This is a genomic window from Trichormus sp. NMC-1 (genome assembly GCF_001858025.1).
Taxonomy (GTDB): Bacteria; Cyanobacteriota; Cyanobacteriia; order Cyanobacteriales; family Nostocaceae; genus Anabaena.
The window spans coordinates 82748-169692 of record NZ_LZQD01000011.1; the positions used below are offsets into that span (position 1 = coordinate 82748).

The window sequence follows — 86945 nt, forward strand, 5'->3', positions numbered from 1 at the left end:
GATGCCGTAGCAATGGTTTTACCGTCCGGGCTGAAACTCACACTACTGACAGTATTCTGATGCTTAAATTCCTTCAGCAGTTTCCCCTGCAAGTTCCACAACCGCGCTGTTTTGTCCCCAGATGCCGTAGCAATGGTTTTACCGTCCGGGCTGAAATTCACACTCCAGACAGTACCCTGATGACCCTGAAATTCCTGTAGCAGTTGCCCCTGCAAGTTCCACAACCGGGCTGTTTTGTCAAGTGATGCCGTAGCAATGGTTTTACCGTCCGGGCTGAAATTCACACTCCAGACAGTACCCTGATGACCCTGAAATTCCTGTAGCAGTTGCCCCTGCAAGTTCCACAACCGGGCTGTTTTGTCAAGTGATGCCGTAGCAATGGTTTTACCGTCCGGGCTGAAACTCACACTATAGACCCAACCCTGATGACCCTTAAATTCCTTCAGCAGTTTCCCCTGCAAGTTCCACAACCGCGCTGTTTTGTCCCCAGATGCCGTAGCAATGGTTTTACCGTCCGGGCTGAAACTCACACTTTTGACAAAATCCTGATGCCCCTTAAATTCCTTCAGCAGTTTCCCCTGCAAGTTCCACAACCGCGCTGTTTTGTCCCCAGATGCCGTAGCGATGGTTTTGCCATCGGGGCTGAAACTCACACTGAAGACAGTACCCTGATGCCCCTTAAATTCCTTCAGCAGTTGCCCCTGCAAATTCCACAACCGCGCTGTTTTGTCCCCAGATGCCGTAGCGATGGTTTTGCCGTCGGGACTGAAACTCACACTATAGACTGTACCCTGATGTCCTTCTAAGCGGTTGCTTTCTCTGCCCTCAAAAAGAACTTTATGGAAAGCATTTAAAGCCTCTACGTTAGTTGTGTGTTGGCTGTGTAGGATTTTTCCCGCCCTAATTGCTGTGACAAAAGCCTCTAAGTCTTTATGTTCATTCATTAGAGACTGGGAATATCTACCAAGCGATTCGGCTTGATTGAGTTCCGCTTGATTTTTCTGAGTCCATGCTGTCCAACCCAAACCACCAACAAAAAGAAGAAGAAATCCCAAAATTGTAATGACTTTCTTTTGTTCTTTTTCTCGTTTTTTAGACTCTCGAACAATTTTTTCTTGGGCTGTTATTAGTTCAGTTTGCATTTGTAACTGCCGCTGGCGGTATTCTTCATCTTCTTTTTTTATTCGCTCACTTTCCGCCACACTAGCTTTAATAAATTCCTGCTCATCAACTAAGTCTTCTGGGCGTTCCTTCAGTCTTTCTTCCGCTAATGCTAATGCTGCACCACGCAACAATGAACCTGAATCTTGATTCGTTGCTTCCCATTGTTCCTTTGCTGAACGGAGTCGCTCTTGCCAAGCTCTAAAAACGCGGTTTGTATTCATCCATTCTCGCAGTTCTCCCCAATTCCGAATCAAAGCTTCATGGACTACTTCCACAGTTTCTTGATTATTATTGCGACTTGTCACCACCAACCGAGCATCAGCCAATTGTTTTACCAAAGACCAACTTTGCTCTCCCAATTCCGCTTTCATGGCTATGCGTCTTGTATCCTCTGTTCCCTCACCCGGACGCACCAATTGAATAAAAATCCGTCGGACTTTTTCCTTCTCGTCATCTGTCAAGCTACCATATTTTTCATCAGCATGACGAGCTAATGCACCTTCTACCTGACCAATTTCTTCATAGACTTTGTGAGTTAATTGTTTACTCGTTCGCTTGTTCCATAATTCTGTCAAAGCAAACTCTAGCAAAGGTAAATTTCCCGGTTGGTTTTCCACATCATTGAGAATGCGTTCTACCAGTCCCGGTTCAAATCTCACCCCTAAATTTTCGGCAGGTTTTTCAATGACTTCTGTTAATTCTTTCCGGTTCATTGGTCCGAGTTTCACATCAGCTTTTTGCAAAACATCAGCAAAGGGACGATAAGAAAGAGCATTTCCCAAAAAATCTGCCCGCATTGTCGTCACCAACACGGTAGCCGATGAAGATAGGGAAGTGGTAATTTCTAAACTAACTAATAAACTATCGAGAAACTTACGGCGAATTTTCTCATCATTGCAGAGTGTATAGATTTCTTCAAATTGATCAGCAATCAATAGAACTCGATCATTAGGGTGATTTTGCCGAATTTTAGCAAAAACGTCCGAGAGAAGAACAGATTCATCTTGCAAGTAATCAGCTAACTTTCGCGTTTGGGCAATTTGGTCGGTTTGATCTAAGTTTGGTGTATAAAGAGGAACTAAAGCTAAGGCTAAAGCGTGAAAGGGATCTGAACCAGGACGGAAATGAGTAAACTGCCAATGACCCTCTTTTTGTAATTTAGGAACAAGTCCTGCTAATACCACCGAAGATTTACCACTTCCTGATGCACCTAGTACGGGAATAAAATTATTCTTTTTAGTTGCAGTATAAAGTTCTTCTATAAATATTTCCCGCCCAAAGAAAACATCCGCATCATCGGGTCCAAAATGAAATAAACCGCGATAAGGACAGAGGAGATTGTCATCAGCAACATCAAGAGATGTAGGTTTTACTTCTTCTCTATAGTAGAAATAATTGTAGATAATATTGTGATTACCAATCTGAGCGCCCTTAATTTCACCCTTAAACTCAATATTATTTTTGAGGGGATCTGCGGTATCTTCAATCATTTAAATACTCTCGCAATTCTTAGCTAAATGTATTTGTTTGTGTGTTTTGATTTCCAACTTGAACACCCTTAGCTCCTCGTAAATCATATTTACCAGTTGAAGCACCTTCAGGATCTTCTTCTTTCATAATTTGTTGTGCTTTTTCGATAATTTTGTCATCTTTATCAATTCCTACCTTGGCGAACTCTTCTTTAAGCAATGCTTTAAAAGCTTCTGAATCTAGCTTTTCTTCATGATCATCTACGAGATTTCTATCCTTTTCTTTACCGTGTTCAGCAAATTTATTTTTAATCAAATCTTTCAAACCTTTATAGGCATCTTTAACGGCTTGTCCTGCGGTATCCTTCGCAGCAGCAGTAGCACCAGCGACTAAAGCAGCAATAATTATCTCCATAGTTAATCCTTAAAAATGTGTAACAGGGAAAATACGTATCTTTGAAATTTAGATTATCACAAAATGTATAACTTAGGGATTTGCTATGTAATATTATCTTAATAATGGACTTAGAGCTAACGCTCATGTACGACAATTGTATTGCCGTACTACCATGCCAACATACTTATACTTTGGTGAAAACGAATTCTTCCTAACTCGCACCATCAAACAACTAAAAACCCACACTCTAGATCAACAATGGGCAAACTTTAACTATACAGAATACCCCCCAGAATCTAAAGAAACCATTCCTCAAGCATTATCCGATATCATGACACCACCAGTTGGGAGTGGAGGAAGATTAGTACACTTGCCCAACAGCACATTACTGGGAGTTTGTGCAAAAGAAATTTTGTTGCAGTTGGAGTCCATTCTCCCCAAAATTCCCTCAACAAACACACTCCTTATCACCAACACTCACAAACCTGACGCAAGAAATAAATCAGTCAAATTACTACTGGAGTACGCACAGGTACAGGAATTTCCTCTCATTCCCCAATGGCAAAGCCAAGCATTAATACAGCAAGCTCATACTTTAGCTGACGAAGTAGGTGTAACACTCACTACCGATGCCTACACAGTATTGATTGATTACACAGGCAATCATACACGACTGATATTCACCGAACTAGAAAAGCTCAAAACTTATGCTTTGGGTAAAACAGTCAATGAAGATATGGTGAAAAAATTAGTGTCAGAAAGTGCTGCTAATAGTTTACAACTAGCCAATGCTATTCGCTTGGGTAACATTGCTCAAGCATTAGAATTTGGCGATCGCTTAATTAACTGTAACGAACCAGCTTTAAAGATTACCGCTACCCTGACTACTACCTTTCGCACTTGGCTAACAGTCCAACAGATGATCATCACCGGGTGTCAAGACGACAATACAATGGCCCAACTTGCAGAGGTGAAAAATCCCAAACGCTTGTATTACATCCGCCAAGAGGTTGCTAATTGTTGTGTAAACAGGCTGAAAAATAGTTTGAAAATGCTGTTGGAACTAGATCTAATGCTCAAATCTGGTGTAGATGAAAAACTCGCCTTGCAAACTCAACTTATCAAACTTTGCTCGTAGTTACTACTTCTTGCAAATGCAATAAACACCTCGGAAATTTAACCTAAAATTCTCTGGTTGTTGAGGGAGATTAAATTTCTGGAGATGTCCAATCAACAATTTCAAAAACTCAAAAAATGAAGCAACTTGATCTACTTCATCTCACAACAGACCTTTCTGTTTCTGAACCTTCTCAAAGTATAGATGCCGAATCTACACAGCCAATTGCAGAAAACTGGCAGTTATCAAAAATCATCGGACAAAATTTAGCGGTATCTTTACTCAAGGGTGCGATCGCACACAACCGAATTGTCCCTGCGTATTTGTTTGCTGGAGCAGACGGAGTAGGAAAATCTTTAGCTGCGAAATGCTTTATCGCTGAAATTTTCAACATCCAAAACCTAGCTAACTGTCCTGATATTTTATGGGTTGAACCAACATACCTACACCAAAAACAGTTGTTAAGTGAAAGTGAAATAGCAGCTTCTGGGGTACTGCGAAAATCTCCATCCCAAATTAGAATTGAGCAGATTCGAGAAATCACCCAATTTCTTTCTACCTCTCCTCTAATTGCACCTTACAAAATTGTCGTGGTAGAAAATGCGGAAAGAATGCCACCCACTGCTGCTAATGCACTGCTGAAAACTTTGGAAGAGCCAATATCCGGCACTATTATCCTCATGTCATCCCAACCCCAAAAGTTACTTACTACAATTACCAGCCGTTGCCAACTGATTCCTTTCCAGCGACTAAACAACCCCCAAATGACCAAAGTTTTAGAAAATGTGGGACGTTCTGAAATTCTCAATCACCCCAATGTTATACAGTTTGCAGGTGGTTCTCCAGGGATGGCGATCGCTTACCATGATCAACTCCAATCTATCCCACAATCAATTTTGCAACAACTAATTCAACCTCCTAACAATCTGTTAACAGCGTTAAGTATTGCCAAAGATATTGAGGTGCAATTAGATTTTCATCAACAACTATGGCTGATAGATTACCTGCAATATTGCTGGAAGGAATTTCTCAGTGATCACAATTGGCTGTTAAAACTGGAAGATGCCAAAAACTCTCTGTTAAAAATGGCCTCTCCCCGTTTGGTATGGGAAGTCTTATTATTTCCTGACTAATACCAAAAACTACATTTTCAACGCAGTCTGTCTAAACATCATCAAAGATACCAAACAACATTTTTGGACAAAAAGATTGCGCTATGCGCTCTTGTGGTGAACTAAATCAAACAAAAAACCATGAGTGCCATTATCAACAATTACCGTCAATTGGATGTAGCATTTCTCCTGCTCAACGACTTGACAACAAAACTCCGCACGGCTGGGGCAAGAATCTCAGTTAGAAAAGTGGGAAATTTCCACAGAATCACTGTTTTGAAAGAACCCACTGTAGCCAGTATTGAGCAAATTCTTGGTGACACAAGCAGGGAAACAGAAACGCCTAACCTCAGCAGTAATAATGCGATTACTTCACCCTCTGAAAGCACTCCGTTACCAGATGATGCTTTTAGTGAAGCTGGTAGTAATACATTACTTACCGTAAACGAAGAAATTGAGGATAACTCAGTAGTTGAGGCGATCGCTCAAACATCATCTGAATCTATTACACCACCAGATGATACTCCTAGTGAAGATGGTGCTAATACAGTACCTACCGTAAACGAAGAGATTGAGGATAATTCAGTAGTGGATGCGTTCGCTCAAACATCACCTGAATTTATTACACCACCAGATGATACTCCTGGTGAAGATAGTGGTAATACAGTAACTACCGTAAACGAAGAGATTGAGGATAATTTAGTAGTTGAGGCGATCACACAAAAGACACTGCCAGAAGCGATCGCTCTACCCGAATCATCTGAATCTATTTCTTTACCAGATGATACTCCTAGTGAAGCTAGTAGCGATACTGTAACTGTGGTGAGTGAAGATATTGATCATAGCAGTGATAGTAATGATATTATTCCCTGCGACACAGCAGAAATTATCACCGATTCAGATTCTCCTACACCTGATCACTCTTCCTCAGAAGTAACAAATATTCCCGATTCTCCAGAATTAGCAAGTTTGGAAGATTTACAAACACTAACTCTAAAAAGACTAAAGGAGTTAGCCAAATTGCACAAAGTCCCTGGTTTCTCTCGCATGAAAGAAGAGAAATTAGTAACCAAACTGCATGGTTTAGCAACCAAAGAACAAATTTTGTAATACTCATCAACCTCAAATCTCTAGCAGATTTGGGGTTATTTTTTACGCAGTTTTTCCCAATACAACCAGTAATAAATGCGCTAGGCGCAATCAGGTTTGACGCTGGGCTTGTATCCCAAAAAGCCTCAAATCAGCCTGTAGCGAATCATTCGTTTAGTTGCATAACCGAGAATGCGCTATCGCGCTAATACCGTGAAAAATATTGATTACCCAAGGAAAATAATATGACTCAGCAATACGTCAATAAAGTTGATTTAGTTGGTCGCGTTGGTCAAACACCTGATGTTCGATACTTCGAGTCAGGTGCAATGAAAACATCCTTGACTCTTGCTGTCAAACCTCCCTACAGAAGTGAAAATCCCCTCTGGTTTGATTTAGAACTTTGGGGAAATATTGCTCAAGTTGCAGCAGACTGGGTTCAAAAAGGTTCAACCATTGGGATTACTGGTGAAATAGTCTTTGACAGATGGATAGATAAAAACACCAACGAATCCAGACAAAAACCCATCATTCGTGTCAGCAATCTAGAACTGATCAGTTCTGCTCAACGTAAAGACTCGAATGAAACCAGTGAAGACCAAGATTCCATAATTAACGCAAACTTCTAGAAAACTAACCACATCCCGCAGCATAACTTTTGTCTGTGGGATGTTGTGGTTGAAAAGCGCAAAGCGCAATTTTAATGAACAATTGACAATTTCATCACAAGGAATAGACCATGATTAACTCAACCCAAACCATTCGACTGCTCAGTATTGATGAAGCTTTTGACAGTCAAGGTGTAAAGATTGTCTATGGTGAATGTGTTTTCTCCTACTATTCAAAAGATGGCGTAGTGGAAGACACAATTCCCTACAGAACCAAAGGAGCAGCCGCAGTTTCCATTGCTGAATCAGGAATTAATGCTACTGGTATCGCTATGGGCTATTTAGATATTAACGTAGTGGATAGCGGTAAGGGATATAAAGAAAAGAAAACTGCCTTGGTTATCCGCACTTTCATCTGCACTACCACTGGTAATCGGAATCCTATACCAACTGCTACACCTGTTGTTCAAGCAACTCCACAGGAAAATACTCAACAGCTAGTTGGTGCTGGTGTAGCTACAGCATCTAACAACGGACATTCTCGGAATACTAATATTTCTCACATTCCCTTTTAATGATCTTACTTCTGGCTACTTTGCCAGAGGTATTTTTTTCCTGTAGGCAGATAATTATTTCTAGAAAAGTGGTTTAATATTTCGTCTAGGAACTCAATCTTAAATAAAATGCCACTTACTATATTAAGTCGAAGACTCCCAAAAATGATTGAGACGCTCTAAAATTACAAGTCCCGTACTACCAACAAGATTCTAGACAATTCACGATAAACTAGAGTGCGAAGAATGATTGGCTTCGCCAGTGCCGTAGGCAATCAGAATCTCTTGTTGATTGTAAAATTTACTAAAAAACCTTATTATGAGTCGCATTATTGCGCTATTTAACCAGTCCGGCGGTGTGGGGAAAAGCACTTTAACAATGAACTTGGGGTATCATTTAGCGCAGCGTCATCCTAACCGTGTGCTGTTGATTGACATGGACCCACAAGCCAGCTTGACCACATTTATGGGACTGGAACCAGAGAATCTCACAAAAACTGTGTACGAAGCTGCTGTTGGGGAAGAAGCATTAACCATCCATCCTGAACTAATTCATGGAATGTCGTTAGTCCCGTCAAATATTAATTTAAGTGCTGCTGAACTAGAATTGGTATCTGCCCTGATGCGAGAAATGCGCCTCAAAAATGCGATCGCTCCTATACTGGACAAATATGATTTTATTTTGATAGATTGTCCTCCCAGTTTGGGTATTTTGAGTGTGATCAGCTTAGTGGCAGCAACCCACGTTTTAGTTCCCATTCAATGTCAATTCAAATCTTTTCAAGGAACGGACTTGCTATTAAATACGGTAGCAAGACTCCGCAAAGCTGCAAATCGGTCTTTGGCGATCGCTGGCTTTATACCGACAATGTATGATGCTCGCACTGCTCAGGAAAGCAGAACTTTCAAGGCTATTTCAGAACAACTGTCACCACTGGCCACAGTCTACGACCCAATTTCCAAAGCTATTGCTTTTGCCGATGCTAGTGAGGCACGATTGCCTTTAGCATTATTCAATCGCAAACATCCTGCCGTTGATGTATTAGAAAAAATATCTTTAGGTTTAGAAAAATTGAAGTGAATACCAATAAAAAAGACCAACCTTATACCAGTCAATTAAAAGGCGTAGCTGCCTTACTTGGAGATAGTGTTTACCCAACTGAAGATACTACTACAACTCCGCATACAATTTCTATTGACTCTATCAAACTGCCTAATTCTCAGCCCCGGTGCTACTTTGATCCAGAAAAGCTAGAACAACTGGTAATATCAGTTAAAGAACACGGTATTTTAGAGCCTCTGTTAGTCCGTCCTTTAGAAGCAGGACAATATGAGTTAGTTGCAGGAGAGCGACGCTACCGAGCCGCCCTGAAAGTAGGACTAAAAGAAATACCCGTTGTTGTTAGAGAACTCAACGATAGAGAAGCCTTGCAGTTATCCCTTGTTGAAAACCTGATTCGAGAAGATTTGAACCCAATCGAAGAGACTGAAGGTATACTTCAGCTTTTAAGTTTGAGGTTAAATCAGGATACTGATAACGTGGTTTCACTTCTCTACCGAATGCAAAATGAGGCTAAAGGTAAAGTTACCCAAAACGTTTTGGGTAGTGATGATTCCGAAGCAATAGAAGCTGTATTTGATGCCTTGGGAATGATAAGTTGGGAATCTTTTGTCAGCAGTCGTCTACCGTTACTGAAACTGCCAGAAGATGTCCTAGATGCTTTGCGGAAAGGTGAAATTGAATATACCAAAGCTACTGCGATCGCTCGTGTGAAAGATTTAGGACAACGAACTGCACTCCTGGAGGAGACGATAGCAGACAGTCTATCACTAACTCAGATTAACGAAAGAATTAAAGCAAGTCGTCAGGTAAAACCAGAACCACCTTCACTCAAAAACCGTTATAAGGAAGCATCAAGTCAATTACAAAAAGCGAAGATTTGGGAAAATCCTAAAAAGCAAAAAGCTTTGGAAAAACTGCTGGCTCAGATAGAAGCTCTGTTGGTGGAGGAATAAACAAAAGAAGTAAGAAACCGCAGAAATACCATTTGTGAATAACATCAAAATACACGGCTTCTGCTCATTTGGGGTAGAAGCTAACCTATTACAAAACGAAAAAACAATACTTTTTAAACAATGTAATTTCAGAAACACTACTCTAAACTCCAGTAGTTCAGTTAAGGTTTTTATTTCAGCAAGATTTCAACATTAATCATTGAGAAAATAGTCGCCAAATACTTATATTTCCATAATCTCCGCTTACTAAAGTGTTTCCATCGGGACTTATGGACAAGGAAAAAACTGAACCAGGATGAGTATAGACATTAGACTCTAATTCTCTTGTTTGGAAGTTCCAGATTTTGATATAGCTGTCATCACCTATACTGAACAAAGTCTTACCATTTGGGCTAATGGCTACAGACCAAGTACAGTTCTGATGTCCACTAAGTGTAGATTTTAATTCTCCTGTTTGTAGATTCCAAATTTTGATAGTTCCGTCACAACTCCCACTCACCAGAGTCTTACCATCCAAGCTAATTGCTAAAGAAAAAATCGTATTAGAATGACCAGTCAGAGTGGCTTTTAACTTTCCTGTCTGCAAGTTCCAAATTTTAATAATATCAACACCTCCAGTAACCAAAGTCTTTCCATCAGGACTAATTAATAAAGAACGAACTATCCGTAAGTGAGCAGGGAGGGTGAATTTTAACTTTCCTGTTTGCAAGTTCCAGATTTTAATAGTATCATCAACACTCCCACTGACTAAGCTTTTACCATCCGGCGTGATAGCTACAGACAACACCTCATCATCATGACCAACAAGGGTAGATTTTAACTTTCCTGTTTGTAGATTCCAGATGTTAATAGTTTTGTCTTGACCTCCACTGACAAAAGTTTTGCTATCTGGGCTAATAGCAACGGAAAGAACCGAATGCTTTGTGAGAGTAAATTTCGGTTCTCCTGTTTGAAGATCCAGGATTTCGATGCCGCGCTTATTTCCGCTAACTAAAGTCTTACCATCTGGGGTTATGTCTAATCCGTAATACGAACCACGTCCCGAATTTAAGTTTTTAACTAAAGTTGCAGTCATAATCTTTTTGCGTGGAGGAGAGGGGTTCGGTAGATTACTTAAAGAAGCATCCTTTTTATTATGAATATCAATTATATTAAATGGTACATTATACAAATAATAAGAAACAATTACCATGAATATTAGTTTAGTTATTAGATTTTTTCTAAAATATTTAACCTTAGAATACAAAAATATTGATATTATCAGTAGTAAAAAAATAGAAAATATAAGAAGAGGAGTATTGTATTGAAGACTTAATTGTATAGCATTCAAAAAATTATGATCTGATTTAAAATACTCAGGAATTAAAAAAGATATGTTATTTTTTATCTCATCTGTCTCTCCCCTGATAAAAAGAATTCTTTGAGCGTATATCCATAAGGACGTGAACCATAAGATCAATGATAAAATAATACGAATGGTTATATTTATCTTTTGATTTATAACCTTCTCAATTGTAGGCAGTAGAATGACAAATACTAATACTTGAGATACAATACAAAAAACAATGCTCTTCAATAATAACATTTTTAATAATTCCTCCACTTACTTTTAAAAGTATTATTACAACGAAAACTATTTTGCCTTGGCTAAAACAAGAAAACCTTTAACATTTTTTATAGGACTTATTACTTTATACATTAAAACGGTATTTTGTCAATAATTTTCGGCGTTATCAATGCTGTCACCTGTGGGTAATGTCAGTAAATTGAAGTATGACGACGTTAAAATAAAGGGGGCTACCATAGAGAATTCAACTCCTGGTTAGCTTTCTTTGCTCATAAAGGTTTACGCCATGTTTTCCGAAAAAATCATAAAGGGAGCGGTAGAACCAATAAATTTTCCGAGTATCTTGTCTTTACCCTATTTGATTTTGAGGTATAATTCACAATAGTCTTTTTTCAGTGCAAAGTCATGAATTTTAAATATAAATACAATGCCTGTGTTTTATTACCTCTTACTATTAAAGATACAAAAATCAACCCAGTGTCCTACCGTCTAATGGTATTCCCCAGCAAACCAGAAATTAGTCAAGGAGAAATCAAAACTCTATATTTTATAGGCGAAACGGGGACTTCTATAAATTTTGATGCACTTTTAACTAATATTGCTAAACCTTTCTTAGATGGTGATACTTACATTTGTAATTATGTATTTGAAATACAAGATAGGGATGTTGCTTTAAGAATTGCACAACTTTACAAAAATAATAACCCTGGCAAATTTGAAGATGAAAATCCAACAGAATAAAAAGGGTTAATTGGTACGTTGAGAATTACCAAAAATATTGATTGATAGAATGCTTATCAAGTATGGCTTACAGCCTTAGCATAACTTTCTGTTCAATTGCTCATTTACTCCCTAACACGCAAAAAGATTTTGGGAACAAATTTGTGTAGCTATCAATTTTAAGCTAACGCTTATCTGGGAGTGAGCAAATAATATGATTCCCAAAACAATATGCTACAAGCAGTCATTCCCAACTCAAGCGAAACCTTCCTCCAAAACGCTGTTGTTGAAAGATACAACTTCTCCAAATTAAACAAAACACGCATCCGGTTCAAGATTCAATTAAAGAAAACAACTAAAAGCAATGCTCCGAAATGGGCAGATGTTCTCAAAACGTCTCAAAATGAACAAGAATCAGACCTAGTAAAAGTTACAACTTCAGAAGTTGGTTTAAAGGGCATCAAAGTTTTCAAAGCCTTAGATGAAGCCGCAAACAAATTAAGACAAGAAATTGCTTCAGTCCAAGAATGGATGAATTATGACAATGGTGATTGGATTTGTTCCATAGATTTAGCACCCATAGTCTGGAGTCAATTAATCGAAATTCGAGATAATATTGCCCCTACTTTACGCACCCAATTGAGAGAAGAGTATGACGAGGGTTACACAGATTATCAAGAACGGATTGATAAATTCCTCTCACTGAATGCTTGGCAGTTATCTGTAGAACAACAACAAGAAGTTAAGCAAAACTTAGTAAAAGCTTTTCCCTGTTTAGAGGAACTAGAAGACTATTTACAAGTAATAATTGGTCGTCCTGTGATTATTCCTGCTATTAGCGAGCAATTGTCAGAACAACAAGCTGAATGTTTGCAGCAAATAACTCGATTTATTGAGCAGTATGACACAAATTTAGAACAAACACTCAGAGAATCGGCGATCGCAGGTGGAGAACAACTAGCAGCGCAATTACTCGAAGATTTGAGCAATTGGGAACCAGGACGCAAACCAGTCAACTTTAAGAAAAAGATGGAACGTCATTTCAAGAAAGTCCAAATGCTTTTGGGTAATGCCAGTTTTGAAGCAGGTAGCAGTCTCGAACAAATGATGACTCATCTAGAAGACATTCTCGAAAACGCTTCTGTAGATGCCAAAAGGCTTGATTCACAGGGAAGTTCTCAATTAGAGGGAAAAATGGATGAAATTTACGCCAAGCTGCTGGATGAACAACGTCATCTTCAAAGATTAGCAAGTGATGAGGGTATGGGGTTAAGCAAAGCTACAGCCATGTCTCTCAAACTTCGGTAGAAAAACCTGTCTGTATCATCTTTGAACAAAAACAAGGTGTGAGGTGTAGATGAGAATAATACACCTCATACACTTGCTACGCAATTAAGAGAGGAAGTAATAGCAACTATTTACTTCCTTGTTTATCAGTCTTAATTTCCCAATTCACAGTAACTAAGATGTCACATTTCTCAACTGTCACCACAAAATTAACTAATCGTGAATGTTTAGTTGATGCTCTACAAGATTTGCAGCTTACCGTGCAAGTTTATGAGAAACCACAATTGCTCAAAGGTTATTACGACGACTCTGAAGGCAAAAGTGCAGAGATTGTTGTCCCTGGTCATACTTTAAATGCCCGCGCAGATATCGGGTTTTTGTGGGATCAAGAAGTAAAGGTGTATCAAATCATCCATGATGCCTATGAAACAGTACCCCGACTGGGAGAAAACTTCTTTTCTCATACCCTCATGCAAGCCTACGGTAAAAACATGGTTCGCGCTAAAGCAGCACAGTTACAGGAACAGCTAGGAGAATGCACCATCACAGAAGAAACCAAGGGTCAAGTACATACCTTACGTATTGCATTCTCAACACATCAACAAACTCAGCAAGTACGGAGATAATCTATGGAAAGGGCAATATTGATACATTTTGACACTGCTACAGGTGAAGTAAAAATAGAAGCCGAGGGATTTGAGGGATTGTCCTGTCTAGAAGCAACTCAACCTTTTGAGGAAGCTTTGGGGATAGTGGGCAATCGCATTTACAAGCCCGAATCTCACCAACAGCTTCGTAGCACTAACACCCATCAACACCGACTACATCAATAAATTCAAACCAGGGACGAGGGAGATATAGCAGGGGAGAAGTAACACAGATAGAAGTTTTTTAGTATCTCAATTTTATCATCTTTTGGTAAACTCCCTGCCTATCAATTGCTATATCTTCCACATCCTTTCCTGGCCTGTTTCTCCTTCATCTAAGGAAGTTCAGTAATAAATTTTCACTGGGGAATAAACAAAATTCCCCTATCTTTTCATGAGTGAACTACCTGAAGAATATCCCATGCTCCATATTTACACCTCAAAAGGAGCGCGACAACCAGTAATTATCAAAGGAAACACCGAGGGACTTTGCACTTTAGTTAATGCCCTAATTTCCGCTATTGCTCATCCACAGTCTTCTGGAGTTGCTGAAGTCTTTAACAGTGATGCCGAAACTTACGAAGTAGTTGTACATCTTGTTACCACTCATAACGAACTTTCTTCCGTACCTGAGTAAAATTCACAGCCATGAAACTATCAAACCTAATTACCACCATTGACTCTCAAATACCCATTGTGGCTTTAGAGGTTCTATCTCCTGAAGAAGCAACCATTATTCAATGGTTAACTACTGAAGTCATGGACAAACTGAATAGTCCTGTGTATTTCTGGAATTTAGGAGTATCCAGCTTAGAACAATGTCTGATTGCTGACGACGGTGGACTGGTATTCAAATCAGTCGAGACTTACAAAAAGCCTCCTCACATAGACCCTTTAATATATGTATTCGAGTACATCAACAATTTTGAGGGGAATGGGGTTTTCATACTGGGAGATATTCACCCTTTTGTGGGTAAAAATTCCCTGCAATTGAGTTGGGAAGTTCTTACCAGAGTCAAGAACTTGTACCATCGTCTCAAACCAACTGAAAAGCGCATTGTACTTCTGGGTCAAAATATTCAACTGCATGAATCTTTATTGAGGCTTATTCCTTGCTGTGAAGTTCCTTTACCTAGCATTGAGCAAATTCAAGACCACTTAGAATCATATTTGCTGTATTTGCAAGAATCTGCCAGTGAGCAAGAGGTACAATTCACAGTTTCTCTGACCACTGAAGATAAAGAAACCTTAGCAAGAGCAGCATTAGGATTAACTTTGGAAGAAATCAGCGACTTCTTGCGGTTGACTGTGAAAGAACGATTAACTTCTCAAGGCATTGTGATGGATGCTACAGTCATCTCCTTGGTTGTCGAATACAAAACCCGGCTACTTGCTCAAATGGGTATTGAATTGGGTAAACCCACAACAATACCTTTTGGCGGTTTGGATTTACTGCGGGATTGGCTGCAACGCCGTCGTCGGTTGTTTTCCCAAGAAGCGCGATCGCTCAATTTACCCCAACCTAAAGGCGTGCTATTAGCGGGACCACCAGGGACAGGTAAATCAATAGTAGCCAAAAACATTGCAACTATTCTCAATCTTCCATTGTTGCAACTAGACATTGCCTCAATGCTTGGTAGCCTAGTGGGAGAATCTGAAGGTAATGTCCGCCGCGCACTCAGTACGGCTGAAGCGATCGCTCCCTGTGTCCTGTGGATTGATGAGGTAGAAAAGGCACTTTCCGCTAATGGCGATACTTCTGGGGTTTCACAAAGAATTTTAGGGAATATCCTCACTTTCATGTCTGAATGTACAGCAGGGGTGTTTGTGGTAGCAACTTGTAATGACCCAACTGCTTTACCGATTGAATTCAAGCGCAAAGGGCGGTTTGATGAGAATTTCTTTGTTGATCTACCCACAGAAATAGAACGTTGTCAAATTCTCAGGATTCATCTAGGACGCTACGGTATAAAAGTTCCTGAAGAGTATCTGGAAGCGATCGCTGTTAGTACCAGCAAGTTTAGCGGTGCTGAATTGGAAACTCTAGCCTCAGAAGCCGCACTACTGGCTTTTGATGAAGGAAGACCGCAACAGGTGACACTAGCTGATTTAGAAAATTGCCAGCGAAATATTACGCCTTTAGCTGTTCAAGATGCTGCTGCTGTTGAGCGGATGCAGTCTTGGTCAAAGGTAGCACGACCAGCTTCCAGTCCTGTGCAGGTTTCCAAGAGAAGTCTTCGTACCTCTAAATTCCGTACCAATTAGATTGCCTCCGGCACAGAAGTAAGCGAACTGCTTGCAGCAGCGCTTCGCTATCGCTTTCAGTAGTCAAGTAAGCCATAAATCACTAAACCGCTAAATACTCATTGGAGTTTTTAGCGGTTTACCACAATGAAATATCGTTGTAATCATCATGGAAATATATTTAGTATTCGTAGATGCTGCCCAGAATAGCAATAAGTTCTGGAGTGCCAAAGTTGAGCAAGAAAATTTAACTGTTGGCTAGACTGTGCCAAATTGGGAGTTTTGTACGCTAAGGAATCAGAGCAATCGCCCAAAGCCTTGTCATTAAAGATTGTTAGCGTTCAACTCTCTTGAAATTTTTTAACGACCATCGGACTTAAATACAAAAAATTTCATTTGGATTACACTTTTTGATGTTTCTAGGTTCTTATTCATGCCACACCCCCACTAATTGCAATGGGTTGGCAGAATTAGAAGAAAAATGTTTACACTTTTGTACTTTGCAGTCTATAATCAAAAGATTAAGACTGCCATGAAATTACCCTCATGGTTTTGATCCGGCGATCCAGTATTTACTTAGAGACGTTTTCCAGACATTGACTAAGTAAAAAACTGGGTTTACTGATTTATTGAATTTTAAGCTCTCAAATTGTTTACAAGACAGTTTGAGAGTTTTGATTCGTACTGGTAATCAATTGCTGTAATCCTTTTCAGTGCTACAAAGCATGATTGAAAAATCGGCTACTGACTCTGATCATAACTATATCAAAGAAAACCAATTTCAGGAAAATTTATTTTTACTATTAAAATTTCTTAATCTGTATTGTACGTGTCTAAAAGCTTATGTACATGAGAGTTTTTACTATCCTTTGGTGAATGCGATCGCTTATTTGTTGGGATGATGGGCGATTCCTCATGGCAGCTTCGCTATATTTACTCCTAGATAATAGATTTTGTATAATTGTAGGTGTTATTAATAATGAATGAAATTACTATTGTATTAATTGAGAATCATAATTTAACCCGGATGGCACTCAAAACTGAATTGCAATCACACACTGGGTTTAAGGTGATTGGTGAAACGGGTAATGCAACTCAGGGACTAAAACTTTTGGAAACACTGAAACCAAATGTGGCTGTGATAGATATTAATTTACCAGATATAAACGGGATTGAACTGATCCGTAAATTTAAGCGTTATCAGGCAGAAACAGGACAATCACAGGTAAAAATATTGATTTTGACGATAAATAATAGTGAAGATGTAGTTTTAGCTGCGTTTGCGGCTGGTGCTGATTCTTATTGTATAAAGGAAATAAGTATTAATAAATTTACTGAAGCTGTACAAGCAACTGCTAATGGTAACTCTTGGATTGATCCAGCGATCGCTAATATAGTATTACAAAAAATGCGTCAAGGTATTTCCAATGATAATCAATCATTGGATAAGCCAAAAGTTGTAAAAATTGAGGTATTAGAAATAGAATATGAACAAGTTTTAGAAACCTACCCCCTAACTCAAAAAGAACTAGCAATTTTAGAATTAATAGTAAGTGGTTGCAGCAATGCTCAAATAGCCGAGAAATTATATATTACCGTAGGTACAGTCAAAACTCATGTTCACAATCTTAAAAATAAGTTATGCGCTGATGACCGTACCCAAGTTGCTGTGAGGGCTTTACGTTCGGGTTTAGTGATGTAGTCAAATGTAAGTATCTATGATTAACATCTCAATGTCATTTTATAAAAAGTGGCACTATTTATTGTAAAACATTTGGTTCTACCATTTCCCTTATGACAAAACATCCTTTTGATATATCTAAAACCATTGGTGTACATAGGTTTCATATAAATTAATAAGCGATCGCCCCAAAGGAATCCCCACATTTTAGATTTCCGCATCTTTGACACCTACACTTAACACCAATAGCTTAATTTCAAAGAGTGATCGCCCCAAAGGAATCCCCACAGTCTAGCCATATTGGTTCTCCTGAAAGAATACCAATAACATTTAATAATGGATATTCTATCGTTTCTCTATCTGTTAATTCTCTTTGTTCAAAACCTCTATAACATCTATTAAACTATAGCCTGTTTTAACAGATTTTAGCTTTGAGCCTGAAATTTATTTCAAGATTCATAATTCATCGCTTTTAATACTCGTTTTATTTGCTTGGGTGCGTCAATTTGTTCGGGACTCCAAAGATACATTGCTTTGTCAAAATATTGTTTACTGTTAGCTTTATCTCCTATTTTTTGATAGGTTAATGCTAGTTGAAAGTAGGCTTCTGCTAGGTCACATTTTGCACCAATTTTATCTAATATTGCGATTGATTCTTGATGATAAATAAGGGCTATTTCAAATTTTTGCTTTTGTCGATAAATTTCTGATAACGCATTTAAAGCATTGCCATTAATTAGTGTTGAATGAGTTTCATCACTAAAAGAAATAGCATTCAAATAAAATTTTTCTGCTTTTTCAATTTCTTGCAAATTTTTATAAGCCATTCCTAAAAAAATCAATTTTAATCCACGTACCCATATATCTAAAATATCGTTTAAATTATTATTCTCAACTTTTTTGATAAAATGCAATGCTTTATCCTTACAGTTAATACAGGAATACAAATAAGCCAAATAGAACCACACAACTATTTTACGCTTCATAAAATCATCACTTTTGTCATCAAAAAGAGAGTGAATATTTTCGCTTATCTCCAATGCGTTTTTAATTTCTAAGAGTTGAATTCTACAAAGAACAATATTTAACATACAGTCTATTTTTAGTTCTTTTAATTCAAAATTTTTTTGTATGGTTTCATTATATGAACAACAACTACTATTTGAAATCAGGTGTTCTAAATTTTGAGTTGATAACTTTTCAGATTTTTGATAAAAAGTAATAGATTCGTGTATATTTCCTTTTCTATAGCAGATATTTGCCAACATACTATATAGTTTACTTTCAGAATAAAATCGGTTAATTTTACCAATATTATTAATTGTGTTTGTAATTGCAAAATTAATCTCTGATATTAAACCCAATTTCATCAAAGAACTACCAAGAGTTGAACCAGATTCCCATTTATTAGGTTTTTCCCATTGGTTAGGTCTGCGATGTAATATGACACTGCAAGCTTTGTCAAAATCCTTAATCTCTACATAATGATAATAAGCCTCCAATGCTTTACTTCCATCCTTAACAGTTTCAATAGTTTTAACACTTTCAGTCCAAAATTCTGCCGCTTTGGTATTTGCTTGTTTCCAATCTTGTCTATTTCTCAATCTTTCTATTGCTTCTTTACGAATTACAGGATGTAACGAATATTCATCATTATTGAATTCAAATAAAGCACGGTCTTTCAAAATTTTAATAATTCTTTTATGCTGATTTTTTACTACATCCCAAAGTAAACAGAATAAACCTTTTTCTGGTATCGTCGAAACATATTCATCTTGATAACGATAACATCCCATTCGACACAGCAAATTATAAGCATCAGTATTAATATAAGCTAATCTTTCAAATTGTTCTCTAATTAAATTCGCTACCGCAGTTTCAACTTCTAAATTCTCCTCAGTTTTATTTTCCTGCCAATAAGCAACAATATCTCCATTAAAATCATTTAGAATCGGATTACATAACACTTTCATAGCTAAGGCATTGCCACCATAAACCTTATAAATTTCGGTTAATATGGGAATATCTGAGTTAATACCTTGATAATGCCAATACTCACTCCATGCTTCTACACTTAAACTAGGCAGACTATACAAGGTAATATATAAACTCTCACAAAGACGTTCACGACTGGTAATTAAGGTAAGCGATTTAACGCTAGAATCGGTTAAAACTCGCAATAATTCTACATAACTACGATTCTGTTCAATAAACTTACCAGAAGCATCTAAAGCAGGTTCGAGGTTATCTATTAAAATGCCTATTTCTCGATCTTGGAGTTCTTGCTTTAATCGTTGTAAAGATTCTATTAACTCCTTTCCGGGTTCTTCTCCTAATTTACGCAAATTAAATTCTAAAAGATTCTCTATTGATGCAATATCCTTTTTTTCTTTACCAATAGGAAACTCTAAGACTGTTTTAAACCTTCTTTCAAGATATTTCTGAGCTAAACGAGTTTTACCAGTCCCTCCTGGTGCGATGATTTGGATAATTTTTGCGCCTTTATTGATCCGGTTGTCAAGAGCGATAATTGCATCGTCTCTACCTACGAAATTAGGATCATACTCAGTAGTGCAAGCATCTTGCCGGCTAGATGTAGATGTATTCAAGGAGAAGATACTGTCACTAGCCTGATTTTGGCTTTCTGTAACCGTTGGTTTATGTAGTAAATCAGGCTTATATTGAGCAAATAAGGCCATTAAATTAGCCCGCTGTGAAGAATGATCATCTTCAAAATCATTTTTTAAGCCAAAGACTTGACAAATCTTTCTAATATGTTGCCTTACGGTAGTGTCAGCAATAACTAAGGATTTAGCGATCGCTTCATCACTCTCACCAGATAAAAAATGCTCTAACACCTCTCTACGTCTTGCTGTTAGCTGTTGTAATGCCGTTTCAAATCTCTGTTTAGTCATCCGTAAACAAACGTTTATCTAAGTTGTTTATTAATACTAACATCCGTGTACAAAGTTGTTTATGGCTTATGTATCAAACTTTAGACATAGAAAAAAGTCCTACCTTTCAATGGTGAGGACAATTTGTAAGAACAACCAAATTACACCATGAAACAACTTCAAAGAAAAATAGTTCCCCTTGTTATGGGAGCATCCACGACTATTCTTACTATTGCAGGAACATATGTATCTGTCTTAACACTGCAAAAACCTGCCCAAGCAGCTTCTCGCTGCGAGTGTGTCCAATATGTGAGAAATCGTTTTGGGTTGCCTTCACCTAGTGGAAATGCGAATCAGTGGAATGATGGTTATTTGCAACGTAACCGTTTCCGTCAAGTTGGTCCAACTCGCGGTTCAATTGTTGTTTTTGAAAAAACTTTCCCAGGTGCTGATTCAAGGAACGGTCATGTAGCTGTCCTAGAAGATTTTGATCCCAAGACTGGCAAAATTACTGTCCGAGGAGCTAATCAGGGTGGAAACTCCATAGAGAACAACTGTAGCAATGTTAATTCTATTAGATTCGGCACTTCTATTAATGGTCGTAGCGATGTGAGTTTTTGGCAACGGTAAAACTTTTGAATTAAGATTCTTCTTGAAAGAAGTTATATAGAATTTATGCGATCGCTCTAATTATTCTCCATGAGCGATCGCTTTTTTTGGAAAAAATTTATCAAATTAATTTTTTAGGAGATAGTTAATGACTAAATGGTTAATTTTTCTGATTTCTATAGTTATTTCAAATATCTATTCATCGAATACTTTAGCACAGGAAGTACCTAATATAGCTGAAAGTTCTGTTGTGTCAGATAACACCAATACTACATCAACTCCTAACACTGGAACTCCATCTAACTTAAACACAAATACTATTAACCAAGGTGTTTCCGCTTTTAGTTCTAGCTTTAGTGGTTATAGTTCCTATGGTAGTCAATGCGGTTTATCTATTTCAGGTGGTTATATCAATAATGGTGATCAAAATAGTTATCAAATTGTAACTACATTTAATACTAATCCCTGTACTAATCAAAGTGATTTAGAAAATATTAGACAAAACAATGAGAATAAAAGAGAAGTATTCAGAGCAAATGCTAACATCATTACTGCTTGTATTAATGCCAGAATAGAAGCGGTAAAAAATAGAGTCAATCCAGATACTATTTGTAAACTTGATAATTTTCAAATGCCAAGAACCCCTTAATTGTTTTAACTTAAAAAATTCAGCTTTTTCTATTATTTCTTAATACAAAAAAATAGTAAGTAGAAATTTAGTCAGGATTCAAGTCAGAGAATTAAGTAAGATTAGGTGTCAATTCTAAAGAGGTTTTACTATTACAGGGAAAGAAAGGAAAATAGAAAATTAACTTTTAATCTTTCCCTCAATAAGTAAATACTTTCAAGCTAATTAAGCAAGCAGCAATAGCTGTTTTAATTGACAAATAGTATTGGTTCTGTCTATACTAGAAAATATTAGGTTCGCGTATTCAAAAATTAAAGTCACTCCAGGAATAAAATCATACAGCCTGAATAAATTTATAGCATTATCAAATCTGGTTAATACCACTCAATGATGGGAAACCATCATTGAAAATGTAATTGTTCAAAATACAAACTGGTGTAACTATCATCTGGATAACTATGCTAATTATTTGCCCTAAATGCCAAAGTGATAACTCTCGTAAATTATCCCTAATTTATCAAGAAAATGTCACCCATAGCACTAGCACAGTCAGAGGTTCTATAGGTTCAAAGTCTGCTGCTGCTTATAAAAATCAAACTAATACTACATCACTTGGCAAGATAGCAGCACCACCAGAAAAACCAAAATCAAATATTATATTAATTTTTAAAACCATTTTTATTACCTGGATAGGTATTATAGTATTCACAATTTTTAAAGCATTAGTTTTGATTGAATTGTTAATATTTTTATTTTTCCCAATCTATCTATTCTGGGCATTAAGAAAAAACATTTTATACTCACGCAAATACCCTAAACTTTATAAAAAGTGGGATAATTCTTTTATGTGCCAGCGTTGTGGAACAATTTTCGAGGGTTAACAAAAGAACAAATAGTTAAGCTATTCAAAATCATTGATACAATGATGACTAATCATTACAATTAACTACCAGTTTTTAAAACTCTATTTCATTAACAAATTCAAAGTCTATCTGGCATTTCTAAAAAGCCCTTTGGCTTTGGTGAAGACAGGTTTACAACCTTGCTCCCGGAAACAGTAGAACTAGCATTATTAGTCGCAGTATTACTATTTTTAGCAATTAGATTCCCACTACCAAACAACACTTGATACAAAGCCCACACATCTGCTAATCGCACACCCATTCCTACTTTATCTAATGCTGGGGGAATCTCTATACCACCATTCCAGATCAATTTAACATTGCTGTAATGTGCCTCTAATTCTGGTTTAAGATATTCCGCAGTCCCACCACACAAAATCATCTCATTAATATCACGGGGTATTTCTTGTAATAACCAGCGCACTAATGCCCGAAAATATTCATCCCGACTAAGTTTGAGAGCAAAAGACATATCTTGAGCTTCTGCTAAAATCTCAGCTTCACTTTTACGTCGTGATAAGGTAGCTAAAACTTCCGACTTACATTCAGATCCTGCTGCTACCACCGCAGCTATCAGATGTGGATCATCTTTCGATAAACCACTACAACGTCTAACAAAATCATCCAACATCCATGACATCCCAAAGGTATTTGATACCCCCGGAGTTACTGCACCTTTATTAGATATCTGTACAGAAGCATTGCGATATCCCAACATTACTACCGCAAGATTACAATTCCTAATCTTTGTTCCCAAAATAGTGCGTCTATGTAGATAAATACCAACTCCTTCGGGGACAACATTCAAGTCTACCAACTTGATCCTGATTTCACCAGTAGGTGTATTAAAACATTTTAGTGCCTGTTTTAATTTAGATTCAAGACGCTCCCTATCTTGATATTCTGAAGGTGGTAATAAAACAGCAAGTGAAACTGTGAATTTGTTCATCAGTTTCAATTTTTGACTAACCACCCACAAAACACCACAAATTTTTTGTACTGCATTTTCTTCTTTCAACTGCTTGAGTAAGGAGTTACCACCATATTTTTTTCTCGCTAGGAAACCAATAGCATAATATTCCTCACCAATACCCACCCAGCAGGTATTCTCTGGATCTGTTTCACCTGATTTAGTTTTTTCATAGTTTTCTACTGACGCAACTGATACATCTGCTATTTCTGGTTCCATACACAGCAACGTAGGAAAGTCATTTTTATTAAATATACTTGCAATTGCTTTGGTTTGAGAACCACCTAAATCTATAGCCAGTGTCAAATCTGGGATTACACTATTTGTAGTTTTAGTCATGTTATTACTCCTTTTTCTATCAATGAACCGAAATATATTCTTTGTGATTTAATTTCGTTAATTATGATCCTAAAATTAGGTTTTACTTATTTATGGTGTTTATCCAAATAATGAACGGATATCCTGTCTAATAGCCGTTTGTTCATCTGTTAATTCCATCTGTACCTCTACATCTTCGTCCCAAAAGTCATCATATTGCCCAGTTTCTGGAGATTGAGTAACTGTGATGTTATTAGTAATTGTTGGTGCAACTCTACTTTTAGGAATAATAGGTTGTACTTCATCATTAGACATATCTAAAGCTATTCCTTCGCTTTCCATACTTTGCAAGATTGTTTTAGGTGATGGCAAATCAAACTTTAGCTCTATTTGGATGTAATTCCACTGTCGTGAAAGCTCGAAAAATGAATAAACTATTAATTTTTTTAATTGTTTTTGATCATGTCCACCTGACTTCACATATGCAACTGGTAGGAAACACATTTTGGCTGCCTCCCATAATAAATCTTTTATATCTTTATCAGGGTAGTTTAGTAAATATTTTAGTAACATTCCATCTAATGAATGTTCCCTATATCTAAATCTGATTCTAGTTTCCAATAATTTTTCTTCGCTCATATAACACTAAACCATCATTCTTATAATTTATATTTTCTCAGTCTCATGCAGTGAACCTTCTACATATATGTTTTTTTCTCATACAAAACTACTACAACTGTAATTTGTCAAACTAATAACTTAAACCTCATCCAAGTTTAAAACTGGAGTTTTTTGAAAGGTAACAGTATATGATTTAGGAATAAAACCCGATTTAAAAAACTATGCGTTTCAAAGTAGATGCGGTTTACTATGATTGTTAAACTCAACTAATCTTTGCTTAGATAATATAGTAACCAGGGGAAATATTTATTTCCTTTCGTTATATCCAACATATTGCAATATTAGTCAGTTAGTTGGAAACTAACAAAAAGTATAAATGGCTTATACTTTTTGATATATTTTTAATCAGCTTTTCTATACCTTGTGCTTATATTGTTAATATGCTTATATTATTAATACAAAACTAAAATCAAAACAAAATTTAAATTGCGACAAGAGTAATTGCATACTACAAAAGTAGCAACAATGTAGTTCATTAAATGAGTAATTATGCTTAATATTTTTTGTGGGTCAGAAATGGTCACGCAATGGGAATAGATTGGGGATAACATGGGCAATTTATACAAAAACAAACTGTCGAAGAAGCTATTGAATTCAAAAAACTCACCTGATTTGGGTTCAAAATGGGGACGCGGTGGGGACGATCAATTTGGTTCAACTTTTTGCGTATAGCACTGCTGTATAATCGTGAAAGTCTTACTGTATAAGTATTTCAGGTGATTCAATCAAAAGTATTTAATACTACAAAGCTAGGCAATAAAGTTGATTCCCTGTGAGACGCAAGCCATGTTTTGTTTATACGCTCTATACGCCTACCACACCTAAAAAATAGCCTCACAACAACTTTTTTCTGAATATAAAGTTTTTTGGAGATAGTCATGAAGTCCAACAAAACTAAGGGAACTGATGGAGTAGCTAAAAAAATTGTGTTACCTATTCGTTTTGCTGCTGATGAGTACGAGCAACTTAAACAAAAAGCAAATGAAGCCAGAGTAAGTATCACAGAATTTATTCGCCGTGCTGCACTTCGACGGCGTGTTGTGGAATTACCCCCTCCCCTTGAGTTAAATTGGAAATTGTACGCAGAACTAAATGCTATTGGGGTGAATCTTCACCAAATAGCTACAGCAGCAACTAAAGCGTCGAAAACAGGACAAGGCGTAAATATTGATCCTGAGCAGCTACAAAACTTAGTAGAATCCCTGCGTGCATCCATCAAGGAAACACAAATGCAACTGCTGGAGTGCGGGGTGACAGCTGCTGAATCAGAAGAAATTATTTGATTGGTCAAAGACGTACCGGAGATGATTGTGCTTCGCGCACTTTCAGCGAACTGCTTGCAGCAGCGCTAGTTCCCTCCGGGACGCTCCGCGAACGCTATCCCTCTAAAATTCACCAAATTTTCCCAAATCTCCAATAGTATTCAGCCCCACCCTAAATAACCCATCGTAGACATCGCTGAAAGGAGTTCCCTTGATTGGTAAGCAGTTTAAAAATCAAAGCTTTCGCTCCACCCTAGAATATGTGCTGGGGAAGGAGAAAGCCACCATGATTGACAGCAATATGGGTGGAACTACACCCATACAACTAACTAAAGAATTTGGTGCAGCCAGAAGATTTCGCCCCAATCTCCAACGTGCTTGCGCTCATGTCATTCTTTCTATTCCTCACCGCGATGTATCCCATGACAAAGGGGAATATCATGAACATTTAGAGGATGAACAATACACAGAAATTGCCCAGCATTGGCTCAAGTCCATGAAATTCTTGGGAGATGAATTAAATCAAAGCCAGTACGTTGTTGCCCGTCACCATGACACCAACCACGAACACATTCATATCATTGCTTCTCGTATTCGTATGAATGGCTCAGTCGTACCAGATTCCTGGGATTATCGCCGCAGTGAGGTAATATTACGACAATTGGAAAAAGAATACGGTTTGGAAGAGGTGTCTTGTAGCAGTGACAGGGTGGCTAAAACAGTGGAGAAAATTGGAATTGAAACAACTATTAGCGATCGCCATTCTCAAACCCAAAAACAAAAACACCACTCTTCCAATCAACCACCTATTACCCAACTGTTGGCTGACATCATTGATGCAGCTACGAAAGACCAGCCAACTGTTACCCAATTGATACAGAGACTTCAGCAACAAGGTGTTGTGCTTCATCCCCAATTTAATGCTGGGGGGTTGTTTAAAGAAGCGATCGCTTTCGAGTTGAATGGTGTCAAAGTCGGTGGGTATAAATTAGGGTCAGCATACAGCTTTCCAGGACTTCAGAAAAAACGAGGCGTATCTTATAACCCTGAGCGAGATTTAACAGCAATATATTCCTGTCGGGGTAAAAAACAGGTTGAAATGCCAGAACCTACTGTTGAAACGATCATGGCAGCATTAGCATTGTCCCCAGAGACCGAAATAGCATTAGTGAATACTGATAAAAGTACGCATGGACAGGAAACTGGTTTGGAAAGTAGTGCAATACCGGAGACTATCGCTTCACTCACAACAGACAACGTACAAACCAAAGCTCATCAAGATACTACTGCACCATTAGTTAATACAAATAGCAACGAGGGTAATCAAGAGATTGCGCGGAGCGCACTACCAAAGGCGATCGCACAAAATGCAATACCAAAAGAGATCGCTTCAGAAAAGTCTTCAAAAAATGCTCTTGACAGTGAACCTAGAAGTGCATTTTCTGTAGACGGAAATAACCAAACTTCCAGTCGAGTAGGTGATGCAATACCAGCCCTGAGCGCACACCAGGAGGGTACTAAACCAAAAAACTACGCTAACAGCATCAACCCCATTATCCGCCTGTTCTGGCAGCAAGCAGGGCAACCTGAAACATATTCAGGAAAATACTACGACCTTGAGCTAGAAAGAGATATTCTCAAACTGCGACGCAAAAGTGGAGAAGAAATTGCAGAACTTCCCCTCCGTGATGGTGCTGAAAGCAAAGATAAAGGTTTGACATCCGAAGATTTAATAATACTGGAGAGACTCGAAAAGTTGCTATTGAATCACAACCAGCAGCAAGAACCAGAAAATCAAGGAGAATTGGAGTAAATTTACGGTTTTATCAGCAATGCTTCAGATTTATATCAAATGATATAAAACACAAAATAAAACCTACCTCCAATTCTACTTTTTTTCAGTAGCACCATCACTGAAGTAACTTTTAGAATCTAATTTTAGGGAACTATTAGTAGTTATCTGTGATGTCTAAGTTACTAATTTCGCTTTGTTTCAATATCGTGTGTCTTGATCAAAGGGCAAAGTATCAACATCCTCAAAATTACGCAAATCTATTTCCATCTGCTCCCTGCGTTGTAAATAGGTTTTATTATCAGTAATTCTTGCTTGCATCTGCTGTTCACCAAAATTGATGCCCTGTTCAGCATATCGAGCAGACAATTTATTGTAATTGTCAACTTCAATTTTTTTACGACGTTCCATTTCTTCCAGCGATTGAACGCTAATACCAATACTATGAGCATATTTTACATACTCCGGCTTCAGTGACCCATCACCATTAAATTGCTGCTTCTCTTCTTCTGTGAAAAAGTCATAAGCAGTGTAATTTACCCAAGATTCAGGTTCTGTTTCATCCAAGTATTTAAGATGCTCATATTTTACTTTTAAGGTAGTTGCATAGTCTTCAATTGATTCATTATTCATTCCTATAGATAGCATTTGTTTTCTAGCTTCGTCTTTGAGAACTCCGTCTAAATTCAACTCTCCTCGGTGCATATTTAACCAACGAGTCAATCTTGACATAATCAAACCTCAAGAAATAAAAATTTGGTTTGGGATAAAAATTACCTAAAATTATGACATTAGAATTCAAGCACTTTGACACTAGACTAAATCAATGGATTCATACAGATGGCAATACCAAAAATGCCAACTCAATTTTAACTGAAAATCTAGATAATACACTCTTAGGATTTTTCTTACCAGAAAAGAATTTCTCTTTCGGTCAGATGGATGAAAATACCACGGCAGCAAATTTAAAAAATCATCCAAATGGTGATGTTCTGCTGTTGTCATCCAAAACTAGACTACTCTACGGTTCAGTAGAATGTTTAGAAGTCATTGAAAAACTTTGCCCAGATCGCAAAGACCGTGGTGCTTACGGTTCCATTTTCTTAGGTTCGTGTAAAAATGCCATCCATGAAAAGTTAAATATTCTAGTAGTAGATGATACTAATGGAGAAAATGGAGGCATATTACCAAATGATGTAGCATATAAATTTGTAGGTGACTGCTATGGTCAGATTACCACTAAACTATATGACCAAATAACTAACAGAAATGAACAAAAAGATAAAAGTTATCGTGTAGTACAGCATCGCTTTGGTTGGAGAGAACATGATGGAGAGGACACCAAATACCGATTTGGCAAAGGCACACTTCGTCCTTATAACTTAGACGAAATAAAATATGCAAATTCAAATAACAAACCTAAAATCGACCTCATTATCCCCATATCTAGCTTCAAGGGAACAGATAAAGATAACCCTTCTACACCCATAAAACCCCAAATCAAACCAGGTTTATATAATCAAACTATTTGGTTAGGTGAAAAATCACAGTCCCAAAAAGGTAAAACTGCCATCTCTCAATTACTAGCTTCTTTCCCCCAAGGTATCAAAGACTTTGCTGAAGAATTAGAAAAGCAAGCGCAAGAACTTGCAGAAATCCAGCAAGACCCCAGAAAAGTAGCACAGTTATATTGTGAAAAATATGAAAAACGTAAAGCTTTTATTGAACAGCAAAAAACTGAACAATTAGTAAATAAAGCAGTGGAATTATCTACTGATGACCCTAAGATAGATGAAAATTTATATACAGATGATTTACAAGAAGATAGTGAATCTGAACAAGATGACTTGTTAATGTACAAAATTATTAAAGCAGACTTACTTGGCCATAACCAACTGTTAGAAACTGAGAAAGTTAAACAAGAACTTACACGATTTGTACAAAATGAATGGCGAGATATTGCCCTTGGTCGTGTCCTCACCTTTGACCGGGGAATGATTATTCCCTCCAAAGAACTCAAAAATGGTGAGATTTCTGTGCCTTGGATAGCTGAGGGTGAAAAAATTCTCAACTTTCGCTCCCCTTTCCTCAATGCTAATGGTTTATGTGTTTCCATCAACAAACATATTGAAGATTACTTAGGACCAGATGGCAAACCATTGGCAGGAATTATCGTGGTCAACGATGAAGACCACAAACGCATTCAAGCTAGGATTGAATCCCTAAAAGCACAAGGTATTGAAACTGAAGAATTAGACCCCATAGAAACAGAATCAGAACGTCAAGGTCGAGACTTTGATGGTGACTGTATTGGTGTGGAATTAGCCAGTAAATATCCAAATTTGACCGCCGAAGCTGAATACAGAAACTTGCCTGAAAATGCTTATGCTCCCACAGTCAAACTGAAAAAGCAATCTTTTTACAGAGAAGATGGTACACAACCTGAATTTGAAGAAATCGCTATTCATATGAGTGATGGTATCAGCGTTGGTATTATCAATAATCATGTGACAGCATTAGAAGCTTTAGAGTCAGAAATTGAAACTTTAACAACTTATGGAAATTCTCAACAACAAACAGAATATTTAGACCAAGTTAGTAGTCATTATAAAAAATTAGTCAATTTAGAAAATAATCAAAACCATCCTCAAGCCATAAGGGAAGAATACAGAGAACAAATGCAGGAATTTCTCCAACTTGCATCTGTTCAAGATAGAAATTCTCAAGTGATAGAACAAGCAATGGCAATTAATCGGAATATTTACCGACAAATGATTGAAGCAGCTTGTTTCCAAAATCAAATTGCGGTGGATTTATTCAAAAGTGCCAAAAAACCTGATATGGAGGTAATAGCTGAAAACAAACGCTATCTTTATCGAGATGTTAATTATATAAAAGATAAAAAATCTTCATCTGCTTACTTGAAGGAAGGTATTAACACTACTGGCTATTCACCAGTAGATTTACTAATAAACCAAGTTAATAAATACTTTGAAGCTTCTCATTTAGAATCACGTCCTATTATCCAATTTCAAGATTTATTTAAAGGTGTAGAATTTACTCCTCAACAAAAATTTCAGGCTATATTAGCTAAACAGGAATTTGATGATAAATTCAATGTAGCCACCAGATTAAATAAACGTCGAGAAACTGAACAAGGACCTTATGCTGTTGTCAAAACAAGCAATGGTACAGAAATTACCATCACTAATCTCACTCGCTACGAACATCCAGGAATTTGGAAAGGTTCAACACTCAACATCCGTTTAGAAGAAATTCCAGAAAAATATCGGTCTTTGCAACGTCCCCATACTTTATTAGCAATAGCGCAAATTGATGGAGAAACGGAAAATGGAGAACCTAAATATTGCAAACTGGGAACAGTTAGTCAACAATCTGTAATTGACTATAAACTTAAACCAGGAATGATAACTCAGGGTGCAACATTAGTTGAACTTAAACCTGAACTGAGAGAAAGTCAAATCAAGTTACTGTTTCAAGAAGCTTATGCTGTTGCTGAAAATTTCTATAATTTAATTCCTGAAGACCAAAAATTACCAGCCGCAGCCGCAACATGGAATATATCAGCTTCCCGACAAGATGAATTAGAACAAGGAGATAATTCAAGTTTGAACTCTCGGAAGAAAGTTTCTAACTTTGTATTTGCAACTTTTGGTAAGGAAATAATAAGCCGATTAGATGAGTTACAATTTTCACAACCCAAGGTATTAGGAATTGGTAAGGAAGGAGATAATTTTGTTGATAGGGAATGGAATCCTCAAGAAAAATATTCAATAGAAATACAAGCCAGTCGCTATCCTCCAGGACATGAAAGACATAATTCTAGATTGATATTTGTTAAAGATGATGATGAAGAATACAAAGAATTTGCTGTTTTGGAACAAAGAACAGGCCAGTTACCAATTGGTACTCAGGCACAAGCATATATTAAACCAGGTGAATCTTATACAGCTACGGCAACTATTAATTTACCATCACAACCACCAATTAACATTACCATTAGAGAAATTAGCAAATTTTCTCATGCAGGTAAGACTTTTAATGGTGAACCAGTTACACTCACTATTGGTAATGTACCAGTTCCTATTGACACAGCTAAAATTAAATTGGCTGATAAAACGTTAGGAGAACTGGATGCTGATTCAATTCAAGAATTAAGAAAAATAAATTATTTAGCTAATGGTAATCCGCTACAACTTAAATTAAAATCTATTGGTGATAGTCAACATGAAGGTGGTTTTATTATTGCTGAATCACCTCATGGCAATTTATTAAAAATCAATAAAATTAATGTTTATGATTTTAAAGGTCAAGTTTTTACGGGAGAAGAATATAAAAGCGTTAGTTTAGAAGTACCAACCAGTAAAAATAGGGATGCTGTTTTTCTCTATGGAGAATTATTAGGAGTTCTTCACTATAAAAAAGATAAGGAAGCACTACAAAGTTTAGGATTGCTTAAACATGGTCAAGAAGGTTCTGTAAATTGTATATTACAAAGTAATTTTTCTCATACTTTTATTAATATTGATACCAGCACAGTAGAATATCCCCAAATTTGGACAAAGGAATCTCAAGCTTTTCAGGATAACTCTCAATTAAATACAGTAACACAGCAAGAGGTGATGGTTGAAAAAAGTGGACTATTGCTGGAAAAGATCAAAGAACGTCCGACAATATTGTTTACTAGTCAGGAAGATAAGGTACTGGGATTAATAGGAATAGCAGTGGACAACCACAAAACAGAATTAGTTCAGAATTGGTTTAAATCTAAAAATATTGAATTTAATGTTTTACCTCCACAAGATGTACCACTAGAAACGAAAAAAGGTCTTTCTGTAATTTACTTGGTTAGTAGTACAATTTCATCTGATGATTTTGATGCTTTAAAGGCAAAGTTTGGAGAACCATTAAGTGCTGACGGAAAAAATAGTGCTTACAATGAATATCTTAATTCCCTTCCCAATAGACCACATATAATAGGGGAAAAACTCGATAAAGTTCAGGAATTAGTTACAACTACAATACCTGTTATAGTTACACCCAATTTATCAAATAACAATCCACCGCAGCAAACAATACCTCAACCTAGAGATTCTGTCCAAGAAATTATTACTTCCCCCAAAAGTTCCAACCCACTTGCTAATCTCCAACCCCTGAATGCTGCTGTAGCAACGCATATGCAAAAGGATGTGGCAATGGCTGAAGTAGCTACTCAATTCATTGGTATATCATCTGCACCACCTGAAACACCCTCTAGCACCCGTAATTATCAACAAGCTTGGGGGGAAAGGGCAAATACGGGGGTGTATTCAGGCAATGACACAATTATGGTTTCAGGTTCTGGTCCTTGGAGGGGTGTTACTCAACAACAAATTCTGGAAACTTTCAATAAACATTATGTACCACTGATTGATCAGGCGATCGCTTCCAAAAGTTCCTTTGTAGTGGGTAATGCTGCTGGTACTGACCAACTGGTAAAACAATATTTAGAAACACAAGGATATAAGTTAGAAGCTGTCAATGATGGGTACACACGCGCAGTCAAACTAGAACAAGATACTACGCTTACCAATCAACAACCACAATCAGCTTCAGAAGTATCTTCCCCAGTACCTACACAGCCATCATCTGTGATGTCATCTCATGGGCTAAAGTTGCCTAACTCTACACCCATTTCTTCATCCAACATTGTTCAAAAAGAGATAGTTGCTGATAGAACTATTCAGGATCAAGAAACAACATTAGAAAAATTAAGAACTTGGTATTTGACTGCACAAAATTTAGGTAAGTCAGCAGAATATATTCAGCGAATTATAGAGGTTGGTAATGAATTTAAATCAGGTGTAGAATTAAGAGAAAAAGCAGTCGTAGCAATGAATAATGATTTTCAAGAACTACATTCTATCAATCGTCTTACCCAAATTACTCAACGAATGGGAGATGTATTTGGCATTCATCAAGAAAATGGAGAAGTTATAGTACAAGGTAAAGAATACTTGATTTCCATCAATAACTCTCATAAAGATTTAACGATTATAAAAAAAGATGGAAGTGTTTTATTAGATATTAAATTAGGACAAATTAATCAGAGTCAGGTGTCGGCTGAAGTTATTGATGTATTTGAGGAAATCAACAATAACATCAATCAATCTTTGGCATCAGTCAAAAATCAGTATCTTCAAGTTTAATATTTAATCAATTTAGTGTTTATTCAATTGATTGGCATAAATTTATGACAACTAATCCTTTAACTATATTCACTGAAGAATCAACCAAAATATCACCTGATATTTCCCCTGCTAAAGCTGCTTATATGTTAAGCCAACTTCTCGAATATGTTGACGTTGATTACAATGAATTAGAATCAATTCCATCAACAGAATCTGTAAGCGTTGAAGAACAAAGCGATGCTATTAAAACACTGGCATCTATTATTACTAGTCTCAATTCTGGAAGGACTATGGAAGAATCTGTTGTAATAGCATTTGAACCAGAGGAGATTCAGGTAGAAAATCCAGGGTTTATTCCTGAATTACCAGTTATATTAGCAGATGATTTAACTGTGAGTACAATAGAAAATGAGAAAGACAATTTCAATCAAATTAATCATGATTCAATTATAGTTTTAGTGGATGAACAGGAAGAAACTCAAGTAGAAATATATGAGGAAGACATTATGTTGTATGTCATTCCTTTGATGATAACAAGATTAATGAGGGAAGGAAGTTTAATAGAAAATAGTGAAGATGAAGAGATTAGAGTTTATCAATCAGATGAATTTACTGCTTCACTACAAGTTACAGCGACAGAGGAGCAAATTTTAATCCTGAAAAGAAAACAACATTTATATTCTGAAACAGAGGTTGCTTTAAATGCTGTTAGGAAAAAAAATTATGCTCATTTTCAAGTTACCACAAATCAATTAACAGAGGCAGAGATAGAAAATTTTAAACTGATAGCGTTAATGGAGTATAATCAAAGTAATCAATTACTTAAAAAGGAACAAGAATTAGGAGATTAATAGATTTTATTTATAAAAATGTGTTTTATTTATATTGTGACTTAGGATTCATTCAAAAATGAAAATTCTGTGATTACTTTCAGTTTAATAATCAACCAAAAAAATTAACAATTTCAGGAGAAGATTCAATTATCCATGTGGCTGTATTCCTTGGCATCTTAACATTTAAGCTGAATGCAACTGCTACAAGAATCATTTGTAGTCTTTCTGCTTCGGGAATATTTTCAATATTATTGAATATTTGGCTAATTATCTGGGTTGAAGCAAATGATAAAGGACTATTCTCAAACTTATTTCTCCAGTATTTCACAAAGAAAAGTAGAATTACTCGATAATAGATTTTTGTACATGGTGCAGGTAGACGATAAACAAAAGGTGCTATTACTAAATGTTCTAAAGCTGCTCCTGAAAGTGGGGTATCATTCTGTAGTGTCGCAACCAAATAACCAATTACTTTAAGAACAGCGTAATTTTCAGTATTGAAAGTTCTACTAAAACGTAAAATCCCATCATACGATGCTTCTTCGGAGTAAATCTGCTCAACTAATTCTGCTGCTGTTACCCAAAGATATGAATCGGTAGATGTCATACTTATTTGACGACAAATTGCAGCTACTTCTGTTGCTTGAGTTTTAGCAGAGTTAGTGTTATGAAGCGCAATAGTAGCAATCCTAAAAACAGTAGGAAGTAGACCAATTAGTACCGTATTCTGTTCAGCCTTGAACCACAGTTCACTAGGTTTATTACCTAGAATAGCATCGGCATCAAGTTCAAAATTCTTCGGGAATTTACCAGTTTGCATTTGATGTATACTAGCAGTGAAAAACAATCCTGCATCAATTGCAATATCTAGCACTTCCGCAAAGCAATTTTCATCCAATAAATATGGAATCGCCTCAAAACAAAGAGTTGCAACAACTCCTTGCTGGTTTGTTGCTCTTGCATCATCTATACCCTTTAGAGACCAAACTGCTGCCCTTTCGTTATTACCAATAGCTTCAGCAAAAATTGCTAAATTTGCCAAAATAGTAGATTCTAGATTTCTTCTATAATACGTAACTATCTCCGGGTTTATACGAAAAAACATTCCTCGTTGTGGTATTGCATACGGTTCTCCATTAGTTGTTGCTAAAGGAGGATTTCCAGTACGGGCAATTGATGTGAAATAGCCCGTAACATGACCAAATACTGTAAATAGTATTTTCCAATTATCTGTATCTGTTCTACAAACTAACAAATGTTTTATAGCTTTATCTAAAGATATAAATACAGCACTTATTTCACCGATAAAGCCTTGAGCAATTGCCTGTTCGGAAAGCACTTTTACTAAAGTAGTCTTATCAATATCATTAATATTTTCTGCTAAAAATACTGCTTGTCGAGCAAACTCAACCGCAAGGGATGAATCTTGTTCGCTAGTTGCACGACTCATACTCAAAAGAGCTTTTATCTGAACTATGGGATATACGTTAGTATTTTCGCTCAAAGCCTGACTTAGCCAGGTTACAGCCTCATTATTCCGGTTTGCATTTACTAGTTGTTGACCAATACAGCCCTTAATTAAAAACTGAACACGTGGTTCGCTAGATGCCTGTCTTAGCGCTATTTCTGCAACAGATATTGCAGCACTAATATTACGCTGATACTCTGCCAAAATGATAATTTTAGACCATATTGCACATGCCCATAGCAGTTCCAAGTCAAGCCTGTAAGCTCTTTCCGCGAAGTCTACATATGCTGCAAAAACTTCTGACCAATTTTGCTCTTCTCTAGGTTTTTCAGATTCTTTTAACCACAAATCTTCTGCGACTATTAAGCAACCTAACTCAGCTACTTCATGAGTAAAGGCAAAATTTCGTTGTTCGACAGTAAGTTGCTCTACTGTATTAATCCAGTCTAGAAGCTTTTCTGTAGTATCAATTCCTTGAGCAGTAGTCCAAATAGTAAAGCCTAAAGATGCTGAATCAGGTAATGCCAACTCATTAGTACCAGGTATATGAGCATAGGGCTGAAATTGTAGGGCTGTTCTTAAATATCTATTTGCACGTACTGGATCATCTACACAAAAGATAGAATGAACATTCATACAGGCTGTAATTACACCTATAGCATCATTTTCATTTGCTTCTTCTAGTAGGGTATCTAAGTTTTTTATGAGGTAGGAAATAGGTTTATTGTGTTTATTTCGAGCAGTAATTTGAAATCCACGTAAAATAATACGGAAGCTTAAATCCATTTCTTTTGGCAGTGGCAAACTACCCCACAAAGACAATAAGTTTCCATAATAAACTGCATTATCAACTTTACTTAGTTTATGGAGTGCCGATATAAGCATTAGTCCCGCACGATTAAAGTCTTCAGCTCCAAGAAAGTGAATAATTGCATTCTCAATATCAATTGAATTTAAATTATGTTTTGAGATAATAAGTTCAGCAAGCACTTGGTGACATGATTTCCGTGTTTCAGGTAATAAATTACTGCTACCAAGCGGTTTAACTACAGGAGAAATTAGTAACTGCTCATTAACATCACGTTGTACCCACAGTCCAATTAAAGTATATAAATGTTCAATTGCTCTCTGAATTGGAGGATTAACAGATGCAACTGCTTGTACATCCTTTTGAGAGAAGCTACCAACAGGTAAGCAAAGACGGTAGAGTAAATCTCTAGCATTTTCATCCTCAATAGAATCCAGTACTCGCTTTACCGTTTGACTGTTGATTGCATAACGATAATCACCCCTGAATAATCTTTCCTCTATGTCCCCGGTAGTTTGCCAATTATGCTGACGGAGATACCGTGCAATGGCCACAATTAATTGTGGATGTTGCTGTGCGAGTAGTATATTGATAAATCTGGTATCAGCTTGAATGATAGAAGCAGGTGATCCATATGCTTGGAGTATTTCAGCTACCTCGTTATCGTTAAAAGGCGGAGTTTCTGTAGAGTAGAGAATTTGCTCTCCTAGAAGCTCTTGAAGGGTAAATGTAAGCTGATATGGGCTAGTAGATAATAGCTTTACACCATACAAATTACACGCTCTTGCTAGTTGAACTAAACGTTCCGAAAGTTCATCACTTCCTAACAATTCAGGCAAATCATCCAGTACCAGTAATGCACCATTTCCTAAACTTTGGCAAATATGGCAATACCAATTATATCTATTACTTTGTAGTGGTAAATTTGTTAATAGTTTTAATGATTTGTCTAACTCTTGAACGGCTTTTTCAATATTTAAATCACGTAATTTTATCCAAGCACAACACGTACCAATATATTGAACAAGTAAAACAGCTAAGTGTGTTTTCCCTGAACCACTAGTGCCATATATAGCTAACCAAATAAAGTTATCATAAACTTTTGCTAAGGTAGTGACCGTTTTTACCCGATGACTCAATTGTTCAACTATTGGGGGAATACTTAAATCCGGTGGTTGAAAAATACAACTAATAGCAACATCAATGCCTTGCTGTTGAAACTCTTGTTGTAACTGGTTGTGAACTGGCGAAAAGGCATTAAGCAGTTGTATTAAACCTTGCTCTAAAGACAACACTCGTGGTTTTAGAGAAGATACTTGTGATTCCAAATTACAAAGCCTAATGACAACATTATTTAGTAGTTTGTGGTCATTTTCACTTAAAGTTGGAAGCGAAAGCTGCTCGATTAAATTCTGTATCGCCAGTTGCTTTATACTTGGTTGAGATAGCAGTTTAAAAACATAAAGAAATAGCCTTTCGTAAAGTTGCTCTGCTTCAATGTCATTTGTCACATATTGCTGTTGTATGATAATTTCTAAAATACGCGGACTTAAGGACTGAGCAGAAGGTGTTTCTGTACTCCACTCAAATTTATTAATCAGGTCAAGCAAATCATCATCGCTGGAAGTCGTTATGAAATTCCGAAAAATATTCCAGGTGGTGTCAGGTAATTTATCAGGCTTTTTGTCCCTACTTAAAATGTTACGAATACCAGTTAAAGCATCATCTTGTGAGATTGCTTGCAAACTCCCTCGACGAATTTGCTCCCAAACAAAAATACCTTCCTTTCTTTTGAGCGTTTCTGGCAAAGGTCGCTCCACTGTCACAGAAGCCGTCGTAGTATACAAAAAACGCAGGTTAATTCCAGAATTATTGTGACGATGTTCAACAAAGTTAGCGATCGCAGCAACAGCACTCCACAGTGTAATAGAATTCGTATAATTTTTAACCTGTTCCAGTAACCTTTGTTCGTCTCCCACTAATGAGCGTGATATTACATCAATATCTTCTCCACATTCTAGTTGTAAATATTCATCTGGCTGTAAATTTAGCCATCTCTCGATAGTCAAATCAACTTGATATACATATCCTCGAATAGTGTCCGAAGCATCGTTGTTACGGCGCGGAATAAATGTAGTCATTGTTGATATTAAATTTATAGTTTATATAAATACATCATCAAACCGATTACAGCATTTCTCAAAGCAAAGGCGCACGGCTGGAGGAGTTGTCTCTCAATAATACCCGGTTTAGCCCTTTTTGGGTATTACAAACGATATTTTAAGAGTTTCAGCTTTATTTATTTCGTTACCCAAGTCGTATTGAATAGTCTCTTTCATAAAGGGTGAGTCTGACATAAAAGCTATGATGAAATATTATTATATCCTTTTTTAAATCTTATTATGTTTAAGTCTCATTTAAAATGACATTATATCTATCAATTCTTGAAACCAACATTTAGGCAAGATTGAAAGTAAAGCAGCGATAATCTTAGACTGCGATTTAATTGGCATTTTATCTAAAAAACACTGCCAATCAACATCATCTAAATGTTTATCTATTGCAAACACTTTTTTAACTATTTCCTGATGAGATTTCGTCTCCAAATATTGCAGATTAAAATCTATATCTGTCATTTCCAATTCCTCTTTTAAAACATCGCTTATATCATCCAAATTATTCCTTTTGCTACTATTACTATTTAATAGAAAAAGGAATATTTTCAACCATTGTTTCCAACCTCCACCAAACTCAGTTGCTAACTTGGAAACATAACCCTGACTCATACCAGAAACTGCTGCTACAACTGGTTGAGTAATTTTTTGTCCCTGCAACCAAAGTTCTTTAACTGCGGTTTGAATTTTCCACCAAGATTTCTCATCCTTACAACCAGCTTCAATCGTAATTTCTGCTGCTTGTATACATTTGACTTCATATTCTAAAAAGCTTAAATCGTAATCAGCACAGAAGTAAAAATAAAGTTCTGATTCTGGGCGATTATTTACTCTTAATCTGCCGATAGCTTGGATAATTTCAGATTGTGTAACCCAGTCAATAAAATTTTGTAACTCTTGATTTATTTCTGAGTGTTCTAACGAGTTATTATTACTGTTAGTATTTATTTCCAAATCATCTAACTGATAGTCACTTTTGTTATGACTGGATTTTAAAGTTAGATATAATGTTTCTAAATGACCAATATTCTGATAGGGAATTCCAAAAGTCGCTAAAGCTATAATTTCCTGGAAATCGTTAGAACCACGACTATCTCTAAACCAACCACCATCTTTATTTTCACAGCATTTTACAAAGTCAATAAATTTGATGTTACTGTGACGAGATAATAATTCTTGTCGCAATAAGCTGACTCTTTCTTGACAGTAGGAAGAACGATTTTTAGAAACTTGTCCTAATCCGCTGATTTGGATAATTTGTAAATTGTTGGTTTTAGTTATTTCTTGCTCTACAGTTAAAATTTCTTGTGGGTTAATATCAAACCACCAAGCTATGTACTCAGGTTTGGTGGTAGCGTCTAAGTAAACATTCCATTTTGTTGATTGACTAATCGCACTATGACGGGAGTTACGAGTTGTAATATTTAGCTTTCCATATTCAATGCGAATTGTACCAGGAATCTGTTTACCCCAAACTTGTAAAAACGGTATAAACCAGTTAACTATTATCTCTACTTGAATTTTCTCCACTAATTCAGAGATGGGATTACCAAACTGTTTTCGCATCTTCTTTGGTAAATCACTTAAATCTATTCCATACTTGCTGGTGGAGTTAAAGATTGGTAATAAATCTGGTTGTAAAACTTCTATCGCTTTTGTGATAATTGCATCTAAATTTTCCGGTGGTTTACCCAACATTCTTCGGACATCAGCATCATTCCAACCGTAGTAAGGTTGTTGAATATCTCCTGTTATACATTGTCTTAAAACTGCCCACATTGCTTGTAATTGCAGACTGATTTCAGGAGAATTAGTCATTAACTCTGCTATTACTCGGTCAATGTCCCGTAAATTGGCAGTGATAGTATTAACTGGTTGTACTGTTTGCATAACTTCATCCCAGAAAATACCGCTAGTTGACCAGTCGAAATCTTCTGGTTGGGGTGCGCTATCAGGATGACAACGAATGCGATCGCTCTTGAAAGTCTCTTTTCTCAGATACCGATGTCCAAAACCTGCTCCAGCAACACCACGACAAGCTTCTAGTAAGTGACAAGTAGCGCAAATAGGATTTTCTGCACCTTCAATAGATTCTAAATTCTTGCTACGTAAAACATTAAAAATTTGACTACGATGACAATTACCTTTTGTATCTGGTGTTTCTCCCTGTTTAGGCCATCTTAGGTAACGTTTACCGTTTGGGGTAGTATCCCAAACCATACCTGAATTACGTACATCCAGATATTCATAATTGCGCTCAATGGTTTCTGTACTGACATTGCGAGCATGACTGGTAAAATACCATAACTTTTCTACTCCCAATGCTTTTGGTAAAGCTGTTCCTGCATCATGGCTTTTAAATGTACCAGTGGGACTTTTATCTAAAATGTGTTTCCAACCGGCTGCAATAGCTTCAGCGTACACTTGCAAACGCTGGCCTTTTTTGAAGATGATTTTCGGTGGTTGTTTTAAAGTGCCGTATTTGGGGAACTTTCCAGGTTTGTACTCAATCACCTTGCATGGTGCAATGGGTGAGGATAAACTTTGCCCATCTTCCGAAAACAGTTGTTTATTATCAGGTTGTGATATTGGGTTCGATTGATTTTTGATAACTCCCTCATGGGAAAGTAGCTGTCTTTCCTCTTGTGGTATTAAGTCTGGTTGATTCTTGATAACTTCCCCATCTGTGGAAAGTTCTGTTTTTCCATCTTCCCTATATTCTGTTCCCCTATTTGTGGTTCTGCTAAAACCATCATGATCAACATTTAACCGACCGGATGAGACAGAAAAATCACCCTTGACAACACCATCACCTTGTGAAACTGCGTCAAACCTCTCAACCTTATCTTTTTTCTCTCCGTGTTCTCTGTGTCTCTGTGGTTCGTTTAACCCACCGAATACTCCCGAATTTTGTTGACCAAAACCTTTCTTGGGACGATAACGCTCCATCATTCGCCCAAACCACAGCTTGAGTTTGTAGAGCATTCCCCATTCTCGGTCTATTTGAGCTAGGGATTTTTGTACTTGTTCTGAACATCCAGCAAAAAACTCTTCTGGTGTTATGGTTGCGCTGACCGTTTGCGGAGCGTTTTCAAGAGAAAGCATCGTTTCATTATGCCAACTCACCACCACCTGATATCCACCTTTACGGCAGTATTCAACGCCTTTTGCATATTGGTGAATTAAATCTATGTTGTCTGTAGAGTTGGTAGCGGGTTTTAGGGTAATCAACTTATCCTGCACCAACTGGAATGAACCTTGTTTGAGTAGTTTTCTGATTTGCTGATGGATATGATGGCGATTCAGGTAAGCAGCAGTGCTAATTAGTTTAATCTCATCTTGCCGACCTACGGCCAGTAATTCGTCAATGTCTAATTGCTCTTTGGTTTCCAGTTGTCCCCAGTCACCCACAGATAGAGAATATCTCCATTTACGGCACTGTTGCAGAGTATCTTCATTAGCTTGAGCAATGTGGGGATTGAGTATTGCACCAGCATCAGGCATCAGCCGAATTTCTTGGGGACGCAACCGCTTGAGGTAATCTTTGAGGGTTTGTTGACCATAGCGTGCGGCAACTGCTGTACCAATGACGGCAATATCAGTTTGCCCAGAACGCCACAAAAACACGGCGGTGAGTAGAGATTTGAGTGCGCCTTCGCAGAGAATTACTACTTTCACCTTTTTGGCGTTTGGATGTTTCCAGCAAAACAAAGGTAGTTCGCCATTTGGTAATTGGGGTCCGCTTCCTCCTTGGTAGGAACTACTCAACCAAATGTATTTGGGTTGAGTTCGTAGGGTGGCAATTTGAAAGCCTGTGATTTGAAAATTGGGGTCAAGGGCTGCGATCGCAATTCCTTCTCTCCCCAATAGTTTACCTTCAGGTGAAATACCTGTAAGAGCCGACGTTACACCCGCAGGGGAATAAGCTCCAGGTTCCCAGCTTCTCACCCAGCCTAAGTCTTTGAGCCAGTTAATCTCTTGAGTAGTCAACTGTCGTTGTTCTTGGAGATGGGAGAAATGTTGAGTACCCAAACTACTCACTGTGGAGTTTAAAAGTAATCGGTTTTGGCGATCGCGCTCCTCAATACTCAACACTTTGTTTGTTTGTCTACTGTCAGCCCGTTTCTGAGGCGAATACAGAGGCTTATCCTGGTTTTGGGCATTTTGGTCATCTAGAACAAATAAACCGCCCATATCGTTACGTAGGGGCTTGATAAAGCGATAACCAACCGGGGTATCATGTTGGCTGAAACTCCGTAGGCACTCAATTAGATTATCTGGGCGAATAGCGCAACCGTGATGGTTGCCACAGACAGGACAAGGATTGCGTTTGTTGGTGTATTGACGTTTCATGGCAGCGCACTCAAAACCAGGTGAGTAGTCCCCGCAGGGCTGGAATAGATGTTCTAACTAGCATACAACCCGGTTTTGAGTAGTTTTTTTTCCGCCTTATCTATATAATGTGCAAGTTTTAGGTGATTTGGGTAGTTAGGGGGTTAAAGCTTTATTGGATAAGGGTTTCATAAAAATCAATTATCACAAGGGGGGGAGTTAATTATCACAACGGGGGGAGATAATGAGTAGTCGAAAATTGCCCTTTTATATTGTCAATAAGGGTGAGTAGTTTTTATCTTTGAACGTAATATCAATATTTGTGAGCTTTAATATTGTCAATAAGCTGGATGTTTATCACAAGTGGGGGGATTTAGCGATCGCTCCTTATGGTGCTGTTGGTGATAGTTCCTTGAGGGGGAGATATTGAGTAGTGAAAAATTGCTCCTTATTTATTCTCAATAAGGGTGAGTAGTTATTATTCTTGAACGTAATATCAGGGTTTAAGGCTTTTGGATTGTCAATAAGTGAGATGTTTATTACAAGTGGGGGATGTGGTGAGTGTTTTGGGGATGATGGGGTAGATCATTTACCATTGGTCATCGCTACTCTTATTGACAGTGATCGCATAAACTTTTACAAAATGATTTTAGTTTTATCTCGTGTAGAGGCGCAAAAAGGACAAAAAATATAAATTTTACGGTTTATTGTTCATGAAATGCTAAATTAATGTCATGAATTTTCAATCTATTTTTCACGTTCTGAAATTATTTTTTATAAAATATATGTACTACGATTATGTTTCTCAAGGGTAACTATGACTATCCAGTTTCGGTTTCACCCAGAAAAAGCTGTAGAAGCAGCAGCTATACTTTTAAAGCTGCATGGTAAGCCTATCAAGTATTTAGCTTTACTAAAAATGCTGTATATAGCTGACCGTATTGCATTACAACGCATTGAGCAGCCAATTACAGGTGATCATTATGTATCAATGAAATATGGTCCTGTCCTTAGTGGTGTTTATGATCTAATTAAGGGTCAACCTGTTGATGATGCTTTACCTCTTTGGTCTGAGTATATTTCTCCTCGCAATACAAATTTTGTTGAGTTGATAAAAGACCCAGGAGATGATGAGATGTGTGAAGAAGAGGAAGAGATTCTTCAAGAGGTATATCAAACTTTTGGACATCTTGACCCATTTCATGTTGCTGAATGGACTCATGATTTACCAGAATGGAAAGGTTCTCATAATTATTCTATTCCCATTTCAGTAGAAGAAATTCTTAGAAAAGTTGGTAAAAGTGAGGAAGAAATAGAAGAGATTAGACAAATAGCAGTTCGGGAAGCATATTTAGATGAGGTGCTAAATGGGTAGCATTATCATTAATTTGGGAGATGTATTTTTGATAGATACACCTCCTAAAGACAAGCATTTTTATGTTGTAATTGCAAAAACTTCTGGTGACAAATATTTATTTGTTAATTTAACTGACAAGAAAAATATAACTGATCATTCGTGTGTCCTAGTACCTAACCCAAGCTTACCAAATTTTATAGTCAAAGAATCTGTTATAGCTTATAATTTTGCTCGTGAATGGAATGCAACTGAGCTTAGTCAATGGATAACTTCTGGTAGTCCTATTCCTAAAAGTTCTTTTTCACCAGATGTTTTGTTACAAATTCAGCAAGGAGGATTAATTTCCAGGCGGTTGGCAAAAAAATATAAAACTATACTGCAAAAACTTCTGGGTATTCTTTAAATTGAATTATATTGAATTATTTAGTTTAATTAGAAATTTTATTGAGTCTATCATAGACTTCTTTTACAAACCAATACACTACTTCTTTTATTTTAGTATAATCCTTAGAATTGTATAATTTTTTAGCAGAATCTTTCAATGCATCTATTTGTGAAGGGAGATTTGGACTACCATGAGCATCTAAATTTCTTAAATTATGAATATTTTTAATTAAGTAGAATTTTTCCCTAAGATGTGAACTATTCATAAAATTTGGTTTCAAAATTTCAAAAAATATCTCCACAGAGGTATTAAAATTACGTCTACGAATTTCTTCGATATATTCCCAAGATATATATTTGTCATCTACAGGTTTAAAATGTTTCGATTCTATATTACTATTATTTAGGTTTAGAAAAATTTCTGTAATTTCCCATCCCTTGTTACTATAAAAAGTTTTTACTCGCTGATAAGCTTCTAAAAATGTTTTATTATTTTCATTAAGACATTTATATTCTACGTCAAAAATAACTTCTATGGCAGATTCTAAAGTTTTATTAGCAGATAAACAAAAATTTTCAATATTTTCTTTATGTCTGCACTCTGCCATAGACTTATTATGTTTTTCTAAATCTTTTAAAAATAATGGATATTTAGCAGGGTCAATATATGAATAATCAATATAATATTCACGTGGTATTTCTTTTTTAGGTTTTTGTAAACTGTCTTGATGATTGTTTTCTAAATCAGTCTCAAGTATTTTATGGCTTAAAGATGGTTGACTGGATGAATTAGTAATTTGCTTAGATATTTGCTCAAAGCTAATACATAAATTCTCACTTAATGAATTAAACTGTTGACTAATATCGTTAGATAATTTATCAATACTGATTTTTAGTTCTTGAACTTCTTGTTTTAAATCGTGTTCCATATCATATTTAGTCATTGTATATTTCAAATTCTAGTTAAACCGATTTAATTAATTGCTGATAAATATTAAAGTATTTTTGATATACAGGGTCATTTTTACCCTTAACCATACCAAGAAACTCTATCTTTCCTCGAATAACTTTCTTAAATTTTAGTTGGTCTTTTTTGCCCTCAACTATACCTAAAAATTCTATCTTTTCTCGAATAACTGGCTTGAACTCTAGTTTTTCATTGTTTATTAATCTACTTTTAGATTCATATTTTATTGAATACTCTTTTGCAGCAGCTTCGAGTCCAAACTTAGACCAAGCGTGAAGCATAGCACGAATTTGACGAACATAGTTACGGTCAACATTAGGAAAAACATTAGTTGTTAAACCCGTAACTTCTTGATGATTTCCCCTCGTTTGTAATCTAACTTTATTATCATTTAATTCAAATCCATTTTGTTTAATAATCTTGAATAGAGTATCGCCAATAATTAATTTCTCTTGATCTTCTTCGTTAACTATATATGCCAAATCTTTAGATAATTTAGACAAGCTTGTCGAAAAAGTAATATCATCTGCATATCTTGTATAAGTAGCTTTACACTCTTTAGCTAATCTTTGTAATTGACCATCCATCTTGGCACAAATCATATTAGTAATAATTGGTGAAGTTGGTGCGCCTTGAGGTAACTCATGATTATAACAACAAATTTGTGCTAAAACTGTTGCCACATCTGGATGTAAGCCATAAGGAGTAGCCATGAACATACCCCTGACTCGACCAAAATTAACTGAAGGAAAAAAATCTTTTAAATCAATGTTGAGAACATAGCGTTTTTTTACATGATTTTGAGCATTAGTTACAACATTTCTACTGCTTACGAAACCATGCACTGATGGCTTTGTTTCGTATACAGCTTGTAAAACTTGATTAAGTTTCCTTTGAATAATTTTAAGTGCTGTTATCGGGGTTGATATTTGACGAATACCACCAGATTTTTTAGGAATATCGAATATTTTATAACGCTTTTCAGGCTTAACAACATATATGTGATAAATCAGATTAGAATAACAAACTTCTAAAAGGTCAGCTATATCCGTTGGTTTTTTGAGAGAGTAAAATTTCTCTTTTAAGGCTTCGGGAGTTTCTGTTAAAAATAACTTGGAGTTTTTTTGCACTTTGTCTTGAATAGATAGTTAAAAAAATATCACTTGCAGGTGTATTCTCGCTTAATCGAAGAAGGAAAAAGAATTAAACACTAGGTTAAAGCTAACCGTTCAATACACCGTCGCAGGATCAACAACGGAAATCAATACTTATTCCTGCAAGTGATTTATATAACTAGCATTTTAAACTGCCTTGAATGGGCGATTTAAAACAACCTAAGTTTATTATACAGGTAAACATAAGTTATTTAGCTTAAATTACATAATTATTGTGTTTTTTCTAAAATTATTGATCTGTCATTACCAAAGAACGAGCGTTTGGAACGCAGTACCAGAAAAGGTCAAATTTCAACCCAATACACCTTGACACAAAATACCTAAAATCTTGTTTAATTCCTTAATATAATAATTATTCAAATCAATAAATATATCAGTCCCTTCCAACTTCAAGAACTTCCATATATCTCCTGTTGTCACAGCCCCATAAATAGTTTTAATTTCATTACCTTCCTGTTCATTAAACAATTGTGCTGCTAACATTGCTGCTGCACATTGACCCAAACCACCTTTAATATTTTCATTTTTAGCTTCTACAATAATTAGCACAGGAGCATTAATTGTTAACTGTTCTCTAGAACGACTGATAACAAAATCACAATAACCATTTAAACCTTTCTCAACATCAACATTAAAATCTGTACCAGAAAATAAACTAATTTGATAATTAGCTTTACGCCTTACTTCTAATAAAATTGGCGTAATAATCATTTCTGAGCGTGCTTTTTTCGTATTTATTGCTAACGCGAGTTCCGTAGTTTCTTCCAAAGTGCTGGTTAACTTTTCACTGAGTTCTATAGGTTCTACAGCAGCAAATAAATCAATTTCTTCCTTAATTATAATATGAAAATTATTCCTAAACTTAGTTAAGCTAAAATCGCTATAAGCCATTGCTATTACCTCATGATTTTCAATAGCTTATCCAAAATTTAAAACCTCTTTAATTATAGCAGTATACTTTTCAGGAATAGGTGCATCCGAGTATTAAAAGCGATGAATTGTGAATCTTGAAATAAATTTTAGGTTCAAAGCTAAAACCTGTTAAAACAGGTTATAATCTAATAGATGTTATAGAGGTTATTATGTCTAACCTATCCTTAGAACACAATCAACTTAAACAGACCCTTAAAGAAGCAATAATAGAGATTTTTTCTGAAAATAAAGAAGAATTTTCAGCTATACTTACAGAAATAATTAAAGATATTGCTTTATCAAAAGCTTTTGAACAAAGAGAATTAACAGATAGAGAAACGATAGAAGATCCATTATTAAATGTTATTGGTATTATTTCAGGAGAACCAATATCAACAGATAATCTTGATGAAGAACTATATAATTTGGGTAATCATAATGAAATATAAGTCTATTTTCATTGATACTTGGGGATGGTTAGCTTTAGGACATCGTAGAGATAATTATCATCAATCCGTCAAAGAACTTTACTATCAATTAAAACAACAAAAGACTTTGATATATACCAGTGATTATGTTTTAGATGAATTAATTTCTTTATTATTTAAAAGAGAAAACTTTCAAGAGGCTACAACTTTTATTGAAGGTATCATGCAATCTGCCGAATTAGGCAATTTGCAAATTGAACAGATGACAACTGATAAATTTAAACTAGCTTATGAATTAAGAAAAAAATTAAACGATAAACCTTATATATCATTTACAGATTTAACTTCTATGATAATTATGGAACAATTAAAAATTCAATATATCCTGACTCAAGATGATCATTTTCTACAATGTGGCATGGGATTTATTAAAGTTTTGTAATAAATGGAAATGCAATTTTTGAAAATATTTTGTTTATCCTGAAATTATCTTCACCAATTAAATCAATAATTTAAAATCTCTTTAATTATAGCAGTATACTTTTCAGGAATAGGTGCATCTTTACCCTTAGTCTCAATATCCCTGACCCAGCTTTGACTCATACCTACAGCATTAGCAAAGTCTCTTTGACTTATTTTTTTAGCTGTTCTCATTTCTTTAACCAGACTGCCATTTATTTCCTTGATAACAGGTATATCCCTAACTGTTACTTTACCATTCCTTACCCCCGAAGTTTCAGCTACGCCAGAATTATTTATGACAACATCAACCGGATTTTGTATTTTTACACCAATTTTATTAGATTTTGTGTGAAATTGTGTATTTTTTTGATTTTTCACTAATTTCTTATTATTTATCTGTGAAGAAGGTAACTTAAAACTTAACTTAGCAGGTAATAAAATATTTTGAATATAATTATCTGGTAACTTCTTCTTTCCCAGTAACTTTTGATTTCTTTCTTGAGGTGATAAATGAGCTAGTTCTTCTGGTATTGCCCACAAAGGTCTTAACCACATTGGGTAGGTTATATCATCAAACTCAATCGTCATATTAACTTTATCTTTTAATAGCAGAAAAGCTTCTTCTAAATCTTCTCTCAATCGCCAACCATACCGATAATCACTGACTGCTTTTTCAATTTGAGAATCTGGTAAGATATTACTCAATAAATTATGAATTGTGTAAGTACCATTTTTATGAGCGCGATTATTTTGAATAATATATAAAGCAAGTTCAAAAGCTAGTTTATGTTTATGTGCATCTAAATCAAAGACTTGCTTAGGCATAAACCCACATTGATAGAGGGCAGTTTTTGATTTTTCTCCTTCAGCATTGAGAAAATTATAAGTCCAAAGTCCAGGCTGTACACGAATTATCACCTCTAATAAATCTTCTGGTTCTTGAAATAAATTCGGTTGACTATATTCCTGTACACTTACTATCCACAGTAAGCAGCGTTCTTTAATACAAAGATTTAAATCGCCTTCGTACCATTGAATTACCGCTCCTAAAGTACCAACTACCATAGCCAAATCTGCTATAGCTTTGAGTTTTTGTGATTTACTGAGTTTTTTACTTTTATATATTTGCAGTGTCTTAATTAGTTCTGAACCACGCAGGATAAAAGGCTGTTTCCAAGGTTCTTTTTGTTGTGTGGCATAAGTAGCAAATACTGCGTGTAATCTAGCAGCCATTACACCGTACTTTTCCAGAATTTGATGTTCCGCACCATCCAAGATATATTGTGGTTGATGTGCTTGTTGGTGAAGTATGTAGAACTCGATATAACGACCTTTACCAAATTCTTTTGAGAAGTAAAGCTTGCCATCACTATATTTATTCCAATCAGGTTGTTTAAGGTATGCTTGGGTAGCACTAATAATTGGCGCACCTGTTGCTGTCATCTCGTAGTTATTGTTTATAAATAGTGGTTGTTCTGTGAAAGGAAGGTTTTTAGCTTTCCTAAATCGTTTAGTAGCTTTTGGTGTCTGCGGTATTTGTAGACCAGCGATTCCTAGTTGGCAGCCTGATAATTCAGGTTTGGGATGCCTCTTACTATTGTCTCCTATTGATACCAAAACTGTCCTCCCCCAAATTACCAAATGTTGACCTGATTAGAAGTTGCATTTCACTGCCAATACTGATAAAACTTAGGCGTGAATATGATAGATGTATAGGTTTACAATAAAAACCCATATACCTTTGAAATTTGTATTAATGAATTGCTAGATTTATAAGAGTGGCAACTTACAATACCTTCGCCAATTTGCCAAATATAAATCCCAAGGCCAATAAAATCGTAACGATATCAATAGGGTTTCAGGATTTTGGCGAAAGTATTGAACTTAACTACCCAGTTTCAACAAAGGATCTTTTTGTATTAATCCTGATTAAGCTATGACTACGCCAAGCAATTTGCAGCAGATTTCAGCAGTCAGCAGTAAAACCCTTTAGGTGCAAGGCTTTGTGATTAAAATTTATACCTCATTGACCTGCAATATGCTGTATTAGAAGTTTTTATCTTTATTGCCAGTTCTATCTACCCCAAATAGTTTCTTTTGGCTTAAAATTCCTGAATATCAGGCAACTTCTGAAACTGTAATGTCTATAAAATTTTGGTGAATATCTCGATTTTGAGGAGCATTCTTCTTGGAAATTGCCTCTTCCACAAGTTTTGCTACCCATTCCATCACTGCTAAATCTGACTTTTTAGCAGCATCTTGTATTAATGGTTGTAGGTGTGCTGGCAGTTGTAAAGTGAGGTTAAAAGTTTCTCGTAACGGGACTAAATTATTTCTGACTTCAGATGATTCTCCAAAGCGATAAGTCCAGTATTCACATTCTGCACCTCTTTGGTTGCCGTCTTTCTCAACAAAACTTAACTTACCCAGGCGATCGCAATAAAAACTTTGGTGATCATCTTTTATCAACTCTTGACTAGAATGACGGCAATTCCAGCAACTACGGTTAGAATTATCAGTTGATTGGTGTTGTTGTTCAAAAGAATGCTTTTCCCTAGATTTATTTGCTGAGTTCTCTCGGTGGTACTCTCTTGCTATTTGGGCAACGTGAGCAGCTGTGACTTTACTATTGGGGGCTGTAGAAACTGCTTTAGCCCAAGCTTCGCGTTGTTTTTCTGGCGGTAAGGTTGCTAAAGGTCTGACTTGGCGCTCATTGGCTGGCAAAATTTGTGCGCCATGGCGCACATTTTCATAAACCAAAGCTGCATCAATCAACTGGTAAGCTGAACGTCGGGACATTTCCCAGCGATTCAGGCAATATTCCTCAAAGGTTTTATAATCTTGTCGATAAAACCGTTTATCTCGAATTTGACCTAAAGACTGCCCTATTTCCCAAAAAGCTTTTAAACCGTTTTCTATTTTGCACTCTAACCTGCCCAGTTCGGCGTTTTCAGCCTCATTTAGCTGATTTTCCATGTTCGATAGCTTTTGACAATCAGCCTGATTTTCTTCAGAGTTAGTCTGTAACCCTATTAGATCACTATCTTGGGCAAAAGTAAGATTTTGTGTATTCAAAAAGACGGTAGAATTAGAGGATGACCTTATTCGGTTCTCTCCTTCATTAACAGAAGCTCGATTGAAGTCTGTCATATACGTCATAACTTTGCTTTGGGAGTGATGACACCTTGTTTGTTGACGGATGCTTTTTAAAGTACATTTTGTAACATTGCACCTCGCCATATTAATAATGCTTGCATACTGCAATATACATTGCACGATTCTTTATTATTTTTTAATAATTCATTTCTTTTATGAAGCAGAATTTTTTATTAAATTGTGGTATGTAGTATTTTGATTAAGTTCCCCAAACTCTTGTAAATAGAAGAGGTTTCGTTTTAAATTAGTTAAATAAAATAAATGATCAATATCCACGAGGTTCGAGCCTAGCTGTACTCTTGTGCAGGGGTAAGTATAAAATGGAAACAACAGTAAATTAGTTTACTGGTCAAAAAGTAAGAAGTAACTTTTATAACTGGTTTTACCAGAGTTTTAACTATGCAGGAACGCCAAAAACGATTAGCTCAGTTAATTGAACAGCTATTGCAAGAACGCTGGACTCAAACAACTTTATCTGAAGCCATTGGTGTTGATTTTACAACTGTATACAGATGGTTAAAGGGTAAAGCTATTCCCGAAACCGATTCTAAAAATTTTCTGCGTTTGGCCAAATTGAGTGGTGGTAACAGTGAATTGCTGCAACTGTATTTGGACGGCAAAATATCTCTATCAATCTATCGGCAAAGTTTGGAAAGTAATTCATTGATTAACACCAGAAACAGTAAAAAACGTCCTTCAGAAGAGATTAAACAGGAACTTTTAGCACAAATTTCCATGCTCGACTCAGCAGATATTGCAGAGGTAATTACTACAAGTGTAACATTTTTAAAACAGCGGGCATGAATGCTTGTAATTAGTACAAACATTAGTATAACTCGCGATTATAATCGCTCTAGTACCGAAAGATATAAAAAAGAGATATAAAAATATATATAAATTCGATACTGGGGTATACTTAAACGATGAATTAGTTTTGGCTGCCGAGTAAAAAAATATGGCTCTTCGGTAGGTGTTATGCTGAATTTTTAATTAAAATTCGGAACTTTCCTTTATAATCAAGGCTTACAGGCATTTTTATACTAAATTTTATAAACAAGCCCAAAACGTGAATAATAATGACTGTTGTTCTCGTCCAGTAAGGGTTTTAGTCCTATTTTTAGAGGTATTTAGCATAATAAGTAGGGTTTGCTTAATAAGTACCGTAATGTACATTAATATAAATAAAATGGCTCAAAGCTAATTTTGATAAGGACAAGTCGTTAATTAAAGTAAAAGCATTGCCAGTTCTAAGTTTAAGGTAATTTTGATCCTAGTTTTTTACAAGTTTCTATTGATGTTAATTAAATTGAGTTTGCATAGATAAAATGCTTATTCATCTATACTTTCACTCTAATTCATATATAGGGCTTGCTGAGTAAAGCTATAACCGCTTCTCAATAAGGGTTTTGGGGATTTTGAGAACAAAAAAGTGCAAGGATATGGCATTTAGAGCCTCAAAATCCTTGCATTTTTATGGAAAATCAGGGGGTGAATTTGGAAAACAATCTGCCAAACCACCATTTTTCGCACTGTGTGGCATCTAGGTTCGCTTTGGGTACTTATTCAGCAAACCCTATATATTTTAATACTCTAAACATTATGTATTTGTACACAATATATAAGACTAGTTGTTTTAAGTGTGATTCAGATCACTGTTGAAAATAAATTATTGAATAATTATTAGAAGATTAAATTTGCCATCTCCTAAACTGGCAAATATAGCGGTTCTCATTTGGATGCAAGATATGGTAGGGACATGGCATAAATAAGATTTCTGTTTACTTTCGATGTTATGCCGCTGCTTCAATTTTGTATTGTATCCAATTGAACTCCGTCATCAGTTACCATTTTTCAAGATCATCACTAATAATTTTGAAAAATCAGATAATCCAACCTAAATAGGAGGTAAATCAGATGATCAAAACAGTTATTATCGATGACCATGATCTGACTCGGTATGGTATTAGAATGTTACTCTCGGAAGAGGAGAGTATCGAGATTTGTGCGGAAGCCGAAACAGCATTAGAAGGACTAAAACTAATAGAAACTCATGCTCCACACATAGCTCTTGTTAATCTGCATCTCCCAGATGATAGTGGTCTTGAAGTTGTAAAACAGATTAAACAAGTATCACCAATCACTAAAATAGTGATATTCAATGCTCAATCTACGGAAATCTTTGTCAAAGAAGCTTTTGCAGCAGGGGCAGATTCATATTGTACGAGGATGATAGCTAAAGAAAAGTTAGCAGAAGCTATTTATGTGACACACAAAGGAGAAAATTGGTTAGATTCTGCGATCGCTAAAATATTAATTCAAAATTTGCAACCTCAACCAGTAGTCGTTACTCCCAGTCTGAAAATAAAACGAGTTTGTCGGCAATATTCGCTTAGTTCTAGGGAATTAGAGATTTTGCAAATGATTGCTATTGGTGATAGAAACAATCAAATCGCCAACAAACTTTTTTTGAGTGTAGGTACTGTGAGGTCTCATGTCCATCGTATTCTAACTAAACTCGATTGTCAAAACCGCGCTCAAGCTGCTACTAAAGCAATTGTAGAGGGACTGATAGATAGTGCTGAAATGGATCAAATCAGTTTAACGGCTTGATTTTGATTTTTGATTTAATTGATCTAGATAACGTTGTCGCTCGTCATTATTCACAACCCAAATCATACATCTGCCTTTCAATTGAGCTTTTTTGGCTCGACAAACACTCAGGTCAAAATCGTTCCATTTCATAATTTGACGAGCAAATTCTCCGTCTTTTGACTTAGCCCAATTCAAAGTTTCTTGTTCTTCTACAGTCAAGCGAACTGGTTCTGTTAACCCTCTACCTCTCCAAATAAAAAATATATTACCAGCCAGCACAACAACACCAAACACACCAGATAATACCAGGGCAGTGGCTATTAAAGGACTAAAGACGGGTCTAGATTTTTTTTGCTCAGTTTTACTCAACAAGGTTGATGCTGCTTTAGCGATAGCACTTTTTTGTTGAACAATGGCTACACTTGATGCTTTATCAAGTTTGTCATCTATTTCTGTTGTCCAACCCTCGACTACAGTATTAAGTTTACCGGGAATGTCTTCCATTAAGACCTCAAATTTACCCAGGGAACTTAATACCAAAAACAATGGGTCTTTAGGATTGATACCAGAACGTCTCACTACATCGAGAACTTTTTGTTTAAAATGATCTGATTGTCCTGCTAATGTTGTATCTAAAGAAGCTTCTACAGAGGTGTTCATAAGTTGATGTGCCTTTTTTATGTTTCTTGATAGAGATGATATAGTAATCAAACCTGATTCCTATATGTCAGTTTTTTATTGTGCTGAAATAGACAGGTCTATTACATATTGGTTATTTAGCAATTCTCTATCAGTCAAAAATTTTAGTCCAGATGTTTGTGTAATTAATTTTGTCCGATTACTTATATGCAGCTTCATATTAATTGGGTAGAAATCCTAAAATTGTTCTAAATTATAATTTTTATACGCATAATCTTATTCCCGGTTATTTCTGATTTTGAATATTTACAACAAAGCTTAAAAATCGCTATTTAATTGATTTTGTAAATCCACTGTTGATGTAATGTTTAATAAACCCAATAATTCCCCAATATATTTATTATTCTTAATTTGCTCACTAAATTCTTCCATCCAATTAAAGACACGAGAACGGTTCATAGAATCTATTTCAGAGTTTTGGATACCATAGTTATAAGGTGAATCCAGAGATTCTAATAATTCATAAGTATCTTTCCATAACTTGCCCAAATATAACTCATTGTTTCCACTTGCTTGGATACGCTGTTGGATATCAGAACCATTATAGTAAGGAAATTCATCACCAAAATACAGATTTTTGATAATGATGTAGTCTGCTTTATTTCCATAACAATTAAAAAGCTCTTGTAGATAATCTGTACAATCTCTCCGATAAGAAATTGGATGCACAAAGGTGATACGATAACCTAATTGTGCAATTGCATCCCACAGCATTACTTCTTGTGCAAATTGTCGGAATTCTTCAAAACTTTGTCCGGGTAAATCACTCAAAGCTACTGGCACATCAGAAAAACTCTCTAAATCAATTAATAATTGGTCTGCACCACCTTGGGTTAAGGGCAATTGAGCAATAGGTAATAATAGCTGATAAGCATATAACTTATTGCGATTACCACTGTAATAAACTCTGAGATTTAGTTGTGATTCTAGATAAATCTCTATCAACAAACGTGCTGTTGTTGACTTACCTACTCTAGCATCACCAACTGTCATTACTAGTCGTTTAGGATTGGGGATAATTCCTGGATTATTTTGGCTATGCGGCTTGATCTGTGATGACTGCATTTTCTTTTATCCCCAATAATTCATTAGCATTCAATACGCTTTGCTCAAATTCTTTCAACCAAGCTGAAACACGAGATTTGATGACAATGTTGGCTTGTTTATCTTCTAAAACTTGACTAAAAGTTAAGTTCTTTTCATCAATATAGTCATAGGGTTTGAAAAATAAATCTGGCATTTTAATTTCTACCGCACCATCTGCCAAAAGTGTGGTGCGAGTATCGGAATTGTCATAGCGTTCAAACTTATCAGCTTCACCGTGGAACAGATTTTTTACAACTACATAATCAACGCGATCTCCACAGTATTTGTGAAGAATTCGTAATATATTCACTGAGTCTTTTACCCTAGATAGTACACTCACCATTGTGACTCTGTATCCTAAGCCTTTGACAGCATCAAATACACCCAAGTCTTTCTCAAAATTCTCAAAAAATAGACCTGACTGGGCTGGTAAATCTACTAATACCAGTGGGGGAAGTTCTTTTTCTAAGTCTATTAGTAAGTCATCTGCACCACCTCTTGTGAAAATATCAAGTAGCTTGACTCCAGGTTGTGCTGAGTCGTAGTGTCTATACAATTGGGCATTGCGATGATCTGAGTCATAAGCTAAATACTTTAACTGTTTGTTGATATATAAATGTAGCAATCCCCTTGCAAATGTAGATTTACCTACACCTCCTTTATCCCCTGTGATAATTACTATTCTTCCTGTTTGTTCAGTTGTTTCTAACTGTTGATTTTGTGTAGTTTCTTCACTTGCTGGTATCTGTTCATTTTCATTCACGGTGGGGTTCTTCCTTTTTCTAGTCATAAATTAAGCAATGATATGCTTCAATATTGAAGATATTCTGGTAATGAAAGAGATAAACTAGTTTTTATTTAAGTTACAGCAGTTTTCGATAGCGAAGCGCTCCGTAGGAATCAAACTCACCACAAAAATAAATCGCATAACGAAGTCTAGCACTGGGTTTAATTCTTTCTACCTGTGGCACGTTTGATGACAATTGGCTGTAAGTTACGATCAACTCCAGTTAATTTTCAAGTTTATGAAAGCGTCAGTTGTATTTTTACAGTTTATTTACTCATTGATAAACCATCATTTGATGTAAAATAGTAGGCTTTTTGATGTATTCTATTACGGTTGATTATTCCTAAATTCAATTTCCACTCCAATCAGCGATTAAGTGGAATGTGGGGATAAACTGGTTGAGTAGATGGGAGGCAATACTGTTCGCTTAACGAAATTTTCCATCTGAAACCCCCTTGTATAAAACCAATACCCCTTGAAAATGTTGTATTTGTGAAGGATATAGAGAACCTGTTAGCCTAGTTCGAGCGATAGCGTACTCTACGGGATCTTGCTACGCGGTAGCGTCTCGTATCCCTTACGGGACCGATAGCTTGCGTGGCGACGCAGGAGCCATAGGAATAGAGATAGTGCGACCTAGTAATCGCAGTTTCCGATGTTCATATTTTGTGCCAAAATATGTTTTAGTATTTAAATCTTGAATGTGTGATATAAATAACTAGTAGGTCATAAAATATTATTTGAATTATTCAAATTCCAGGAATTTGGCATAGGATATTTCTTGTAACCAAGCTTTCAAATTGCATTTGTAAAGCTTGAGCAGTTACTGGATCATTTAGTAGTACACCAGCTTCAATATTCCGTTCATGAGCCGCTTCCGTAAAATTAGCAGAAGTTACAAGTAGCCGCTCTTGATCCACTACAATACATTTTGCGTGTAAACAAGCTTTTGCATCCATGCCCACTATTAGCGATCGCGGATCGTGGAATACTTCAGGTAGTCTTTTTCCTGGCCAAATATCTTGGCGAAAAGTATTGGCAAACTCCCGCAACAAAGTAGATGTTGGAGTTTCACTGTTGTGTGGTCGGTTGACGTTGAGAAACATACGTACACTTAGTTCTGGATTAGTATCCATTGCCTGCGATAGAATCCTAAATAACTCTCGTCCTTTGTGTCCCTTATCAATAGCAAAGCTGGAAATCAAAACACTTGTTTTGGCAGTGCTAAACAACTCACGCACAACAACACTAGTATCGCGGCTTTGAGAACCAGAAATTTCTGGGCCAGTCCAAACCAAGTCAATGCGATCGCTCAGAGCTTGAGATGCAGTTCGTTCCTCTGCTAATAGTCGCAGTGTATAAGCGATATGCTCAGAATGTACACCTATGACATTGAGATGGTTGAGTTCATCAACAATGTCTCGATTTAAAGCCGCTGGGATGTAGTTAGCGACATTGGATATAGAAAAAGGCGGAGAAAGTCTGCCAGTTTCTAAAGCCGTTGCTAAATTAACAAGGGCTGGACGACTGAGGTTAAGAAAACTCTTCATCCTCCTTTGTCCTCAAAGAATTCTGCCCCTGTTCCTTCAACAGTGGCAACTACCAATGCTCTGTCAAGAAATTCATTACGCCGTTCGCAAGATGTTTCCGCAATCAGTAAACACCCATGACAAGCAGCACCATGTAAAAATCTATCTTCTTGTTCGGCATCTGGTTGATGTTGGGCGCAGACTGGATCGTTAGAACAAAGCCTCCCCATCTCCAGAGCAACTTCCAAATGGTATTCAATTCGGTTTCCTACTTCTACCAATCCCCCTAAAGTACCTTCAGAACCGGGAGAACCAGTATATAAAAGAATGCCATAACCTGAGTCGCCAGCATAAATACGCTCACGAATTGAACTAGCAGCATAACCACACTCCAAAGACACAGCAGCAATTAACAGGTGTGACAGAGAGTGCAACATAATGTAAGGCAATCCAGGAAACTTGGCTTTTTCTTGAGCAATACCTTTTTGTTGTCGCCAAATTTCAAAGCCCTTATTTAATTTCCGTCCCCGTTGTTTTACCGCATCTCGTTTGAGCCAATCTTCAATAGCTTCCTTGCGGAAAGCGATAAACACGCCTTCACCTTTGTTCTCAATTGCTGGCATCCAACTAGGCTCAATATCCAGAGCAGCCCGTCGGACTTGAATATCTAAATCGCCATCAATATCAGGCATAATTGCCTCAAAGCGAGTAAAGCCAATTTGGGCAATTACTTCTCGAAGTCGGTGTACTAAAATAATTCGCTCTATTCGAGATAACAATTCTGGTTTTAAGGTATCTAACTGCCGCGCCCGAGCATAAAAGTCACTATCAGGTATATCTTCCCCTACTTCAAAGGGACTAGATAGCAAAGTCTCGATTTCTACTTGCTTAATGCTCTTGTATTCCTTGCCTTCTCCACTCTGTCGGCGCTGGATTTCTGCCCATACAGCCTCATCACTAAATCCTGCCAAGGCAACAGCTACTTTTTGCTTTCTGCGTTCCTTTTTGACTTCATCACTACTTTCCGTATACTGAAGAAAATCTTCATAAACTGAATTAACGGCATTTTGTAAAGCTGCATTTGCGTCGGGTAAAGAAATAACGCTGAGAACCTGGGAAAAGTAAGCATTACTGGCAGAGCGAACCAACAGCCGATTATATTCTGGTTTTCCTGTAGCCTGAGAAAAGCAGAGTTCTTGGGCTTTGGGTCCAAGCCAAGGGCGATTTCCTTCACACTTGCCTAAGACCTTGCCATTGGGTACTGTGGCATCTGATAATTGACGACGAGCTTTGCAAGCTTCGCAGCGCACAAAGATATCAGCAAAATCATTACCTGAACCGCCCTCATCAAACCACAGTAGACCTCGGCATTTAGGTTGAGACTCTTCATGGACAAAACGATACCAATTTATATCGCTAATATGCCCATTCAGGCAAGCTTGCACAAAACGCATGGGTACAACTGGTACTTTCTTTTTGTCAGCATTAAGATATTTGCCACTTACCAAACTACCCCAAGGCAGTAAAGGGCGTGTCCGGTAAACTTTGCTATTGGGTGCTGCTTCATTTGATTTAGGCCAAGTTTCTTCGACTTGAGCAACAAACCAACTGGGGAAAGCGAAGGCTGTAATTCCAGTGCGAGACGCTTTGGGATCTTTCTCATCTACAGGTGGGGCATATAAGGCAATATCGTTAACCCCTAAAATTTCAGCAACTCGTTCCTCTAATCGTTCTTCATAAATGCGTTTTTTGTCGCCATGCCAGTGATTGAGTCCGCCGATTAGTATGGAATAATCGGGTAAATCTACCATTGCCCCTGGTCCAAAGGTAGATAATATTTGACTTTGGCGAATTTCTCCAGACGGAGGCCGCTTTTTGTTTGATTTACTCATTTTTCTTCCTCCTCTACCTCAAATCCATCAGGATTACGAACCCACAAATTAACTGTTGGCTCAACATCACGTAAACTGCGTTGAGCTTTAAATTTTCGCTCTTCTAGTGGTTTTTTTGCTAATTCCGGGTCAAGTGGGTCAAATAATAGGGGCGGTGCTTCCCCAACTTCACGCTGGTACTGGAGGCTCATTTTTTGACCAGCAATATGTTCCCAGGTATCTAGTAAATCTTGGACTCGTTTTCTGACTTTTTGACGTAGTTCCTCAAGTTCAGTATTGCTTTTATCTTTGTCGTGCATTTCTGCTCGTTTTGAGATTGTATCAACAACAAAATCCAAAGCTTGGCGGTGTTGAATAATATCACTGGCTCGGAGTGGTGCTGTCATCCCAAAATGTCCTAAACGGGCTAAAGCAACAGTAATGGCAGCAATACCTCGGTCAATGGCACGAGGAGAAAAGGGTGTAACGCTGGTTGCTTCTACTGCTCGGTAAAAAGTAGCGTGCCAAGCAAAGAAACGTTCATAATGTGAGCGATCGCGTGGTCTATGAACATTAAGTAATGTTACTACTAGCCCCGGTCTTTCTTCATCTCGTCCCACACGACTGGTAGCTTGAATGTATTCTGCCGCTGTTTTAGGTTGACCGAGAACTACCATTAAACCTAAGCGAGTGATATCCAGACCGACGGAAATCATATTGGTAGCTAACACCACGTCCACACGTTCTTTTTTGTCAAACGTGGCTTCTAAACGGCTTTTGGTATCTGCAACTTTGTTGGTGCTGACACGAGAGGTCAATTCTTCCGGTTCATCGTCAATTTTACGGTTAGCAAACAAACCCGAACTTTTACCAACTCGTTTACGTTGGCTGTAGCGAATCAGCCGAGAGTTGACTTCATCTTCGACAATGCGCCGACTACCACCCAGTTCGCGTAACGAATTAAAATATCCGAGCAATGTCATATAAGGGTCGGCTGGATTCTTGGGGTTTTTATCTCCACCTGCTGCTAACCATTCCTTCTGTGCTGCTCCCATCAATGCTAAATAAGTACGTAACAATACTACCTTGAGACTCCGCCCTTGGGCAGCAATTCCTACATAAGTACGAGCATTTTTCTCTTGGGCAGGAACTGTTTTCGCAAAAAATGAATCACGGCGGTCGGGTCCAGGTGGGGGAAAGACATCAACTTCATTTCGCCCAAATAATGCTTGAATTTGCTTGGTTGCCCGGCGCACTGTCGCAGTGGAAGCTACAATCTTGGGACGGACTTTGTGACCATTTATTTCTTGACTGCACAGGGCATCAATTGCAGTTTCGTAAAGCCCTACCATTGTTCCTAATGGACCAGAAATCAAATGCAGTTCATCTTGAATAATTAAATCTGGTGGTGGCAGATAACCCTCAATTGCTTTACCTCTACCCGGATGAACTGGACTGTAAAAGCCATCTTTGTCATGACGTTCTACCCGCCCAAATAAAGCCCCAGTTTCTCCTACCCAAGGGAGACTGGCGAATTTGTCTACTGTGGCAATAATAAAACATGGCAGTCGGCGATAAATCGGTTCATCTACTGCTAATACTGGTAAAGGGCGATCGCCTTTAAAATGACAACGACGATTGGCACAATTTATACGTAAGTCTATAGGTTGGTCAGTATTAGGCAGTAGCTGAAATGAATAGTGGCTGAATTTAGTTCCGCACCAAGGACAATCTTCTAAAGGAATGGGTGAAGGTTTACGATTGTTATTTAAGAAGGCAATGGTACGGGAACGGGCGCTGTTTTCATCATTGTCTCCTTTCTTACCCATTCGGTTAGGAGTTGCCGCTTGTCCTACCCACAATCCAATCTCAAATGGCCATGTTCCTAATTTCTCTATATTCTGTTCCCGTTCTAATTCTAGGGCGCAAATCATTGTCGCCGCCCGTCCCAGTTGGTCAAGGGTCAGCAGCCGCAATGTATAACGCATCAACACACTGAGTCCAGCCGATTTAATACCCGGATAACGCAGCCGTCGTAATACAAGTGTGAAAGCTGCCAGTCCTAAATAGGCTTCAGTTTTACCACCACCTGTAGGGAAAAACAGTAAATCTACCAGTTCCCGGTCTGAATGTTCGGGGTTAGCGATACCCACTAAGTTCATCAGCAAGAAAGCAAGCTGAAAGGGTCGCCAAGTAGGTGGCGTTACAGATTCGGAAGTAATGTTTTTCTTATGAGTCGCACGCTGGCGCATTGATAAGGCGATCGCTCGATTAGCAATGCGAAAAGCATCTAATACTTGTGGGTCATCCAATGCCTTTAAGCCGGCCGCAATCCGGTCTTTTGCAATTCCGGCTCGATCTAATAGCTCTTTAGCTACATCTAACCGATTTTGCCCAGTTGGACATTTGACTCGTTGCTCATCTATCCATTGGGTATAAGCACTAACCATCGGACTGAGTAAATTTTGCAAGGCTGCTGCTGTTGGTGCGGCGGCTAAGGCTTCCATACCGACTTCTACGTTTGCAACTTTGGCTGCAATTACCTTTTCGACATCAGCCGTCGGTATCCAAGCGGTTCTTACTTCCTGACAGCCACCATGAGAATTGGCAATGGCGATCGCAGAAACGTTATGACCAACAGCATATTCATAATCATCTCGGTATTGTAAATCAGCAACTTTTTCATCCCAGTCTTCTCCATTGCGTCCACGTAAATTGGGGCGGGGGACAAAGGAATCTTCAGTCTGAATGATTAAATTTGTTTGAAAAGCATAAGCAGTATCCCGCTTTTCGTCAGAACTAGGGTGGCGATGATTAACTAAGAATATGGACACTGAGCGCGTTCCTGCTGGTACTAATTCTTCAGAGGGTACGGAACGGATTGAAACAACCAGTTGTAACCCATTGCTGTTAGGAACGTCAAAATATAAGGGAGAACTGCTACCACTCAGGGGAATTTCCAGTTGTTTAATTGTATTGCCTATATTTAAACCCAGGTCTAATTGAGTGGGTGTACTGCTTGTACGGAGAGGGATGGTAAGTTCAGCTTGTTTGGGAATTCGTTGCCAATCACCTGTAAAAGTAATTTGTCCACTGTCCTGATTTTCAGGCGTTAGCGGCTGGTAATCGCCCCACTGAACTGTAACATCAAGCTGAATAACGGTTTGGGGTATGAGGATGCTCAACCCCATTGAAGAAGGAAAATAGGCTTTACGGGCAAAGGCTTTGTCTGGAGTATTTTCGTCTTCACCAGAGCCAACATGACCACCTGCGTCTATTTCCTCATCGCTGGCGTTATCTGTTCGTTGCTCAACTGGTGCGCCGTAGGGGACGAGGAAGCCTGTTAGATACCATTTGGATGGTGCTTGATCTAAAATTTCTTCAGCGTGGACAAGATCATCGGGTGTGGGTCCGATGAGGTCAAGTTGTAAGGCATCAATAAGATGCGATCGCACTTGGGCGGAGGTTATTAGTATAGAATTTCCGGTCAAAATATTATTATCTCCGTGTTATTAATGTGGCTCTTCATTACCTGTTATGCCAAATATAAGTTTATTTCTCCCAAAACCTTTATTTGTAAGGGTTTTTGCTGTTTTTGATGTCAAATTTATGTTGAATAAACCGATGGATTAACCTACAATCCTTATATGGCAAGGATTTTTAAATTTTATGGGTTAATTTAGCATAGTAAGTACCGAAGAGCCATACCACCTTTGCGACAAGCCACAATTGCTTGCCGCAGCACATGAGGGCGATCGCTTTCTAAACGCACCGCTTGCTTGGTTTTGTCATACAATCCCTCTAGACCGAATGGCACTAAGATAAGCCGAAAGCAATTTGAGATAAGGGTTTGAAGAATTGAGAGATAAACTTGAAGGGGTGAAGAGAGAAGATGCGGCTAGTTAGCGGCATATTTCCGCTAACTAGATAATTATATTTGTTGGATTAACAATTCATTCGAGTTTAGTTTCTACTCTTAATACTGTGTGATGAAATTACATCAAATTTTTTGATGCGAGATGTAGGTATAGTCGCCATAAAGATTAAATCCTGCCCATAAGAAAGGGTTATCAGTATATTCTATGCCACAGTTAGGTAGACGATTATTTAGGCAATCTAACTGAGTCCGGTGCAAAGCTTCATCTCGTGGAAATTCATCTAAATAGTTGTAAAAACGGGTCATAAAAGATACTGCAATCTCATCATTTACCTTCCAAAGACAACCAAGGATACTTTGAGTTCCAGACCGCCAGAGTGTTTCTGGTAAGCTGATAATCCAGCGACCAGGAAGGATAAAGTGATCTGCTGACCAACAAGAGCAGAGAGTTGCATGGCGCAAATTCGTTAAGTTCATTTCTGATAATTCTCTAAGGCTAAGAATCTCCTGTTGTTGAGAATCAGAAATAAATACCAATCCTGACTGGTCTGGTTGATTTAACTCAAAAGTGCCATGACAAGCAATATGAAGTAAGGTTGCTTGAGATAAATTTTCAACAACAGTGGCTTTGAAACAATTGATAAAAGAAAAGCGATGAATGTGATTGCGGTCTAACCAGTCTTCTACCTGTTTTAATTCGGGTTTAACCCCTGTTAGGGAGGAAAACTGCCTGTTGCCATTAGATACACCTACTACTAACGCTTTTTGTTTGGAAATAATTGAATTAGCAGGCGATCGCCTACCTTTGGACTCGTAAGCGATAGAAATGGCATAATGCTCAATTAAATACTTCCCTTTATAGACTATGGCGGCAAAAGGAAAGCCATGTAGAATATCATCAGGTACAATTGTCAATGCCCGAATGTGTTTAGGTAAACCTTCAAGCAGCTTGGGGATTTCTAGCATTTCTGCAAGATTTTTAGCTCCTTCCTGCCCTTCTTTTGCTACCTCTGCCATCTCTTGTTCATATTCTTCCTCCGGATTTACAATCATATCTCGATAGTTATTAATATCACGATTGCAATGAAGGCTCTTGATGCGTTTGTACCAGTGTTGTACCTGATTACGCACTTCCAAACGAGTGGTAGGAATAACACGAAAATCAAATAAAAATCGCCCTGTTCTCACAACTAAAACATGATCTGGCAGAATCAAAAAAGAAAGAGTTACTCGGTCTTTGGGATGAGTCAGCAAGCGCACCCAAAGTGATGCTGGAGGTAAAAATGGAACTTTTGTTTTCTCACCTTGAATAGTACGCTTGACTAAGGTATCCTTATATCTATCAATATGTTCCACTAAAGCATTTAATCGCTGCATTAATTGCAACTGTCGCCAAGGACGTAACCAGAATGGACTTTTACTCAGTCTAAATTGGATTCGTTCTAGCTGGTTAATTTTTGTAGCAATGTACTCTTCATCTAACGTCCATTTATTCAGCAGATAAAACACTTGGTCTTCTGGAGTAAGTGATGAGGTCATTTGCTCTAGTAAATTATTTGTTGATACTGTTAAATCTTCGAGTTTATCTGCTGGATATTTTAATTTGGTCTGACACCAAGACAGAATTCTTTGTGCTTGCCATAGTTCCGGAATTAAACCCATTTCTTCTAACTGTGGACAAACTTCCTCTAGAATTTTATTTGCCTGTTGAATGCTGGTAATGTTGTTACTTTCTGTTCCTTGATAGTAAGCAAACAATCCCTCAAGCACTCGAATTTGTAATTTGATTAAATAAGAATCTGTAGATTTAAAGACGTGCTTTATTAGCTGTAGCAATACACCTGCTTTACCTATATTATAATCGCTTAGTTGCCATTGTAATGCTAAAGCACGGTCTTCAAACCAACTTAAATAATTAGAGGATGGATCTGACAAGTCTAGTTTCACTTGTTTTTCTGCGGCAGTCTGATGATCTTGTTTTCTACGAAGCATTTTTGTGACTGCCATTGAACTGTCTATTACCAAAGAACGACCACGAGCATGAGCAAGATTTATTAATAATTCCGCACGACTAGCTAAAGCTGAATCTTTTATTGCCAATGCATCTATTTGGGTATCTGCTAAATAATTGAGGGCTGTGCTAGTTTGATTGAGTAAAATTAAGATATGGGCAAGATTGAGAGTTGACTGTAACACTGCTCGTGAAGAACCAAATTGACGACAAGTTTGTTGAACTTTTTGAAATTGTTTCAGTCCATCACCCAAGTTTCCTCTCAGCAGATTTAATTTGCCAGATAGCTCTAAGCAACGGGTAACATATTGTAGATACTGATGTTCTTCTACTAATTGGCTTTGGAGATTTGAAATATAAATATCTGCATCATTAAAATTACCCTGTTCTAAATAAGCAGATGCAATAGCTAGTTTCAATGGTAATATTGTCTGTCGTGCTAATGATATTACCTCTTTACTTTCAGCATGAACCAATCCTTGATGCAGTGCTGCTAGAGCCTCGCCATACTGTCCCCAGGCTGAGAAGAAACGTCCCATTGCTAAATAAAGTTCAGCGAATAAGATAGTTCTGTCTTTAGCATCAGCGTCGTGCCAAAAACAGCCCCCTTCCCATTCCCATTGTAATAATCCTGAAGAGTAAAACTGAATATTTCCAATCCGGGGAGCCATTTCTTGAAGTAAATCTCTTGTTAGAGACAACTTTCCACTATCTAAACTAAGTTGAACTCGTTTCAGGCGAGTATAATCAGCCCAATATATGCTTTTAGCATTTTCATATAGGGAAATAGCACTATAAAGTAAATCATCAGCCGCTTGAAATTCACCCAATAATCCAGCTAAATCTGCTAGTAATTGTATGACTTTCAAATCTGCGTCAATGAATCTCGCATATAAAAGACGATAGGTGAAAATTTCTAGTAAGCTGTTGTAAGCCCCAAATATATCACCTTGAAGCCATTTTGCTTGAGCTAGTTCAAAAGCCGTATTGAGTTCATCAAAACTATCAAATACCAAAATATTACGTCCTTATAAAATCAGATGTGTTGCTCACAAATGCAGGATTATTTTGAAATAGAATCCACAGAAAATAAAGATTTTAGAGACATTAATAATGTCCCTAAAATTCATAGAAAAGTTATGTAACAACTATTAAATTTTCTATGATGTAATCACAACATAAACAGGTTTTTCCTTGGGTTCTTGCTCACATTGTGAATTATTGTTTTTCTCTTCTTCTGTTTCATTCTGACATCGGTCATCTACAACAACGCTAGTAGGTCTGTCAGTATTGGTTCTGATGTTTCGCAATGCGTTTGCTGGATTTGTACCTTGGAAATTCGTGGAAGCATGACTAGAAGCACTAGTATCACCTAAGCCACTCATATGAAGCTTCGTCTTACCAATCTCCCCTGGTATGAGTCTATAGACTCTAGCTCCAGAACCAGAAGGTATGCTTTGCTCAACTGTAACTTTAAAGTCTAAATTATTAAACTGAGGAGAATCTTCTCCGTAAATAAATTGTGTGTCGTTCTCAATTCTCTTAACATTGCTTGCATTATTCTCCAATTGTTTGTTAATTTCATCAAGGAAGTTTTGTTTAACTTGAGACTGATTAAGTCCTTGTTCAGGAAATACTTGTTCAACTCTTAATCTCCCTTGACTAATTTCTACCTTAGCCTTACGCAATATTAAATTTGGATCTGGTCCGTATTCTTTAATTAATTGGTTAATTAGTCTTAATGCTTTTATGTCTTTCCTTACTTTTAACAACTTATCCACTTTCTTGATTTCGATTTTTAATGATTTCTGTTTCAGCAAGATAAACTGTAGTGGATCTTGAGCTATTTTTCTGGCTTCTTCATCAGAATTAATTTTTCGGGTTTCTACTTCTGGCTCTGGAAGTGTAGAATAAACTTCCTCATATTTTCCAGCAGCTTTTTCTTTCCGAAGCTGTTTTTCATCTAACCAAGATAAACCGAGATTGCGTGAGTTATCTCCTAAGTCACCAACAAACATTTGAGGATCTGGCGGAGAGGGAGGTTTTCCACTGCCACTACCACCACCTCCGGCTTTTGGCTGTTCGCGGATTTTTAAGTATTCGTTGGAGTCGGATAGTTTTACAATGTAATCTGATGGCTGCGTGCGAGATGCCATGACAAATTGAACACCCTCGGTTTCTTTTAACACTTCTAGTATGGGTTTTGGATCTCCACTCAAACGCAATGCCAAGGAATACCCAGCATCCATATCTCGACTGGTAAACCCGACTCTAAAGCCATTTCCAGTTTTGGAGACATTCAAGCTGCCAAATTCTGTATCACCAATAGTAGTGTTTATTTCCACTCCGTCGGCAGTTTGGGCAACTTTACGGGTAAATGCCTGATTTTTCAATTCGGCATCTGGACTGCGGAATTTAGTTTCTGCTTTGGCTTGGGCTATTGTCTCGCCAAGGTTTTCATTTAGAGGTTTCGTTTTGTATCTAGTACCCTCAAAGGTTGTGAATTCAACTTGACCATCTACAACTTTGACAGTTTTAGGGTTGATGTTAGACCTGATAAGAGGTTTATTAAGTTCGATATTACTGGGTAATGGAATCCGTTCCTCAAAAGTTCTGATATTAGGAAGAGAAACTCCTCCAATGAACTGTCTGGTTTTACCAAACCGTTGAAAAGATTCAGAGGCTAGTACAGGCAGAGCTTCTGTTTTTGTACCTTTATATCCTTTTTCAAAAAAGCCGACCTTTTGCCAGTGCTGAAATCTCAAATTTGCACCTTGAGACTGTACCCAATCGGGAAACCAGTTGTCTCGCTTAACTGATACTCCCTGTAAAAAACCCAATAAGTCACCTTGGTTTGACTGGTTGAGCCAGTTAATCACCAGGCTCCATTTCATAATCTGATTGAGCCTTTCGTACTGAGGTTCGTAGCGAGCGACCTCTTCATAGTGGTCATTCCACCAAGCTAGAAAAGCATTGGTACTCGCATCAGCTTGCTGTTCATCTTTTGGTCGTAGAGGGTTAGAGGATTTGGCATAAATTTGTGTGGTATTGCGAGCAAACAGGATATTTTTATTTTCATTTGCTACTTGAAATCCCTTGTCGTTAGGTCCAAGCCAGAGTCGAGCATTAGGTAAATCTTCTAATTCTTTTTCGTACATTGATGAGATTTTAATCCTAGTTTCAGGATTAAAATCTTCAATACTTGTTTTAACGGTGGAATTCTGAAGATTGAAGTCCCAGATTTTCATTAGTAGGTCTGTGTAGAACAGTACCATTCCGACTTCTGTGCCTTGCAAATCACCGTCGTAACGGGCAGCTTGGAAGCGACTGGATTCTCCGAACTCAGCAGCAACTGCACTCCAAAATTTTGCTTTTTCGTTGTTACTTTCGGAAAGTTTATTAATTAATACTAAGTAAGGTACTTCATCTTTTTTAGCAATACCCTGTTCCGCGTTTTGAATATCTTGCTTAGTAATTACCGCATCGCTACCTGTAGCGAAAAGTTGGAAAGCAGGTTTTATTTGCTGAAAAATCTTTTGCAGAGAAGGATAGTCGAAGGCTGGGTCTAAGGAAAAACCGCTACCATTTACCAGTTTCAACTGCTGTCTTTCTTTCAATGCTTCCTGATAAGCCTGTTTTTGCTTTGAAGGCGGTAAAGATCTGATTTTCGCTTCCCAACGCTGTTTAAATTGTTCTAAGGAAGTCTGAATTTTTTTGTCCGCCTGCCACAGCGCCGCAACATCTTGTACGCTAATACCTTGATATTTCCGGCTATGAATTTTACGTCCACCTACTTGTAAATTAGAGCCATTTACCTGAGTAAAGGTAATATCATTTGCTTGATTGAGAAAATTTTCGAGATCATCCTGGCTCTTAATGGTGGTTTCATAGTAACCATAATCACTGCTAAAGATTTTGGCAGCGTTTATCTCCTCGCGTCTGGTTATTAAAGCAGTGTTTTTATCGGGGCTGATTTCGTATTCATATACCTCAATAATTTTCGGTTGTGTACCCTGGTCTTTACGATGGCGATCGCCAATATGCCCCAGGTCATCCATGCGTTCTGCTTCGGATGCAGTTTTTGGCACTAAAGCAACAACTGTGTCATTGCCGATGTATACAGAACGGGTAGTTCCATATTCAAAATTGGCAACGGGACTCATGTAGTCATAGCGTACTGTAGGTAGGTCATAAACGCTTTGGTTGATATCTTTAGCGGAAAGTCCTTTTCCTGTAACCACAGTTACTAACAACCAGTCGCGCAACTGATCCGACTGTTGGCGTGATGTCAACCTCTTGAAACCTTCTTGTGAGTCAAAGTTGATTACTTGCGGTTTGTTGAGGGGAAAATTTTCTTGTGTCTTCTGCTTGATGACATCTTCATATTTTATTTGAACGACATTTGCAGTCGGATTAGTTTGAGTGTAAGTTACTCCCAGCGCAGCAGGAACAAGTAATAAACCAGCAATACTTAGGTAATTAATAATTCTTTTCATGATTGCTTATCCTCCAGCTTTATGTTGTTCTGTAATTGGCGATACTGTTTTAAATGTTTCTGAGCAGTTTCATTAAGTTGCGTTTCTGGTTGCTGACTAAACCAACGCACAAAGGACTTGGTATAGAGTTCTATCACCTCGGGTGTCCGTCTATCTTTGCTCATCAGGGACGCATTATTGAAAAAGTTTTCTGCTGCTTCTAGCACTTGCTCATCATTCTGCAAGTTTTTAGCCGCAATTACCTGTTGATATGATTGATTCCGCGCTACAACTGTCATAGGTTCTCGTATAACTACGTAACCAGTGATTGCTACCAGCACAGTAGCGATCGCAGCCTGTAACTTAATTCGCCTATCCTGAGAACTGAAAAGCCAAGGTAGGAAAGGTTCTGCTCCTGCTTGTCGTTGTGTGTAAATTGGTGTGAGCAGAGATATTTCTGTTGGTGTATCAGGGGGAGGTGTTACTAAAATGCGATCGCTCTCTTCTGCAAACAGCTTACGTTCCAGAAATGCACAGATAACATTGACATCCAATTCTGCTAGATTAGGTTTATCCAAAATTGCCCATTGCCAAAAGCCAGCTAAATTAGCTTTACTTGATGGTGGGTTTTGTAACACATTTTTTACTACATCCCATAAATCGAGTGCCTTTCTAGTCCAGCTACTGGTAGACCCGATTGATATTGTTTTGTCATCTGTCGTATGCATTACTCCAGTTGGTAGTTCCTTTTGCCAACCTTTGGGGGGTTCTGGTAGCCCAATTTTATGCCAAAGGTAAACTGCTTCAGCTATATAAAAATCATTAGCTGTTTCCTTAGCTTCATCGGAATCAATATACTCACTCATTAATGCAAAACCTTTATTGGCTTCAGCAACTATACTTTGCCCTTTGGTAGTCAATTGTGCGCCATTTCTAATATCACCTTGAAGTTGATTCACCTGCTCTTGTAGCTGCTCCATTGTCTCAATTAGCTGATTGCGGCTTTCAGAAGCTTTCTCAAAATAAGGATTGTAAGTTACAGCTTTTTGGATACAAAGCAGTGCTAGAGCCAAAGAATTATGATTGGCTAAACTAATTGCCCGTAGATAATACAAACTACCTAACAAATCAAAAATAGTCAGATTGTAAGGATAGTGTTCTAGATATTTCTCTAAGATTTGAATACCAGTTAATAAATGTTTTGCATTTTGAATGTATTGATTATCTGTTTTTGCTTCCCTTAATTTTGCTAACACCTTTAAGTAGTGAACCTCTGTTAATTCACTCTGAAACTGGATATTATTCGGTAACCATTTTAGCCTTTGCTGACAGCAATTTATCGCTTGCTGCCATTTCTTAGCTTCTTTATAAGCAGTAATTATTGTCTGCCAAGCTTCTCCTAATAAAGTTTCTACTTCTTGAGCAGATATAGAAGATAAATCCAACAACTCCTGAATATGGTCAATATGAACAAAAGCACGTTCTTTACAAGATGTTTGTTCAGTATTCATGATCAATCCATTATAGAAAGCAACGTGAGTATTAATAAATAATTCATTCACTAAATACTGACGTACTTTTTCAGGATCATTCATTATATGAACACCAGGAATATTGGTTACAGTTTTAACTACTTCCTGCCATAACTCTGGATTTTTCAGTAAAGCTTTTAATTCAATTCGCACCTGATTCCAGAAAAAATCAGCCTGTTGCCACTTGGCAGCAATTTCGGCTTCTATTGCTAGTTTATGCTGGAGTAGTAAATGCCCTAATTTTCCTTTGGCATCTAATCCCAATCCAGCTAAATTCTGCCAAGTAGAAAAATCTTGATTAACAAGTTCCAATAGATTCTTTGCAGCCTGTTTGTCAGGATTGGTTTCTGTTTTATCTAAATTCGGTTTGTAGAGATTTACTGAAATTACGGGAAATATTCGCTCTTGAGACCAGCCTGAAAAAGCTATCATGAAACCTCCGGTTTAATAAACTACTGTGTTTACTATCAAACATTAAAACTCTTAAAAAATCCCTTGAGTAATTCCTAAAAGTAATATTTTAAGCTAAGTATCAAAGCTTTTAGACACTATTTTTATGTGATTTTACTTTCTTAGGTTTTAGGTATTACAGTCATAATTAGAATTTCACTAGTCATCCAGTCATTCCATATTTCAGTTTCTTGAGAGTCTAAAGGACTGGCAACTATAGTACGAGTTAGGAATTGTTGTATCAAGTAATCAGTAGTATTAGTGCCAACACTAGAATATTGCCTATTAATATCATTGGAGGAGCGATTGTGCGCCATTTCAATCTTGCCTTGCTCCAACAAACTAGCATCAAATTCATTTGTACTGACAATCAATTTCAGAATGTCTTTACATTCTCTTAAACCATTTTCTTGCATATTTTGAGGTATAGAAATAGAAATATCTTTACCTTCTAAAGCCCAAGTTTCTTCTCCTGGTTGCAACAAAATTCCAGTTCTACCCCCTGAAAACGGAATTGCTGTGACTGCGAAAGTTTCGGTTAAATTTAGCAAAACACAGTAAAGAGGATTGTGACTTTTATTAGTCAATTTTATCCTGATGGATGGAGGTTGTAACTTACCATCATTGGTTTGGTATTTCAAAGAAATCTGGTAATCGTGAATTTCTAAATTTTGCTGATAAATCTGCATTTGTAAGGCATCAATTGGAATTAAACTATTTGCAGGACTGGTAATAGTAGCTATATTTATCCAGCGTGCAATATGTTCTAAAGCTTGAATTGCTTGTGATGCACTTTCTGGGGTAAATCCTGCAATTGGAGATATTAGTTGACGATTATCGCTAATACGCATAATGAGATATTCATCATGTAAAGCTTGCACGCAAAAATCAGCCTTGCAGAAATCACACACTTCAGAAATATAAAGTGAAGGTCTTTCACCAAAACTAGCTTTTTGAATAGCTTGACGTGCAAAGTTCAGCCCAGCTTCTTCTCCTTCGAGATAAACCTTCAAATAAGAAACAGGCAAACTTGTAATCACAGCTTTGTAAATTTGCTCTGGATCTAATTCTTCTCTTTCACCAGAAATATTAATTCTGCTGAACTGTGGTAAAACTTCTATGATTTCTGCCACAGCGATCGCATTTTGTAACTGGCTAATATCTTCTACATTGATTGGGAAAATAGCTAATCTTGTTTTTTCATTTTCGTTACTATAAATAATACCATGAACTGCACCTGCATCAATATTCCAACCATTGACTACATCATGCGTAACGGTAAAGTACATTTGTTTTTGAGTAACTGTACCTCCTAAAAAAAGCTGAGTTAAATAAGTAGAATTTGTAGCTTCGATTTGTGGTGATTGGTTTGGATAAAAACTGCGTACTAATGTATTAGTTCGTTTCAAGACATCACGATAAGTTAAATGACTATTTCTTTGCAAAGTCTCAAGTAAAAATAAAGAAAATACTCCTCTTGCTAATCCATAATGCTCTATAGCTTTTTCATCATCTCGACAAGCAGCTAATAATATATACTCTCCTTTTGGTAAAGAGAATTTATTTTCTTTTCTTTCAATCAGTAAATTACTAATGTCTTCAGAGAATATAAAATTAGATAATGGTCTTTCTCTTGATTTATTAACTGAACGTACACCTGTATATTTTGGTTGTAGTAAATCAAATTCAAAAGAAGACATATCATCATCTTCACCGCGTGTTACTCCAGCAGAATGACAACAATCCAAAATCACAACAATATGTGGGTGATTTTGAGAAACTTCTGCAATTAATTTGGCAATTTCTTTATCAGCTAAATCCCAAATACCATCTGTACGACTATCCCAACAAACCAACGTTTCATTTAAATGGTCTGGTTCTAAATGCCAAAATTCCTGTCCAGCTATTTCTTGAGAACCATGACCGCTGAAGTAAAATAATGCAACATCATTACTTTTAGCCTGACAGAGATATTCCCGAAAACCGTCAATAATCGCTTGACGGGTTGCTTCATGATTTATCAGTTTCTTGATATATAATTTATCCTCATTATTCGTGAAGCGTTTTCTTAAAAACTCATCCATCACATTAACATCATTAACACATCCTTTCAAAGGGGGAATTACAGGAGATTTGTAATTATTGATGCCAATTAGTAAAGCGTACAAATTACGACTCATATTCTTACCTATTATTACTTTTAGTCAAAATTAAAAAAAGACGAAATCACTGATTTGGATTTTCACAGCAATTGATGCACTAAAAAATAAAGTTCTCTATGAAACTATCTTCGCCTTGACTAATTTTCAACTTGAATTTATCTCCAATATTTCCTTTAAATCTAAGCTGTAACCAGTTACTTGCTTTTGCTTGTTTTTCAAGTTGAGGTATTGGGTTATTTTCGTCATCTAGTAATGTCATCTTAGTTCCATTTAATAAAAATATTGATTCACTAGTTGGATAAAGTCGTAAGATAATTTCAATTTCATCTTCACTTAATCGTGTCTGACGAAGAATTAAAAGTAATGGTTCAGAGAGATGCATGAGATGAACAATTTTTGCCCCGCCTACTTCTTCTTTATCAGTAACATTAACAGAAGAAATATCTTTGGGAACATCTTTGGCAACAGCTAATTCAGATTGCCATCCGTTGTCTAATAAGCCTTCAAACCATTTGCTTAATTTAACTATGCTTTCATTAAGTTTATTTCTAGCAATTTCAGAAATATCTGGGTGAGAAGAAGCATAATTTTCAACTTTTTGTAATTTGTTTAGGTAAATTAAAAAATCTTGCAGAGAGATTAATTTTGTCAGATGCAATTTTTCGTTTGTAACCGATTCTACAAAACCTAATATTCTTGCTTGTCTATCAAGCTCATCAATTTCTACTACTATATAACCAATACGTTCTGATAAAACTTCTGGTGGTATCTCACAAAAATTTTCTCTAGGAAGTACAGGACGACATTCCAGTAAACCCTTATCTTTTATAAAAATGCTGGCAGTATTCATTAAAGATATTACGACATTATCCAAACCATAACTTTTGCTAAATTCTGTTTCAATTCCCATACACTGACAGAAAAATTCAACTACCAATACTGCCAAAGTATTGAGATAAACCTCACGAGTTTTTTGCTCGTTTCGCTGCTGCTGGCTCAATTTTTCAGCCGTTTGAATCATTTTTTGATTGATAGGCGTTATAAAAGCTAATTGATTGAAATTCATTACTTTTTCTCCTGATAAGTTATTGAGCATTTAATTCACACAATAATTTGCACATACTATCTAGTACCTCTCGGCGTAAATACGCCTACATTTTAAAAGAGTTTTATTCAAACACTCATTTTCACCAACTTTAAGGTAAGTTTACTTGCACCAATCTGTACTAGTCAGATTCATCTGAGGACTGATTTTTCTTACTTTTTATATTGACTTCTAAATTTAGATATTTTCTAAAATAAGGAGCGAATTTTTCACAACATCTTCCATAAAATGTGTAAACAGGCCCGTGGGTGTTTCCTAATTTTAATTCTTCGACTATTTCTTTCCATGACTTTCCTTCTTCGCCTTTCTTAAGTAAAATAATTTGAAAGCTGGCCTTTGGGTTATTCTTGAATAGTGTAGTTGACAATAAACCTTCTGGATCTTCTTTAATAAAATCTATTAGTTTTTGAGAGGTAAGAGGATTATTAATTTCTGGAGGGCAATAAACATCGAGAATATTTATCTCTGATTCATTATTATCTTGATATATATTATCTTGATATATAGATTTCACTTTTCCTTGCCAATTTATCCAGTTGAAATCATTTATTTTTTTCTTAAAGAATAGAAAAATGAACCATCTCATAAAAGGATCTTTTTTAGGTTTATCCTTATCTATTTTTTTTACATTAATCCTTTCAGGATCAAATTTGTCTATGTTTTTACAAACATAAAACAAGGTATTTTGGAGCGTTTCTTCATAAATATATAATAAGTCCATACTTTTAGGTTTAGGTAAATCAATTTTTATCTGCTCCATCAATACACTCGTTAGTTCTGTGAGTGAAATTTGTTTTTCTAATAACGCTTTTTGTTTCACTTCACTACTTAAAGAATCATCCTTAGCTTGTATTGCCGCTGTTTTAGCTCTCACAGCTAGTTCTTCTAAAGAAAGCTGTAGTCGATTTTGAACCATCGCAAGATACCCCTTATTTGTGCTTTCGCTATTGATTTTTAGTTATTCATTTAACTAAAAGTGACAAAAATTTGTACAACTACAAGTGTTTTCTAGACAATTAATATCCAAGCTGATTACTATTCCGCCTTTTTGACTGTGGTTTACTCTGTTTTTTTGGATTCCTATATTAATCTCTAAAGATAGGGTGTAGTTTTATGCAGATTAAAAAAATCTGAATATTTTTTCAGGTGGAAAATCCGGTTTACCTTATCACACAGTATCCAAGCTACTTTGAATAAAAAAGCGAAAGCTTGAGAATGCAGGTTGCGAGTCCTTTTGCTGATCTAGCGGTTTTCAATAGATCCAATACACTTTTATGAATTCCGCAAAAACCCTCCCAAACTCTTATTTCTCGGTGTTCTCTGTGGTTAGCTATTCCGTGATTCGTGCATAAGTCTTAACTTTTACACTTTTGTATTACTTCCAGCCTTAGTAAGCAAGGATACTGTTGGCCAATGGTAGTTTGACTCTCATCCAAACGATTTTTAGGCTTTTCGACTCAATACCAAGAGCGCGTAGGCGTAGCTTGTCGTAGACATCGCGTCCTAAAATAGGCGCGAAAAAGTTACTTTATCGTTAACAAGGGACATAACAGAACTCCTGAATTGCCAGCAGTATCCTTGGTAAGAAGAAAAATGCCTAACAAGGGTGAAGTTTTGTACGTCACACAACTGAGAGAACCCCTATATTTTTTTTGCAGCAGTCACTCCAATACTTTTTAACCTCCTTAATCCTCCGTTAATTTGAGAATATAACTTTTTTTAGACTATTTTCGTAGTCTTTACAAAATATAACCTTACATATCCTCTTAATGCATCGGTAAATTTAGTAAACTGGAGGATGAACAGCCAAATTATTTTTTGATGAATGTTGCCACGTAGTTTTCTGACTCAAATGGCTTACGAGCATGAACTATCCCCAGAGCAGCAGCAAGTTTTCTTGATGCGAATGGCCGATGGTCTAAGCTACGAACAAATAGCCATCCAATTAAGTACATCCGCAGATGCTTGCTTGAAACGCATGGGTCAGGTGTATAAGAAATTCAATATCAGTGGTATGAGTCGTGGTAAAGAAAATAAACTCAGATTTTTTCTGGCGAACAAGTTGGAACAATCGGAACGGTTAGAGTCAAATGCTGAGGAGTCTTCAGATCATACCCAACCTGCTCATGTACCCGATTTAGAAACTGAACCCAATCTGGTAAATATCAGCCAAAAATCCCTTATTTATCAAAACTTGCCAGCAAGAGAACATACAGCCTTTGTTGGTCGCACTCAAGAAATCAGGCGGCTAATGGAACTTTTGGATTTTCAGCACACCGCTCATTTAATTAGTGTGGATGGCATTGGTGGTGTAGGTAAAACTACTTTAGTCGTAGAAGTAGCTTATCATTGTTTAGAAGTTAGCAATAACGAACCTTTCGCTCCCAGCTTTCCCATCTTTGAAGCCATTATCTTTACTTCCGCCAAACAGAATCATCTCACTTCTATTGGTATCTTGCCTCGATTAACTAGAGAACGCACTCTGCGGGATATTTGCAGGGAAATTGCTCGTGTCCTAGACCTCAGTGAAATCATTAATTTACCTTTAGAAGAACAATTCCAGCCAATTCGACAGAAATTATCTCAAACAAAAACCTTATTAATTATTGATAATTTAGAAACCATTGAAGACCAACAGGAAGTTCTTTCCTTTCTATACGATTTACCACCAACGGTGAAAGTCATTATCACTACTCGTGAACAAGCTTTGTTTGTACCCATTCGCCTGGGTTGTCTACCTAAAGAAGATGGTTTGCGCCTCATCCAACATGAAGCCAAAGAAAAAAGTATAAATTTGACTACGAAAGAATCTCAGCAACTTTTTGAGGGAGTAAGCGGAATACCTGCTGCAATTATTTATGCCATTGGTCAGATGGCGGCGGGTTATTTACTGGAGGATGTATTGGCACAAATTAAGGAACCTAATGGTGATGTTGCCCGTTTTTGTTTTGCAGGCTCGGTAATTCCTCTAAGAGGCACGCCCGCTTACTATTTGCTGATGGCACTTTCACTAGGAGTACAACCTATAACCAGAGAAACTGCTGCCAGTATTGCTTTTGAGCAAGCTGACCCAATTGTTACAGCCCAAGGATTGGCGAAATTGCAGCAACTTTCCTTGGTTTATCAGCAGCAAGGGCGCTACAACCTGCTTGAATTGACCCGCGAGTATTCTGCTGCTGAGTTAGCTGGAAATAGTGAATTAGCTCAAAAGTTGCAACAAAGATGGGTCAATTGGTATATCCGATTTTTGGAGGCTTACGGAGGCACGAATTGGAAGGAATGGCATCTCGGCTATGGTTATTTAGAAGCTGAATGGGAAAATCTCAGAGTGGTACTCGAATGGTGTATTAGTCAAGTAATGTACTGTGATGCGCGAACAATTTGGCAACATATTAAGGGCTATATTCATGTGCGTGGATACTGGGATGAGCGTTTAGAATGGACAGCTTGGTTGATTGAAACTGCTAAACAAGCTGGAGATTGGACTTTTGCAGTTGAGGTAATGAGCGATCGCGCTGGCACTTTGATTAGGATGCGCCAGGAGAGTCAGCTAAAAGAAGCAGAAATTTTGCTACAAGAAGCTTGGAATTTACGCCACCATCAAACTATAACGTTGCAGTTAGAGATAGCTACCAACATGGCTATTTTATATATCAATCAACAACAGTTCAAGCAAGCTCAGGAGTGGCTAACAGAAGAAGAAAAACTGTTAAAACAAGCATCGCTACCAGAGTTGAAAATAAAGGAACAACAAGTTCATATTATTTATTATCAAGGACAGATACATTTTCAAGCTGGAGATTATCAGCAGGCTCAAAATATTTTCCAGCAAGCATTAGCTGAAGCTCAAGAAGCTGGATGGCAAAGAGCAGTCGTTGCTATTCAAAATTGGTTAGCAGACGTTGCTCTAAAATTAGGAAATTTAGAAGAAGCACGACGATTATTAGAATTAAGCTTTCCAATCGCAGAGAGACATAAAGATAAACGCTCTATTGCTTACCATAAGGCATCATTTGCCAAGCTTGAAAAACTATCAGGGAATTTACCTCAAGCCAAACGCTTGGCAAAAGAAGCATCGGAGGGTTTTGAAAGTCTGAAGATGGTAACAGAAGCCCAAGAAATGCGTGCTTTATTCTCCAGTTAATACAAAACGTAAATTAAAGGGTTTTAGAGGATGTTTGAAAAATCCGAGAAGGTCAAATTATACCTTCTGATTGGGCTTAACTAAGACGATAAATCAAGGTTTTAGAGCTATACCGAGATACTTCGTTGTGCAAACGGTGAGGTCAAGCGACCCTTTTCAAACATCCTCTTAAACCCCTATGTTTACATGGGGCAGTGTTATGGTAGCGATAGTTATAACTTTCTTCACTACGTGACGCTTGCACGAACAATTTTGAATGGTTTAAGATTGGATTTTCGGGAGAGTCAAACAAGCACTTCTTTGTAATGAATGATTATACAGAGGTAACCTTAGACAGACTGCACACTGATATTGACTATCTTCTAGAACGCTGACTCCAAAAAAATTTTCAAACAAGACTTGAGTTATTGCACTAGCCTCTTTGTAATGTTGTTGCTGAACTTGTACAGTTTCCTCAACAGGAGAATAATGATGAAAAATATATCCATATAACTCCTGACAGTCTTGAATATATTGATAAGTATTTAACAGAATATGGGTGTGCCATACTTCATCAATCTCTTTAGTCGGAACTAATTCTATATCTGGAAACAAAAAATGGAGACACAGAAACATCTTGTAAATACTGATAGCACATTCAGTTTGTTGTAGTGTCCACTCATTTCCATTATCAAAAGACATGAGTTTTTTAGCCAACGGCTGCAAATCCAATTTATTCAACTTTTTGAAAAAAATAGAAATTTTTTCCGATAAACCTTGGTCGAGAACTTGCAAACTAGAAAGTGAATGTATATTCAGCTTTTCTTGATACGAGCTTATATTCAAGCGACTACCTCCTTCGATAGGCTTTAGAATTTGTTATTTACAGGGAAAACAACCTATCTTTGTAGGCGTTCTCCTACTTACCTTCAAAATTCAGGAAGCTGTTTTATGCTTTTTGGCTAAAAATCTCAATTTTTTTCAGAGAATATAGAGCAGTTTGCAGATCAATGAGGTACAGAGTCTAAGTTCAAAGCCTGTTTTACTCCTGACTCCTGTTGTATTGAGAGACTAATTTTGGTAGGTAAAAATCGCTGAACTACTGATTAGTATGCTAGTTTATAACTTCAATTTCTGGTTCTAAGAAAATTTTATAGACTCAATAAGTAAAGTTTTATAAAAAAAGCATCTCCGAGCATAAAAAATGCTCTTATTTTTAGAGGTATTTATATAAAGCCTGAAAATACCATAAATTCTGCTTTCTACCTTATTTTGTAGACAGGTATAGTGACAACGGTAATTTCTAGTAACCATATTTCATCCGTCAAACAAAATTTAGTGTTGTACTTACTCACATAAAGAAAATAATTGGCAACTACAATGTTTATGCAAGAAGAAACTATCTCGATTGTTACCGATAATGTTCCATTTACAGCAGAAACAAGAACTTGGGAAGTTCCTCCATCTGAAGGCACTACTAAGTACAAAGTAGAGATTAGCGCCGATAAGTTAGAGCAAGAAATGGGTCGTTTTTTGCAAATAGTAAGTCGTTTATTTAAACGTGCAGAAATAGAAACTGAAAAAAAACCTGGAATCCACCTTGATGAAATTGAGCTATCAGTAGAAATTAACGGTGAAGGGAAGGTTAGCTTAATTGGAAGTGGTGCAAAAGCTGGTGCTAAAGGAGCAATAACGCTGAAGTTCAAACGAACAAAATTAGAGTGAAGTAGGAGTTATGTCGATATACCTGCAAGATGGGATATGTTGCATATTTTTGTAAATTTAATGTTCATAACTCTTGATTTACAATTGTTTATAGCTGTGGCTTTGATTTTCCATAAGTACGATAAAATTGCCATAAATGATTATTTATGGGCAAATTAGTAAATCAATAAAACAGCTTATGCAACATTTATTTACAACGTATCCTATTTTGCAGTTACTCCAAATTTCAAATTATCTGGTGTAAATAGCAGAGAGGTTTTAGATGTCACTAGTAGGATTCTTATCCGCTACAGTTTACCTGAAAAATGTTAATAAACTTTTGAAGTTTTTAGGCTATCACTTAGGTAATAAAGCAATTGAGATAGAAGTAGAAGCAAAAGGCAAAAAGCTGAGAATACAATCTAGTAGTCAGCAAGAGTTACTAGCAGCCATAGAAGCAGTTAAAAAATTTGTTTGTACAGAAACAGCTTTGCCAGCAGCACATCAGCTTCCAGAAGAAATATCCTTAAAGGTGACTACTAAATTAGAGACAGTACAAGAATTAGAAGCCGCAAAAATTTTTGTCGAAGAAAATCACAATAGTGGGTTATTCTTATCCGCCGATTTTTACGATATAGAACAACTATTGCTACCAGCAGAAACAACGCAACCATCATCAACAAATTCATCACAACGAACAGGGCGTGGATTGAGTCCGAAGCCACTTAAACCAGAAAAAACCGAGCTAGATGTAACCAACTTCTATCACGAACTTCCACAGAACAGACCCCAACCTTCGAGAAATATTCCTCCCGTTAATCAACCCCAGACTCAATCAATAGATAATCATCAAGCTTTTCTGGAAGCTTCTTCACTGCTATTGCGCTATCCTAATTTGGAATGTCCAAATCAAATTATCCTTAACGACAAGTTCAGGCTATTCGTTCAACTTTTGATCAAGCAACCAAAGTCTAGTACTCAGGCTATCTATGTTGAAAATAGTTGTACTCCCGCACAATTGCCTGAGATAGAAGTAGTATTGCGTACTCCTCGCGGTTTGGATATTGAAGGCAACGATTATCAATTAATGCAAGTGAAACTTGACAGCGACTCTAGTGTAGAGTTTAACCTTACTGCTTGCAAACTTGGTGAGCAAGAAATACGAGTAGATTTTTACCAATGCGATCGCCGTATTGGTACAGAAAGGTGCAGCGTACTAGTTGTGAAAGAGCCTTTAGATTACGATGTATCAAAACCAAAGAAAGTGACAAGCCTAGAGTTAAAAATAGCACCTATTGTCCCACCACCCGATTTGGAATTATGCATTGAATTGCGCGATGATCGCACTCTCTACTTCACGTTGCATTCAAAAGTCGCAGGGTATCACCATGTCAAAGTTGGTGAATTAACCTTGAAAGGCTCACCATTAGAGAAAATGCAGGCAGTATACAAAGAACTGGGAAGTTTAGCTGCACCAATTAAGTCAACAGAACAAGCTGCTGCCGAGCGACGGTTGGCAACTTTAGGGCGTGAACTATGGGATGAACTAATTCCTGATAAATTGCAGCAGGAGTATTGGCGCTTTAAATCCCTAATTTCATCTATTCTCATTACTTCTGATGAGCCTTGGGTACCGTGGGAAATAATTAAGCCCTATCGTTATAACGAAGATGGAGAACGAGAAGACGAACAATTTTGGTGTCAGCAGTTTGCTTTATCCCGTTGGTTATCAGGGCAAGGAGGCACAGTTGAAGAGTTACAGGTGGGTACGGCACGGCCAATAGCGCCTACTCAAGTCAACCTTTCCGCAGTACAGGAAGAGGTAACTTTCATCAAGCAGTTACATAATTTACGTTCAGATATCACTGTACTTGAGCCTTTTAGCACTTACCAAGAAGTATTGGATTGGTTAGAGACCGGAAAATTCTTTATGTTACACTTTGCCTGCCACGGTATGTTTGACGCTGCTTTGCCTGGTAACTCTGCAATCAAGTTATCAGATGGTATTTTACGTCCTTCTGACATTCGGGTCAGATTTGGCGGACGCAGACCACGGCCACTGCTTTTTATTAATGCTTGCCACGGAGGACGGTCAGAGTTCAGCTTTACTGGTTTAGGTGGTTGGGCTGAACGATTAGTGACAGAAGCGCGTGTAGGTGTATTCATCGGGGCTATGTGGGAAGTAAATGATGGACTAGCATTAAAGTTTGCTCAACGCTTCTATACAGGATTGTTAAAAGATAACGAGACTATCGCTGAGGCATTTCGCCATGCTAGACAAGAAATCCGCCAGCTTGCACCCTACAACTCTACTTGGCTTGCATACTCGCTCTATGCGGACCCCCAGGGACGTGTAAATTTAAAGTAGTGTAATTGTAATGAACACTTTTATTTAGTTACTGATGCTGGCGTTAGTGGAGTGGTGTTTTAGCACTTACAGCAAATTGTAAATGTAATTGTGTTTACGTCTTCGCTTTCTGTTTTTGCAAATTTTTGTAGACCCACGGCATAGACATTTGCAATAGTAAGTTTTTTGTGTTGTTCGCTATTATCCTTATAATTACTGAAAAGAAAAATCAACCATGCCAAAAAACTGGATTATTAAAGTAGACAATTATTTCCATGCTAACCCCGATTGCATTATCGCTACTGCCCATGTTGATACATTCCCTACAGACTTACCTCTAGAACCAAATATCAGAGAACCAAACCGCAAAAGTTCAACATACAGGCAAATCTTTGACTCTCTCACTACCGAACCACAGAAATTCTTTGAGCGTCACAGTGGTATAGTTCTGTGTGCCAATAAAGTTAAACCCAGTAAGGATAAAAAACAACTGGAACTAGAGGTTTTAGAAGCTGCTGAGGGTGGAAGCGATGGTATTATTAATGGTGGACACACTGTTTTAGCGTTTGATAGTGCTAAAAATTATAAGTATGACCTTAGCGTAGCGCGGGTCAAAATTACTATTCACATTGGATTAGAAGAAACTGAAGCCAAAGATATAGCTTTAGCTTCTAATACGACATCACCTGTTGATTCTCGCTCTAAGGTAAATGCTAGGGGAGATTATGACTTTATCAAAAGTTATTTAGCCCAGTTAGAACTTAAAGAAAGTAGAAGATTTAGAGTAGCTTATTACCAGAACCAAAGTGGTGTTCCTAAAAATACCCATTGTAATGTTACCCATTTGTTCAAATTACTAAACTGCTTGGATAGAAATAGATACAATCCTGAAGGTAATACGAGAAGTAAACACCCGGCTGTTAGCAGCACTCCTAGTCAACTTTCTGATGCTGAGAGGGAAAGATTAACCAAACTACTGCCTCTGCTGGCTAAAGCTATGTGGATAGAGCAAAGGCTGTATGACATTATTCAAGAATATATCAGCAAACCTAAAAGAAAAGGGATCAATGATTTAGCATCAATTGATATGCGGAAAAATACCCTTCTGGCTGACAGTAAATACTCTTTTGGGTTTGGTGCGCCTGGAGATTTGGCGTTACCAATAGTTGCATCTTACAGGGTATTTTTAGATAAAGATTATAACTGGATTGTGCCTTTTGAGGATTTCTCTGAAGATTTTCTTCAACAGTTGTGGGGCAGTTATTTCCGTAAGTATTTAATTAGTGAGAAAATTGCTGGTAATACGGTGGGTGCGAAAATCTGTCGTAATCAAGAAATTTGGGATAGTCTGTATATTTTTGCCCAAAGTTATCTGAATCAGCTTTTGGTGAAGATGGTTAATTCTGCTAAACGTGAGGAATTAACGTTAACGCAAGGGTAAGTAGATCCGAAAATCCGAAAGGAACATTATCTCTTTGGGTTCGCTATCTAGTTGAATATTTTAAAGCTTTCTGCCAAGAATCACTTATTTACTAACGTCTAACGTCTAAGTTTAATCAGTACCTGAGCAAAATTAATCGCACATTTTTTTTAAACAGAAATCTCTGTATTCTTTACCTGTTACCTGTTTCCTCTCCTCAATATGAAATTTATTTTGCACTACTACTTATCTATCTTGAGACAGATGACAATGGTTTTTGTAAGTAAGTTTTAATCTTTATCTTTTAGAAGGATAATACTGGTTGCCTGATTATTTAAAGTTTAATTTTACTTGTATTTGTATTATTCAATACTTTAAATATAGGGCTGACTAAAAACACCTAAAACATAAATATTACCTTTCCCAGCCTTGAGTGAAAAATTAAGGGTTTTACCGATTTTTCACTCAAGGCTAATTCTTATAACAGTACAGCAGTTTTCTTTTTAAATTACCATACCTAAATATCTAAAAGGTTTATGGCACAAGAGTTATAGGATTTCAGTTTGTACCAAATAGTTGAGCAAAGTGCTGTATGTAGTTTTTACTGTGTAAATATTTAATATTGTATAAACTAAAAAATAAATAAAAACCAAAAATAAGCAGAAAATACTAAGATTAGGGATTTTTGCTATTGTAATTATTTTAAAATGTGCTTATTATGGCAGTTAATCTGTCAATTGCTATATCAAGTAATTAAGAAGACGTTAATTAAAAGATTATTGGTAGTTGAACAACCCGAA

General features: G+C 36.9%; 60 protein-coding genes and 1 pseudogene. 33 read left to right on the plus strand and 28 right to left on the minus strand.

The window, feature by feature from the left end:
• Together A9Y75_RS23900 and A9Y75_RS23905 are read right to left on the minus strand one after the other, a co-directional pair.
• On the minus strand, positions 1 to 2654 hold a 2654-nt coding region (locus A9Y75_RS23900; RefSeq protein WP_071192173.1), incomplete at its 3' end, for a peptidase C14.
• Between the two features lie 19 nt (positions 2655 to 2673).
• The gene (locus tag A9Y75_RS23905) at positions 2674 to 3048 is read right to left on the minus strand and encodes a hypothetical protein (protein ID WP_071192064.1); all 375 of its coding nucleotides are present in this window, start codon (positions 3046 to 3048) and stop codon (positions 2674 to 2676) included.
• Between the two features lie 154 nt (positions 3049 to 3202).
• On the opposite strand from A9Y75_RS23905, the gene holA reads away from it, so the two are divergent.
• From holA to A9Y75_RS23940, 7 genes are all read left to right on the plus strand, one after another.
• Complete coding sequence (holA, locus tag A9Y75_RS23910; protein WP_071192066.1) at positions 3203 to 4168, plus strand: DNA polymerase III subunit delta; 966 nt, start codon at positions 3203 to 3205, stop codon at positions 4166 to 4168.
• 116 nt (positions 4169 to 4284) lie between these two features.
• Complete coding sequence (locus A9Y75_RS23915) at positions 4285 to 5280, plus strand: AAA family ATPase (RefSeq protein WP_071192068.1); 996 nt, start codon at positions 4285 to 4287, stop codon at positions 5278 to 5280.
• 120 nt (positions 5281 to 5400) lie between these two features.
• On the plus strand, positions 5401 to 6369 hold the full coding sequence (locus A9Y75_RS23920) for a hypothetical protein (protein WP_071192070.1): 969 nt from the start codon (positions 5401 to 5403) through the stop codon (positions 6367 to 6369).
• A gap of 224 nt (positions 6370 to 6593) precedes the next feature.
• Positions 6594 to 6977: a single-stranded DNA-binding protein gene (gene ssb, locus A9Y75_RS23925; RefSeq protein WP_006196492.1), complete on the plus strand. Its 384-nt coding sequence runs from the start codon at positions 6594 to 6596 to the stop codon at positions 6975 to 6977.
• A 110-nt stretch (positions 6978 to 7087) separates the two neighbouring features.
• A complete protein-coding gene (locus tag A9Y75_RS23930) occupies positions 7088 to 7531 on the plus strand; it encodes a hypothetical protein (RefSeq protein WP_071192072.1) in 444 nt (147 codons plus the stop codon).
• A 298-nt stretch (positions 7532 to 7829) separates the two neighbouring features.
• Positions 7830 to 8591 carry a ParA family protein gene (locus A9Y75_RS23935; RefSeq protein ID WP_071192074.1) on the plus strand — a complete coding sequence of 254 codons (762 nt, stop codon included), beginning with the start codon at positions 7830 to 7832 and terminating at the stop codon, positions 8589 to 8591.
• Positions 8588 to 9526 (plus strand): ParB/RepB/Spo0J family partition protein, encoded by a 939-nt coding sequence (locus tag A9Y75_RS23940; protein WP_071192076.1) that lies wholly within the window; start codon positions 8588 to 8590, stop codon positions 9524 to 9526. The genes A9Y75_RS23935 and A9Y75_RS23940 overlap by 4 nt, the downstream gene beginning before the upstream one ends.
• Positions 9527 to 9722: 196 nt before the next feature.
• On the opposite strand, the gene A9Y75_RS23945 is transcribed toward A9Y75_RS23940, so the two are convergent.
• The gene (locus A9Y75_RS23945; RefSeq protein ID WP_071192078.1) at positions 9723 to 10718 is read right to left on the minus strand and encodes a WD40 repeat domain-containing protein; all 996 of its coding nucleotides are present in this window, start codon (positions 10716 to 10718) and stop codon (positions 9723 to 9725) included.
• A 780-nt stretch (positions 10719 to 11498) separates the two neighbouring features.
• On the opposite strand from A9Y75_RS23945, the gene A9Y75_RS23950 reads away from it, so the two are divergent.
• From A9Y75_RS23950 to A9Y75_RS23980, 8 genes and pseudogenes are all read left to right on the plus strand, one after another.
• Entirely contained in the window at positions 11499 to 11834 is a 336-nt protein-coding gene (locus A9Y75_RS23950) for a hypothetical protein (RefSeq protein ID WP_071192080.1), read from the plus strand.
• Between the two features lie 210 nt (positions 11835 to 12044).
• Positions 12045 to 13121 (plus strand): hypothetical protein, encoded by a 1077-nt coding sequence (locus A9Y75_RS23955; protein ID WP_071192082.1) that lies wholly within the window; start codon positions 12045 to 12047, stop codon positions 13119 to 13121.
• Positions 13122 to 13279: 158 nt separating this feature from the next.
• Positions 13280 to 13726, plus strand: coding sequence for a DUF1257 domain-containing protein (locus A9Y75_RS23960; protein WP_071192084.1), 447 nt, complete (start codon positions 13280 to 13282; stop codon positions 13724 to 13726).
• Positions 13727 to 13729: 3 nt separating this feature from the next.
• Complete coding sequence (locus A9Y75_RS23965; RefSeq protein WP_071192085.1) at positions 13730 to 13933, plus strand: DUF2997 domain-containing protein; 204 nt, start codon at positions 13730 to 13732, stop codon at positions 13931 to 13933.
• Positions 13934 to 14141: 208 nt separating this feature from the next.
• Positions 14142 to 14384: a hypothetical protein gene (locus A9Y75_RS23970; protein ID WP_071192087.1), complete on the plus strand. Its 243-nt coding sequence runs from the start codon at positions 14142 to 14144 to the stop codon at positions 14382 to 14384.
• 11 nt (positions 14385 to 14395) lie between these two features.
• Positions 14396 to 16012 (plus strand): AAA family ATPase, encoded by a 1617-nt coding sequence (locus A9Y75_RS23975; protein WP_071192089.1) that lies wholly within the window; start codon positions 14396 to 14398, stop codon positions 16010 to 16012.
• Positions 16013 to 16160: 148 nt separating this feature from the next.
• Positions 16161 to 16247, plus strand: a pseudogene (locus A9Y75_RS27995) (WGR domain-containing protein); the annotation flags it as partial.
• Between the two features lie 723 nt (positions 16248 to 16970).
• Positions 16971 to 17693, plus strand: a complete 723-nt coding sequence (locus tag A9Y75_RS23980) for a response regulator transcription factor (protein WP_071192091.1) — start codon at positions 16971 to 16973, stop codon at positions 17691 to 17693.
• A gap of 428 nt (positions 17694 to 18121) precedes the next feature.
• Here the strand turns inward: A9Y75_RS23980 and A9Y75_RS23985 are convergent, their stop codons facing one another.
• Positions 18122 to 20587 (minus strand): LuxR C-terminal-related transcriptional regulator, encoded by a 2466-nt coding sequence (locus A9Y75_RS23985; protein WP_071192093.1) that lies wholly within the window; start codon positions 20585 to 20587, stop codon positions 18122 to 18124.
• A 147-nt stretch (positions 20588 to 20734) separates the two neighbouring features.
• Between A9Y75_RS23985 and A9Y75_RS23990 the strand changes: the two genes are divergently transcribed.
• The 3 genes from A9Y75_RS23990 to A9Y75_RS24000 all read left to right on the plus strand — a co-directional run bounded on the left by A9Y75_RS23990 (position 20735) and on the right by A9Y75_RS24000 (position 22684).
• Positions 20735 to 21196, plus strand: coding sequence for a CHAP domain-containing protein (locus A9Y75_RS23990; RefSeq protein ID WP_071192096.1), 462 nt, complete (start codon positions 20735 to 20737; stop codon positions 21194 to 21196).
• Between the two features lie 127 nt (positions 21197 to 21323).
• Complete coding sequence (locus A9Y75_RS23995) at positions 21324 to 21824, plus strand: hypothetical protein (RefSeq protein ID WP_071192098.1); 501 nt, start codon at positions 21324 to 21326, stop codon at positions 21822 to 21824.
• 437 nt (positions 21825 to 22261) lie between these two features.
• Positions 22262 to 22684, plus strand: coding sequence for a hypothetical protein (locus A9Y75_RS24000; protein WP_071192100.1), 423 nt, complete (start codon positions 22262 to 22264; stop codon positions 22682 to 22684).
• A 100-nt stretch (positions 22685 to 22784) separates the two neighbouring features.
• On the opposite strand, the gene A9Y75_RS24005 is transcribed toward A9Y75_RS24000, so the two are convergent.
• Both A9Y75_RS24005 and A9Y75_RS24010 read right to left on the minus strand, forming a co-directional pair.
• Complete coding sequence (locus A9Y75_RS24005; protein ID WP_071192103.1) at positions 22785 to 24014, minus strand: ParM/StbA family protein; 1230 nt, start codon at positions 24012 to 24014, stop codon at positions 22785 to 22787.
• 99 nt (positions 24015 to 24113) lie between these two features.
• On the minus strand, positions 24114 to 24632 hold the full coding sequence (locus A9Y75_RS24010; protein ID WP_071192105.1) for a hypothetical protein: 519 nt from the start codon (positions 24630 to 24632) through the stop codon (positions 24114 to 24116).
• Between the two features lie 920 nt (positions 24633 to 25552).
• Here A9Y75_RS24010 and A9Y75_RS24015 point away from each other — a divergent pair.
• Positions 25553 to 25957 (plus strand): CopG family transcriptional regulator, encoded by a 405-nt coding sequence (locus A9Y75_RS24015; protein WP_071192107.1) that lies wholly within the window; start codon positions 25553 to 25555, stop codon positions 25955 to 25957.
• 190 nt (positions 25958 to 26147) lie between these two features.
• Positions 26148 to 27749, plus strand: a complete 1602-nt coding sequence (locus A9Y75_RS24020; protein ID WP_071192109.1) for a relaxase/mobilization nuclease domain-containing protein — start codon at positions 26148 to 26150, stop codon at positions 27747 to 27749.
• Between the two features lie 180 nt (positions 27750 to 27929).
• Here A9Y75_RS24020 and A9Y75_RS24025 read toward each other — a convergent pair whose 3' ends face one another.
• Entirely contained in the window at positions 27930 to 28460 is a 531-nt protein-coding gene (locus tag A9Y75_RS24025; RefSeq protein WP_071192111.1) for a hypothetical protein, read from the minus strand.
• A gap of 53 nt (positions 28461 to 28513) precedes the next feature.
• On the opposite strand from A9Y75_RS24025, the gene A9Y75_RS24030 reads away from it, so the two are divergent.
• Together A9Y75_RS24030 and A9Y75_RS24035 are read left to right on the plus strand one after the other, a co-directional pair.
• A complete protein-coding gene (locus A9Y75_RS24030; protein WP_071192113.1) occupies positions 28514 to 33937 on the plus strand; it encodes a hypothetical protein in 5424 nt (1807 codons plus the stop codon).
• A 44-nt stretch (positions 33938 to 33981) separates the two neighbouring features.
• Positions 33982 to 34770 (plus strand): hypothetical protein, encoded by a 789-nt coding sequence (locus A9Y75_RS24035; RefSeq protein WP_071192115.1) that lies wholly within the window; start codon positions 33982 to 33984, stop codon positions 34768 to 34770.
• A gap of 91 nt (positions 34771 to 34861) precedes the next feature.
• On the opposite strand, the gene A9Y75_RS24040 is transcribed toward A9Y75_RS24035, so the two are convergent.
• Together A9Y75_RS24040 and A9Y75_RS24045 are read right to left on the minus strand one after the other, a co-directional pair.
• Positions 34862 to 39169 carry a hypothetical protein gene (locus A9Y75_RS24040; RefSeq protein WP_071192117.1) on the minus strand — a complete coding sequence of 1436 codons (4308 nt, stop codon included), beginning with the start codon at positions 39167 to 39169 and terminating at the stop codon, positions 34862 to 34864.
• 276 nt (positions 39170 to 39445) lie between these two features.
• On the minus strand, positions 39446 to 43555 hold the full coding sequence (locus tag A9Y75_RS24045) for a hypothetical protein (RefSeq protein WP_071192119.1): 4110 nt from the start codon (positions 43553 to 43555) through the stop codon (positions 39446 to 39448).
• A gap of 511 nt (positions 43556 to 44066) precedes the next feature.
• On the opposite strand from A9Y75_RS24045, the gene A9Y75_RS28860 reads away from it, so the two are divergent.
• The 3 genes from A9Y75_RS28860 (at position 44067) to A9Y75_RS24055 (ending at position 45294) form a co-directional block, all read left to right on the plus strand.
• Complete coding sequence (locus A9Y75_RS28860; protein ID WP_177176285.1) at positions 44067 to 44228, plus strand: hypothetical protein; 162 nt, start codon at positions 44067 to 44069, stop codon at positions 44226 to 44228.
• Between the two features lie 123 nt (positions 44229 to 44351).
• Positions 44352 to 44909 (plus strand): Panacea domain-containing protein, encoded by a 558-nt coding sequence (locus A9Y75_RS24050; RefSeq protein WP_071192121.1) that lies wholly within the window; start codon positions 44352 to 44354, stop codon positions 44907 to 44909.
• On the plus strand, positions 44902 to 45294 hold the full coding sequence (locus A9Y75_RS24055; protein WP_071192123.1) for a hypothetical protein: 393 nt from the start codon (positions 44902 to 44904) through the stop codon (positions 45292 to 45294). The genes A9Y75_RS24050 and A9Y75_RS24055 overlap by 8 nt, the downstream gene beginning before the upstream one ends.
• Positions 45295 to 45319: 25 nt before the next feature.
• On the opposite strand, the gene A9Y75_RS24060 is transcribed toward A9Y75_RS24055, so the two are convergent.
• From A9Y75_RS24060 to A9Y75_RS24070, 3 genes are all read right to left on the minus strand, one after another.
• On the minus strand, positions 45320 to 46219 hold the full coding sequence (locus tag A9Y75_RS24060; protein WP_071192125.1) for a hypothetical protein: 900 nt from the start codon (positions 46217 to 46219) through the stop codon (positions 45320 to 45322).
• 19 nt (positions 46220 to 46238) lie between these two features.
• Positions 46239 to 47372 carry a reverse transcriptase domain-containing protein gene (locus A9Y75_RS24065; RefSeq protein ID WP_071192127.1) on the minus strand — a complete coding sequence of 378 codons (1134 nt, stop codon included), beginning with the start codon at positions 47370 to 47372 and terminating at the stop codon, positions 46239 to 46241.
• A 336-nt stretch (positions 47373 to 47708) separates the two neighbouring features.
• Positions 47709 to 48308 (minus strand): hypothetical protein, encoded by a 600-nt coding sequence (locus A9Y75_RS24070; RefSeq protein WP_071192129.1) that lies wholly within the window; start codon positions 48306 to 48308, stop codon positions 47709 to 47711.
• A gap of 191 nt (positions 48309 to 48499) precedes the next feature.
• Here A9Y75_RS24070 and A9Y75_RS24075 point away from each other — a divergent pair, with 191 nt between their 5' ends.
• Complete coding sequence (locus tag A9Y75_RS24075; RefSeq protein ID WP_071192131.1) at positions 48500 to 48778, plus strand: hypothetical protein; 279 nt, start codon at positions 48500 to 48502, stop codon at positions 48776 to 48778.
• On the plus strand, positions 48768 to 49199 hold the full coding sequence (locus A9Y75_RS24080) for a PIN domain-containing protein (RefSeq protein WP_071192133.1): 432 nt from the start codon (positions 48768 to 48770) through the stop codon (positions 49197 to 49199). The genes A9Y75_RS24075 and A9Y75_RS24080 overlap by 11 nt, the downstream gene beginning before the upstream one ends.
• A 62-nt stretch (positions 49200 to 49261) precedes the next feature.
• Here A9Y75_RS24080 and A9Y75_RS24085 read toward each other — a convergent pair whose 3' ends face one another.
• Positions 49262 to 50836: a helix-turn-helix transcriptional regulator gene (locus A9Y75_RS24085; protein ID WP_071192177.1), complete on the minus strand. Its 1575-nt coding sequence runs from the start codon at positions 50834 to 50836 to the stop codon at positions 49262 to 49264.
• A gap of 501 nt (positions 50837 to 51337) precedes the next feature.
• Positions 51338 to 52378, minus strand: coding sequence for a hypothetical protein (locus A9Y75_RS24090; RefSeq protein WP_071192135.1), 1041 nt, complete (start codon positions 52376 to 52378; stop codon positions 51338 to 51340).
• 396 nt (positions 52379 to 52774) lie between these two features.
• Here A9Y75_RS24090 and A9Y75_RS24095 point away from each other — a divergent pair, with 396 nt between their 5' ends.
• Together A9Y75_RS24095 and A9Y75_RS24100 are read left to right on the plus strand one after the other, a co-directional pair.
• Positions 52775 to 53179, plus strand: coding sequence for a helix-turn-helix transcriptional regulator (locus A9Y75_RS24095; RefSeq protein WP_071192137.1), 405 nt, complete (start codon positions 52775 to 52777; stop codon positions 53177 to 53179).
• Positions 53180 to 54289: 1110 nt separating this feature from the next.
• On the plus strand, positions 54290 to 54985 hold the full coding sequence (locus tag A9Y75_RS24100) for a response regulator transcription factor (protein ID WP_071192138.1): 696 nt from the start codon (positions 54290 to 54292) through the stop codon (positions 54983 to 54985).
• On the opposite strand, the gene A9Y75_RS24105 is transcribed toward A9Y75_RS24100, so the two are convergent.
• From A9Y75_RS24105 to A9Y75_RS24160, 13 genes are all read right to left on the minus strand, one after another.
• Positions 54974 to 55627 carry a DUF6753 family protein gene (locus tag A9Y75_RS24105; protein ID WP_071192140.1) on the minus strand — a complete coding sequence of 218 codons (654 nt, stop codon included), beginning with the start codon at positions 55625 to 55627 and terminating at the stop codon, positions 54974 to 54976. The two genes, A9Y75_RS24100 and A9Y75_RS24105, sit on opposite strands and share 12 nt — an antisense overlap.
• A 297-nt stretch (positions 55628 to 55924) precedes the next feature.
• Positions 55925 to 56731, minus strand: coding sequence for a hypothetical protein (locus A9Y75_RS24110; protein WP_071192142.1), 807 nt, complete (start codon positions 56729 to 56731; stop codon positions 55925 to 55927).
• Entirely contained in the window at positions 56703 to 57515 is an 813-nt protein-coding gene (locus A9Y75_RS24115; protein WP_071192144.1) for an AAA family ATPase, read from the minus strand. The genes A9Y75_RS24110 and A9Y75_RS24115 overlap by 29 nt, the downstream gene beginning before the upstream one ends.
• Before the next feature lie 773 nt (positions 57516 to 58288).
• Positions 58289 to 59089 (minus strand): DISARM system phospholipase D-like protein DrmC, encoded by an 801-nt coding sequence (gene drmC / locus A9Y75_RS24120; protein WP_071192146.1) that lies wholly within the window; start codon positions 59087 to 59089, stop codon positions 58289 to 58291.
• Positions 59086 to 60960: a DUF1998 domain-containing protein gene (locus A9Y75_RS24125; RefSeq protein ID WP_071192148.1), complete on the minus strand. Its 1875-nt coding sequence runs from the start codon at positions 60958 to 60960 to the stop codon at positions 59086 to 59088. The genes drmC and A9Y75_RS24125 overlap by 4 nt, the downstream gene beginning before the upstream one ends.
• Positions 60957 to 64430 (minus strand): DISARM system helicase DrmA, encoded by a 3474-nt coding sequence (gene drmA / locus A9Y75_RS24130; RefSeq protein WP_143046495.1) that lies wholly within the window; start codon positions 64428 to 64430, stop codon positions 60957 to 60959. The genes A9Y75_RS24125 and drmA overlap by 4 nt, the downstream gene beginning before the upstream one ends.
• A gap of 188 nt (positions 64431 to 64618) precedes the next feature.
• Entirely contained in the window at positions 64619 to 64756 is a 138-nt protein-coding gene (locus tag A9Y75_RS28865) for a hypothetical protein (RefSeq protein WP_177176284.1), read from the minus strand.
• Between the two features lie 183 nt (positions 64757 to 64939).
• A complete protein-coding gene (locus A9Y75_RS24135; RefSeq protein WP_071192150.1) occupies positions 64940 to 67843 on the minus strand; it encodes a CHAT domain-containing protein in 2904 nt (967 codons plus the stop codon).
• 144 nt (positions 67844 to 67987) lie between these two features.
• A complete protein-coding gene (locus A9Y75_RS24140) occupies positions 67988 to 71323 on the minus strand; it encodes a hypothetical protein (protein ID WP_071192152.1) in 3336 nt (1111 codons plus the stop codon).
• Complete coding sequence (locus A9Y75_RS24145; RefSeq protein ID WP_071192154.1) at positions 71320 to 73266, minus strand: hypothetical protein; 1947 nt, start codon at positions 73264 to 73266, stop codon at positions 71320 to 71322. Before A9Y75_RS24145 ends, A9Y75_RS24140 begins: the two co-directional genes overlap by 4 nt.
• A 140-nt stretch (positions 73267 to 73406) precedes the next feature.
• Positions 73407 to 75464, minus strand: a complete 2058-nt coding sequence (locus A9Y75_RS24150) for a caspase family protein (RefSeq protein ID WP_083389734.1) — start codon at positions 75462 to 75464, stop codon at positions 73407 to 73409.
• Between the two features lie 79 nt (positions 75465 to 75543).
• Positions 75544 to 76512, minus strand: a complete 969-nt coding sequence (locus tag A9Y75_RS24155; protein WP_071192179.1) for a DUF1822 family protein — start codon at positions 76510 to 76512, stop codon at positions 75544 to 75546.
• 160 nt (positions 76513 to 76672) lie between these two features.
• Positions 76673 to 77467 (minus strand): hypothetical protein, encoded by a 795-nt coding sequence (locus tag A9Y75_RS24160; protein ID WP_071192156.1) that lies wholly within the window; start codon positions 77465 to 77467, stop codon positions 76673 to 76675.
• A 936-nt stretch (positions 77468 to 78403) separates the two neighbouring features.
• On the opposite strand from A9Y75_RS24160, the gene A9Y75_RS24165 reads away from it, so the two are divergent.
• A complete protein-coding gene (locus A9Y75_RS24165; RefSeq protein ID WP_236721513.1) occupies positions 78404 to 80695 on the plus strand; it encodes an NB-ARC domain-containing protein in 2292 nt (763 codons plus the stop codon).
• A 261-nt stretch (positions 80696 to 80956) separates the two neighbouring features.
• Here the strand turns inward: A9Y75_RS24165 and A9Y75_RS24170 are convergent, their stop codons facing one another.
• Positions 80957 to 81520 (minus strand): hypothetical protein, encoded by a 564-nt coding sequence (locus A9Y75_RS24170; protein ID WP_071192158.1) that lies wholly within the window; start codon positions 81518 to 81520, stop codon positions 80957 to 80959.
• Positions 81521 to 82054: 534 nt separating this feature from the next.
• Here A9Y75_RS24170 and A9Y75_RS24175 point away from each other — a divergent pair.
• The 3 genes from A9Y75_RS24175 (at position 82055) to A9Y75_RS24185 (ending at position 86166) form a co-directional block, all read left to right on the plus strand.
• Positions 82055 to 82399 (plus strand): hypothetical protein, encoded by a 345-nt coding sequence (locus tag A9Y75_RS24175; protein ID WP_083389735.1) that lies wholly within the window; start codon positions 82055 to 82057, stop codon positions 82397 to 82399.
• A gap of 262 nt (positions 82400 to 82661) precedes the next feature.
• Complete coding sequence (locus A9Y75_RS24180) at positions 82662 to 84746, plus strand: CHAT domain-containing protein (protein WP_071192161.1); 2085 nt, start codon at positions 82662 to 82664, stop codon at positions 84744 to 84746.
• A gap of 214 nt (positions 84747 to 84960) precedes the next feature.
• The gene (locus A9Y75_RS24185; protein WP_071192163.1) at positions 84961 to 86166 is read left to right on the plus strand and encodes an AIPR family protein; all 1206 of its coding nucleotides are present in this window, start codon (positions 84961 to 84963) and stop codon (positions 86164 to 86166) included.
• Positions 86167 to 86945: the final 779 nt, after the last annotated feature.

Bases quoted from the DNA above. Each gene is read 5' to 3' on its own strand.
- A9Y75_RS24015 (WP_071192107.1), top strand. From the start codon at position 25,553: ATGAAGTCCAACAAAACTAAGGGAACTGATGGAGTAGCTAAAAAAATT.
- A9Y75_RS23945 (WP_071192078.1), bottom strand. From the start codon at position 10,718: ATGGTAATTGTTTCTTATTATTTGTATAATGTACCATTTAATATAATT.
- A9Y75_RS24175 (WP_083389735.1), top strand. From the start codon at position 82,055: ATGTTTATGCAAGAAGAAACTATCTCGATTGTTACCGATAATGTTCCA.
- A9Y75_RS24075 (WP_071192131.1), top strand. From the start codon at position 48,500: ATGTCTAACCTATCCTTAGAACACAATCAACTTAAACAGACCCTTAAA.
- A9Y75_RS24040 (WP_071192117.1), bottom strand. From the start codon at position 39,169: ATGACTACATTTATTCCGCGCCGTAACAACGATGCTTCGGACACTATT.
- A9Y75_RS23950 (WP_071192080.1), top strand. From the start codon at position 11,499: ATGAATTTTAAATATAAATACAATGCCTGTGTTTTATTACCTCTTACT.
- ssb (WP_006196492.1), top strand. From the start codon at position 6,594: ATGACTCAGCAATACGTCAATAAAGTTGATTTAGTTGGTCGCGTTGGT.
- A9Y75_RS24025 (WP_071192111.1), bottom strand. From the start codon at position 28,460: ATGTCAAGATTGACTCGTTGGTTAAATATGCACCGAGGAGAGTTGAAT.
- A9Y75_RS24000 (WP_071192100.1), top strand. From the start codon at position 22,262: ATGCTAATTATTTGCCCTAAATGCCAAAGTGATAACTCTCGTAAATTA.
- A9Y75_RS24185 (WP_071192163.1), top strand. From the start codon at position 84,961: ATGCCAAAAAACTGGATTATTAAAGTAGACAATTATTTCCATGCTAAC.
- A9Y75_RS24010 (WP_071192105.1), bottom strand. From the start codon at position 24,632: ATGAGCGAAGAAAAATTATTGGAAACTAGAATCAGATTTAGATATAGG.
- A9Y75_RS23975 (WP_071192089.1), top strand. From the start codon at position 14,396: ATGAAACTATCAAACCTAATTACCACCATTGACTCTCAAATACCCATT.
- A9Y75_RS23965 (WP_071192085.1), top strand. From the start codon at position 13,730: ATGGAAAGGGCAATATTGATACATTTTGACACTGCTACAGGTGAAGTA.
- A9Y75_RS24180 (WP_071192161.1), top strand. From the start codon at position 82,662: ATGTCACTAGTAGGATTCTTATCCGCTACAGTTTACCTGAAAAATGTT.
- A9Y75_RS23935 (WP_071192074.1), top strand. From the start codon at position 7,830: ATGAGTCGCATTATTGCGCTATTTAACCAGTCCGGCGGTGTGGGGAAA.
- A9Y75_RS24105 (WP_071192140.1), bottom strand. From the start codon at position 55,627: ATGAACACCTCTGTAGAAGCTTCTTTAGATACAACATTAGCAGGACAA.
- A9Y75_RS23905 (WP_071192064.1), bottom strand. From the start codon at position 3,048: ATGGAGATAATTATTGCTGCTTTAGTCGCTGGTGCTACTGCTGCTGCG.
- A9Y75_RS24060 (WP_071192125.1), bottom strand. From the start codon at position 46,219: ATGACTAAATATGATATGGAACACGATTTAAAACAAGAAGTTCAAGAA.
- A9Y75_RS24080 (WP_071192133.1), top strand. From the start codon at position 48,768: ATGAAATATAAGTCTATTTTCATTGATACTTGGGGATGGTTAGCTTTA.
- A9Y75_RS24035 (WP_071192115.1), top strand. From the start codon at position 33,982: ATGACAACTAATCCTTTAACTATATTCACTGAAGAATCAACCAAAATA.
- A9Y75_RS23960 (WP_071192084.1), top strand. From the start codon at position 13,280: ATGTCACATTTCTCAACTGTCACCACAAAATTAACTAATCGTGAATGT.
- A9Y75_RS23970 (WP_071192087.1), top strand. From the start codon at position 14,142: ATGAGTGAACTACCTGAAGAATATCCCATGCTCCATATTTACACCTCA.
- A9Y75_RS23920 (WP_071192070.1), top strand. From the start codon at position 5,401: ATGAGTGCCATTATCAACAATTACCGTCAATTGGATGTAGCATTTCTC.
- A9Y75_RS24155 (WP_071192179.1), bottom strand. From the start codon at position 76,512: ATGAATTTCAATCAATTAGCTTTTATAACGCCTATCAATCAAAAAATG.
- A9Y75_RS23995 (WP_071192098.1), top strand. From the start codon at position 21,324: ATGACTAAATGGTTAATTTTTCTGATTTCTATAGTTATTTCAAATATC.
- A9Y75_RS28860 (WP_177176285.1), top strand. From the start codon at position 44,067: ATGTTTATTACAAGTGGGGGATGTGGTGAGTGTTTTGGGGATGATGGG.
- A9Y75_RS24030 (WP_071192113.1), top strand. From the start codon at position 28,514: ATGACATTAGAATTCAAGCACTTTGACACTAGACTAAATCAATGGATT.
- A9Y75_RS24050 (WP_071192121.1), top strand. From the start codon at position 44,352: ATGACTATCCAGTTTCGGTTTCACCCAGAAAAAGCTGTAGAAGCAGCA.
- A9Y75_RS24110 (WP_071192142.1), bottom strand. From the start codon at position 56,731: ATGCAGTCATCACAGATCAAGCCGCATAGCCAAAATAATCCAGGAATT.
- A9Y75_RS24095 (WP_071192137.1), top strand. From the start codon at position 52,775: ATGCAGGAACGCCAAAAACGATTAGCTCAGTTAATTGAACAGCTATTG.
- A9Y75_RS23990 (WP_071192096.1), top strand. From the start codon at position 20,735: ATGAAACAACTTCAAAGAAAAATAGTTCCCCTTGTTATGGGAGCATCC.
- holA (WP_071192066.1), top strand. From the start codon at position 3,203: ATGCCAACATACTTATACTTTGGTGAAAACGAATTCTTCCTAACTCGC.
- A9Y75_RS24140 (WP_071192152.1), bottom strand. From the start codon at position 71,323: ATGAAAAGAATTATTAATTACCTAAGTATTGCTGGTTTATTACTTGTT.
- A9Y75_RS24160 (WP_071192156.1), bottom strand. From the start codon at position 77,467: ATGGTTCAAAATCGACTACAGCTTTCTTTAGAAGAACTAGCTGTGAGA.
- A9Y75_RS23985 (WP_071192093.1), bottom strand. From the start codon at position 20,587: ATGACTAAACAGAGATTTGAAACGGCATTACAACAGCTAACAGCAAGA.
- A9Y75_RS24145 (WP_071192154.1), bottom strand. From the start codon at position 73,266: ATGATAGCTTTTTCAGGCTGGTCTCAAGAGCGAATATTTCCCGTAATT.
- A9Y75_RS24070 (WP_071192129.1), bottom strand. From the start codon at position 48,308: ATGGCTTATAGCGATTTTAGCTTAACTAAGTTTAGGAATAATTTTCAT.
- A9Y75_RS24165 (WP_236721513.1), top strand. From the start codon at position 78,404: ATGGCTTACGAGCATGAACTATCCCCAGAGCAGCAGCAAGTTTTCTTG.
- A9Y75_RS24100 (WP_071192138.1), top strand. From the start codon at position 54,290: ATGATCAAAACAGTTATTATCGATGACCATGATCTGACTCGGTATGGT.
- A9Y75_RS23915 (WP_071192068.1), top strand. From the start codon at position 4,285: ATGAAGCAACTTGATCTACTTCATCTCACAACAGACCTTTCTGTTTCT.
- A9Y75_RS24055 (WP_071192123.1), top strand. From the start codon at position 44,902: ATGGGTAGCATTATCATTAATTTGGGAGATGTATTTTTGATAGATACA.
- A9Y75_RS24045 (WP_071192119.1), bottom strand. From the start codon at position 43,555: ATGAAACGTCAATACACCAACAAACGCAATCCTTGTCCTGTCTGTGGC.
- A9Y75_RS23930 (WP_071192072.1), top strand. From the start codon at position 7,088: ATGATTAACTCAACCCAAACCATTCGACTGCTCAGTATTGATGAAGCT.
- A9Y75_RS24125 (WP_071192148.1), bottom strand. From the start codon at position 60,960: ATGAGTAAATCAAACAAAAAGCGGCCTCCGTCTGGAGAAATTCGCCAA.
- A9Y75_RS24150 (WP_083389734.1), bottom strand. From the start codon at position 75,464: ATGAGTCGTAATTTGTACGCTTTACTAATTGGCATCAATAATTACAAA.
- drmC (WP_071192146.1), bottom strand. From the start codon at position 59,089: ATGAAGAGTTTTCTTAACCTCAGTCGTCCAGCCCTTGTTAATTTAGCA.
- A9Y75_RS23955 (WP_071192082.1), top strand. From the start codon at position 12,045: ATGCTACAAGCAGTCATTCCCAACTCAAGCGAAACCTTCCTCCAAAAC.
- A9Y75_RS24090 (WP_071192135.1), bottom strand. From the start codon at position 52,378: ATGACGTATATGACAGACTTCAATCGAGCTTCTGTTAATGAAGGAGAG.
- A9Y75_RS23980 (WP_071192091.1), top strand. From the start codon at position 16,971: ATGAATGAAATTACTATTGTATTAATTGAGAATCATAATTTAACCCGG.
- A9Y75_RS24005 (WP_071192103.1), bottom strand. From the start codon at position 24,014: ATGACTAAAACTACAAATAGTGTAATCCCAGATTTGACACTGGCTATA.